The organism is Mesorhizobium sp. M0166 (assembly GCF_040322255.1).
Lineage (GTDB): Bacteria > Pseudomonadota > Alphaproteobacteria > Rhizobiales > Rhizobiaceae > Mesorhizobium.
On record NZ_JAMYTD010000015.1, the window covers coordinates 1 to 109,990 of the forward strand.

Here is a 109,990-nt window from a genome sequence, read left to right on the forward strand (position 1 = left end):
ATGCAGAACCTGGCCCATAGTGCATCCTTTGATTCGGACGACAATGATGAACCATCAAAGCCTGGGATCAAACATCTAGCCGCTCATCCAAGGCATCTCGATCGCGCCGAACGATACAGCGATCCCGAGGGCCATCAGCGCAATGCCCAAAGCAACTTCGAAGCGGCGGCCGCGCTGCAGCAGCTTCTCGACGAAGACGACCAGCGTCAACAGCAGCATCCAGGCGACGCTCATGATGCCCACCGCGACCAGCAAGGCAAACAGAGCCCAGCAGCAACCAAAGCAATAGAGTCCGTGCCGCAGCCCCATCTCGAGTGCGCCAACCCGGCCGTCGCGCCAATGCTGCGCAACGAAAGCGAGCGGCGAACGGCAATGGCTGAGGCAAATGTGCTTGAGGGTCGTGAATTGGTAGAGTCCGGCGACGCCAAGCGTCATACCGAGCGCGAGCGGCGCCCATTTCGAACGCTGAGGCGGATCGAGGCTCGTCGCAAACGCGCTTCCGAGCTGGACCAGGACATACACAAGAAGGCCCGCCGCCGCCCAGACGAGCATGTAGCCCGCGACGAATATCCACGCCGGGATAGCGACGTGCTGTTCGCGCCTGGCCTGCGCCGCTGCGAACATAAAGATCATGGGCGCGGCCGCCGGCAGCATCATAGCAGCCATCATCACCGTCCATACAGCAAGAAAGGCGGCGGCGCCGGCAAGCGACCAGCCGTCGGCGGCAATTCCGGCCGTCGCCATGCCGGCCATGCCTTCCATGCCCTCCATCCCGCCGCGCACCGCAATGCCCATAGGCATATCCATGCTGAGGGTCAGCGCCCACGCCGCCGCTGTTAGCACGACAAGCGATGCGAGAAGGCCGAGCGGCATGCCACGCAAATTCCGGAGCCGCCACGATTTCCCGGGGAACGCGTCAGGCATCGGCACGTCCCTAGTTCGGGCCGGTCCAGTCGAACGGAATGTGTTTGCTCGAGCGCGCCGTGCCCGTCCAGTCGAGCCCGAAGCCTTTGGTGCTCACCTCGACCGAACGCCCCCAGGTGGCAACCTGGCCCGGGCCGACCTCCGAGCCCGGCGGGTTGATCGTCTGCACCCGCTTGCCGGGTGGTGTCGTGGGACCTGAAAGCGCTTCCGCATGCCCGACGACGAGGCCAGGAATCTCGACCCGCCAGTTGGCAAGATCCCCCGCCACCTCGAAAGTGATCGGCACGAACTCCATGCCACGCATCTCGCCGATGTTGGCGGCAAAACCCGCCGGCCAGCCGCCAGCCTGCCCGCCGAAGATCGCCTGCAGGGCTTCACGTTGCCGTTCGTTCGCCTTCTCGTCGAGGTACATGCCCATCACGGCCTTTGCCTCGCCGGCCCATAGATTGCCTTCAAACTCTCCGAGCGCCACCAGCGACAGGCCGTCGAGCTTCACGTCGCCATACTGACCCTCGCGCACATGCCAGGCGAGCACACCCTGGCAATGATTGCCGGTCGGCCGCTGGGCGAACTCGCAAGGGCAAGGGATATCGCAGCTGCAGATGTCGAACCAGTCGCCTGCGAGCCGCCATTGAGGCACTGCATTCATGGCTCTTCCTCCCGGAATATAGAGCCATTTATACCTCGAAGGCGGTGCGCACTCCAGCAGTTAGTGCATCGCTCGCCGATTTTGGCGGCCTTGCCGCCGCAGACACAAGTCATAGCCGTCTTGATCCGCAACTGCGCGCAACAGAACCCAGCCGCCATCCAGTGCGACCACGGAAGTGGTTTTCTTGCTCCGTTCCATGTGATCGATGAGGTCGTGGGTAGGTTCGCGACGGGTCACCAAATACACAATCCGGCTGATGCTCGCTTGACCACGCTGCGGACTGACAACCTTCCGCAACACCGCTCGGTTGCCTGGTCACAACGACGTAGCGGGCTAATGCTAACGCCGGCTGCGATTGAGCTCCGCGACTTCACAAGCATTTATGGCTGCGTTCGGCAGGCAGTATCAAGAAATTAGGATCACTGGCGGAGAGGGAGGGATTCGAACCCCCGATGGGCTTGCACCCATGCCGCATTTCGAGTGCGGTGCATTCGACCACTCTGCCACCTCTCCGCGGTCATGGTCCGCCGTTGCCGGCGCGGCGCACTAGATAACGGCTGGACAGGCAGGTTACAAGGGCCAATCTGCCCCGGCGCCGCAGGTTCCCGTTCGTGCTTTCTTCAAGGCTCCGGTAGCCGCTGTTCGATATTTGGCGGACTGGGCTCAACTCATCCGCCTCTTGCCCGCGGCGCTTGCCTTGACTCAAGCCGAACCTTCGGTTAGGGACAGCGCGCAATCGGCGTGGAGGAATCTTCCGCGCCGCTTGTTTTTTGAACCCGCAGACTGACAAAAAGACGGCCGAACCGCCTGAAGCGGTTCATCAAGGCCGACCGAACAGCGAAAGGCAAAAAATGTTCGCAGTCATCAAAACGGGCGGCAAGCAGTATCGCGTTGCCGCCAACGATCTCCTGAAGATCGAAAAACTCGAAGCCAATGTCGGCGATATCGTCGAAATCGGCAATGTGCTCGCGCATGGCGAGGGCGAGAACGTCACGTTCGGCGCGCCGTTCGTCGATGGTGCGATGGTCACCGCCGAAGTCGTCGAGCAGGGCAAGAACCGCACCGTCGTCGCCTTCAAGAAGCGCCGTCGGCAGAATTCGCGCCGCAAGATCGGCCATCGCCAGCTTTTGACCACCGTCAGGATCGCCGAGATCCTGCTGGGCGGCGCCAAGCCAGCGAAGAAGGCCGCCGCCAAGACCGAAGCGAAGGCCGAGGTTGCAGCCAAGACCGAGGCGAAGGCTGAAGCCGCGCCGAAGGCCGAAGCGAAGGCAGAGGCTGCGCCGAAGAAAGAAGCCAAGGCCGAGGCAAGTGAAGCCGCCGCGCCGTTGTTTAAGGCGCCGAAGGGCGAGCCGGATGACCTGACGGTGATCAAGGGCATCGGCCCGGTTGCCGCCGGCCAGCTCAACGAACAGGGCATCACCACCTTCGCCCAGATCGCCAAGCTGTCCGACAAGGATGTCGCCAAGATCGACGAGCACATGCCGTTCAGCGCCGACCAGATCAAGGACTGGCGCGAGCAGGCCAAGGAATTGGCGAAGAAGTAAAACGAACGGCGCAATCGTCGCCGGATCGGACTTGAAACGGAACGCGAACGCGTTCATAAGATCGTTTAGGCGCCTCGCGGCGCATCGGAGTAGTTAGATGGCACACAAGAAAGCTGGCGGATCGTCGCGCAATGGTCGCGACTCCCATTCCAAGCGGCTCGGCGTGAAGAAGTTCGGCGGCGAAGCCGTGATTCCGGGCAACATCATCATTCGTCAGCGTGGCACGACGTGGCATCCCGGCACCAATGTCGGCATTGGCACGGACCACACGCTGTTTGCGCTGGAAGCTGGCGCAGTCACCTTCAACAAAAAAGCCAATGGCCGAACCTACGTATCGGTGAACCCGATGACGAAGGCAGCGGAGTAGCCGGTTCCGCACGAGAACACCGGCACCCATCTCGGGACCGGTGTCTGGCCAAGCCAGGAAAAGGATCAGGGGAGATGGGTTTCCATCTCCCTTTTTCTTGCCTGGAGGACTTTGACATGGTTGCCGAAGCGGAAGACTCAGACGACGAAAGTTACACGATAGATTGCCCGGTGCTCGCGACCGAGCGGCTGGTCATGCGTGCCCCGCGTGAAGGCGACATCGAGCAATTGGTGGCGCTCGCCGACAACCGCCATGTCGCGGAAATGCTGGCTCGCATGCCGCATCCCTATGGCGAGGCGGAGGCACGCGCTTTCCTGGCCATGACGGCGTCGCGCCGGGCCGGAATCGCCTATGCGTTGACGCTGGCCGGCACCGAGACCTTCGTCGGCTGTGCCGGGCTCAACACTACGGATCGTGGGCTGGAGCTCGGCTACTGGATTGGCGAGCCGTACTGGAAACGCGGCTACGCGACGGAAGCGGCGCACGCACTGGTCGACCTTGCCTTCCAGAGAACCACGATCCAGGTGCTGCACGCCTCGACGCGGGTTATCAATCCGGCCTCGCGCCGGGTCATCCACAAATGCGGCTTCCAGTATGCCGGCCAGGGCATGCTGAATTCGATCGTTGCCGGCCAGGTGCCGGTCGAGCGCTACCGCCTCGACCGCAAGACCTGGACCAGCCTGCGGAACTGGGTGCATTTTTGATGGATGCGGCTCAGGCCATCTCGAGCCAGACCGGCAAGTGATCCGAACCGGCCACTTGCCGGTCGACCTACAGGCGCCTCAGCGATTTGGCAAGCGAAGCGCTGGTGAAGATGTAGTCGATGCGCTTGTAGCGGCTGGTATCGCCCGGCCGCTTGGGGTCGACCCAGGTGACGAGATCGGCGCAGGCAGCGCCGAGGCGTGTGGCGGCATCGATGGCGAGGTCGGCGGTCACCGGCATGCCAAATTCATGGTCAGGCTGGCCGGCGAGTTCGACGTGTTCCGGCGATCCGGCCAGCATGTTGAAGTCGCCCATAACGACGAAGGCTTCGGGACAAGGCAGATCCGGCAAGCCGATCTCGGCGACGCCGGAGAGCCCACCGCCATCGAGCGGGTAGTTCAACAGGCGCTGGCGCAGAAAGCGGATCTGGCTCAGGCGTTCAACCGGGCTGCGGTGGTCGAGATGGGTGGAATAGAAGCGGATCGAACCAAGCGGCGTTTCGATCAGCGCCTCCAGCGCGCCGCGCTGGAAGTTCATCGCCTCAAAACTGCGGCTGCGCGGCAAAAGGAGATTGCGCGACAGATGGATCGGCGTCCTCGACAGCACCATGTTGCCGAGCTGGAAGGTGGTCGTGATGGCGCGGCCGTTCTCCAGTCGCGAGCCGGCGTCGGCCTCGAAATTGCTGCCGTAGACGGCAAAATAGTCGGGCAGCGCCTCGCCGAGCTCGGCCACCATGTCGCGGCCGCCATTCTTCGGGTTGGCGCGGGTGACCTCCTGCAGCGCGATCAGTCGGCGCCGCGCACGGCATCGGCGATACGGCCGACATCATAGCGGCCATCGAGGCCGACGCCGTAGTGGATATTGTAAGTTACCAGCTTCATTCCGACATCTCGCGCTTAGAAAGCCGAGGATCGATTTTCGGCAAGGGTCAACCAAATGGCACGCGTCCAGAGCTACGCGCGACGCTACAGTAGCAAAAACGGCCCTCGCCCTTCGACCCGCCTTGGTTTAGAGCAATCCCGCAAAGCCAATAGCAGAAACCATACAATCCGATGAAATTTCTCGATCAAGCCAAGGTCTACATCCGCTCCGGCGACGGCGGCGCCGGTTCGGTGTCGTTTCGGCGCGAAAAGTTCATCGAGTTCGGCGGCCCGGACGGCGGCGATGGCGGCCGCGGCGGCGATGTCTGGGTCGAGGCGGTCGATGGGCTGAACACGCTGATCGACTATCGCTACCAGCAGCATTTCAAGGCCAAGACCGGGACGCACGGCATGGGCCGCAACATGACCGGCGCCAAGGGTGCCGACGTGACGCTGAAAGTGCCAGCCGGAACACAGGTCTTTGCCGAGGACAATGAGACACTGATCTGCGATCTGACGGTCGTCGGCCAGCGCTTTCTTTTGGCCAAGGGCGGCAATGGCGGCTTCGGCAACCAGCATTTCAAGACCTCGACCAACCAGGCGCCGCGCCGCGCCAACCCTGGACTGCCTGGCGAAGAGCTTAATATCTGGCTCAGGCTGAAGCTGATCGCCGATGCCGGCCTTGTCGGGCTGCCCAACGCCGGCAAGTCGACCTTCCTGGCGGCGGTCACCGCGGCCAAGCCGAAGATCGCCGACTATCCCTTCACCACGCTGCATCCGGGCCTTGGCGTGGCCCGCATCGACGGGCGTGAATTCGTCATCGCCGACATTCCCGGCCTGATCGAAGGCGCGCATGAAGGTGTCGGCATCGGCGACCGCTTCCTCGGCCATGTCGAACGCACGCGTGTCCTTCTGCATCTTGTCTCGGCGCAGGAAGAAAATCCCGCCAAGGCCTACAAGACCGTGCGCGCCGAACTCGACGCCTACGGCAACGGACTGACCGACAAAGTCGAGATCGTCGCGCTTTCCCAAGTCGACATACTCGACGCCGCCGCGCGCAAGACGAAAGCCGCCTCGCTGAAACGCGCCGCCGGCCGCGCGCCGATGCTGCTTTCGGCGGTCACCGGCGAAGGCGTCGAGGCGGTGTTGCGCGCGCTGATGGCTGTGGTGGCCGATGCGCGCGAGGCTGTCGCTGCGCCGGTCGAGACGCGCTGGAACACATAGCCATGGCCGCGCAATCGCTGAAAAATTATCGGCGCATTGCCGTCAAGATCGGCTCGGCGCTGCTTGTCGACCGCACGGCGGGCCTGAAGCGCGACTGGCTGGCCTCGCTTGCCAACGACATCGCCGTGCTGGCCAATGGCGGCGCCGAAATTCTCGTCGTGTCTTCCGGGGCGATTGCACTTGGCCGCACCATCCTCGACCTCGGCAAGCGAGCGCTGAAGCTCGAGGAGAGCCAGGCCGCTGCTGCCGTCGGGCAGATCGCTTTGGCCGGCGCCTGGTCGGATGCGCTCGGCAAGAATGGCTTGAAATCGGGCCAGATCCTGTTGACGCTCGGCGACACCGAAGAGCGCCGCCGTTATCTCAACGCGCGGGCGACGATCTCGACGCTGCTCAAGATGAAGGCGGTGCCGGTCATCAACGAGAACGACACGGTGGCCACCTCCGAAATCCGTTATGGCGATAACGACCGGCTGGCGGCGCGCGTCGCCACCATGATGGGCGCCGATCTACTGGTGCTGCTTTCCGACATTGACGGGCTCTACACGGCACCGCCGGGGCGCGATCTGCAAGCCCGGTTCATTCCGATCGTCGACCGCATCACCCCCGACATCGAGGCGATGGCGGGCGCCGCCGCTTCGGAATTGTCGCGCGGTGGCATGCGCACCAAGCTCGACGCCGGCAAGATCGCCACCGCAGCCGGTACCGCCATGATCATCACATCGGGCACGCGGCTGTCGCCGCTGCTGGCAATCGAGCGCGGCGAGCGCGCCACGTTCTTCCGGCCGAGCGCCAATCCGGTCAAAGGCTACAAGACCTGGATCGCCGGGCAGCTCGAACCGGCAGGACGGCTGACCGTCGATGCCGGCGCCATCGGCGCGCTGCTCTCCGGCAAGTCGCTGCTGCCGGCCGGTGTCAAACTTGTCAGCGGCAATTTTGCGCGTGGCGACACGGTGGCGATCCTGTCGCCCGAGGGCCGCGAGATAGCGCGCGGGCTGGTTGCCTATGATGCCGCCGATGCCGTAAGGATCGCGGGCCTGAAGACGACCGAGATCGAGACCGTGCTCGGCTACGAGGCGCGTTCGGCGATGATCCACCGCGACGACCTCGTGGTGAGCGGCGCGGCCGACGGAGATGCAGCCCGCCTTTGACGGCGCGCTACTGGTCAGGCTCATGCGGCCATTTGGGTGGGTTGCGATATCGATCCTGAAAGTCCTGGTATATCTTCAGAAGTTCGCTGCAACCTCCCAACTCCGCTTCGATGCCGGCCTTGGCACGTCGATCCACTTCGGCTTGGGGAACATCCTTGTCGTCTTCGACGACGAGATCGCGGATGAGCGCGTCAGTCGTCATTGCTTCTGCCCCTTTTTCCTCTTCCATCCTTTTTTTGAATTCCGCCTCAAGCCGAGCGCGCGGCCCACATCCATGCAACTCTTCAACAACGACGTCGATCTGGGAAAGCGGTGTCGGTGGCGCGCCGCAATAGCGCTCAGCGAGTGCGAGGGACATCATCGAGCTTACCATAAGCATGGCCTTGCCGTCGGGGCTCTCTCCGGGTTCAAACTTGTCGTCGCAGTAGTCGGCGGCACGGAGGCCTGTCGGTACGAGGATCGCGCCGAGAGCAACGAGGATTATAACTCTCTTCATTCTGCTTCCTCAAATTTGCGGCCATTGCCGGGAAGGCTGGCCGCGTGTAAATCCACCAGCGTCACTGGATCGGTCAAATGCTGAACAAACACCAAGGCGATGATGTAGCCAGTTTGATGGCACGGATAGGCCGCAAGGCGCGCGCTGCCGCCCGACCGCTGGCCATTGCGAACACTGCCGCCAAGAATGCCGCGCTCCTCGCCATGGCCGACGCCATCATCGCCCGTGAGCAGGACATTCTCGATGCTAACGCCATCGATGTTTCGAATGGTCACGAATCCGGGCTTTCCGCCTCCTTCATGGACCGGCTGAAGCTCGATCCGGCCCGCATCCGCGCCATGGCAGACGGTATCCATGAAATCGCCGAGTTGCGCGATCCAGTCGGCGACGTCATTGCGGCATGGGACCGGCCGAACGGGTTGCATATCGAACGGGTGCGCACGCCGCTCGGCGTCGTCGGCGTCATCTATGAGAGCCGGCCTAACGTGACCGCCGATGCCGGCGCGCTCTGCCTCAAGGCGGGCAATCCGGTGATCCTGCGCGGCGGTTCGGATTCGGCGAATTCTTCCGCCGCGATCCATGCCTGCCTGGTCGAGGGGCTGAAGGCAGCCGGGCTGCCGGAGGATGCCATACAATTGGTGCCGACCACCGATCGCGCCGCCGTCGGCGAAATGCTGAAAGGGCTTTCCGGCAATCTCGAAGTCATCATTCCGCGCGGCGGCCGCAGCCTGGTCGAGCGTGTGCAGAACGAGGCGCGGGTGCCGGTGTTCGCCCATCTCGAGGGCATCTGCCATCTCTATATCGACCGATCGGCCGATCTCGACATGGCGGTCAAGATCGCGGTCAATGCCAAGATGCGGCGCACCGGGGTGTGTGGTGCTGCCGAGACGCTGCTGGTCGACCGTGCCGTCGCCGCCACGCACCTGGTGCCGATCCTCGAGGCCCTACAGGCGGCAGGCTGCGAGATCCATGCCGATACCGAGGTGCTGAAGCTTTATGCCGATGCCCAGCCGGCGAGCGATGCAGACTGGGTGACCGAATACCTCGACGCCATCATTGCTGTGAAGCTGGTCGACGGCATTGGCGGCGCCATCGAGCATATCGAGAATTTTTCCTCGCATCACACCGAGGCGATCATCGCCGAGGATGCAAACGCCGTCGAACGGTTCCTCAACGAGATCGATTCGGCGATCCTTCTGCACAACGCCTCGACGCAGTTTGCCGATGGCGGCGAGTTCGGCATGGGCGCCGAGATCGGCATCGCCACCGGCAAGATGCATGCACGCGGGCCGGTCGGCGTCGAGCAACTGACCTCGTTCAAATACCGCGTACGCGGGTCGGGACAGGTGAGGCCTTGAGTCCGTTCGCAGTCAGAGCCTGAGAGGCGTGCGCCCAGCCACCCCCCTCTGTCCTGCCGGACATCTCCCCCGCAAGGGGGGAGATCGGATGTCGCATATACTTTCGCCAATTTTCGATGTCGAACTAAGGGCGCCGGGGATGAAGCTGACAATCTCCCCCCTTGCGGGCGAGATGCCCGGCAGGGCAGAGGGGGGTGCCTGACGCATGCTTGCCTTGTCCGAACATGCCATATCCTCCCGCTACCTCAAGATGCCGCATGCCGGGAAAGGCGTGGCGGTCGGGCTTTTCGGCGGCTCGTTCAACCCGCCGCACGCTGGCCATGCGCTGGTCGCCGAGATCGCACTCAGACGCCTTGCGCTCGATCAGCTGTGGTGGATGGTGACACCCGGCAATCCGCTCAAGAATGCCGGAGACCTGGCGCCGCTGGCCGAGCGGCTGCAGCTATCCGAAAAGATCGCGAAGAACCCAAAGATCAAGGTCACCGCATTCGAGGCGGCCCACCGCGTCCGCTTCACAGCGGACACGCTGGCGCTGGTCAAGGCGCGAAATCCGGGCGTCGATTTCGTCTGGATCATGGGCGCCGACTCGCTTCGCGACTTCCATCGCTGGCAGCGCTGGCGCCGCATCGTCATGACGTTCCCGATAGCGGTGGTTGACCGGCCAGGCGCGACGCTGTCGTTCCTGTCGTCGGTGGTCGCCAAGACGTTCGACTATGCCCGCGTCGACGAGGGCGACGCACCACTGCTCGCCCGCATGGACGCGCCGGCCTGGACCTTCATCCACGGGCCGCGTTCGTCGCTGTCGTCCAGCGCGATCCGCAAGGTGGCAAAGGGCTGAGCCAACACGGAGGGCAAGACCGCTGATGTCGCTTTTGCCGCTGCCTCGACCAGCTTGATGGGCGATCCTCGGTCATGACGATTCTCGAGCGCGACCAGGACAAGAACGGTCTAGGGCAGCCGGCGCCGGCGATCGCCATTGCCAGCATCCTCTTGTCGATGGCGCTGATCGCCGTCGGCAACGGGCTGATGTTCGCTTATATCCCGGTCCGGCTCGGCGCCGAGGGCTTCGATCCGACATGGGCGGGACTGATCGTCACCGGCCTTTCGGCTGGCGGCCTCGCCGGCTGTATCCTGACCGGGCCGCTGGTGCGGCGTGTCGGCCATGCTCGCGTGTTCATGGTGCTGTCGGCACTGATAGTGCTGTCCAATGCCGCGGTGGGCGCCGGGCCCCACCCATTGCCATGGATCGCGGCACGGGCGCTCTACGGCTTTGCCATATGCGGCCTGTTCATCGTCGCGCAAAGCTGGCTGAACGATGTCGTCGCCAACGCCATCCGCGGCCGGGTCATGGCTATCTTCTACGTTGCCTATGTCGCCGGGCTCGGCGTCGGCTATTCGACACTGGCGTTGATCGATATCCGCGCGGCCGACGCGCCGCTGATCGGCATTGCCTTCACCGCGCTGTCGATCCTTCCCGTCGGGCTGACGCGGCTCGCGCAGCCGCCGGCGCCGCAAGCGGCCTCCGTGGCGCTCGGCAGGGCCTGGCGGATCTCACCGGTCGGCGTTGCCGGCATGCTTGCCGTCGGCGGCCTGTCGATGACCATTTCGGGTTTTGCGCCAATCCATGCCACCGCCAAGGGCTACAGCCAGGCCGACGTCGCCTTGCTGCTTTCGGCAATGCCGGTCGGCACGCTGATCCTGCAGATTCCGCTCGGCTGGATTTCCGACCGCACCGACCGGCGCTTTGTGCTGATCGCGGCGTCGGCGCTTGCCGCCGCGGCGGGCCTGTTTGCCCTCGGTTTCGACGGTGGCGCGCTGGCGGCGCTGCTCGTCATCTACGTCGTCTGGGACGGCGCCTCGGAATCGATCTACTCTCTGGCCAGCGCCCATGCCGGCGACCGCGCCGGCAAGGACGATATGGTGGCGCTGTCGAGCTCGCTCTTGTTTGCCTGGTCGCTGTCCGGCTTCGTCGTGCCCGGCATTGTGACCGGGCTTTCCGCCATCTACGGCACGCAGGCCTTCATCTATGTGGCAATCATCATTGCCGCCGCCTATTGCCTGTTCGTTCTTTGGCGGGTCGTCATGGTGCGGCCGGTGCCCGCCACCGAGACCGGCAGTTTCGCGCCGATGACGGCGCAGGCGCCGTTGCCCGTCGATCTCGCCTTCGCGCCCGAAGGTCAGCGCGGGCGCGGAGAGCTTTGAACGCCCTCCAGCTGGTTTCAAATGCTTTATTGCCGTGTGGCTGAGGCATCGGGCTGCGGCGCTTTCGGCGCCGGCGCCGGGACCGAAAGGCCCTCGGCATCGAACGCCTGCTTGACATTCTTGGTGAGGTCGATCTGGGCGGCGAAGAAGTCGGCGGCTGCCGTCCAGTAGCGCAAGGTGATGGTGACGGTGCTATCGCCGACGGTTGCGACAAAGGCGATCGGCGCCGGCTGCCGCCTGACACGCCGGTCGGCGGCGGCAACGCCAAGCATGGTCTTTTGCGCGAAATCGATGTCGTTCCACGAGCCGATGCTGAGCGTGATGTCGCCGCGGCGCACGCCGTTGCGGGTGAAATTGCGGACCGGCTGGTTCCACAGGGTCGAGTTGGGTGCAAGCACGTAGACGCCCTCGACCGTTCTCAGCGTAGTGGCAAACAGCCCGATCTCCTCGACAGTACCGGATATGGCGCCGACTTCGACATATTCCCCGATGCGGAACGGCCGCAGCGCCAGGAGCATGATACCGGCGGCAATGTTCTGCAGCGTGCCTTGCAGCGCCAGGCCGATGGCCAGGCCGGCAGCACCGATAGCGGCAATGATCGAAGCCGTCTGCACGCCGAACTGGCCGAGAACCATGATCACGACCAGTCCCAGGATGGCGTAGCGGACGACCTGCGAGAAGAAATGGCGGAGCGTTTCGTCGAAACCGTGAACGTGGCCGAGGCCGGCGTAGATCGAACGCTCGGCGAGGCCGGCGACGATGTAGCCGATGACCAGCAGGATGACGGCGCCGACCGCCGAAAGCGAGTAGGAGACGATCAGCGTACTGAGTTGCGCAAGGCCGGATTGAACAGTGAGGAGAGCGTTCTGGGGATCGATCGGCATGTCGGGATTCCGGTTCGTGGATGAGCCGATAACCGCTGCGGGGCGAGGCGGTTCCGAATTTCTCGCCCGGAAAGCCCGATATTCGGCCGCTGCCGGGCGCCTGCTTGCGAGCGGTGTCTTGAAACTGCAACCTAACTCTGCCTATCTAAGCAGTGTCACCTGATTTCATAGGTGATTTGGTTGTTCTTGCTGCGAAAGGAAATACACTGAGAACAGCACTTCGGAAGAAGGCCGACATCGTGCCTTCGCCGGCCGGGATCAGCGTAAACGACGCCGTGTCCCGCGCCATCAAGACAGTCCTTGCCAGTCTGGAAGACTCCAAGGCCGAAAACATCGTCTCAATCGACATTCAGGGGAAATCGAGCCTCGGCGACTACATGGTCGTCGCATCGGGTCGATCGCACCGTCATGTCTCGGCTGTTGCCGATCATCTCCTCAAGGCGCTCAAGGATGCCGGGCTCGGCACGGCGCGCGTCGAGGGGCTGGCTGGCGCCGACTGGGTCCTGATCGATTCGGGCGACATCATCGTCCATGTCTTCCGTCCCGAGGTCCGCGACTTCTACAATCTCGAAAAGATGTGGCAGGCGCCTGATCTCGAGGAGGAGACCCTCCACTGAGCCGTATTCGTCTTGATGCATGTCGTTGTCCGACATGCATCAGCGGCTCTTCGAGGCAAGGATGAAGATTACCGTTCATGCCGTGGGCCGAATGAAAGCCGGCCCCGAGAAGCAGTTGGCCGATCGCTATTTCGAGCGTTTTGCCAAGAGCGGTCCTGCCGTAGGCCTCGAATTCGCCGGGATCGTCGAGATTGCCGAAGGCCGCGCGCAGACGGCCAATGAGCGCCGGCGCGAGGAAGGCCTGAAGCTGCAGACGCACTTGCAGCCGGGCACGGCGCTGATGCTGCTGGATGAGCGCGGCAAGAACCTTTCCTCCGAGGATTTCGCCGGCCGCATAGGTTCGCTGCGCGATGGCGGGCGCAAGGCGCTGGTGATTGCCATTGGCGGCGCCGACGGCCATGACCAGTCGCTGCGCGACCTGGCTGATCTGACGGTGTCGCTCGGCGCGCTGACCTGGCCGCATCAGCTGGTCCGCGTGATGCTGGGCGAGCAGCTTTACAGGGCGGCCACGATCCTTTCCGGCCACCCCTACCATCGTTCATGAAGTCGGCTTGGTCGGCGAATTGATGCCAGCCGCCCGGATTTTTGCCCCAATGCTCATCGACAGTTTGGGCGCATGGGGTTTGCGGATGGCGGCCGGGGCTCGAACATGGTTGATGGTTCGTTAACGAAGCCGCGCATAGAGTTAGGCTTCAATGTCTGAAGACTGGAAATCACGAACGGGCTCCTGGCGCGTACGCTACGGCATCGCCGTGGCGACGATCGCGCTTTCGCTCGGCGTCGCGCGGGCCGAGAACACGCTCGACCTGGCGCCCGACCCGGACCAGAGCCGCGCCGAATACGAAAAAGTATCGAAAGAGATCACGCTGTCGTCCGAGCGGCTGGCCAAGCTCGCCGCCGACATAGCAGCGGTCAAGAAGGACCACGCCTCGATCACCGCGGCGCTGATCCAGTCGGCGATGACCGAGCAGAAGCTCGGCCAGGACATCGAGGACATTGGCGGCAAGCTGGAAGGGCTGAAGGCGCAGGAGCAGAAGATCCGCGCCTCACTGGCCGCCAGACGCGACGTTCTGGCCGAAGTGCTCGGCGCGCTGCAGCGCATGGGGCTCAATCCGCCGCCGGCGATCCTGGTCAAGCCGGAGGACGCATTGTCGTCGGTGCGCAGCGCCATCCTGCTCGGTGCCGTGGTGCCGGAACTGCGCCAGCAGACCGACATGTTGCTGGCCGATCTCAAGGAGCAGTCGCGGGTGACGGCCTCGATCGAGGCCGAGCGGGCGCGGCTGACGGCAGCGGTCGGCGAGCAGGCGGCGGAAAAAAAGCGGCTCGGCATGCTGCTCGAAGCCAAGCAGAAGCTCGCCGCCGATACGCAAACCGCGCTGGCCGCCGAAAAGCAGCGATCCGCGACGCTGGCGGCCAAGGCCGGCAGCCTGAAAGAACTGATCGCATCGCTCGAGGCCGACAGGGCCCGCAAGGCGGCGGATGCGGCCAAGGCAGCCGAGCAAAAGACCGCGGACGCCGACAAGGGCCCGGCATCGGCTGCGGCGCCGACGGAATTGGCCTCGCTGCCGGTGCCGGAGAGCAACAGGCTCACCGCTGCCGCGCCGTTTTCCGCGCTTCAAGGGCAGATCGCGCTGCCGGTCACCGGCAGGATCAAGCGGCGCTTCGGGGCCAACGACGGTAACGGCGCGGTGATGCTCGGTGACATGGTTGCGACACAATCGGGAGCCATCGTCACAGCGCCGGCGGATGGAAATGTGCTTTATGCGGGGCCTTTCCGCTCTTACGGTCAACTCTTGATCCTGAATGCGGGTGACGGCTATCATGTCGTCCTGGCGGGGATGAGCAGAATCAGCGTCGCGTCTGGCCAGTCGGTGCTCGCAGGTGAGCCGGTCGGCGCGATGGGAGAGGCCCGGGTGGCGAGCACCTCGGCATCGAAGAATGGAAATGCCACGCCGGAGCTCTATGTCGAGTTCCGCAAGGATGGAAAACCCGTCGATCCGGCCCCATGGTGGGCGGACCGTTTTTCTGGAAGGACGTGAATGATGCGGAAACTGTCGCTTCTGTTTGCCGGTGCGCTAATGGGTGCATCGGCGATGAGCCTGGTCTATGGCGCGCCCGGCTCGACGGCGAAGGCTGCGGGCTCCGAGACCTATAAGCAACTGGCGATCTTCGGCGACATCTTCGAACGGGTGCGGGCGAATTATGTGACACCGCCCGACGACAAGTCGCTGGTTGAAAATGCCATCAACGGCATGCTGTCCTCGCTCGACCCGCACTCCTCCTACATGAACGCCGAAGAAGCGCAGGACATGCGCGTGCAGACCAAGGGCGAGTTCGGCGGCCTCGGCATCGAGGTCACCATGGAGAACGATCTGGTCAAGGTAATCACGCCGATCGACGATACGCCGGCCGCCAAGGCAGGCGTGCTCGCCGGCGACTATATCGCCAAGATCGACGGCGAGGAGGTTCGCGGCCTGACCCTCAACGACGCCGTCGAGAAGATGCGCGGGCTGGTCAATACGCCGATCAAGCTCACCATCCTGCGCCAGGGCGCCGACAAGCCGATCGAACTGACCGTCGTGCGCGATATCATCAAGGTCAAGGCGGTCAAGTTCCGGGTCGAAAACGACATCGGTTACATGAAGATCACCTCCTTTACCGAAAAAACCTATGACGACCTCGAGAATGCCATCGACACCATCAAGAAGCAGGTGCCGAATGACAAGCTCAAGGGCTACGTGCTCGACCTGCGCCTCAATCCGGGCGGTTTGCTCGACCAGGCGGTGAGCGTGTCGGATGCCTTCCTCGACCGTGGCGAGATCGTCTCGACGCGCGGCCGCGATCCGAAGGACGTCACCCGCTTCGACGCGCGGGCCGGCGACGACATCGGCGGCAAGCCGCTGATCGTGCTCGTCAACGGCGGCTCGGCCAGTGCCTCGGAAATCGTCGCCGGCGCGCTGCAGGATCTGCGCCGCGCCACAGTGGTCGGCACGCAGTCCTTCGGCAAGGGTTCGGTGCAGACCATCATCCCGCTTGGCGAGAACGGGGCGCTGCGGCTGACGACGGCGCTCTATTACACGCCGTCCGGCAAGTCGATCCAGGGCAAGGGTATCACGCCCGACATCAAGGTCGACCAGCCGCTGCCGGCGGAACTGCAGGGCAGGGACCTAACGCGCGGCGAATCCGACCTCAAGGGCCACATCAAGGGCGCCGACGAAGGCACGACCGGTTCGGGTTCGGCAGCCTATGTGCCGCCGGAACCGAAGGACGATTTGCAGCTCATCTTTGCCGAGCAGCTGCTGCGCGGCCAGAAGACCGATCCGGCGTTCCCGCCGAATCCGCAAAAGGCCGTGTTGAACCAGTAAGGACGGGCAAGCCGGGCCAAACAGGTCTGGCTGCCTGAGCGAAGCGATGCGATGCTGCCGGGGCCGCGAGGCTCCGGCAGTTTGATTCGGGGCTGCGGCCGGCATGTTGCGCGTCCAGTGAAGCAAGGGGACGCGCCGACATTTTGGATTTTGCGCCTCCGGAGAAGGTTTTACTTCGGGGATGCACGCCGGGGGTGCGGGCTTGGCTGATATCGGCAAGGACATAGAACGACCGCTCGGACAGGCGATCCGGCCGTCGCGCTCAGGCAGCGGGATCAGCGCCGGTGCGGTCGCGGCCGCACTTGTCGTGCTGTCCGTGGTCGGCGTTTCCAGCGCGATCGCCTTGCGCGACAAGCCGTTCCGGAGGCTGCAAGAAGTAGCCGTTTCGGCGCCAAAGACGCCGGCGGCGGCGGATACCGCCGTGGCGCCGGCCAAGGCGACGCCCGACGTGGCAGCGCCAAGCAACGCAAGTGGGGCCAATATAAGCGAGCCGAAGACGGGCGGTCCGCAGATCATCCATGTCCAGACCAAAGAGGGCGACGGTCCACCCGAGGCGGCCATCGTCATTCGCGACCCTTCGACGATCGGCCAGAACCTCAGGATCGCGCACATTCCCGACAAGGCCCTGATCGAGGCCAGCGAGACCGGTCCGCTGCCGATCCGCGCCGCCGACGGCCGGCGCCCATTCGATGTCTATGCGCGGCCGTGGTCCGGGGCTCGCGGCGCACGCGTGGCGCTCGTCATCGGCGGTCTTGCCGTGTCGCAGACCGGCACGCAGGCAGCCATCGCCAAGCTGCCGGCGGAAGTGACGCTGGCCTTCGCGCCGCAAGGCAACAGCATCAGCCGCTGGATGCAGGTGGCGCGGCAGAGCGGCCATGAGGTCATCATGCAGGTGCCGCTCGAGCCGTTCGACTATCCGAACGTCGACCCCGGCCGCAACACGCTGACCGTGGCTGCGACGCCGGACGAGAATTTGAAGAATTTACGCTGGGCGCTGTCGCGAACGACCAACTACACCGGCGTCATGAACTATATGGGCGCCCGCTTTTCGGCCGACGCGACGGCGATGGGGCCGCTGATGGCCGAGCTTGGCAAGCGTGGCCTGGCCTATGTCGACGACGGTTCGTCGGCGCGCAGCCTGGCACCCGAACTGGCGCTGAAGGACGGCGTACCGTTCGTCGGCGGCGATACGGCGATCGACGCGGTGCAGGACCGTGGCGCCATATTGAAGAAACTGGATGGGCTGGAAGCGACAGCGCGTGCGAAAGGGTTTGCCGTAGGCATCGGCTCGGCCTTCGACCTGACGGTGGATACCGTGTCTTCCTGGGTGACCGAGGCCAAGAAGCGCGGCATCGAGATCGTGCCGGTTTCGGCGGTGGCGATAGATCCGGAAAAAGGCTGAGATGGCAAAGAACAAGCTCGTTGACCCCGAGACGCTACCCTACCGGCCCTGCGTAGGGGTGATGGTCCTCAATGGCGACGGCCTGGTCTGGGTCGGCCGTCGCATTGCCGAGCCGGACAGCGAATTCGCTGGAACGACGCAGCTCTGGCAGATGCCGCAGGGCGGCATCGACAATGGCGAGGAGCCGCTGCCCGCGGCGGAGCGCGAGCTCTACGAAGAGACCGGCATGCGCTCGGTGTCGCTGCTGGCCGAGGCGCCGCACTGGATCAACTACGATCTGCCGGCGCATCTGGTCGGCGTCGCCTTCAAGGGACGATATCGCGGCCAGACGCAGAAATGGTTTGCCTTCCGTTTCCACGGCGACGAAAGCGAGATCGAGATCAATCCGCCGCCGGGTGGCCACAATGCGGAGTTCGACCGGTGGGCGTGGCGGCCGATGCTGGAATTGCCGGGTCTGATCGTGCCGTTCAAGCGCAAGGTCTACGAGGACGTGGTGGCAGCGTTCCGGCACCTGGTGGCGTAGCCGCCGGCCTTCCGCTAAAACAGGTCGGCATGAACGATATCTCCAGCAAATCTCTTCCGCTGACCGTCACCCTGGGCGAACCGATCAGCGAAGCCGCGGCGGGGGCGATCCTGACCATCGATCTCGGCGCCGTCCGTGAGAACTACCGGCGGCTGAAGGCGCGGCTGGACGGCGTCGGCTGTGCTGGAGTGGTCAAGGCCGACGGTTACGGGATTGGCGCGGCGCCGGTAGCCGCCGCACTGATGGCTGAGGGCTGTAATACTTTCTTTGTTGCGCATTTGGCCGGCGGCATCTTGCTGCGCAAGGCGCTCGGCTCAGACCCGGCCATTTATGTGCTGAACGGCATTCCGCCGGGTGCGGAAACGGAAGCGGTTGCGGCAGGGCTTTGCACCGTCGTCAACAGCGCCAGCCAACTCGCGGCATGGCGCGAGATGGCCGGGCGGGTGGGCCGTAAGTTGCCGGCCGCCGTCCAGGTCGACAGCGGCATGTCGCGGCTCGGCATGACGCCGTCCGAGGTGAAAGCCGTGGCGCACGATCCGCAGGCCTTCGACGGTGTCGAACTGACATTCATGATGAGCCATCTCGCCTGCGCCGACGAACCCGAGCAACCGGCCAACGAGCGGCAGCGGCTGGAATTCGAACGGCTGCGCCGGATGCTGCCGGAGGCGCCGGCTTCGCTTGCCAATTCATCGGGCATTTTTCTCGGGCAGCGCTATCACTACGACCTCGTCCGTCCGGGTGCCGCTCTCTATGGCATCAATCCGACGCCGGCGAAGGACAATCCGATGCTGCCGGTGGTGCGATTGCAAGCCAAGGTCATCCAGACGCGGATATTGGAGGCCGGCGCCGGTGTCGGCTACGGCCACACTTTCCATGCTAAGACCCCGCTTGCCGCGGCGACCATTTCGCTCGGCTATGGCGATGGCTGGCATCGACGCGCCGCTTCTGTCGCCTGGTTCGAAAATGTGCGGCTGCCCTTCGTCGGCCGGATTTCGATGGATACGATCATCCTCGACATTTCCGCACTGCCGCCCGGCAGGCTGCAGGCCGGCGACCTCGTCGAACTCATCGGGCCGTCGTCGCAGACGGTGGACCAAGTAGCCGGCCAGGCCGGCACCATCGGCTATGAGGTCTTGACCAGCCTCGGCCACCGTTTCCACCGGCGCTATGTGAATGGCTAGGACGCAAGCTTGTTGTCCTCACGCATGTCTTTTCCCTAAGCATCGGCACTTGGCTGACGCCACAGAATCCGGCAGACAGAAGGCGGCGATGATCCCGCTCTCGAATCCCGACGAGGTGCCGCCGCGGAGAACCAAACGATGAAGATCTTCGTGCTGGGCGGCGGCGTGGTCGGGGTCACCACCGCCTATTTTCTTGCCGAGGCCGGCCATCAGGTGACGGTGATCGATCGCCAGAAAGGCCCGGCGCTGGAAACCAGCTTTGCCAATGCCGGCGAGATCTCGCCCGGCTATGCCTCGCCCTGGGCCGGGCCCGGCGTTCCGCTGAAGGCCATCAAATGGCTTTTGATGAAGCACGGTCCACTGGTGGTGCGACCGGCCCTCGATCCGCATATGTGGATATGGCTGGTCAAGATGCTGCGCAATTGCACGGCTGAACGCTACGCGCTGAACAAGGCGCGCATGGTGCCGCTGGCCGAGTACAGTCGCGACACGCTGAAGGCGCTGCGCGAGGCGACCGGCATCGCCTACGACGAGCGCGCCAAGGGCACGCTGCAGCTCTTCCGAACGCAAAAGCAGCTCGACGGCGTCGGCGGCGATGTCGAGGTGCTGAAGACCTATGGCGTCCCCTACGAGGTCCTCGACCCCGACGGCTGCATTGCGGCCGAGCCTGGGCTGGCCGGCGTGCGCGAAAAATTCGTCGGTGGCCTGCGGTTGCCGGGCGACGAAACCGGCGACTGCAAGATGTTCACCGACAGGCTTGCCGAGCTTTGCGCGGCACGCGGCGTCACCTTCGAATACGACACGGAGATACGGCGCGTCGTCAAGAAGCGCGATCGCATCACCAATATCAGCACCAGCAAGGGCTGGATGGTCGCTGATGCCTATGTGATGGCGATGGGCAGCTATTCGGCGTGGTTCATGCGCATGCTGAAGCGGCCCATCCCGGTCTATCCGGTCAAGGGCTATTCGATCACCCTGCCGATCAAGGACGCCGCCGCCGCACCCGTCTCGACCGTGATGGACGAGAGCTACAAGGTAGCGATCACCCGGCTCGGCGACCGTATCCGGGTCGGCGGCACAGCGGAGATTTCCGGCTTCGACCTGCGGCTGCACGAATCGCGGCGGCGCACGCTCGAACATTCGGTCGGCGACCTGTTTCCGGGCAGCGGCGACATGCGGTCGGCGACCTTCTGGTGCGGGCTGCGGCCGATGACACCGGACGGGCCGCCGCTGATCGGCCGCACAGATTTCTCCAATCTCTATCTCAATACCGGCCATGGCACACTCGGCTGGACCATGGCCTGCGGCTCGGCCAAGGTTCTGGCCGACATCATCTCCAGCCGGGTGCCAGACATCGACGTCGGCGATCTCGGGCCGGGACGATACGCCAAGTAAGACCCCAGCAGCCTAAGACAGCCAGCGGCCGATAGGCTTCACGCGAACAAACCCCTGTCCCGTTCGACGGCCTTGGTGATGAAGCTCGAGACGATCTGGACGCGGCGCAGCGGCCTGACCGATTCATGATAGACCAGCCAGTAGGCGCGGCGGATGGGTGCGACGATATCGAGGGGCACCAGCTCCGGCATCGAGCGGGCAACGAAGGTGTGCAGTATGCCGATGCCGGCACCGGAACGCACCGCTTCGGCCTGGCCGAGCGCTGAGGAAATGGCGAAGCTGGTGCGCCAGTCGGCGCTGAATTCGGCCGCGTAGTCGAGCGAGGGACTGACGATCAGGTCCGGCACGTAGCCGATCAGCGTATGCTGGCCTAGCTCGGCGGCGGTTCCGGGCAGGCCATGCGTGTCGGCATAGGCCCGCGACGCGAACAGGCCGAGCGTGTAGTCGACCAGCTTTCCCGCCACCAGGCGGCCTTCCGTCGGCCGTTCGACGGTGATGGCAATGTCGGCCTCGCGCCGGGACAAAGAGAAGGAGCGTGGCACCGGCACGAGCTGGATGGTGAGCTCACGGTGTAGAGCGGTCAGCGCGCCGAGGCGCCTGGCCAAGAAGGCGACGCCAAAACCGTCCGGCGCGCCGATGCGCACGGTGCCCGAGACGTCGTCGCCTTCGCCTGAAACAGTCGAGCGCGCGGCGATCATGTCGCCCTCCATGCGTTCGGCGATCTCGAGGAAACGCTCGCCCGCCGGCGTCAGCTCGCTGCCGGTGGTAAGCCGGCGAAACAGTTTTGTCCTGAGCGCATCCTCGAGGGCGGCAATGCGGCGCGAGACGGTCGCGTGATTAAGCTCCAGCCGCCTGGCAGCGCCCAGGATCTGGCCGGCCCGCGCCACGGCAAGGAAGATGCGGGCATCATCCCAGTTCATCGGGATGGTCCGGATGATAACGATTACAGCAGCGCTCTACGGCGCCCCCCTCTGTCCTGCCGGGCATCTCCCCCACTTGGGGGGAGATCGGCCGGCCGCTCCGGCGGCGACTTTCTTGCAACGTTGCTGGTTGGCGAAAGCGGATATGACAGCCGATCTCCCCCCAAGTGGGGGAGATGTCCGGCAGGACAGAGGGGGGCGCGAAGAAACTCAATTTCTCAATCCCATGGCGTACACCGCACATCTCTACCATTTGCGCGATTTAATGCACAGGCACCGCTCGCACTCTATTTTCTGCACAACGGTTGCGTTTTCGCTCGCGTTGCCATCGCTCCCGCAAAGGCGGACAATGCCTCATCACGAACCAGGGAGAGAGATCATGATCGAATACGGTCATTTCATCGGCGGCAAGCGCGTCGCCGGAACCAGCGGCCGCAAGCAGGACGTCATGCAGCCGATGGATGGCACAGTGCGCGGCACGGTGGCGTTGGCGTCGCAGGCGGAATTGCGCGCGGCGGTCGAAAACGCCAAGGCGGCACAGCCTGGCTGGACGGCGACCAATCCGCAGCGGCGCGTACGCGTCCTGATGCGGTTTCTCGAGCTGGTCGCCAAGGAGTATGACGCGCTAGCCGAGATATTGGCGCGCGAACACGGCAAGACCATCGCCGACGCCAAGGGCGACATCCAGCGCGGCCTCGAAGTGGTCGAGGTCTGCATCGGTGCGCCGCATATGATGAAGGGCGAGTTCACCGATGGCGCCGGCCCCGGCATCGACGTCTATTCGATGCGCCAGCCGCTCGGCGTCGTCGCCGGCATCACGCCGTTCAATTTTCCGGCGATGATCCCGCTGTGGAAGATCGCGCCGGCCATCGCCTGCGGCAATGCCTTCATTCTCAAGCCGTCCGAGCGCGATCCGGGCGTGCCGATGCGGATTGCCGAACTGTTCATCGAGGCCGGCCTGCCTGCCGGCATCCTTAACGTCGTCAACGGCGACAAGGAAGTGGTCGACGCCATCCTCGACGATCCCGACATCAAGGCTATCGGATTCGTCGGCTCGACACCGATCGCCCAGTACATCTATTCGCGCGGCTGCGCGGCCGGCAAGCGCGTGCAGTGCTTCGGCGGCGCCAAGAATCACATGATCATCATGCCGGATGCCGACATGGACCAGACCGTCGACGCGCTGATCGGCGCCGGCTACGGCTCGGCCGGCGAGCGCTGCATGGCGATCTCGGTGGCCGTCCCGGTCGGCAACGACACCGCCAACCGGCTGATGGAAAGACTGGTGCCGCGCGTCGAGAGCCTGAAGGTCGGTCCGTCGACGGATTCTTCCGCCGATTTCGGCCCGCTGGTCACGGCGCAGGCGCTGGAGCGGGTCAAGGGTTATGTCGATATCGGAGTCAAGGAAGGTGCCAAGCTGGTCGTCGACGGCCGCGGCTTTTCCATGCAGGGCTACGAGAACGGCTACTACATGGGCGGCTGCCTGTTCGACAACGTGACCGCCGACATGCGCATCTACAAGGAAGAGATCTTCGGGCCGGTGCTGTCGGTGGTGCGCGCGCCAACCTACGAGAACGCCATCAAGCTCGCCAACGAGCACGAAATGGGCAATGGCGTCGCCATCTTCACCCGCGACGGCGATGCGGCGCGCGACTTCGCCTCACGGGTCCAGGTCGGCATGGTCGGCATCAATGTGCCGATCCCGGTGCCGATCGCCTACTACACCTTTGGCGGCTGGAAGGCGTCCTCCTTCGGTGACCTCAACCAGCACGGGCCGGACGCGTTCCGCTTCTACACCAAGACAAAGACGGTAACGTCGCGCTGGCCGTCCGGCGTGAAGGATGGCGCCGAGTTCGTCATCCCGACGATGAATTAGCCGGACGGTTCTCTGTCTGTGCGTCCTCGCCTTCGGCTTCGGGCGCGCGGGCGGCGTGAAGGATGGTGCCGAGTTCGTCATCCCGACGATGAATTAGCCGGACGGTTCTCTGTCTGTGCGTCCTTGCCTTCGGCTTCGGGCGCGCGGGCGGCGTGAAGGATGGTGCCGAGTTCGTCATCCCGACGATGAACTGATCCAAATCGCGGAAAGCAGACAAGGCCCGGGCACCAAGCTCGGGCCTTTTTGTCGCGGTCTTCATCGGCATGAACACTAATGTGATGGAACCAAGAAGGCAGCAATCTTCTTAGGTTGCAGTCCTGCCGCGAAGGACACGCTGGCAGATCAACCAACGGCGCTGGTGACGGCTCCGGGGGATATCGTCCGGCGCAAAGGAGGTGTCAGATGACACGTCTCATGGCGACTATAGCTTGCGCTGCGATGGCGCTTTCCGCCGTCCCGGCAATGGCTGCCGAGCAATGTGCGGCACGCGCCGATATGGTCAAGGCGCTCGGCGAGAAGTTTCATGAAAACCCTAGCGCGGTCGGCGTCGTCAATCCGAATGTGGTGCTTGAAGTCTTCGTTTCCGACAAAGGCACATGGACCATCCTCGCCAGCGACACAAAAGGTCAAAGCTGCGTGATTTCAGTCGGCGAAGGCTGGGAGAGCGCGATGACGATAGCGGCGCTGCCAGGCACCTGAAGTAGGCCTTTCCTATTCACCTGGCCGCAGCCTCGGCACGGTAGCCGGGCAGCGGCCTTATTCTCGGCGACCTTGAAACGGATCTCCCCGCGCCCGCTTAAGGCGCGCATCGCTTGCTATTTTTCGTGAGCGATACCATATATCGAACATAGCGAGAACATCCAGAATCGTTCCCGCTGACGGCAGACCGGAACACGGAAAGGAGCGACGCGATGATGACGTCGGAACCGGCCTGGATCGCTCCGGCAAAATGAGGCCGTCAATCACCTCCCTTTGCCGGATCGTGATGGCAAAGGAGGTGCCCTATGGCACGCAAATCGCTGTTAGGATGGGTGAAGACCGTAGCTTTTGCTGGCTTATTCGCGGTGGGTACGAATGCCGCAAGCGCCCAATATCAATACTGCGTTGAACATGGCGCCCTCGTCGCCCACCTGACTGAGAATTTCCAGGAAAAACAGTTTGCTCTCGGACTGATCGGTCAGGAGGCGGTCATGGAAGTTTTTGTCGCCGATAGCGGAAGCTGGACGGTCATCGTGACCGACGTCGCCGGCAGAAGCTGCATTGTCGCAGCCGGCGAAAATTGGGAAAGCGTAGAGGCCCTGCCCGGCCAAAACTCATGAGGGAGCGGGCGGCGTCAGCGCGTAGCCGCTGCCTCAGCGTGGCCGCGCAGCAGCGCCATCAGCCGCTTGGCGTCCTTGGCCGCGGCCTCTTCGTCGCCGGCGAGGATCGAGCGGATCAGCGCGACGTGGTGCTCGGCGGATTCGGCCAAGCCGGTGTCGGCCTTGTAGCGAAACCAGAAGCGGCGGCTGTGGGTTTGCAAGGGCGCCGCCAGGCGCGCGGCGAACGGGTTGTCGGCAGCCAGCGCCAGCGCTTCGTCGAGCGCCTTGTCGGCCTGGATGAAGTAAAACACATTTTCCGAAATCACCGCCTTTTGCATGGCAAGGGCAGCGTCATGAAACAGGTCGGCGGCCTCGCGGGTGACGAAGCGGGCGGCCGAGCGGGCAAGCACCACCTCGACGCCACGGCGGGCGTCGAGGACACGCAGCCAGTCGCCGGGGTGAAGCGGCGCGATGGCGATGCCGGCGCGCGGCCGGACCTCAAGCAGCCCCTCCCAGGCCAGCCGCTGGATCGCTTCGCGAACCGGGGTGCGGCCGAGGCCGAGCCTGTCGATCAGCGCCCCCTCGGTGATGAAGCTCGCCGGCGCCAGTTCGAGCGTTACGATCATGTGCTCGAGCCTGCGGTAGGCCTTCGCAGTTGCCGGCTCGGAGCCCGGGCTGTCATATACCAATGCGGCATCTCCTGATATATTGTTGATATATCATAGCGGATTCAATGTTGACAGCCGGCTTCTTAAGAAATATACGACTGATATATCAGATGGAGCGATCGACATGTGGGCCGGAGTCTTCCCCGCCGTTACGACCAAATTCACCGAGGACGACAGCCTCGACCACGCCGAGATGGAGCGCTGCTTTGCGCTGCAGATGGAGGCCGGCTGTGACGGCATCATCGTCTGCGGCTCGCTTGGCGAAGGCCCGATGCTGTCGCATGACGAGAAGATCGCGGTGCTGAAGACCGCGCAGAAGGTCGCCGGCAAGAAGCCGGTGCTGTTGACGGTCAACGAGGCCGGTACACGCGAGGCGGCGGCGATCGCGCGCCGCGCCGCCAAGGAAGGCGCCAATGGTTTGATGGTGGTGCCGAGCCCGATCTACCATACCAATGCCGAGGAGACGGTCGCGGCACTCAGCGCCGTCGCCGCGGCCGGTGATCTGCCGGTGATGATCTACTCCAACCGGCTTGCTTATCGCGTCGACGTCACTGTCGACCAGATGGAGGAGTTGGCGAAAGACCAGCGCTTCGTTGCCATCAAGGAGTCCTCCGACGACATCCGCCGCTCGACCGAGATCATCAACCGTCTCGGCGATCGCTACGACCTGTTCACCGGCGTCGATAATCTTGCCTTCGAGGCGCTGTCGGTCGGCGCCATCGGCTGGGTGGCGGGCCTGGTCACCGCGTTCCCGCGCGAGACCGTCGCGATCTACCAGCTGATGAGGCAGGGCCGCCGCGAGGAGGCATTGAAGATCTACCGCTGGTTCCGGCCGCTGCTCGACCTCGACGTCTCGACCTATCTGGTGCAGAACATCAAGCTCGCCGAAGTCTTGGCGATCAACACCAACGACCGCGTGCGCATGCCGCGCCAGCCATTGTCGGGCGAGCGGCGCAAGACAGTCGAAAAGATCGTCAGGGATGCGCTGGCGGTGCGGCCAGAGCTGCCGGCATTCTGATCCAGTCGCTTTGATGGCATTTGCAGATGTGCAGCGCGGCGCATGGCAATGAATGACAATGCTACGCTCGATGTCGCCATCATTGGTGGCGGCATTATCGGCATCTGTGCCGCCGCCTTTCTGGCCGAGGCGGGCCGAAACGTCACGATCTTCGATCGGACAGGGATATGCGAGGAGACCAGTTCCGGCAATGCCGCCGCCTTTGCCTTCTCCGACGTGCTGCCGCTGGCCCACAAGGGCATGATCAGGCAGTTGCCGAAATGGCTCGCCGACCCGCTCGGCCCGCTCAGCATTCCGCCCGCCTATCTGCCGAAGCTGCTGCCCTGGCTGGTCCGCTTCTGGCGTGCCGGCCGAAGCGACCGCTATGAAGCCGGCCTTGCCGCGCAGGCCGGGATGATGAAGCTCGCCGAGGCGGAATGGATGGGCTTGCTCGACCGTTCCGGCACACGGCCGATGCTGCACGAGGACGGCTCGCTCGAACTCTACGAAAGCGAGGCCGAGTTCAAGGCTTCGCTGCCCGGCTGGGCGGCACGGCAGCGCTTCGGCATCGGCTTCAGCCATGTCGAGGGTAGGGCTCTCACAGCCCTGCAGCCCGGCCTGTCGCCGCGCTTCGTCAAGGGAACGTTCGTGCCGGGGTGGAAAACCGTCGCCGATCCCAAGCTGCTTGGAAAGGCCTTGTGGGCCTATGCCGAGGGGTTGGGCGCCGGGTTCGAAAAGGCCCGGATCGAGCGTGTCGAGGCGGGACAGGACGGCGCGATCCTGACCGCGGCCGACGGCACGAGGCGACGGGCGAAGCACGTCGTCATTGCTGCCGGGGCCTGGTCGCATCTGCTGGCGAGACATCTCGGCGACGGCATCCCGCTGGAGACCGAGCGTGGCTACAACACGACGTTGCCGAAGACTGCCTTCGACGTAAGGCGGCAATTGATCTTTTCCGGGCATGGCTTCGTCATCACGCCGCTCGAGACGGGCTTGCGCGTTGGCGGCGCTGTCGAGCTCGGCGGCCTAGAGAGGCCGCCCAATTATGCGCGCTCGAAAGCGCTGCTCGAAAAGGCGCAGAAATTCCTGCCGGGGCTGGATCCGGCCAATGGCCGCGAATGGATGGGCTTCCGACCGTCGCTGCCGGATTCGCTGCCGGTGATCGGGCGGTCGCAACAAACGCCGTCGGTTGTGTATGGTTTCGGCCATGGTCACCTCGGCCTGACCCAGGCCGCGGCGACCGGGCGCTTGATCCGCGAACTTGTTCTCGGGCAGAGTCCATCGCTCGATCTCGGCCCGTTCAGCCCGCAACGGTTTTGAGTTCGAAGACATTCAGTTGGGAGCCGGCATGGCCAAGAATTCCTTCTTCTGCATAGACGGCCACACCTGCGGCAATCCGGTGCGGCTGGTCGCCGGCGGTGGGCCTTTGCTCAAGGGCTCGACGATGATGGAGCGGCGAGCGCATTTCCTGGCCGAATATGACTGGATTCGCACCGGCCTGATGTTCGAGCCGCGCGGCCATGACGTGATGTCCGGCTCGATCCTCTATCCACCGACGCGCGAGGATTGCGACATCGCCATCCTGTTCATCGAAACCTCGGGCTGCCTGCCGATGTGCGGCCATGGCACCATCGGCACGGTAACTTTTGCGGTCGAGCATGGGCTGATCAAGCCGAAGACACCGGGCGTGCTCAGGCTGGATACGCCGGCGGGCGTGGTCGTAGCCGAGTACAGCCAAGTCGGCGACTATGTCGAGGAGGTTCGCATTACCAATGTGCCGTCCTTCCTCTACGCCGAGGGACTGACGGTCGAGTGCCCCGGGCTCGGCGAAATCAGCGTCGATGTCGCCTATGGCGGCAATTTCTACGCCATCGTCGAACCGCAAAAGAACTATCGCGACATGGCCGAGCATTCGGCCGGCGACCTGATCGCCTGGAGCCCGGTGGTGCGGCAACGGCTCAACGAAAAATATACCTTCGTGCATCCGGAGAATCCCGGCATCAACAAGCTGTCGCACATATTGTGGACCGGCGCGCCGACCAACCCGCAAGCCGATGCCCGGAACGCCGTCTTCTATGGCGACAAGGCAATCGACCGGTCGCCCTGCGGCACCGGCACCTCGGCGCGCATGGCGCAGCTTCACGCCAAGGGCAAGCTTGGGGTTGGCGAGGACTTCGTCCATGAATCGATCATCGGGTCGCTGTTCAAGGGCAGGGTGGAGAAAGAGGTCACCGTCGCCGGCAACCCGGCAATCATTCCGTCGATCGGCGGCTGGGCGCGGATGACCGGATTGAACACGATCTTCATCGACGACCGCGACCCGTTCGCGCACGGCTTCGTCGTCAAATAGGGAAATTACTGACGCAAGGGAAAGAAAGAGAGCGCAAACGAATTGCGATCGATCACGCAACGATCCCGCTCATCAACTTATTTTGACGCCGATTTCTTCGAAATAGAGCGCATGCTGCGATTGAATCGTCAAAGACATTGCGTTAGGCCAATGGTAGGGTTCGCGATGGTCCAGGGGTCGGACGGGAACAAAACGGGCAATCGGACGGCGTGCGGCGAAAACACGCATAATGATCGAAAAATCACGTTGCAATCCGGGCTCGAAACTTTACGACTAGGGGAAATACGAAAAGGAATGCGTCTGCATGGGCGACATTCCAGGGGAGCCACGACAGCATGCAGTACTTTGTCCAGCAGCTTATCAATGGGCTGACGCTGGGATCGATCTATGGGCTGATAGCGATCGGCTATACGATGGTCTACGGCATCATCGGCATGATCAATTTCGCCCATGGCGACATTTTTATGATCGGCGCTTTCACCGCGCTCATCGTTTTCCTTATCCTCGGTGCATTGTTCTATTCGCTGCCGATCGTCATTGCGCTGCTGATCATGATGATCGTCGCGATGCTGCTGACCAGCCTGTATAACTGGACGATCGAGAAGGTGGCCTACCGGCCTTTGCGCGGTTCATTCCGGCTGGCGCCGCTGATCACCGCGATCGGCATGTCGATTGCGCTGTCCAATTTCGTCCAGGTGACGCAAGGGCCGCGCAACAAGCCGGTCCCGCCAATGGTGTCCAAGGTCTACAACATCGAAGGCATCAGCGTCTCGCTGAAGCAGATCATCATCGTCCTGGTCACCATAGTCCTGCTGGCGTTGTTCTGGTACCTGGTCAACAAGACTTCGCTCGGCCGGGCGCAGCGCGCCTGCGAGCAGGACCGCAAGATGGCCGCACTGCTTGGCATCGACGTCGACCGCACCATCTCGATCACCTTCATCATGGGCGCCGCCCTTGCCGCCGTCGCCGGCACTTTGTTCCTGATGTACTACGGTGTGGTGGTGTTTTCCGACGGCTTTACGCCCGGTGTGAAGGCATTTACTGCCGCGGTGCTCGGCGGCATCGGCTCACTGCCCGGCGCCGTGCTCGGCGGGCTGATGATTGGCTTCATCGAAAGCATGTGGTCGGCTTATTTCTCGATCGATTACAAGGACGTCGCCGCCTTCTCCATCCTGGCGATCGTACTGATCTTCCTGCCTTCCGGCATTCTCGGCCGGCCAGAAGTCGAAAAGGTCTGAGATCATGGCGGTTACCGTATCTCCGGAAAGCACCGTCGTCGCCACCCCGGTCCAGCGCGCTTTTCGCGAAGCGCTCTATGCCGGCGCCATCGCGCTCGGCCTGTTCGTCCTGTTCATCGGCCTGAAGACCGACCAGAACATTTCCAACGAACTGATCCTCGTGCAGCGCTGGGGCTTGCTCGCCGGCGTCGTGATCGCCACCATGGCCGGACGCTTCCTTTACGTCGCCTATGGCCAACCCTTCCTGGCGAACCAGAAGATCGTCGACGTCGCCACCGGCCTGCTGCCGGTCAGCCTGGCTTCGCGATTCTTCCGCCTTCCCGCGTTCATCGTGGCGCTCGCCGTCGCCGTCATTCTGCTCGCGCTCAGTGGCTTCCTGACCGAGGCCTTAGGGCCGGAAATTTCCGATTTTGTGCGGTTCCTGCGGGCGCTCGCAATCATCTATGCGCTGGCGTGGCTGATTTATCGTTTCCGGGCCTTCATTCATGCTCATTTCTCGGCATTGGGCATAACCGCACTGGCGCTCTACCCGATCGTCGTGGTGTTGGTGCTGGCGCTATATGCCGGGTCCATGGCGGTCGGTTTCCAGGGTTCGCTGAAGTATGTCGACAATTTCGGCATCCAGATCCTGATCTACGTGATGCTGGCCTGGGGGTTGAATATCGTTATTGGTTTGGCCGGCCTGCTCGACCTCGGCTATGTCGCCTTCTACGCCGTCGGTGCCTATGCTTATGCGCTGCTCGGCACGCATTTCGGCCTTTCCTTCTGGATCCTGCTGCCCGCCGCCGGCCTGATGGCCGCATTCTGGGGCGTGATGCTGGGCTTCCCTGTGCTGCGCCTGCGCGGTGACTATCTGGCGATCGTGACGCTCGCTTTCGGCGAGATCATAAGGCTGGTGATCATCAACTGGCGCGAAGTGACCAACGGCTCGGCCGGGATTTCCGGCATCCCGAAGGTCTCTTTCTTCGGCCTGATGTCGTTCAACGTCTCCGACCCGAACTACATCGCCAAGGTGCTCGGCATCGCGCAGTCCGGCGCCTACTACAAGATCTTCCTCTACTACCTGATCCTTGGACTCTGCCTGCTGACCGCCTTCGTCACGGTGAGGCTCAGGCGCCTGCCGGTCGGCCGCGCCTGGGAAGCGCTGCGCGAGGACGAGATCGCCTGCCGCTCGCTCGGCATCAACACCACCACCACCAAGCTCACGGCCTTTGCCACGGGCGCGATGTTCGGCGGCTTCGCCGGCTCGTTCTTCGCCGCGCGGCAAGGCTTCGTCAGCCCGGAATCCTTCGTCTTCCTGGAATCGGCGATCATCCTTGCCATCGTCGTGCTTGGCGGCATGGGCTCGCTGGTCGGCATTGCCGTCGCCGCCATGGTGATGATCGGCGGCACCGAAATCCTGCGCGAACTGGATTTCCTCAAGACCGGCCTGAGTTGGGGCAACATCAAGGTCATACCCGGGTTCGGCCCCGACTTTACGCCGGAGCTTTATCGCATGCTGTTGTTCGGCATGGCCATGGTCATCGTCATGCTGTGGAAGCCGCGTGGCTTCGTCGGCAGCCGCGAGCCGACAGCCTTCCTCAAGGTGCGCAGGGCGGTGTCCGGGTCCTTCACCAAGGAGGGACACGGCTGATGAATGCGAGCCCCTCCGTGAACGATGCCATCCTGCAGGTCGAGCATCTGTCGATGAAGTTCGGCGGTCTCATCGCCATCGGCGATTTGTCGTTCCAGGCCAAACGTGGCGAGATCACCGCGCTGATCGGTCCCAACGGCGCCGGCAAGACCACTGTGTTCAATTGCATCACCGGTTTCTACAAGCCGTCGGAAGGCATGATCACGCTCAACCGGCGCGACGGCTCGACCTTCCTGCTCGAACGCTTGCCGAACCATGAGATCCCGGCGCGTGCCAAGGTGGCGCGCACCTTCCAGAACATCCGCCTGTTCTCGGGCATGACGCTGCTGGAGAACCTTCTGGTCGCCCAGCACAACAAGCTGATGAAGGCGTCCGGCTATACTATTCTCGGCCTGTTCGGCTATAGCGGATACAGACAGGCTTCGGCGGAATCGGTTGAACTGGCCGAGCACTGGCTGGAGAAGGCCGATCTCGTCGACCGCGCCGACGATCCTGCCGGCGATCTGCCATATGGCGCGCAGCGACGGCTCGAAATTGCTCGCGCCATGTGCACCGGCCCTGAGCTTCTGTGCCTCGACGAGCCGGCTGCCGGCCTTAATCCGAAGGAATCGGCGGCACTCAATGCGCTGCTGATGGACATCAAGGACAACACCGGCACGTCGATCCTTTTGATCGAGCACGACATGGCGGTGGTCATGCAGATTTCAGACCATGTCGTCGTGCTCGAATACGGGCGCAAGATCTCCGACGGCAACCCGCAATCGGTACGCACCGACCCGCGCGTCATCGCCGCCTATCTCGGTGTCGAAGACGAGGAAGTCGAGACGGTGCTGACCGAGGTCGGTGACGAAGACGTCATCGAGCAACTGGATACCGGTCCGGATTATGCACACGGCCCGGGCACATCGTCTTCCTATCTCGCCGGACCGGTGGCCGATACGGTCGGCCATAGCGAGGGCGAACGCGTCACCGTGTCAAAGGGCGCTTCGAAAGCCGGGCAGATCGATGCAAGGTCGAGCGCTGCTGCAAAGTCCGGATCGGCCAAAGCCAAATCGGCCACGAAATCTTCCACGGCAAAGCCGGGCAAGGCTCCGGCGAAGCCGAAAACTCCCGGCACCTCTAATCGGCGCGGAGGGCGGAAATAATGGCCGGCACAACGCTGCTCGATATCAAGGGCGTCCAGACCTACTACGGCAACATCAGGGCGCTGAACGGCGTCGACGTCACCGTCAAACAGGGCGAGATCGTGGCGCTGATCGGCGCCAACGGCGCCGGCAAGTCGACACTGATGATGACCATCTTCGGTGCTCCGCGCGCTCGTGCCGGCACCATCACTTTCGCCGGCACCGATATCACCCAGATGCCGACCCACGAGATCGCGCGCATGCGTATCGCGCAGTCGCCGGAGGGCCGGCGCATCTTTCCGCGCATGACGGTGATGGAAAACCTGCAGATGGGCGCCAGCCTCGACGGTCTCAAGCATTACGACGAGGACGTCGAAAGGGTCTTCACGCTGTTCCCGCGGCTCAAGGAACGCGTCGGCCAACGAGGCGGCACACTTTCGGGCGGCGAGCAGCAGATGCTGTCGATCGGCCGCGCGCTGATGGCAAGGCCGAAGCTGCTCTTGCTGGATGAGCCGTCGCTAGGCCTGGCGCCGCTGATCGTCAAGCAGATCTTCGACGCCATTCGCGAGCTAAACCGCACGCAGGGACTGACCGTGTTCCTGGTCGAGCAGAACGCCTTCGGCGCACTGAAGCTCGCCACGCGCGGCTATGTCATGGTCAACGGCAATGTGACGATGAGCGGCACCGGCAAGGAACTGCTCGCCAATCCGGAAGTGCGCGCCGCCTATCTCGAGGGCGGCCATCACTGAGTTTCAGGAGTCTTCATCATGCAGGGCATTATGCAGGGCATTCTCTATGAGGAACCCTCGATCTGGCAGTTCTTTTTCGTCACCTGCCTGCTCGGTGGCTGGGCGGCCTGGATGACGGGCAAGGCGTGTGCCCAAACATGGCGCAGCTTCGCCCAGCTATTCGCCTATATGCTGGGGCTCGGCATCGGCGTAAGATTCATCCATCATGCGCTGTTCGGCGGAACGATGTTTTCGCTGCATTACTACGTGGTCGATACCATCGTGCTGATGATATTGGGCTTCATTGGCTACCAATACACGCGCACCAACCAGATGGTAACGCAGTATAATTGGCTTTACGAAAGAGCCTCTCTTTTGAGCTGGAAACCAAAAGGTTGACATTTATCATTAACGGCGTTTCAGGGATGAATCGGCGTGACAAGTGCCTGAAAATCGGCAAAGTACTCTTTCTGCGAGCAAGAGTGGGCATCGCATGAAAGCAACATCCACGCCCACTCGGTAAATGGGAGCGTTTCAATGAAAAAGTCACTTTTGTCCGCCGTCGCCCTGACCGCGCTTGTCGCGTTCAGCGGCAACGCGTGGGCTGACATCCTGATCGGCGTTGCCGGTCCGATCACCGGTCCGAACGCGGCGTTCGGTGCCCAACTTCAGAAGGGTGCCGAACAGGCAGTCGCCGATATCAATGCGGCGGGCGGCGTTCTTGGCCAGCAGCTCAAGCTTGAAGTCGGCGACGACGTCTCCGATCCCAAGCAAGGCATCTCGGTCGCCAACAAGTTCGTCGCCGACGGCGTCAAGTACGTCGATGGCCACTTCAACTCCGGCGTCTCGATCCCGGCCTCGGAAGTCTACGCCGAGAACGGCATCCTTGAGATCACCCCGGCCGCGACCAATCCGAAGTTGACCGAACGTGGCATGTGGAACACCTTCCGCACCTGCGGACGTGACGATCAGCAGGGCAAGGTCGCCGGCGACTATCTCGCCGCGAACTTCAAGGATGCCAAGATCGCTGTCATCCATGACAAGACGCCTTATGGCCAGGGCCTCGCCGACGAAACCAAGAAGGCGCTCGCAGCCAACGGCGTGACTGAGGCCATGTATGAAGGCATCAATGTCGGCGACAAGGATTTCTCGGCCCTCATCGCCAAGATGAAGGACGCGGGCGTCACGGTCGTCTACTATGGCGGCCTGCACACCGAAGCCGGCCTGATCATACGCCAGCTCGCCGACCAGGGCCTCAAGGCAACCTTCATGTCCGGCGACGGCATCGTGTCGAACGAATTGGCCTCCATCGCGGGCGACGCCGTCGAGGGCACGCTGATGACGTTCGCTCCGGATCCGCGCAAGAATCCGAACGCCAAGGAACTCGTCGAGAAGTTCCGTGCGGCCGGCTTCGAGCCCGAGGCCTACACCCTCTACTCCTACGCAGCGATGGAAATCATCGCGGCCGCCATTACCAAGACCGGTTCAGCCGATGACGCTCAGAAGGTAGCCGAGACCATCAAGTCGGCCGGCCCCTGGAAGACCGCGATCGGCGAGATCGGCTACGACGCGAAGGGCGATATCACCCGTCCGGACTACGTCATGTACACCTGGAAGAAGGGTGACGACGGCAAATACACCTATGTCGAGAACGCACCCGGCAAATAACCGGACGTTGCTACATGAAAATGCCCGGCGCCTCGCGCCGGGCATTTTTTATAGGAGTTTCCCGAAAGCCTGGATCGGAACTGCCCAGGCGTTCTCCGGACCGACACGCAATGTGTCAGCGTGACCGATCGAACTAAATCGGTTTAATCCCTCTTTTCGATTTTGTTTGCACTGCAGCATTTTCGCGCTAATCATGTCCGGCAGTTCCCTTCCCCGTCCGGAGCCCTGTCCTTGGCAATCTCGAAGATCCTTGTCGCCAACCGCTCCGAAATAGCCATCCGCGTCTTCCGCGCGGCCAATGAACTCGGCCTCAAAACCGTGGCGATCTGGGCAGAGGAGGACAAATACTCCCTGCATCGCTTCAAGGCCGACGAAAGCTACCAGGTCGGGCGCGGGCCGCATTTGACCAGGGATATGGGGCCGATCGAAAGCTATCTGTCGATCGAGGAGGTTATCCGCGTCGCCAGGCTTTCGGGCGCCGATGCCATCCATCCGGGTTACGGGCTGCTGTCGGAGAGCCCGGAATTCGCCGAGGCCTGTGCCAAGGCCGGCATCATCTTCATCGGACCAAAGCCCGATACGATGCGCCGGCTGGGCAACAAGGTCGCCGCCCGCAATCTCGCGATCGAAGTCGGCGTGCCGGTAATTCCCGCGACCGATCCCTTGCCGGACGACATGGCGGCGGTAAAGGAACTTGCCAAGACGATCGGCTACCCGGTGATGCTCAAGGCATCCTGGGGCGGCGGCGGCCGCGGCATGCGCGCCGTCCGCTCCGAGGCCGATCTCCCCCGCGAGGTGATGGAAGGCAAGCGTGAGGCAAAGGCGGCTTTCGGCAAGGACGAGGTCTATCTCGAAAAGCTGATCGAGCGCGCCCGCCATGTCGAGGTGCAGGTACTGGGCGACACGCATGGCAACGCCGTGCACCTGTTCGAGCGCGATTGTTCGATCCAGCGCCGCAACCAGAAAGTGGTCGAGCGGGCGCCGGCGCCGTATCTTGAAATGCCGCAGCGCGAGGAGCTTTGCGGCTATGCGCTGAGGATCGCGCGCGAAACCAGCTATATCGGCGCCGGCACGGTCGAGTTCCTCCAGGATGCCGACACCGGAAAATTCTACTTCATCGAGGTCAATCCGCGTATCCAGGTCGAGCACACCGTCACCGAACAGGTGACCGGCATCGACATCGTCAAGGCGCAGATCCATATCCTCGACGGCTTTGCCATCGGCACGGCGGAATCGGGCGTTCCGGCGCAGAAGGACATCAGGCTCAACGGTCACGCCCTGCAGTGCCGCATCACCACGGAAGATCCCGAGCATAATTTCATCCCCGACTACGGCCGCATCACCGCCTATCGCGGCGCCACCGGCTTCGGTATCCGCCTTGATGGCGGCACCGCCTATTCGGGGGCGGTCATCACCCGCTTCTACGATCCGCTGCTGGAAAAGGTAACGGCTTGGGCGCCGACGCCGGCCGAAACCATCGCCCGCATGAACCGGGCGCTGCGCGAATTCCGCATCCGCGGCGTGGCGACCAACCTCACCTTTCTCGAGGCGATCATCAATCACCCGAGCTTCGCCGACAATTCCTACACCACCAAGTTCATCGACACGACGCCGGAACTGTTCGCCAGCGTGAAACGGCAGGACCGCGCGACCAAGCTGCTCAACTATCTTGCCGACGTTTCGGTCAATGGTCATCCCGAGACGCGCGGCCGGCCGCAGCCAAAGGCCGATGCGGCGCCGCCGGTGGTGCCATATCTCAACGGCAATGTGCCGCACGGCAGCAAGCAGAAGCTCGACGTGCTCGGGCCGGAGAAATTCGCCGCGTGGATGCGCGAACAAAAAGAGGTGCTGGTCACCGACACGACAATGCGCGACGGGCATCAATCCTTGCTCGCGACGCGTGTGCGCACCTATGACATCGCCGGAATTGCCGGCACCTATGCGCGTGCTCTGCCGCAGCTTTTGTCCCTCGAATGCTGGGGCGGCGCCACATTCGACGTCGCCATGCGCTTTCTCACCGAAGACCCGTGGGAGCGGCTGTCGCTGGTGCGCGAGGCAGCACCCAACCTTCTGCTGCAGATGCTCCTGCGCGGCGCCAACGGCGTTGGCTATACCAACTATCCCGACAATGTCGTCCAGCATTTCGTCCGCCAGGCCGCTGCCGGCGGCATCGACCTGTTCCGGGTCTTCGATTGCCTGAATTGGGTCGACAACATGCGCGTCGCCATGGATGCGGTCGGCGCCGAGGGCAGACTGATCGAAGCGGCTATCTGTTATACCGGCGACATACTCGATCCGGCGCGGGCCAAATACGATCTGAAATACTATGTCGGCCTGGCCAGGGAATTGCAGGCGGCAGGCGCCCATATCATCGCCGTCAAGGATATGGCCGGGCTTTTGAAACCGGCGGCGGCCCGCGTGCTGTTCAAGGCACTGCGCGAGGCGACGGACCTGCCGATCCACTTCCACACCCACGACACATCCGGCCTGTCGGCGGCAACCGTGCTGGCGGCGGTGGAGAGCGGCGTCGACGCCATCGACGCGGCGATGGATTCGCTATCGGGCAACACCTCGCAGCCGTGCCTGGGTTCGATCGTCGAGGCGCTGAAAGGCACCGAGCGCGATCCGGGCCTCGACCCGCAATGGATCAGGAACATCTCGTTCTATTGGGAGGCGGTGCGCAATCAATACGCCGCCTTTGAAAGCGACCTGAAGGGGCCGGCATCGGAGGTCTATCTGCACGAAATGCCGGGCGGGCAGTTCACCAACCTCAAGGAACAGGCGCGCTCGCTCGGGTTGGAGACACGCTGGCACGAAGTGGCGCAGACGTATCACGACGTCAATCTGATGTTCGGCGATATCGTCAAGGTGACGCCGTCGTCCAAGGTCGTCGGCGACATGGCGCTGATGATGGTGAGCCAGGACCTGACCGTCGCCGATGTCGAGAATCCGGCGAGGGACATCGCCTTCCCGGATTCGGTGGTGTCGATGTTGCGCGGCGATCTCGGCCAGTCGCCGGGCGGCTGGCCAAAGCCATTGCAGAAGAAGGTGCTGAAGGGCGAAAAGCCGATCACGGTGCGGCCGGGCTCGCTGCTCAAACCGGCGGACCTCAAGGCCAGTCGCACGGAGGTCGAGGAAAAGCTCGAGCGCAAGCTCAGCGAGTTCGAGTTCGCGTCGTGGCTGATGTATCCGAAGGTGTTTTCGGATTTTGCCGCCGCGCAGGAGACCTACGGGCCGGTCAGCGTGCTGCCGACGCCGACCTATTTCTACGGCATGAAGCCGGAAGACGAGATTTTCGTCGATATCGAAAAAGGCAAGACGCTGGTGGTGCGCTGCCTTGCCCTGGGCGATGTCGACGAAAAGGGCATGGTCACCGTGTTCTTCGAGCTCAACGGCCAGCCGCGCCGCGTGAAGGTGCCGGACCGGGCGCATGGCGCGTCCGCTGCCAAGGCGCGGCGCAAGGCGGAGCCGGGCAACGAGGCGCATGTCGGCGCGCCGATGCCTGGCGTCGTCTCGGCGCTTGCGGTCGCTGCCGGTCAGGCGGTGAAGGCCGGCGACGTGCTGCTGTCGATCGAAGCGATGAAGATGGAAACGGCGTTGCATGCCGAACGCGACGGCACCATAGCCGAAGTGCTGGTCAAGGCCGGCGACCAGATCGATGCCAAGGATCTGCTGATCGCATTCGGGTAAGGTGTGCTGATATTCAGGTGATGCCGGCCTGCAAACGCCGGCTTCCTGCGCTTCCGGTGCTCACGTACTCAGGTACGCTCCGCTCCGGTTCTCGGCAGCCATCGTTTTCGGCTCGGCCTGACCTGAATCTCTACACACCTTAAGGCGTGCCCAACCCCTTCATGCCGCATCGATAGCACCTTGACCCGCCGCGCCCGGTCGGGCATCGAACCGCTGCAATTCGCCGCTCGGGTCCCCCCCGAGTCGCGGCGAGAAAACGACGCGGAGAGAAGAATATGGCCGACGACATCACCGAGACCAGCCAGACTGTTGCCGCCGGCCAGCTGCGCGCCTTCATCGAACGCATCGAGCGGCTCGAGGAAGAGAAGAAGACGATTGCCGACGACATCAAGGAAGTGTTCGCAGAGGCCAAGGGCACCGGCTTCGACACCAAGGCGATGCGGTCGATTATCCGGCTGCGCAAGAAGGACCAGGCCGAGCGGCAGGAAGAGGAATCCATTCTCGATCTGTACAAGGCCGCGCTTGGAATGGTGTAAGCCGGTAACAGCCTTGGGCGCCGGTTGCGGCGCCCCTCGACGGTTGGAACCATGAGCGAATTCGATTTTGGCGCCCGCCGCGCCTCTGAATTCCGCCAACGCAGCTTCTGGACGCTGTTCGCGGAACGGCATCCGGATGAAAGGGCTCTGCTGGCGAGGCGCGGACCGTGGTTCTGGCAGCGTGGGCTGCCCGATTTCGCATTGGTCATTTCAATGTATGTCGCGCCTGCGCACAATCATGTCGGCGTCTTCTTCGGCCGCAACGAGAAATTCGGTGCCACGCAAGCCTGGTCGCGGCTGAAGCCGTTCCAGCCGGCCATCGAAGACCGGCTGAAGCTCAGGCCAGAACAAAGTTGCGACGGCCTCGGCATCAATTCGATGTGGCGGGTGAATTGTTTTGCCGAGGACAATTGGCCGGCGATGACCGATTGGCTGGTGACGGAAGCCTCGCGTTTCGAGCGCGCGATTGCCGAAGTTCTGGGTCAGGAATAAAGCAGGGTTCCAGACGCAATCCTTGTGGAAGGGTTGCTCTGGTGAGCAGGGCGAGGGAGCCGGTGGATCGATGACGATCATGTCGCGCGTTGCCGCTTTCTTCCGCTCACGCTGGCTGGGCGGCGTGCCGCTCGATCGGCTGTTCTGGCGCGACCTGGTCATTGTCGGCACAGCGATCAACGTTGCGTCGTCGGTGGCGGCACTCATTCTGCTCGGGCTGAAGCTGCCGCTTGCGCTGGTCCTGGCGGTGCATTTCGCGCCGGTACCCTACAATATCTTCCTGACCTTTGCCGTTTGGCGAACTGCCGGAACATCGAGTGGCGTCAAGGCCTCGCTGATGACGCTTGGCGCCACATTGTGGCTGATCCTGGTGGTCGTGGCCTGACGATCAGGCGGCCGGCTCGAATTTGAGCGCCACGCCGTTGATGCAATAGCGCAGACCGGTCGGCGGCGGGCCGTCCTCGAAGACATGGCCGAGATGGCTGCCGCAGCGGGCACAATGGCACTCGGTGCGGACCATGCCGTAGCTGCGGTCGACGGTGGTCTCGACCGAGCCCGGCACGGGATCGTTGAAGCTCGGCCAACCGGTGCCGCTCTCGAATTTCAGCTTGGATTCAAACAAGGGCTGGTCGCAGCCGACGCAGGAGAAGGTGCCGGCGCGCTTCTCGTACAGCAGCGCGCAGCTTCCCGGCCGCTCGGTGCCGTGGTTGCGCATCACCGCATATTGCTCGGGCGTCAGCCGGGCGCGCCATTCGGCGTCGGTGCGGGTAACGGGGTAGGTGTGGCTGTCCATTTTTTCCTCTTAGCTTATGTCGCTATTTGGGTTGCCTTCCCAACTTCGCCTGAAATAGGCATTTGTTACGGCGTTTGCCCGTATTTCCAAGTCCTGCTGCGAAAAATTCCTCAGGCGATGGCCGCGAGATAGCGCGCAACCGATGATGAAAATGCCGCCTTTGCACCTCCGATGACGTTCTGGTTCCACCATGCGCCGTAGATATGGTCGAATGCGAAAGGCTCCAGCGCAGCCTTGATGCCGAGCACTTTCGTCGCGTTGAGCGGGATATAGTTCGGATAGCTGTACATGAAGCTGACATGACGGCGCGTCGGCGTCACCTGCAGTATGTCGCCGGCCAGGATGGCATTGCCGGTATCGCGCTTCCAGTGCAGCACCTGGCCACCGGCAAAGTGGCCGCCGCAGCGGATGAGCGTCAGCGACGGGTTTATGGCGCGCGTCTCGCCTTCCCAGCTGATGATCGCCGGATGCGGCCGCATGATCCATTGACGATCATCGGCGTGCAGATAAATCGGCACGCCGCCAAACGCCTCGCTCCATTCGACCATTGCCGAATAATAGTGGCAATGCGAAATGGCGATGGCGGCCAGGCCGCCCCGGCGGTTGATCTCCGCCACCGCCTCGTCGCTGACCATCGAGATGCAGTCCCACAGCACATTGCCGTGCGGCGTTTGCGCCAGCAACGCCCGCTGGCCGATGGCGAAGCGCGGCTCGATGCCGAAAGCGAGCGCGCCGGCATCATCCTTGATCACGACCCGATACCCGGCGGCGAGCTCTTCCGGCGTGGTCCAGGCCTGGCCCTCCCAGCGCACATATTGCCGCTCGTCCTCGCAGATCGGGCAATGTCGCGGCGACGTCGCTGTCGCCGCGAACTGGACACCGCATTGCAGGCAAAGGAAACAGGTCGACCGTCCTGTTTTGCGTGGATCCATTCAGTGCTTCCTTGAAAGTTGCTTCGTCGCGGCTTCGAGGCCGGCGAGCGTCAGCGGAAACATGCGGCCGCCAAAGATATCGCGGATCATGGCAATCGAATGGGTATAGCCCCAGTTCTTCTCGGCTTCGGGGTTGAGCCAAATGGCGTTCGGCCATTGCTGCAGCAGCCGGCCGAGCCAGACGGCGCCGGCCTCCTTGTTCCAGTGCTCGACCGAGCCGCCGGGTTGGGCAATCTCATAGGGGCTCATCGAGGCGTCGCCGACGACGATCACCTTGTAGTCGGGGCCATATTTATGGAGGAGATCGAAGGTCGGAATCACCTCGGCATGGCGGCGGCGATTGTCCTTCCACACCCCTTCGTAGAGGCAGTTGTGGAAGTAGAAATATTCGAGCTGGCGGAACTCGGCGCGGGCGGCCGAGAACAGCTCTTCGACACTCCTGATATGGTCGTCCATCGAGCCGCCGACATCGAAGAAAATCAGCAGCTTGACGGCATTGCGACGTTCGGGTTGTGTCTTAACGTCAAGATAACCGTGCTCGGCGGTGGCGTGGATGGTGCCGGGCAGGTCGAATTCCTCTTCGGCGCCTTCGCGCACCCAGCGGCGCAGGCGCTTCAGCGCGACCTTGATGTTGCGGGTGCCGAGTTCGACGGCGTCATCGAAATTCCTGAACTCGCGCCTGTCCCAGACTTTTACCGCGCGGCGGTTGCGGCTTTCGTGCTGGCCGATGCGCACGCCTTCGGGATTGTAGCCATAGGCGCCGAAGGGCGAGGTGCCGCCGGTGCCGATCCATTTCGAACCGCCCTGATGCCGGCCCTTTTGCTCCTCCAACCGCTTCTTCAGCGTCTCCATCAGCTTTTCGAAGCCGCCCAGCGCCTCGACCAGTTTCTTCTCCTCGTCGGTCAGGTGCTTTTCGGCGAGCCTCCGCAGCCATTCCTCCGGGATGTTTGCGACATCGACCGGGTCTTCGCCGGCCAGCGCCTCGACACCTTTAAAGATGTGCGAAAAGACCTGGTCGAAGCGGTCGATGTGGCGCTCGTCCTTCACCAGAGCGGCGCGGGCGAGATAGTAAAAGCCCTCGACATCATAGTCGACCAGCCCGGCTTCCAGCCCCTCCAGCAGCGACAGATATTCGCGGAGCGAGACTGGAACCCGCGCTGCCTTCAATTCGAGGAAGAAGGGGATGAACATCGTAGGACTTTATCTGTGACCTTCGATCTTCTCCCGTGCGGCGCTGGCGATGAAGGCGGAACGCGTCAGCCCACGCCGGCTAGCCTCCTCGTCGATCGCCGCTAGAAGGCCTGCGTCGAGCGACAGATTGGCCCGGACTGGTCGTCCGGAATCGATCAACACAGGGATCATCACCGCGGATTCACCAGCGGCACTGTCGAGTTCGCCCTGTTGGAGCAACTCCGCCACCGTATGGGGGACCGGCAAGGGCAAGCGTTTCGCCGTGCGTGCTTCGACCCATTCGCGCACGGCGGACGTGGCGTCAGCGATCGCCTCCTCGGGACTTGCGCCGCCACCGTGACATCCGGGAAGATCGGGCACCCGCACTCCCCAGACGTCATTTGCGCCGTCGAGAATTCCGACATAGTGCGTCATGATCGTCCTTAAATCCATCCAGCAAGCCGGGCGATCGACCGCGCGACACCCAGAGATTGTTCGCGATGCCGCGGCACGATGATCATGGTCTCCGGCCTCTCCGGATGCTCATACTTCTCATGCTTGCCGCCGCCTACGTTCACCCAGCCGTCACGTAAAAGCCTCGTGACGATCTTGCGCGTGTTGGTCTCGATCAGCGGCACGGGCAGTCCTGATCATGCGCAATATATTGCGCAACAGTAGCTATTTCAATCGTCGGCAGCCATCACATCAAATCATATTCGATGAAGCCCGTGCGCCGCGCCACGTGGTCGTAGAGCTTGCGCGCGGTGGTGTTGGTCTCGTGCGTCATCCAGTAGACGTTCTTGACGCCGATCTTGCCGGCTTCCTGCTTGACCGCTTCGATCAGGGCGGCGCCGACGCCCTTGCCGCGCACATCGGGATCGGCGAACAGGTCCTGCAGGTAGCAGTTGTTTATCTCCGACCAGCAGGAGCGATGGTAGAGATAGTGCGTCAGGCCGACGGCCTTGCCGTCGAGGGTGGCGATGAAACCTTTTGGCTCGAACTCGCCCGCCGTGAACAGCCGCTTCCAGGTGACGGCGTAAACCGTTTCCGGCAGCTTGGTTTCGTAGAAGGTGAGATAGGCGGTCCACAGACGCCGCCAGTCGGCATGGTCGGATTGCGCAAGCGGGCGGACGGTGATCTCGGTCATTTCGTTTCCCTCTGAACTCGGCCACCCGAAGCTGCCTCCTTGCCTGGCCAAGGGCAACGGTCCAGCACGGGGAAAGCGCTGTCCGGTAGCTTTGGTCGGCTTCCGGCCGACCCGCCCCTCACCCCTGCCGTCTCGCCATGAAGGCCAGGCGCTCGAACAGATGCACGTCCTGTTCGTTCTTCAGCAACGCGCCATGCAATTTCGGCAGCGCATTCTTCGGGTCGGCGCGCAGGTCTTCCGGCGCGATGTCGTCGGCGACGAGCAGGCGGATCCAGTCGAGTGCCTCGGAGGTCGACGGCTTCTTCTTGAGGCCCGGCACGTCACGGATCTCGTAGAACTGGGTCAGTGCTGCTCGCACGAGATTCTGCTTAATGCCGGGATAGTGCACGTCGACGATTTTGTGCAGCGTCTTGACGTCGGGAAAGCGGATGTAGTGGAAGAAGCAGCGGCGCAGGAAGGCGTCCGGCAATTCCTTCTCGTTGTTGGAGGTGATGATGACGATCGGCCTGACGATGGCGCGGATGGTCTCGCCGGTCTCGTAGACGAAGAACTCCATCCGATCCAGTTCCTGCAACAGATCGTTGGGGAATTCGATGTCGGCCTTGTCGATCTCGTCGATCAGAAGCACGACTTTCTTGCCGGCGGCAAAGGCATCCCATAATTTGCCGCGCTTGATGTAATTGCGGATGTCGTTGAAGCGCTCATCGCCGAGCTGGCTGTCGCGCAGCCGCGAGACGGCGTCATATTCATAGAGACCCTGCTGCGCCCGTGTCGTCGATTTGACGTGCCATTCGATCAGATCCAGGCCGAGAGCTGCCGCCACCTGGCGGGCAAGTTCGGTCTTGCCGGTGCCGGGCTCGCCCTTGACCAGCAACGGCCGCTCCAGCGCGATCGCCGCGTTGACTGCCACCATCAGATCCTTGTCGGCAACATAGGCTGCCGTGCCTTCGAAACGCATTTTTGCTCCCGGGTTCATCGCGCGACCCTAAGGACGCGGCCTTCGCTGTGCAAGGCGCCGCTGGCGAAGCGGGGATCTTGCGGGCGCTGACCTCGTCGAGGGGTTCTGCGTCGAATTAAGCGCCGAAACATGTCGTCTCTCTGGCGCTTGGTCTGCCGTCTGCCTATATTGGCGGGGACGGTCTGCGCTTCCCGGCAGGAGAACATTTTCCCCGGGGCCTTAATGATCCCTAGGGAGCTGTCCCTGGGAAGACCCGTGGGTTTTCTCATACGGCGCCCACCTACTTTGTAGGTTCCCGGGATCGCTCTCTCCACCGGTTGTGTGGATCGTCACCTATCGAAAAGGCCATATCTGAAGGCCATGTCTGGCGGATCTTGTCGTCGCGCCGCTTTGTGCGGTTCGCGCCGCTCCTCCAAAACGTCGCTCGTAAAACTCCATCCAAATCTGACCTTTTCTATCGTCGGCGCATGACATCCCCAAAAGACCGGAAAAAAAATCTCCGCAACCAAGCCCTCGGGCGCCGCGACGCGCTCGATCCGTTCTGGCGGGTGGAGGCAGCACTCGAAATGGCTGAGACGGCGCGCGACCGGATCACGGTCGAGCCGGGCCAGATCGTCTCAGGCTTCTGGCCGATGCGCTCGGAAGTCGACGTCCGGCCGCTGATGTTTGCCTTGCGCGAAAAGGGGGCAAGGCTCTGCCTGCCGGCCATCCTGGACAAGACCACCATCGTTTTTCGCGAGCTGGTACGCGGCGCGCCGATGATCGACATGGGCTTCGGCACCGTCGGGCCGCATGAGGAAGCCGAGGTGCTCGATCCCCAAACGATGCTGGTGCCGCTTGCCGCCTTCGATTCGCGCGGCCACCGCATCGGGTACGGCGCCGGCTATTACGACCGGGCGATCGCGCGGCTGGCCGACAAGGGGCAACAGCCGCGGCTGATCGGCATTGCCTTCGACTGCCAGGAGGTGGCCCTGGTGCCGGACGAGCCGCATGACATGATCATTCCGGAAATACTCACCGAGAGCGGGTTGCGCCGGTTCGCGCCGAAATTGTAGATAAGTTCCTGGACGCATGATCTTTTCCGAAAGTCATGCAGCTTTTTGCTTCGCTGACCTTCGGTTCGGGATCACGCTTATATGAGACTTCTCTTCCTCGGCGACATGGTCGGCAAGACAGGACGTACGGCGGTGTGGGAACAACTGCCCGGCCTGATCTCGGATTTCAAACTCGACTTCGTCATCGTCAATGGCGAGAACGCCGCCGGCGGCTTCGGCATCACCGAGGAGATTTTTCGCGAGACGATCTCGGCCGGCGCCGATGTCGTCACCACCGGCAACCATGTCTGGGACCAGCGCGATGCGCTGATTTTCGCACCGCGCGAAGAGCGCTTCCTGCGTCCGTCCAATTTCCCCAAGGGTACGCCGGGGCGCGGCTCAGGCGTTTACATCGCCAGGAACGGCGCGCGCGTGCTGGTCGCCAACATCATGGGCCGGGTGTTCATGCATCCCGAACTCGACGATCCGTTCCAGGCCGGCGAGCGCGAACTTGCCGCTTGTCCGCTTGGCGAGCAGGCCGATGCGATCGTCATCGATTTCCATGCCGAGGCGACCTCGGAAAAAATGTGCTTCGCCCATTTCGTCGATGGCCGTGCCAGCCTTGTTGTCGGTACCCATACGCATCAACCGACCGGCGATCACCAGATCCTCAATGGCGGCACCGGTTATATTTCCGATGCCGGCATGTGCGGCGATTACGATTCCTCGCTCGGCATGGACAAGGAGGAGCCGCTCAACCGGTTCTTGTCCAAGGTGCCGAAAGGCCGCTTCGAGGCGTCGACCGGACCGGCGACATTGTGCGGCGTTGGCGTCGACATTTCCGACCGTAGCGGCCTGACCGAACGGATCGCGCCGTTTCGCCGCGGCCCGCGGCTGGAGGAAACGGCCCCATCCTTCTGGTCGTGACATTGATATGGACGCTTGCAATACCCAATTGCCGGCGAAACTGCTCTAGATCGTAGAGGGGACGACCTCCATGCAGCTAGTCGAATTCCTGGCGCCGCATTTCGCCTTTGTCTCCGACCCGACGGCATGGGTCGCGCTGCTGACGCTGATCGTGCTGGAGGTCGTGCTCGGCATCGACAATCTGATCTTCATCTCGATCCTGACCAACAAATTGCCGGTAGCGCAGCGAGCCCGCGCCCGGCGGCTCGGCATCTCCGCCGCGCTGGTGATGCGGCTGATCCTGCTGGCCACCATCTCGATCATCGTCCAGCTGACGACGCCGATATTCACCGCCTTCGGCCATGGCTTTTCATGGCGCGACCTGATCCTGATCGCCGGCGGCCTGTTCCTCGTCTGGAAGGCGACCAAGGAGATCCACCACACGGTCGATCTCGATGATCACCAGGACACTATGATGGGCGAGACATTGCAGCTGTCGCTGGCCGGCGCCATTTTTCAGATATTGCTGCTCGACCTCGTCTTCTCGATCGACTCGATCATCACCGCGGTCGGCATGACCGACGAAATCGCGATCATGTACATCGCGGTGATCGTGGCGGTGAGCGTGATGATGCTGGCGGCCGGGCCGCTGGCTGATTTCATCGCCAGGAATCCCAGCATCGTCATGCTGGCCCTCGGCTTCCTGCTGATGATCGGCATGACGCTGATCGCCGACGGCATGGGTTACCATGTGCCGAAAGGCTACATCTACGCCGCCATGGGCTTTTCGGCACTGGTCGAAGGGCTCAACATGCTGGCGCGGCGGCGGAAGAAGGCAAAGGGCGGCGGGCACTGAGTAGGGTATGTGAATGGTTCACATTGATGATAGAATGACTCGATGAGCAGGAACGATCTCAGCCAGGATCAGCGCGACCAGCTCGCCAAGCTGGCTGAATTGCCCGACAGCGAAATCGATACTTTCGACATTCCGGAAGCTCCGCTCTCTGGCGATCCTTCGCGCCCCCCTCTGTCCTGCCGGACATCTCCCCCACAAGGGGGGAGATCGGCAGCTTCGAAGGCAGAGGTGACGGCCAATCTCCCTCCTTGTGGGGGAGATGCCCGGTAGGGCAGAGGGGGCGCTGTCCCGCCGACATTTCACAACTTCGGCACCGCGCAGCGCTTGGAAGGCTCGCCAAAGGAGTCAAATTCCCCGTGTAGAAGAGCTAATTTGCCGGCACGCCCTTCGGATGGCGGTCGCCGATCAGGCCAAGCGTCAGGCCTTGCTCCAGCCACGCCTTGGCGCCGGCGAGCACCAGCGCAAAACCGCCGGTCGAATCGATCGCCTGCTTGACCTGCTCGTCGGGGCTGCCGGCAAAGCCGAAATTGCGGACCTCGACAAAGGTCATGCCGCCGGGCATTTCGGCGAAAGTCCACACTACCGTGGTCGGCGGATCGCTCCATTGCATGACGATCTTCTTGTTTTCGACGATCTCACTGACATTGACCGTCGTCGAGACGCCGTACATGCGCCATTCCCAACGGATTTCGTTGCCGCTGTCCAACCTGTCGCTGCCATGGGTGAACCAGAACTTCGTCGTGATCGCCGGATCGACGAAGGCTTCGAATACGTCGGCGACCGGCCGCCTTATCAGCATGCCGGCTTCGGCGGTCGGTGTTTCACGGATTTCCATATCGTCCTCCTTTCCACGGCGCCGCCCTGTTCACCAGGCATCGGGCTCGCGCACCAGGTGAATGATGTTGGCCGGGTTGGTGATCCAGCCGCCGCGGAAGCCTTCACCCAGTGCCTCGATGGCGTCGCAACGCACGACGCCGGCCTGGGCGAGATGCTCCGCAGCGGCCGGAAAATCATCGGTGAACAGCTCGAGCCAGATCTCGGCCTGGCTCAGCATCGGTGCTTCGTCGATCCACAGCCGATTGGGACCGAGTTCGAAGCCGACGGCCGGCGCCTTGGCCGTGAATGGCTTCAGGCCGACGACGTCGCGATAGAAGGCGATCGTCGCCTGGTATTGATGCGGCGGGACTTTCATGGCGATGTTAATGCCGCCGGTGATCTTCGGGGTCATTTGCTGGCTCCATTGCCGTGTTCAGGTTCGATTGGCTGGTTCGGTCCAGAACCTGCTATGCCAAATTGATCTGCCAGGAGACTCCGAACCTGTCGTTGAGCCACGCAAACCGGCGGCTGAAACCATAATTGTCCAGCGGCATCAGAAATTTGCCGTCCTTGGCCAGCGCCTCGACAATGCCGTTCAGCTCTGCCTCCGTGGAGCAATCCACATACAGCGAGACCAACGGCGTGAACGTGAAGGCATGGTGCACGGGGCTGTTGTAGACCATCACTTCCAGACCGCTTATGGACACGCGCGCCAGCTTGACCGTTCCTTCCGGGCCGTCTTCGCCGGAGCCGTAACGTGTGACGTCAAGAACGCTGCTGTCGGGGATTGTCTCGCAATAGAAGGTCATTGCCTCTTCGGCCTTGCCCTCGAACATCAGAAATGGCGTCACTTGCTTCATCGCAGGCCTCCGTCATCTTGGTGGCTTTTCAGATGTTGTTCTCGTTGGCCGGCTCGCCCTTCATCTCGCTGCGGTAATAGCCGTCGCGCAAATTGATGCCGTATTCGACATAGGCCTTCATGCAGGCCAGCATCTGCGACCAGCCCTCGCAATTGAGGTAGGACTTCTTCAGGCCGACCGCGTCCTCGTGCCAGCCGGTTTCGGCGATGGTGACGAAGGTGCCGCCATCGTCGAGCGGCTCGAAATTCATCTCGATGCGGGTCTTGTAGGCTGGCTTGCCGTCGGCGCCGGTGGCATCCCAGCGCAGCACGATGCGGCTGTCTTTCTTCACCACGTCGACCTCGACCGGGACCTTGCCCCACCAGACGACGCCGGCGCCCGCCACTAGAGGGGCGCTGGCGCCGCCGATCGTGGTGAAGTAGCCGCTGAGCTTCTTCGGATTGACGACCGCATCGAAGACTTCGGCGACCGGTTTGCCGATGCGGCCAGAAACCCTGAATCCGAGAGACATATCCACAGCTCCTTTCTTGAACGGGTCAACGATATGTTATAGAAATATAACATGTCAAGCCAATCGCGGGACGATAATGTTTTCAAGGCGCTGGCGCATCCGCGCCGGCGTGCGTTGCTGGACCAGCTGAAGGATGCGCCGCAGACCACCGGCATGTTGTGCGATGCCTTCCCAGACATGGACCGCTGCACGGTCATGCTGCATCTGAAGGTGCTGGAGGAGGCCGACCTGGTGGTGGCGCGGCGCGAGGGCCGCGAACGCTGGAACCATCTCAACGCGCTGCCGATCAAGCACATCCACGACCGCTGGATCAGCCAATATGCCACGCACGCGATCAGCATCCTCGACCGGCTGAAATCCGATCTTGAGGGGTGAAAGGTTGCCGAAGCCTGCCGATTTTCGGGTCTTGAAACCCTTGCGTGCCGGCAGCAATGGCGCGGCTGGACGAAGTGAGCCGATTTATCTATAAGCCGGCCATTCCGACAGAGAGCGCCGTCCGTCCGTCAGGACGCAGCAGGACGTTCTGAAATTTTGAATTCGAGCATTTTGCAAGATGCCGGGTGGTTCACCAGGCGGCAGATGCTCTAGCCGAGAAGACGACAGGGGTGCCATGGCTGGCCATTCACAGTTCAAGAACATCATGCACCGCAAGGGCCGCCAGGATGCGGTGCGGTCGAAAATGTTTTCCAAGCTGGCGCGCGAAATCACCGTCGCCGCCAAGAGCGGCACGCCCGATCCATCGATGAACCCGCGCCTGCGCCTTGCGGTGCAGAATGCCAAGGCGGTGTCGATGCCGAAGGACAATATCCAACGCGCCATCAACAAGGCGTCGATGGGCGATGCCGAGACCTACGAAGCCGTGCGCTACGAGGGTTACGGGCCAGGCGGTGTCGCGCTGATCGTCGAGGCGCTGACCGACAACCGCAACCGCTCGGCGTCGAATGTGCGTGCCGCCTTCACCAAGGCCGGCGGGGCGATGGGCGAGACCGGCTCGGTTTCGTTCATGTGGGACCGCGTCGGCGAGATCTACTATCCGGCATCGGCCGGCAGCGCCGAGAAGGTGATGGACGCAGCGATCGAGGCCGGCGCCGACGATGTCCAGTCGGACGAGGAAGGCCACACGATCTATTGCGCCTTCGAGAATCTCGGCGAAGTGTCGAAGGCGCTGGAAGGCGCACTCGGCGAGGCTGAATCGGTGAAACCGATCTGGAAGCCGCAGACCAATATCGCGGTCGACGAGGAGCGGGCACAATCGCTGATGAAGCTGGTCGCGACGCTCGAAGACGACGACGACGTGCAGAGCGTCTACGCCAATTTCGAGGTCGACGAGGAGACCTTGGCGAAGCTCAGCGCGGCATGAACGAACAGGCGCCCACCGTCCGCATCACCTATTGCACCCAGTGCCAATGGCTGCTCAGGGCCGGCTGGATGGCGCAGGAGCTGTTGTCCACCTTCGGCACCGATCTCGGCGAAGTGACGCTGGTGCCCGGCACCGGCGGCATCTTCACCATTTCCTGCAATGACACGCTGGTCTGGGACCGCAAGCGTGACGGCGGTTTTCCCGACGCCGCAAAACTCAAGCAACTGGTTCGCGATGTCATCGATCCGGATCGCGATCTCGGCCATGCCGACCGCAAGGGCCATAAGTCGAAGGACCCTGCCTGACGGCCTTTTACACTTCCGTCCTGCATTCACCGCCATGCGAAGATGAAGCAGCCCAGCGCCACGATAGCGGTGACGGTGCGGACATGGTTCCACATCACCCAGTCCCTGAGATAAGTGGCCCATACCGCGGCGCCGTTGGCGCTTGCCGGATCGACTGCGGCCAGGGCGTTGTTGAGCGGTACGTTGAACATCATCGTCACGATCGGGTTGCCGACGAGGTAGATCAGGGCGCCGGCGAGGAGCCAGAATGCACCCGGTTGGCTCCAGCCGATAAGAGCGCCGGCTGCAAGGACAAGACAGACCAGCCCGGTGCCGAAAAGCGCGGTCATGAATGTCGGCGTAATCACGGTGATGTTGATCGAATTCATGGCGGCGATGCCGCCTCCGGCAGGCAAGCGGGCGAGCGCCGGCATGATAAAGTTGGAGAAGGCGAAGAAAACGCCGCCGACAACGCCTGAGCCAATGGCAGCGACGAAGGTGAGGGTGGGAAGCAGTTTCATGATCATGTCAGTTCCTCCAGATGCCCGTGGCGGCAGTTTCGGTTGCGTAGGCGGAAAAGTCTTTTGGGGCGCGGCCGAGCACGCGCTGGACGCCGTCGGTCAGCGACTCGTTCCGGCCGTCGAGCACTTCGGTGAACAGCTCGTTAAGCAGCCAGGCGAACTCGGCCGGCAATCCGTGCTCGGCGATGGCGACGGTGAACTCGGCATGTGAAATCTGCTTGAAGGGAATGTCGCGGCCGGCGGCCCTGCCGATCTCGGCGACCGCGTCGGCGAAGCTCAGCAGCCGCGGCCCGGTCAGCTCGTAGAGCTCTCCGACATGGCCTGGCTCGGTCAGCGCGACGAAGGCGGCATCGGCGATGTCGTCGGCATCGACGAATGGCTCGCCGACATTGCTGACCGGCAAGGCCACTTCGCCTTCCAGCAAGGACTCGACGAGAAAACCTTCGCTGAAATTCTGCGAGAACCAGGCGCAGCGCAGGATCGTCCAGTCAGCGCCCGAGGCTTTCAGCGTCTCTTCGGCGCGCTGGGCTTCGGTCTCGCCGCGGCCTGACAGCAGCACCAGCCGGGTGACACCGTTGGCCAAGGCGAGCCGGGCGAAGGCGTCGACGACTTCGGCGGCGCCCGGCACGGCAATGTCGGGGTAGTAGCTGATGTAGACGGCACTCACTCCTTGCAAGGCCGGGCCCCAGGTCGCCGGAATTTCCCAGTCGAAGCTTGGGCTGCCGGAGCGCGAACCGATCCGCACCGGCGTGCCATGCGCGGTCAGCCGCTCGGCAAGGCGGCGGCCGGTTTTTCCGGTGCCGCCGAGTATCAGAATTGGTTTCGATGTCGTGTCAGTCATTTCGGTTTCCTCCGTTTTCCAAATGTGAGTAATCCTCACATTTGCAAAACGTGATAAACCCTCGTATTTTGCGAGTCAAGCCAATTTGTTGATTGTTCGTCTGGAGACAGTGATGGAAGGCTCTGCCGTATCGGATTCACAGGACGGCCAGATCCCATCGCCGCGTCGGGCGCCGAGCCAGCAGCGCAGCCGCGAGCGGGTCGAGCGCATGTTGGCCGCCGCCTCGGCGCTGATCGCCGAGCAAGGTAGCGATGCCATGCGCATGGGCGAGGTTGCAGAGAGGGCCTGCGTGTCGATCGGCTCGCTCTACCAGTTCTTCCCGGACAAGCGGGCGATCATCTGGGCGCTAGCCGAACGCTACACCGCCGAAAGCCAGGCCTGCATTGCGGCAGCACTGGCCGAGGTCAATGACGCCGAAGGCCTGCGCCGGGCATTTTCGGAACTGGTAGATATCTACTACGGAATGTTCCTGGCGGAGCCGGTGATGCGCGACATCTGGTCGGGCACGCAGGCCGACAAGGCGTTGCGCGAACTTGAGCTTGCCGACAGCCGGGCCAACGCCGAATTCCTTACTGCGGTGCTGAAGCGGTTGCGGCCGTCGGCCGATCCGGAAGCACTGGAAACGACGTCATTTCTCATCTGGCAGATGGGCGAGGCCGCAATGCGGCTGGCGATCTCGGTCGGGCGGCAGGAAGGCGACCGGCTGGTTGCGGCCTACAAGCGGATGGCGCTGAGGGAGTTGCTGGCCGAGTAAAGCTGTACGCTAGCGGCCGAAGTAATCCCGCAGCATTTCCGCACGTTCATCCTCCGTGCACATCGCCATTCGGCCGAGGTCGAGCAGGCCTCGATAAAGGGCGACAACAGCCAATGCGCAGTTAATGGTCTCGTCATCCGCCGAAAGTGCCAGATCCCGCAAAGCCAACTGGAAAAGAGTCTGCCAGGCAATTTTGTAGTGCGGTTCGATCCAATCCGGAATTGACGGGTTTCGACCGTCGACCAGGCGAGCCTCTTCGATGGTGGCAGCCAGACCGTAGGCTCCCCAATAGGCGGGAGCGTGGCCTTCGGAGATGTGAGCGATTTCAACAACCGCTGCGTAAGATGCGTCTCCGACATCTCCCTGGTGATGCAACTCATTCCAGAGTTCATCCCAGATAGACTTGTTACCGTACTGAAGGGCGAGCGCTCGCAAGGCCGGTCGCGGATCATAAATGGTCTTGTACCCGCCCATGAGGTTGGAACATCGCTTATCTTCGAGAATAGACATGTCGCCCTCCCTGGCGGATGCGTTCCGCCGCGCATTTAAGGTCAAGAAAAAACCCGCCTCAAGGGCGGGTTTTTTCTGATGCGAAAGGCCTGCGGCTTAGAGGCCGAAACCTTCGAAGCGCTTCTTGAACTTCGACAGGCGGCCACCGCGGTCGAGCAGGGTCTGCTGGCCGCCGGTCCAGGCCGGGTGGGTGGTCGGGTCGATATCGAGGTTCATCGTATCGCCTTCCTTGCCCCAGGTCGAACGGGTCATGTATTCGGTGCCGTCGGTCATGACGACCTTGATGGTGTGATAGTCGGGATGGATGTCGGTCTTCATGGGTCTGTTCCTGGCTTGCCGGGCGCTGCCGACGGGCTGAAGCCTGCGTCGATGCGCCCCTTTTTAAAACTCGAAGCCGCAGCTATTGAGGAGCCACGGCTTCTAAAACGGTCGGCGAGCCTATACATCAGCCGGAATTGAATCACAAGGCCGTGGCAAGCGCATATTGATGGCGCAAACCTCAAAGGGCCAAAGGAAACGGTCATGGCGAACATCAGCGGCGATGCAGACGAGCGCAGGCGCTCGCTGAGGCCGCTGCAGCGCCTGTTTCCCTACATCACCCATTACCGCAAGATGGTCATCGGCGCGGTCGTCTCGCTGGCCATCGCGGCGGCGACGACGCTGGCGCTGCCGCTGGCCGTGCGGCGGATGATCGACCACGGCTTTTCCGCTTCCGATTCCAGCTTCATTGCCGAATATTTCGCCATGCTGGTGGTGATGGCGGCCGTTCTGGCGGCGGCGTCGGCCAGCCGCTACTATTTCGTCATCACGCTCGGCGAGCGCGTCGTTGCCGATATCCGCCGCGATGTCTTTGCCCACGTCACCACGCTGTCGCCCTCCTTCTTCGACACGGCCCAGTCGGGCGAGATCGTCTCGCGGCTCGCTGCCGACACGACACAGGTCAAATCCGCCGTCGGTGCCACCGCCTCGGTGGCGCTGCGCAACGTCATCCTCGGCCTCGGCGCTGTGGCGATGATGGTCTTCACCAGCCCAAAACTGTCCGGCCTGGTCATCGCGGCCATTCCGCTAATCGTGCTGCCGCTGGTCGCCTTCGGCCGCTCGGTGCGGCGCAAGTCACGGCTGGCGCAGGATACACTGGCCAATGCCACCGCCTATGCCAGCGAGCAGATCGGCGCGGTGCGCACGCTGCAGGCCTTCACCAACGAGAAGCTTGTAACCAGGTATTTTTCATCCGCCGTGGAAGCAGCCTTCGAAGCGGCGCGGGCCTCGATCTTTGCCCGCTCCTTTCTCACCTTCTTCGCCATCTTCATGATCTTTTCGTCGGTCGTGGCGGTGCTGTGGTTCGGTTCGCGCGACGTGCTCGACGGCACCCTGTCGCCGGGCACGCTTGGCCAATTCCTGCTCTATTCGGTGTTCGCCGCAGGCGCGCTCGGCGCCTTGTCGGAGGTCTGGGGCGAACTGTCCCAGGCAGCGGGCGCTGCCGAACGGCTGACCGAGATCCTGGCCGAGAAACCCGCGATCCAGGCGCCCGCCGATCCGAAGCCGCTGCCGGCAAAGGCGAGAGGCGCGATCAGCTTCGACGATGTTTCCTTCTCCTATCCGGCCCGGCCCGACCGCGCCGCCGTCCATGGCCTGAGCTTTCAGGTCAAACCCGGTGAGACGCTGGCGATCGTCGGGCCATCCGGCGCCGGCAAGAGTACCGTGTTTTCGCTGCTTCTACGCTTCTACGATCCTGAAGCCGGCAGGATCGTCATCGACGGGATCGATCTGCGCGAGGCCGATCCGGCCGCGATCCGCGCGCGCATCGCCATCGTGCCGCAGGACGTCACCATCTTTGCCGCAAGCGCGCGCGACAATATCGGCTTTGGCCGGCCTGGCGCCAGCCAGGCCGAGATCGAGGCGGCGGCGAAGGACGCGCTTGCCGACGAGTTCATCCTAAAACTCGAAAAGGGCTATGATAGCCAGGTCGGTGAGCGCGGGGTGACGCTGTCGGGCGGCCAGCGCCAGCGCGTCGCGATCGCCCGCGCCATTTTGCGCGATGCGCCCATCCTGCTGCTCGATGAGGCGACCTCGGCGCTAGATGCCGAAAGCGAGACGCTGGTGCAGACGGCGCTGGACCGGCTGATGAAGGGCCGCACCACGATCGTCATCGCGCATCGGCTGGCAACCGTGCTGAAGGCCGATCGCATCCTGGTCATGGATGGCGGCCGCATCGTCGAGGAAGGCACGCATCAGAGCCTGGTCGCCAAGGGCGGTATCTATGCGCGGCTGGCCAAGCTGCAATTTGAGACCGGGGCGAATGCTTTCAGGGGCGCGGCGGAGTAGCATCGCTACGGAGTCGAAGCCTGTTCCATCCCGATCTCATCGGGGGTTGGGCTTCATCTTCTTGTTTGACGGTGATCTTTTCCGAAGACCGGCATGATCTGCCCGCGGCCGCCGAGATTCTTCAGCTACCGAAAGCTCGGCGTTTGCCGCGTCGATAGGCGATGAACAGGGGAACGCCGACAAGCAACGACAACAAAAGCATGCTGGCGACGGTCTGTCGCTGCTCCCTTGCCGGATCGCTGAGCTGCACATCGGCAGGCGGCTCTTCATAGGTAAAATCGTACTGCCAGCGAATTTGGTCTGCGACCTCATCGACGGTTTTCAGATAATCGGCAATCGCCTTCGCCGGCACTTCAGTTGCCAGCGTCTGAAAGTTCCATTCAACTTGAAATTCGGTGGGCGTGTTGGACCAGGACGCCTTGAGAGACAGATAGGGCGTCACGACGTTTTTCATCGACTCGCCGGAAAATCTCGCCTTGAGGTTGCGCACGGTCACCTTGTGGCGGCGGTAGAGCTGGGGGCCGAGGGAGACGGGCCCGGTTCGGTCGACGATTGTCGGGGTTGGAAAAGAGTTGTTGCCGAGATCGGCCGCGCGGATCGGGAAATTCTTTGCCAGATCGTTGGCCGCCAGCGCCTCCGCCGGCAAGCGATAACTTTCCTTCACGCTCACTATGTTGCCGTCGCGGCGATCCACGATTTCCGGCTTGGCGATGGTTTGGATGCCCGGATATTGCTTGTTGTAATATTTCAGGTAAGCGTCCGACACCTCGCTCAGCGACCGGCTGGCGAAATTGCCGCGCATCCAATCGGCATCGGCATCCTCATATGTCGAGAAGACGGTCAGCACGAGGGGATCGCCCGGTTTCGGCGGAAAGTCGAATTCCTCGGCGATCTGGATCGATGGGCTGGTGAGTACAGGGCTCGGCATCTTCTCCAACCCGCCGGTGCTGGAAAGCGGCAGCGCGAAGCCGTAGTCCGGCTGTGCGAGATTGTGCGCCCTGCCACCCTGAAGATAGTTCGTGGCGTCCAGCCAATATGTCTTTGCTCCGATCCTTGCCTTGACGATGGCATGGTCGAAATCGCGAAGCGCCGGCAGATGCTGGTCCAGGGCCCGTCCCTCGTCGAGATCGGCCAAGGCGACCTCGGCAGCAATGCCAAGCCGCACAAGCGACGAAACCAGCAGCAGGGCCTTGTCCTTGCAGTCACCGAACCCGCTCAGGATGACCGTCGCGGGATCACGCGGAACGTAGGAACCGGCACCCATCGACAGGCTTACATAGCGGATCTGGTCCTGCACCAACCGCATTGCCTCGACCATCCGGTCTTCGGGCACCGGATGCCGCAGAGCGATGTCGTCGAGCTTTGCGGCAAAAGCCGAGGGAAAAACGGTCGCTGGCTTGTAATAGGGCGCAACAGCATCGACCACACTTTGCCAATTCGCGGTAGACGCGACATCGATGGAGCCCCAGCCCGGATAGGTCACGGGCAGGTTATCCTCGACATTGACCGGTTTCGGGTTTGAGATTTCCCACAGATAGGTGGTGTCTGGCCCAGTCGAGGAGATTGAGGGCTTGAGTCGGGTCCCCCTGGTCTTGATCTCGAGCGGCTGGCCCGAAGGCCAAATGATGCTTGTACGGATAAGCGCTACCGGTTCTTCCCATTCGGTGGAGAAATTCTTGAAGAAAAGATCCTTGCCGACCAGCGGTGTTACTTCGTAGGTCGACCCGTAATCGACGATGTCGCCGGCGCGCACGTCATCGATGTTGACATGTGCTGTCAGCCAGCCGTCGAAGACGCCTTTCTCGGCGTCTCTTTCCCTGCGGAAGATGTCGAATTCGACGCCTTCCAGCCGGTCCAGAACGGCACCATCGCGGATGATGTGAAGATGGTTGAGCGTGACCTTGTGCCGGGACGGATCGAACTGCAGATCGATGCTCGCGCCACGATCCAGGCCGGGACGGTCGACGATCTTATAGACGGTGCGCGAGTACTCGATGTAGCCGCCGGCACGATGCTTGATCTGGTCGTCCGAGAGCAGCCATGAAACGCCATTCTTGATTTGATCCGATCGGGCGGGATCGGCAGCCGGAATATCAAGCTGCTCTACCCAGCTTTCTGCCGGACCCTTGAGAACCATGTCGTCGGACATGGCCGGAGAACTCAGGCCGATCAATAAGATGAAAAATACCAAGCGGGGCCAGAAAGACTTCATCCTATGAAAACTGTAACAGATAGACATCTACGCTCGCCCAACTTGGAAGAACTCCTTTTTCAGAGGCTTTCTCACCAAAGTAAAGGCCAGTTTCGCGGATTTCTGCGGTCACGCGGCAAGAACCGGGAATAGATGAAGCGCCTCAGTTCCCGTACCGCTTCTTCAGATGGTCGGTGAAATGCACGGCATTGAGCTTTTCGCCGGTGGCGCGTTCGAGCAGTTCCGGTGTCGACCAGCGCGAGCCTTGCGACCAGATCCTTTTGCGGCGCCAGTCGTTGATCGCGGCGAAATCTCCCTTGGCGAGGTCTTCGTCGGCTGAAGGATGATCTCTGGTCAGCGCCGCCCATTGCTGCGCCGCCATCATGGCGCCGAGCGTGTAGGAGGGGAAATAGCCGAAGGCGGCACCCGGCCAGTGGACGTCCTGCATCGGACCATCAGCCGGATTGTCTGATGTCGACAGGCCTAGATAATCGCGCATCTTGGCATCCCAGGCCTCGGGCAGGTCGGCTGCCTCCAGCCGACCCGAGACAAGCTCCTGCTCCAGCTCGTAGCGCAGGATGACATGCAGCGGACAGGTGACCTCGTCGGCATCGACGCGGATCAGGCCGCGCTCGACCCGGTGCACATGCGGCAGGATGTCGTCGATTGTCCAGCTCTCGCCGAGGTGCCTTTCGACCACCGGCAGCGCCCAGCGCCAGAATTCTGGATTGCGGCCGATCTGCTTTTCGACGAACAGGCTCTGGCTTTCATGCACCGCCATGCCGCGCGCTTTGCCGAGCGGCCAGTGCGCCCACGCCTTCGGCAGGTTCTGCTCGTACAGCGCATGGCCGGTCTCGTGCAGCACGCCCATCAGCGCCGACAGGAAATCCGAAGTCTTGTAGCGCGTGGTGATGCGCACGTCGCTCGGCACCCCGCCGCAGAACGGATGGTGCGAAACCGACAGCGAGCCGTGGGTGAGGTCGAACCCGACTGCCGCCATCATGGCGAGGCCAAGCTCGCGCTGCTTGTCCAGGGGGTAGCTGCCGGAAAGCGGCTTCAGCGGATGTTTCGCCAGCCGCTCTTCCTGCACGGCCAGTGCCTCCGGTACGAAGCCTTTCAGGAAGGTCTTCAACTCGGCAAACACAGGCGTGATGTCGGCGGTGCGATTGCCCGGGTCATATTGCTCCATCAGCGCGTCGTAAGGCTCGAGCCCGAGCACCTCGGCGCGAAGGGCTGCCTCCTCGCGGACCAGTGCCACGACGCCTTCCAGCGCCGGCAGGAAGCCGGCCCAGTCGTTCTTGGCTCGCAGGTCGCGCCAGAGCTGCTCGGAGCGCATGCGCGCGGTCGTCTGGCGCTCGACGAACTCGACCGGCAGGCAGGTCAGGTTGGTGTATTGCCGGCGGAATTCCCTGACCGCGGCCTGCTGCTCTTCGTTCAGCGCCTCCTGCTCGGCCGCCGCGATCCAGTCGGCAATCTCCGGCGCCGTTGCCCGGGCATGGTGCATGCCGGCAAGCGCCGACATTGCCTCCGCGCGCTTCTCGCCGCCGCCGACCGCCATATGGGTCGCCTCGTCGGCGCCGAGGATGGCGAGGGCGTGTTCCAGCGCTTCGAGCTTGTGGCCGAGGTCGTCGAGTTTTTGAAAGGACATTGTGGATTCCGCTGATTTGACGGCGGGAAAAGATACCAATGCAAAACTGTTGGCAACCCCGAAAGCCGTCCGCGAACGATGCATTGCCGCCAGCGCTGGCGCTGATTGCGCTGGCGTTGGGCTAGCGCATGATCCCTGAACCGAGCTGGAAAGGATCATGCGCAAAATCAATAGCCACAGCGCCGGGCACGGCGGCCGATTTCAGCCGCCTGGATAGTTTGGGCCATAGCCGTTCGGATAGTATCCGCCGTCGGCGCCGTTGCCGATGAGGAAGGCACTGCCGGTAGCAGCGCGCAGCTTTTGGCTGACATCGTCGAGCTGCGCCAGCAACTGCTGATATTGCGTGCTCGGCATCGTTCCATCGCGCGCGGCCCTCTGGGCGGCCCGATCGAGTTGAGCGACCTGCGTGCGCAGGTCACGTGCCTCACCCGGCTCGAGCTTGTTCGCCCGGATGGCGCCCAGGATACCCGTCTCCACGCTCTGGATCTGATTGATCAAGGCCGTCGCACGCGGGCCGGCGTAAGCGCCAGCAAACGGAACGGCGAGGAGAAGTGTGGCGAGCGTAGCAGTCCTGAGATTCATGGGAGCGAAGAAGCGCATGATTGCGTCTCCTTTACTGGGGAAGGCGGTGGTTGGGAGGGTCCTGCCTTCCGGCCGCGGGCCGTCAGGTTCCGTCGCGTCGCGATGTGGGAGGCATCGCCGGCGGTTCCCGGCCCCTTGCCAAAAGCTAGTGACGCGTCGCGGCGAATTGTAATCAAAAAAAGGTAATTTCTTCGGGGCTTGCCGGCGCCGCGCCGGTGCCCTAGATGGCCCCGCCGCTCCGGCCGGCCCCGATCCGGAGCATGGCGCAAGCCAAAGGCTTGCAGATCACCGCTCGGTCAGCTTCAACTCGATGCGGCGGTTCTTGTTGCGCGCCTCTTCGGTATCGGCGGGGTCGAGCGGCTGGAATTCGCCGAAGCCGGCCGCGACCAGCCGGTTGGCCGGCACGCCGTTCTCGATCAGGAACTTGACCACCGATGTCGAGCGCGCCGTCGACAATTCCCAATTGTCGCGATAGCGGCCGGTGCCGGAGAGCGGCTTGTTGTCGGTGTGGCCGTCGACGCGCAGCACCCAGTTGATCTCCGGCGGGATCTCCTTTTGCAATTCGATGATGGCATCGGCGAGCTTCTTCATCTCGACCTTGCCGGCATCGTTGATCACCTCGGAGCCGGTCGGGAAAAGCACTTCCGACTGGAAGACGAAGCGGTCGCCGACGATGCGGATGTTCTCGCGGTCGGCGAGAATTTCACGCAAGCGGCCGAAGAAATCGGAGCGGTAACGGTTCAGCTCCTGCACGCGTTGCGCCAGTGCGACGTTGAGGCGGCGGCCGAGATCGGCGATCTTGGTGTTGGATTCGCGGTCGCGCGTTTCGGACACGTCGAGCGCTTGTTCGAGCGCTGCGATCTGCTTGCGCAGCGCCGAAATCTGCTGGTTGAGGATCTCGACCTGGCTCAGCGCCTGCTGGCTGATCTGGCGCTGGCTGTCGAGTTCGCCGGAAAGGGCGGTGGCACGCTGGTTGGCGGCATCGCCGGCACCGGCGCCTTGCGCCAGCAATTGCTCGAGCCGGCTCTTTTCCGCCTCCGATGCGGACAGCGATGCCTGCAAATTGGCAAGGGTGTCTTCCTTGTCCTGCGTCGTCGAGCGCTCCAGCGCCAGAAGCTGGGTCAACTCGTTGATCTGCGAGTTGAGGCGGTTGAGCACCGTGTCCTTGCCGGAGATCTCGCGGCCGAGCAGGAACTGCGCCAGCACGAAAACCGTGAGCAGGAACATGATCGCCAACAGCAGCGTCGACAGCGCATCGACGAAGCCCGGCCAGTAATCGATGCGGCGGTCGGAGCGCCGGCCTCGTGCCAACGCCACGTCAATGCACTCCAGGCTTCTTCAAGGCGTCGGCGATCTTCTCCAGCGTATTGCGCATCGCCTTCTGCTCGTCCGACTGGGCCTCGACCCAGTCGCGCATGATCTGCTGTTCCGAGCGCATGTTCTTGACCAGGCCGGAAATGCCGTCGGCGAGATTGGCCATGGCGGTGGCGACGCGCGGATTGGAGCTGCCGCCATTCTCCTGCAGCGTGCGCAGCTTTTCCGACAACAGCCGGATTTCCTCGGAGGGTTCGGTCTTGACTGCGTCGGCAACGACGATGTCGGAGGAGAGGTCGGTGACCGAGGACAGCCAGTTCTCGAGTTCGGTATAGAAGCGCGTCTGGGCGCGGCCGGCCTGCAGGTCGAGGAAGCCGAGCACCAGCGAGCCGGAGAGGCCGAACAGCGAGGACGAGAAGGCGGTGCCCATGCCGGCCAACGGAGCGGAAAGCCCCTGCTTCAGGGATTCGAGCACGGCGGCGGCATCGCCGGTGCCGGGATCGAGCGACTCGATGGTTTCGCGGATCGAGCCGATCGTGTTGAGCAGGCCCCAGAAGGTGCCGAGCAGGCCGAGGAACACCAGCAGTCCGACAAGGTAGCGCGACGTGTCGCGGCTTTCGTCGAGGCGGGTGGCGATCGAATCCAGCATGGTGCGCATCGAACTGGTCGAGAAGGCAATCGTCGACGAGCGGCCGATCATCGCCTTCATCGGCGCCAGCAGCACCGGTTCGGTGGTTTCGGAACCGGCGCGGAACGAGTTGACCCAGCGCACCTCGCGGAACAGCCGGCCGACCTGGACGAAGGCCAGCAGGATGCCGACCGCCAGCACGCCGATGATCAGGCCGTTAAGGCCGGGATTGGTGACGAAGGCGGTCGAGATCTGGCGGGTCAGGATGGCGGCGATGAAGGCCACGATGAACAGAAAGATCACCATGGTCAGCAGAAACACCTGCGGGCTCGACAATTTGTGCGGATCGTAGATCAGAACGTCGGAGCGCCTGCCCATGCCGAAGGATCTGAGAAGAGTCATCCGTGCCCCGTTTCCGATGCCGTCGCCGCCGATCAATTTGTGTTTGCGACTCTAAACGGAATTGTGACGAAATTGAATGGCGCTTGGCAATATTGCCACTGTCCGCAACCAGAGGTCAAAGCCGGTTGATGACCAGGCAGTCGACCATGGCGGCCAGATGCAGGCCGGCGCCGGTGACGACAAAGCCATGCCACAGCGCATTGTGGAAGCGCAGGCCCTTCCAGGCGAAGAAGATCACGCCGCAGGAGTAGACGATGCCGCCGGCAACGATGAGCGCGATCGATGTCGCCGGCAGCGTCCGCACGAGCGGCTCCACCAGAACGATGCCGCTCCAGCCGATAGCCAGATAGAAGACGATCGCCAGTCGGTCGAAACGGCCGGGAAGAAAGACCTTGATGGCGATGCCGATCGCCGCGGCGGTCCAGACCAGGACGATCATCGAAACGGCCAGCGGCGAGCCGCCGAGCTGGGCCAGGAACGGCGTGTAGGTCGCAGCGATCAGCAGGTAGATCGCCGCATGGTCGAAGCGCCGCAATATCCATTTTGCCGGCGACGACACCGGCCAGACATTATAGGCCAGCGAAACCGACAGCACGGTGAGCAGCGAGACTACATAGAAGGCGGCGGCGACATATTCGCCGGGGCCGGTTCGATAGGCGGCCAGTGCCAGCAGCATCGAGCCGGCAGCGATCGCCAGCACGATGCCGACGGCGTGGACGATGCCGTCGGCGATGATCTCGGCGCGCGAGTAATGCCAGCGCCCCATGAAGGGAATGTCGAGCTGGGAGAGTTCGCTCTGGGATTGGGGTCGGCTGTTCGTCATCGATGATCCTGCGCCGCCTTATCTGGGCGGCCGCGGGACAGTATTTCAAGCTTTGGTTGCGGTTTTGCGACTGCGGCGCTTCAGCGCGGCGTGCCTCTATCAGCTGGCTGAGAGTGGCCTTTTTATAGTTTTCAACAGCGCGCGCTGGATGAGTTCGTTGCCGGCAACCAGTGAACCGGCGTTCAGCACATCCTGTCCCCCGGCGAAATCGGAGACGAAGCCGCCCGCCTCGCGGATCAGCAAAATGCCGGCGGCGACATCCCAGGCCGACAGGCCGGTTTCCCAGAACCCGTCCATGCGGCCGGCGGCGACGTAGGCGAGATCGAGCGAGGCGGAGCCGAGACGGCGGACGCCGGACACCTCGGCCATGACATTGCGCAATTCGATGAGGAAATTGCCGTGCTGGCCACGCCCGAGATGCGGCATGCCGCAGCCGATCACCGCATCGACCAGCTTGGTGCGGCCGGCGACGCGCAGCCGGCGGTCGTTCATGAAAGCGCCGCCGCCGCGCTCGGCGGTATAGAGCTCATCCATCGCCGGATTGTAGACGACGCCGGCGACGATCTGGCCCTGGCGCTCCAGCGCGATCGAAACGGCAAAGAGCGGAATTCCGTGCAGGAAATTGGTGGTGCCGTCGAGCGGGTCGACAATCCAGCGGTGCTGGCCGTCGTCGCCCTCGATCACGCCGCGTTCCTCCATCAGGAAGGCGTAGCCGGGCCGCGCCTTGGACAGTTCGGCAAAGACGATGTCTTCGGCCTTGCGGTCGGCCTGGCTGACATAGTCGCCCGGCCCCTTCATCGAGACCTGCAGGTTCTGCACTTCGCCGAAGTCACGCGACAGCGAGCGGCCGGCCTTCATTGCGGCCTGGACCATGACATTGAGGATCGCGGAACGCGCCATTGCTGTTCTTCCTGTCGCTGCGCCTATTTGCCTTGACGCATGATCTTATCCAAAAAGTCTGCAACTCTTTGGGATAACGCCCTAGTCGGCGCGGCGTACGTAAGTGATTTCGTTGGTATCGACGATGATGCGCTCGCCCGAGCCGATGAACGGCGGCACCAGCACGCGAATGCCGTTTTCGAGTATCGCCGGCTTGTAGGACGAGGCTGCCGTCTGGCCCTTCACAACCGGGTCGGCCTCGGTGATGGTCAGCGTCACCTGGTCGGGCAGCGAAATGCCGATCGGCCTTTCGTCATAGAGCTGGACCGTCACCATCATGCCGTCCTGCAGGAAGGCCGCGCGATCGCCGACGAACTCCTTTTGCAATTCGAGCTGCTCGTAGCTTTCGGTGTCCATGAATACCAGCGCGTCGCCCTGCTCGTAGAGGAAGGAAAAATCCTTCAGATCGAGCCGGATCTGCTCGACCGTCTCGGCCGAACGGAAGCGCTCGTTGAGCTTGGTGCCGTTGATCAGGTTCTTGAGCTCGACCTGGTTGTAGGCGCCGCCCTTGCCGGGCTTCACGGTATTGGTCCTGACCGCCACCCAAAGGCCGCCATCATGCTCGATGACATTGCCGGGACGGATTTCGTTGCCATTGATCTTGGCCATGGTGAGATGATCCGGAAATGAGATGATCGCCGCAAAGGGCGATTTGGCGCCTCCAAGACCACAAATCGCCAGCAGAGGCAAGGAGCGCCTTCCGATGAAGCGGGAGCGAGGCTGGCCCGGCAACGCGGCGTGGCGGCCTCAGTCTGTCCTGACAGTCGCGGTGACAGCCTCGGTCACCGCGTCGGCGACCTCTCTCAAAAGATGCAGGTGCGGCGAACGCAGCACGACAATTCGCAGCGACAGCTCGAGGCCGGGAGCGTCGACCAGGGCAATGCCCTGCGGCGGCTTTTCCCGCAGCAGCCGCCTGGGCAGCAGGCCAAGGCCTTGGCCTCGACGAACCCAGTCGATCTGCAGCGCGCTGTCCTGAATCTCGGCGCCGACTATCAACTTGTGGCCGCCCTCGGCAAGGGCAGCCGCCAGCCGCCGGCGCGCGTCGCAAGGTTCAGGGCTGAGGACCCAGGGCATGGTCTTAACGTCGGCCAGCCGGCCGGTGTTTTCCGCAGCGATGATGCCAAGGGGCTCGGTTCCGACAACGCCGTCGCCAGTGTTGGAATTGCCGCCATCCAGGATGAAGGCGAGGTCGAGCTGTCCGCGCTTGTGCTGGTCGGCCAGCTCAAGGCTCCAGCCGCTCTTCAGACGCAGCGAGACCTTCGGAAACCGCGCCACGGCATCAGCAATAGCGGCGGCCACGGCTTTGTCGCAAAGTCCATGCGCGAGGCCGAGCCGCAGCAGGCCCTCCGGCTCGTCGCCCTTGGCAAATGATCTCAGCGCGTCGACCGCGGCGAGAATGTCCTTGCCGCGTGCCAGCACCTCTAAGCCGGCCGGGGTCAGTCGCGACGGCTTTAGCCGGCGGTCGAGCAATTCCGTGCCGAGCATCTCCTCCAGCCGCTGGATCTGGCGGGTGACGGCCGGCTGCGTCAACGGCAGGCGTTGCGCCACCTTCTGAATCGAACCCTCCTCGGCAAAGAGGGCCAGTGTTTTCAGTTCTTCAAGCATGACGCACCCGAACATGTCATAGAAGCATAATTATCCTGAACATTATGAATTTGAAATCCGATGGATGGCAAGCGATTTTCCTCCGGCAGGACCCAGCCGGAAAGGAACGACGATGAAAGCGATCGAATTGCAGAGCCCGGGCGGCCTCGAGAACCTCAGAATGGTCGAGCGGCCGATGCCCGAGCCAGGGCGCCAGGAGATGATTGTGAAGGTGAAGGCGACGGCGCTGAACTACCGCGATGCCGAGATCGTCCGCGGCAGCTATCACACGAAGTTTGCATTGCCGCTGGTGCCGCTGTCGGACGGCGTCGGCGAAGTCGTTGCCATCGGCGCCGAGGTCAGCCGGTTCAAGATCGGCGACCGGGTCTGCGGCACGTTCTGGCAACGCTGGGTGGGCGGCAGTTTCGCCATGGCCGAGCCCTCCTATCAACGCGGCGGCCCAATCGACGGGCTGCTCAGCGAATTTGCCCGGCTTGACGAACAGGCGGCGGTGCTGGCGCCAGCCAATCTGAGCGACCTCGAGGCGGCGACGCTGCCATGCGCCGGCGTGACGGCATGGCACGCGCTGTTTACGGAGGGCGGCGTCAAACCCGGCGACACCGTGCTTTGCCTCGGCACCGGCGGCGTTTCACTGTTTGCGGTGCAGTTCGCCGCCGCTGCCGGGACCCGCGTCATCGTGACGTCGAGCAGCGACGAGAAGCTTGCGCGGGCAAAGCAACTTGGCGCGCAGGATGGCGTGAACTATCGCAGCGTCCCCGACTGGGCATCGGCCGTGCTCGGATTGACGGATGGCCGCGGCGCCGACCATATCATCGAGGTTGGCGGACCGCAGAGTTTTGCACAATCGCTGAGGGCAGCGGCGCGCGGCGCCCAGATCAACGTCATCGGCTATCTCGGCGGCAGTGACGGCGCCATCAACCCGCTCGACATCTTCCGCCGGCAGGTCAGGGCCCGAGGCATCCCGGTGGGCTCACGCGAATCCTTCGAGGCGATGAACCGCGCCATTGTCGTCAACCGGTTGAGACCGGTGATCGACCGGGTCGTGCCGTGGAGCCAGGCCGCTGAAGCCTTTCGGTACCTTGAACACGGCTCGCCCTTCGGCAAGGTCGTCCTCGATCATACGCGATAAGCCCGCCTGACGAGCCCGGGTGCGATGGGCCGCGAGATCGCGGTCAGGGCAGGCGGTTGGCCCGTTGCAGCGCCTGCTGCGTCTGCTCGTCGGTCAGGCCCTGCAGGAAATCGTCCATCTCCTGGTCTATGAGCCCGGCGCGGCGGGCGACAACATACCAGGCGCCGGCGAGGATCAGATCCGGATCGGTGCCAATGCCGTTCATATAGAGCTTGGCGAGACGGTTCTGGGCGGCGACATTGCCGCCTTCTGCGGCCTGTTTCATCCAGTTGAAGCCGGATTTCAGGTCGCGGACGCCGCCGCGCCCCTCGATCATCCAGGTGGCGAGATCGATCTGTGCGGTGTCGTAGTTCTGCCGCGCGGCCTGTGCCAGCAGGCCGCGGGCGCGGACATCGTCGCGCGGCTTGCCGCCGGCGCCATTGGCGTAGACCTGTGCCATCGCATATTGTGCGTCGGCAAGCCCGGTCGCGGCAGCGCGCTCGTAATAGGATACGGCTTTGGCAATACCGGCATCGCCGGGCTCCTGTTCGACCATCAACTGTGCAAAATTGAACTGCGCCAGGCGGTTGCCGGCCTCGGCGGCGGCCTGCATCAGCGCATAGGCCTCCTTCTCGTCCTTTTTGACGTAGCGGCCGTCGAGCAGCATCAGCGCATACTGGAATTGCGATTCCGGGACGCCCTGCTCGGCGGCAAGCGCATACCACTTCGCCGCCCCTGCCGCGTCGACCGGCACGCCGAGGCCGCGCGACAGTATCTCTGCCACCAGCGTCTGTGCCGCCGGATCGCCGTTTTGAGCACGGGAAAGCGCAAGGTTGTAGGCCGTCTTGTAAAGTCCGCGCTGAAAGGCGCCATAGGCAGCATCGGACGGCTTTGCACCGAAGCGGTCGGGATTGATTGTATCGGCCGACGGCAGCGGGGCGGTGGTGGCGGGCTGCGGCAATTGTGCGGCGATCGGCCTGTCGGCAGGTTCGCTGGAATCCGGCCTGGGCTGGGGCAGCGGAACGGGCTCCGCCGCTATCGCCTGCGTCACGGCCGTTGCAAGAAAGGCGCTGAAAAGGATTTTCCGCGAGCGCACGTCAGTCCTCGAAGCGCGGCGCGGTTTCGTCGAGCAGCGCGTTGGCGGCGGCGACCGCCACCTTCGGATCGACGCCGTCGGCGAAGACGGCGCTGGACAGCGCCACGAATTCGGCGCCGGTGGCGGCGACCGCTTCCACCGAGGCAAGATCGGATCCTGCCATGACGATGCAAGGGATCTGGATCACGTCCGCCCACCACTGCCCGAGCGACAGGTTGCGCGGGTGCGGTTCAGGCTTGTTGTCGTAGCCGAAGCGGCCGAAGAAAATGTAGTCAGGCCTGACCTCGCCGAGTTCCAGCGCATCGTCGCGGGTCTTGGCGCCGCCGGTGCCGACCATCATCCTGGCCTGGAAATGGTCGATCGTTTCGGCGAGCTCGTCCTTGCCGACCTCGACATGAATGCCGTCGGCCTGGACGCGGCCGGCGATGCGGGTGTCGCCGGCAATGATGACGGCAATGCCGGCCGCTTGCGCCACCGGCACGATCTGTTCGGCAAAGGCCTGGAAGGCGGCCTCGTCCATGCCGTTTTCCGGCAGGATAAGCGAGGCGACGTCACCGCCGTCGAAGGCCGCGGCGATGCGCTCGGCCGGCACGTTCGGCGGCGCGATCAGCACGATACGGCAGCGGTTGGGCGGCGTTGCGTTATTCATTGGTGTTCGATCCCGGGTTATCGCCTATGCCGGGCGAAGATGGTTGCATTGCGGCATAGAGCAAAGTGCGGGGATTGAACAGGCGGCAGGGGGATCACGATTGCCGTCAACGATTCCATGGGGCTCGGAGCATGGCTGCCGTTGGCCGAAATTCTCCTCGCCTGGCCGCTTGCGGGCTCTACGCAGGCACTTTCGATTTCCAAAGCGACCAGCCGAGGTTCATGCCGGCAGCGGCGACCAGGATGGCGGCGGCGCCGACGATCTGCGCCGGCTGCAGACGATGGCCGAAAGCGACGACGTCAACGAGGATGGCGACGACGGGGTAGATGAAAGACAGCGATCCCTGCAGATGCGTAGGCAGTTTCTGGATGGCGCCGTACATGAGGATGTACATCAGGCCGGTATGGACGATGCCGAGTGTCGCCAGCATGACCCAGCTCCGCGCATCGGCGGGAAGGTGGGTGAGATTGGCGAAGGGTGCCAGCATGAGAACGCCGACGCAGACCTGGATCAGGGCGATAAGGTGCGGCGGCGTGCCTTTGAGCTTCTTGGTGACGATAGCCGCAACGGCCCAGAAGAAAGCCGCGGCCAGCGCCATCGCAATTCCCGTAAAGTAGTCCGTACCATGGTTGCCTGCATCGGGCGCGGCCTGCACGATCAGCAGCATGCCGGCAAAGGCAATGCCGAGCCAGGTCAGCTTGGTCATCGTCAGCCGTTCGGAGAAGAAGAGCGCGCCAAAACCCACCAGCATGAAAGGCTGCGTGTTGTAGACAGCCGTGGCGATCGAGATCGATGCGCGAGAAAACGCGCTGAACAGCAGCAGCCAGTTGATGACGATGGCAGCCCCGCCGAGAGCCGCGATCGCGACGATGCGAAGCGACAGCCTGCCGCGCAATAGCCCAAGGGCCGCGCAGATGATCAGCAGCGTTACCGCCCCGAAAGCGCAGCGCCAGAACACCACGTCCATGATGGGTTGGCCGGAAAGGACGACGAACCAGCCGATCGTGCCGAGGATCGCCATCGCCGCCGTCATTTCGATCGTGCCGCGTACCGTGTTGTCCATGGATGCTCCTGAAACCCGTTGAGATTTTATAATCCCACGGCGGATCGGGCCTTTCCATGACTTGTAGCTGGTGATATGCAGAATGAACCTAATTTAATTAGGTAAACATCGGCTTTTTCTTGGAATTGTAAAATGCTGGACGAGCTCGACAGAAAGCTTCTCGATATCCTGGTCAAGGATTCACGGACTTCGCTAAAGGAACTGGCGCTGCAGGTCGGGTTGTCGTCGCCAAGCGTTTCAGAGCGGCTTCGGCGGCTTGAGGATCGCGGCGTTATTCGTGCGTTCACCATCGACATCGATCCGCAGGCGCTCGGCTACGCCTTGCAGGCGATCGTTCGCATCCGGCCATTGCCGGGCAAACTGCACATCGTCCAGAAGCTGATCGAGGAAATCCCCGAATTCGGCGAATGCGACAAGGTGACGGGCGATGACTGCTTCGTTGCGCGGCTGTTCGTCCGCTCGATCGGCGAGCTCGACGGGATTCTCGACCGCATCGCCGACAAGGCCGAAACCAGCACCGCCATCATCAAGGCGCAGCCGATCCGGAGACGCCCGCCGCCGCTCGATATGCCAAACATGTGACGGGGTTCGGTGGCGTGGCCCACATATTTGCGGTCGCGGTCCGGTCATTTCTGGTCTATTCCAGAGGTCAACTTTTTCTCCAGCTTCCCTTCCCCCATGTCAGGCCTGCTCGTCGATCCCTGGTTCTATGCCGCGGCCATTCCGGCCGTCATCCTCGTCGGCCTGTCGAAAGGCGGCTTCGGCGGCGCCGTCGGCTTTGTCGGCGTGCCGTTGATGGCGCTGACCATGCCGCCGGTTCAGGCTGCCGCAATCCTTCTGCCAATTCTGTGCCTGATGGACATTGTCTCGGTGTGGACATGGTGGGGCATCTTCGACCGCAAGATGCTGGCCGACATGATGCCCGGCGCCGTGATCGGCATCGCCCTTGGTTGGCTGACGGCGGCACTGGTAACCGAAGAGATGGTGCGGCTGATCGTCGGCGCGGTTGCCCTGATCTTCGTGCTGCGCTGGCTCTATCTGCAACTCCGCCACGGTGCCGGCCACGCGGCGGAGCCCAACCGCGTCGCCGCCGGCTTCTGGGGTACCGTTGCCGGGTTCACCAGCTTCGTCGCCCATGTCGGCGGCCCGCCTTTTCAGGTCTACGCCTTGCCGATCAGGCTTGATCCGAAGGTGCTGTCGGGCACCGCGGCGATTTTTTTCGCGGTCACCAATGCGCTGAAGCTCATCCCTTATTTCGCGCTCGGCCAGTTCGATACCACCAATTTGACCGCGTCTGCGGTGCTGATGCCGCTGGCGCCGCTGTCGACAATCGCCGGCGCCTGGCTGGTGCGGCGGATGCGGCCGGAGCTGTTCTACCCCTTCACCTATGCGACCGTAGCGGTCGTCGCGGTCAAGCTTCTGTGGGACGGCATCGCCGGCCTCCTGTAAGACGGCGGCCCCTGTCGGCCGCCGCCGGATTCCTTAAACCTCAGGCGGCACTCGGCAGCAGCGGCCGCGTCCTGCCAAGCGCCAGGGCAGCGCCGGTTGCCAGCACGAACGCCATGCAGCCCAGAATGGTGATGTCGTGCAGCGTCGGCTTCAGCACCATGTCCGCGATGATCACCAGCATCACCGAATAGTCGAAGCGCGCAGCATTGAGGACGCGCTGGCCCTGGGCAAGCACTGCCGGCGTCACGCCATCCTTGGCGATCATACCTGCCATACGGTCGGCAGTAGGCTTGAAGATGAACATGCCGATACAGAAGGTCGTCGCATAACCGGCAAGGCCGATCAGCACCCACAGATCGGAAAAGCCGACCCAGAAGCCGCACATAATGAGGCCGAAGAGCAATGTCAGCATCGACATCGGCGCGAAGAACCGGTTGCCGAGCTCGCCGGTGGCGCGCATCGCCTGCAGCATGCCTTCGACGTTTCCAGCGCGGTCGGCGCGTACCGCGAGCAGCATCAGCGTGAAGCCGCCGCCGACCCAGAGGATCGCCGAGACGATGTGCAGAAATTTAACGGCCGAGTACCAGTCCATTGTTCGCTCCTTGAGAGATTTTGATGATTGCCGGAGCGCAAGGTTTGCTCCGCCTCGTTGCGAGGAACGGGCGTTTAGCGCGGCGCCTGTTTCGGAACGATGTCGCGCGGCGAGCGGATCTGTTTCGGTATGTCGGTCACGATCTGGAGGAATCCGGGCGCAAGGGCGTCGCCCCACTGTCCAGCCGGTGGTGTGAACGGCGCCGTGGCCAGTCAGCTGTGCTGTTACGGCACAGATGCTGGGCGCTTGATCGAAAAATATGCCCCGCGTTAAGGCTTCGTTAAGCTTTACAGGCGTTTACTATGTCCATCCAGTGATCTGGATTCTTACCGAGTGGTTGGAGCCACTTTGTTTGACGCCTCCCTGTTAAACTCCTGAGAGCCGCCTTATCCGCGGCTCTTTTTTTGTGCGCCGGCATGGGCGTCCTTCCGGCTAAATGCGGCCGTTAACCGTTTGTTAAACATGTGCTTGCCTTCGCTGGCAGCGAAGCGCATTTTCAAGCTTCAGTCGTTTAGGCTGCCGGATATGGCGGCCAAGAGCCGAATCGGCCGGCTGTCAGGCAAGTGCAGGGGCGTAGCGATGAACGAGCCTTCGAAGGCGAGCGCGAAAACCATCAAGCTGGCGGAGCGCCGGGTTTTCTCCCAATCCTTCAAGCCGCTCTATCAGGAAGGCATGGGCCTGGTCGAGCAGGCGGCCGAATATCTCGACGGCAAGGGCCGCGCCGAGGCCAAGAAGCTGTCGAGGCTGACAGCGACGCTTTATGCGGCCGAATCGATGCGGCTGACTACCAGACTGATGCAGGTCGCCTCGTGGCTGCTTTTGCAGCGGGCGGCGAATTCCGGCGAGATGACCCGCGATCAGGTGGCTTCCGAAAAATCCAAGGTGCGTCTCGACACCGCCTCCGCGCACGAGGAGGCGCCCGGCTGGGCCGAGCTGCCGACGGATTTCGTCGACCTCGTCAACCGCTCGCTGCGCCTTCAGGCGCTGGTGCGCCGCATGGACGAGGAGATCTATGGCGGCCTCGCCGAGGTGCCGCTGTCGAGCCGTCGCGTCAATCCGGTCTCAGACCAGATCACGCTGCTGAACACGGCTTTCGCCCGCGGCTGACAGGTTGCTCGGGGCACTGCCAGAGCCTGTTTCTGGTTTGTTCACATTTCGCTGGCATCGCTGTCCGTCGGAGGTAAACTTGGCGGATGGGGGAAGCGATTCGCATCATCGGCATCGATCCGGGGCTGAGGCGCACCGGTTGGGGCATCGTCGAAAGCCTCGGCAATTCGCTGCGCTTCGTTGCTTCCGGCACGGTGCGGTCCGACGACAAGGCGGCGCTGGCGGTGCGTCTTTGCCAATTGCATGACGGGCTCGCCGAGATCCTGCATGCCGCGATGCCGCACGAGGCGGCGGTCGAGCAGACTTTCGTCAACAAGGACGCCGCTGCGACGCTGAAACTCGGCCAGGCACGCGGCATCGCCATGCTGGTGCCGGCGCGTGCCGGGCTTGTCGTTGCCGAATATGCGCCAAACGCCGTTAAAAAGGCGGTGATCGGCGTCGGCCATGGCGACAAGAAGCAGATCCACATGATGGTCAAGGTGCTGATGCCGAAGGCGACTTTCGACACAGACGATGCCGCCGATGCGCTGGCCATCGCCATCTGTCACGCGCATCACCGGCAGAGCATCGCCTACAGGCTGGCGGCGCTGGCCGGATAAGTTGTTCTTGACTTGTTCTCCGGATGGCAATAAGTAATACCGGCGAGGTATTACCATGCGCGTTACGACTAAGGGCCAGGTGACCATCCCGAAGGAGATACGGGATCACCTGGGCATCGGCCCAGGCTCGGAGGTGGAATTCGTTCCCACCGAGGACGGCGCTCTTGTCATTGCGGTCGACGAAAACATGTCGGAGGAGGAAGCCTCGCGCAGATTCAGCCAGACGCTCGATCGTATGGCCGGTACGCTGGATTTGGGGGGCATGACGACGGACGAATATATGGAATGGCTGAGGGGGCCGCGTGAAGATCTCGACATTGATTGACACAAATGTCCTGATCGACGTGTGGGGCCCTGCCGGACGGGAGAGGAAGTGGTCAGCGTCGGCGATCACCGCATGCGGGCGCGACGGTGCACTTGTCATCAACACAATCGTCTGGTCCGAACTCGCGCCGCTGATTGCGACGGAGCAGGCCCTTCGCCAAGCAGCCGACATGCTCAAGATTGAGCGTGAATTCCTGCCCTGGGAAGCGGCCTTCCTCGCCGGTGTCACGCATTCCCGCTATCGCCGCGCCGGCGGCATTCGCGAACGAACCTTACCGGATTTCTTCATCGGCGCCCACGCCGTCATTGCGGGACATCGGCTACTGACGCGCGATGCCGCGCGCTATCGTAGCTATTTCCCGGACCTCAATATCATCTCGCCGGAAACCCATGAAGGGCCAGGCTTGACAGGAAAGTTCAAATGATCGGCAAGCCCAAATGATCGGCAAGCTAAAAGGCACGCTGGACGAGATCGACGAGGATTTCTGCATCGTCGACGTGCATGGCGTCGGCTATGTCGCCTATTGCTCGGCGCGCACGCTTGCCGCATTGCCGCCGCCCGGCGAGGCGGTGGTGCTGTTCATCGAGACCTATGTGCGCGAGGACATGCTGCGGCTCTATGGGTTCCAGTCGGTGCTGGAACGCGAGTGGTTCCGGCTGTTGATGAACAATGTGCAGGGCGTCGGCGCCAAGGTGGCGCTGGCCATCCTGTCGACGCTGGCGCCGGCCGACCTCGCCAATGCGATTGCGTTGCGCGACATCGCCATGGTCAGCCGCGCGCCCGGCGTCGGAAAGAAAGTCGCCGAGCGCATCGTCACCGAATTGAAGAACAAGGCGCCGGCCTATGCGGGCACTGCCTCCGGCACCATCGGCCTGAAGCAGGAGCTCGGCGAAGGCGTTGCCCCGGCGCCGATCACCGACGCCGTCTCGGCGCTGGTCAATCTCGGCTATTCGCGCGACACCGCCGCCAATGCGGTGGCGGCAGCGCTGAAGACGGCAGGCGAGGAGGCGGACGCCTCTAAGCTGATCCGCTTCGGGCTGAAGGAGCTGGCACGGTGAGACGTTGCCCGACAAATAAATTCCGACTAGGAACAAGAGCATGGTCGGATATGCGGGCTTGACCTCCAGGGGGCAGCTTACGATTCCAAAGAAAGTCCGGAACGAGTTGTCGCTCAAGTCAGGCGATACTGTTGCCTGGACGGTCGTGGATGGTCTCCTGATAGGAACGCCGCGCAATCTCAAATTTGCCGACCTCGCTGGATTTCTAGGTGATCCACCTGACGGGCCTGTTACGCTGGAACAGATCGACGCGGTGGTAAGAGATGCAGTAGGCCGCCATGTTGTTGGCGAGCAGCAAGACGCCGAACGAGAGGGTGCCGGGTGACCTTGATCCGTGTCGATACGAACTTTTTCCTTCGAGCGGTATGCGAATGAGCCTTTCGCCACGCCTCATTGCTCCCGATAAACGCGGCGAGGACGCCGAGCAGACCTTGCGGCCGCAGACGCTTGGCGACTTCGTCGGACAGGCGGCGGTGCGGGCCAATCTCAAAGTGTTCATCGAAGCCGCCAAGGGGCGCAGCGAAGCACTCGACCATGTGCTGTTCGTCGGCCCGCCCGGCCTCGGCAAGACGACGCTGGCGCAGATCATGGCGCGCGAGCTCGGCGTCAATTTCCGCTCGACCTCGGGTCCGGTCATCGCCAAGGCCGGCGATCTGGCGGCGCTGCTCACCAACCTCGAAGACCGCGACGTGCTGTTCATCGACGAGATCCATCGGCTCAACCCGGCGGTCGAGGAAATCCTCTATCCGGCGATGGAGGATTTCCAGCTCGACCTGATCATCGGCGAGGGGCCGGCGGCGCGCTCGGTCAAGATCGACCTGGCCCGCTTCACGCTTGTCGCCGCCACCACCCGGCTCGGCCTGTTGACCAACCCGCTGCGCGACCGCTTCGGCATTCCGGTGCGGCTCAATTTCTATTCCGTCGAGGAACTCGAGCAGATCGTGCGGCGCGGCGCCCGCATCCTTGCCATGCCGCTCGGCGACGACGGTGCTTTGGAGATCGCCCGGAGGGCGCGGGGCACGCCGCGCATCGCCGGCCGGCTGTTGCGCCGGGTGCGCGACTTCGCCAGCGTTGCCGGCGACGGCCATGTCGACCGCCAGATCGCCGATGAGGCGCTGACGCGGCTGGAGGTCGACGGGCTCGGCCTCGACGCGCTCGACCGCCGTTATCTCCAGATGATCGCCCGGAATTTCGGCGGCGGGCCGGTCGGCATCGAAACCATCGCGGCCGGGCTTTCGGAGCCACGCGATGCCATTGAGGACATCATCGAGCCCTTTCTGATCCAGCAAGGCTTCATCATGCGCACCCCGCGCGGCCGCGTGCTGGCGGCCAATGCCTGGCGGCATCTCGGCCTCGACGCGCCGAAGGACCTGGCGCAGCAGCAGATCAGCCTGTTCCAGGAAGAGCCATAAGTTCCGCTGCTTACGGCTTCGGTGCTGGCAGTTGCCGGCCCCGCCCTCCAGGTCTTGATCATCGCCGGTCTATGCGCAAAACAGGTGTTGCTTGAAACAGGGCCCGTCGGGCCAAAAGGACAGCGCAATGGACGATCACGGTGAATCGGCATTGTCCGCCGGACTTTCCGGCGCGCTGACGGAATTCGGCCATCGATTGATGGCGCGGGTCTATTATGCCGACACCGATTTTTCCGGCGTCGTCTACCACGCACGCTATCTCGAATTCTTCGAGCGCGGCCGTTCCGACTATCTGCGGCTGGCCGGCGTCCACCACACCGAGCTTGCCGACGGCAAGCATGGCGAGAAAATAGTCTGGGTGGTGCGGCGCATGGAGATCGACTTCCGCGGTTCGGCCCGCATGGACGACATCCTGACCATCGATACGCGCACCGATGAGATTTCCGGCGCCCGCATCGTCATGGCGCAACAGTTGAAGCGCGGTAGCGAAGTGCTGGTCGAGGCGCGGGTCGAAGCGGCGATCATCGGCGAGAACGGCCGGCCGCGGCGCTTTCCCAAGGACTGGGTGGCAGCCTTCATGCCCAGAACGCGCAAATAAAGGGTTCAGAGGTGACGATCCCGCAGCCCCGTCCGGGCCAGGATCGCCGGGGCGACCCACATAGGCGCGGCAATGCGCCGCGCTGTACGTCCTAACCCATCCTTAACCATAACGGTCCATGAAGGGATTGGTTAAGATTGGAAGAATCCAAGCGCCTTCCTTTCACCAATATTTGCCCTGAAAAGGCCGCCAACGGTGCATTTGGGGTTATTCCGCAAGCTTAACGCGAACGGACCACAAGGGATGCCCATGGGCCAGCCGCCAGCCACGCCCGGAAAATCTTTAAGGACGTAACATGGAAAACATCGCTCTCGCCGACCCGGGCGCGCATTTATCGATTTGGGCCTTGTTCATGCAGGCCGGTTGGGTGGTCAAGCTGGTCATGATCGGCTTGCTCTGCGCCTCGATCTGGACCTGGGCGATCATCGTCGACAAGCTCGTCGCCTATGCCCGCATGCGGCTGGCGCTCAACCGCTTCGAACAGGTGTTCTGGTCGGGACAGTCGCTGGAAGAACTTTACCGCACGCTCGCCGACCGCAAGACGACCGGCATGAGCGCGATCTTCGTCGCCGCCATGCGCGAATGGAAGAAGAGCTTCGAGAAGGGCGCGAAATCGCCGCTCGGCCTGCAGACCCGCATCGACAAGGCGATGGATCTGGCGTTGACCCGCGAGATGGAAAAGCTGGAAGGGCGGCTCGGCTTTCTCGCCACCACCGGCTCGGCGGCGCCCTTCATCGGCCTGTTCGGCACGGTTATCGGCATCATGACCTCGTTCCAGGCGATCGCCGCCTCGAAGAACACCAGCCTGTCGGTGGTCGCGCCCGGCATCGCCGAGGCGCTGCTGGCGACGGCCATCGGCCTGCTCGCCGCCATCCCCGCGGTTATCGCCTACAACAAGCTGTCGTCGGACGCGAGCAAGATCGCGGTGCGCATGGAAGGCTTCGCGGATGAGTTCTCCGCCATACTCTCGCGCCAAATCGATGAAAAAGTCGCGCAGAAGGCCTGAGGAACGATCATGGGAATGTCCGTAAGCGCAGGTGGCGGAGGACGCGGCGGGCGCGGCCACAGGCGGCGCGGCCGCCATCACGCCTTGATATCGGAGATCAACGTCACGCCGATGGTCGACGTGATGCTGGTGCTTTTGATCATCTTCATGGTCGCGGCGCCGTTGCTGACGGTCGGCGTGCCGATCGACCTGCCCGATACGCAAGCCAAAGCGATGAACGCCGATACGCAGCCTATAACCGTGTCCATCAACCCGGCCGGTCAGATCTACCTCCAGGAAACCGAGATCCCGATCGAGGAGCTGGTGGCAAAGCTGCAGGCGATCTCGAAGACCGGCTATGACGAGCGCATTTTCATCAGGGGTGACAAGGCGACGGATTACGGCACGGCCATGAAGGTGATGGCCCGCATCTCGGCTGCCGGCTACAAGAACATCGGCCTGGTTTCACTGCAGGAACAGGATCAATAGACGCAAGATGAGGACCGGCCTCACCACATCGGTGATCTTGCATACGGTGGCGATCGCCTTCGGGCTGTTCACGTTGTCCTCGCCGCCCGCGATGCCTGCGTCCGATGCGGAATCAGTGTCGGTCGAGATCGTGCCGATGGAAGCGACGGCGCAGGTCCTGCAAGGCGACAAGAAATCTGTGATGCATGACAAGCCGGCGCCGCTGCCGACGCAGCGTCCCGACATCGTTCCAGACGCCCAGAAAATCGGCGATAACAGCGTCGACACCGACAAGCCGCCGACACCGGAGCCCAAGCCCCAGCCAGTCGATATGACGGCGGCTCCGCCGCCCGCGCCGACGCCGGTCGAGAAGCCCAAGCCCGAGGACGTGCCGAAGCCGAAGGAAGAGCCGAAGCCTATTCCCGCTACGGAGGTAGCGCCGGTGCCGCAGCCGAAGGAAGAGGTCAAGCCCGAGCCTGTCAAGCAGACCGAACCCAAGCCGACGCCGGCCAAGGAGCCGACGCCCACGCCGCCGCAGGACAAGACCGCCGCGATCGACCCGCAGCCCGAGGTCAAGCCGGATGCCGTCGCCGAAGCGATTGCCAAGCAACCGCCAACCGAGGAGGCGCAGCTTCCCGACTCGGCCCCGGCGCCCGAGGCTCGGCCGAAGCCGCAGCCGGCCCAGGCCGAAAGCGCCAAGGCGCCGGAGCGCAAGGACGCCGACAAGCCGGTCAAGGAGGCCTCATCCAAGCCGAAATCGGACGACAAGCAATTCAACGCCGACGAGATTTCGGCTTTGCTCGACAAGCGCAAGCCATCCGGCGGCGGCGCCAAGCGCTCGACCCAGCAGGCATCGCTCGGCGGCGACAAGGATCAGGGCCAGAAGCTTTCGAAATCGGAGCAGGGGGCATTGGAGGCCCAGCTTGGCGGTTGTTGGACGCTTCCGGCAGGGCTCGAGGGTTCGGAGAATTTCGTCGTCGTGGTCCGGTTTAATCTGGACGCCTCCGGCAAGCTGGATGGCCGGCCGAGCGTTGAAAAGTCGAGCGGAAACCGCCCGTTTGACGAAAGTGCAGTGCGCGCGGTTCAGAAATGCGATGTGGCCGGCCTGCAGGTTCCGGCGGGCAAGCAAGACATCTGGTCCGACGTTCGGGTCACTTTCGACCCCAGGGAGATGCTCGGCCTTTAGGACCGGCGCCCACAGAATCAGCGAAGAGAAGCGAGAAGACATGAAATCCATCCTCAAGCCGCTCCTGATGATCGTAGCGATGGCGCTGGGCATGACTGCCGCCGCCACCTTGCCGGCGCGGGCGCTCGTTGAGCTCAACGTCAACAAGGGCAATGTCGAGCCATTGCCGATCGCTATCACGGATTTCCAGGGTGGCGATGCACTCGGTGCCGAGATTTCCGGCATCGTCAGTGCCGACCTGAAACGCTCCGGCCTGTTCGCGCCGATCGACAAAAGCGCTTTCATTGAAAAGATTTCGAACCCGGATGCCACACCGCGCTTCGAAGACTGGAAGGTGATCAATGCGCAGGCGCTGGTCACCGGCAGTGTCGGCAAGGAGGCTGACGGCCGTGTCCGCGCCCAGTACCGGCTGTGGGACACCTTTGCCGGCCAGCAGATGTCGGGCGAACAGTTCTTCGCCAACGACGCCAATACCAGGCGCGTCGCCCATATCATCGCCGACGCTATCTATGAGCGGCTGACCGGCGAGAAGGGCTATTTCGACACGCGCGTCGTCTTCATCGACGAGTCCGGCGCCAAGAATGCGCGCAAGAAACGGCTTGCCATCATGGACCAGGACGGCGCCAACGTCCGCTATCTCTCGAACGGCAAATCGATCGTGCTGACGCCGCGCTTCTCGCCGAACCGGCAGGAAATCACCTACATGTCCTATGAGAGCGGTCAGCCGCGGGTGTACCTTTTGCAGATCGAGACGGGGCAGCGCGAGCTGGTCGGCAATTTCCCCGGCATGACGTTTGCGCCGCGCTTTTCGCCGGACGGCCAGAAGGTGATCATGAGCCTGCTGCGCGACGACGGCAATTCCAACATCTTCGCCATGGATCTGAGAAGCCGCTCGACAACCAGGCTTACCAATTCGACCGCCATCGACACCTCACCGTCCTACTCGCCTGACGGCAGCAAGGTGGTGTTCACCTCGGACCGCGGCGGCCGCGCGCAGATCTATGTGATGGGCGCCGACGGCTCGGGCCAGACCCGAATCTCGTTCGGCGACGGCGTCTATTCGACGCCGGTGTGGTCGCCGCGCGGCGATCTCATCGCCTTCACCAAGCAGACCGGCGGCGAATTCCAGATCGGCGTCATGCGCACCGACGGTTCGGGTGAGCGCATCCTGTCCACCGGCTTTCAGCAGGAAGGGCCGACCTGGGCGCCCAACGGCCGGGTACTGATGTTCTTCCGCGATTCCAATGGTGGACCAAAACTTGTTTCGGTCGATCTCACCGGCCGCAACGAACAGTCGATCCCGACGGCGAACTTCGCCTCGGATCCGGCCTGGTCGCCGTTGCTCGAATAGGCTGGAAGAGGATGTTCAACTCGAGCATCCTTTGCTCCCAGTTGCATGCCGGCAACGGTGGCCGAAAAGCGCCGTTTCCGGCCTTGTTTTCACCCGATGGTCGCGTTTTGGCCGCATTTCCGCCTACGGTCCGCGCTCATTGTCGCCTTTGAGTAGCCCTCGGCAGAACGGTTGCGGACGGCAGCCGAAACCAAATTTTAACCGTGTTTCTTGAGCGTCGGTTAACCCAAACGTGGTTACTGGACGATCAATGAAATCACTCGAATTGCGAAGGAGAGGCGGCATGGGCCGTATCGCAGCACTTACCACAAACCCGGTCATGATCGCGCTGGTCGCGATGCTCGCGATTACCGGTTGCGCCTCGAAGAAGACGCCGAACAGCGCCGCCGATCTCGGCCTCAACGGCGCCGGCGCGGCAACGCCCGGGTCGGCCCAGGACTTCACCGTCAACATCGGCGACCGCATCTTCTTCGACACCGATTCATCCTCGATCCGCGCCGATGCGCAGACGACGCTGTCGCGCCAGGCGCAGTGGCTGAACCAGTACAAGCAGTATGCCATCGTCATTGAAGGCCATGCCGACGAGCGCGGCACGCGCGAATACAATCTGGCGCTCGGCGCCCGCCGTGCTGCCGCCACCCGCGACTTCCTGGTCGCCAAGGGCGTTTCGGCGCAGCGCCTGAAGACCATTTCCTACGGCAAGGAGCGTCCGGTCGCGGTTTGCGATGACATCTCCTGCTGGTCGCAGAACCGCCGCGCCGTCACCACGCTGGGCGGCGCCGGCTCCTGATCGGCATAAATGCAACACTTGGTGCGAAAGGCGGCCAAAGGGCCGCCTTTTTCATATCTGCTCGCTCCAAACAAAATTTGGCCGAAGTCTCACGTCCTGTTAAGAGCCGAGAGCGTCTGGCTGGTCCCAGTTGGCTGGTCTACTTCGATTGAGAGGCGCGCAACAACGGTTTTCACGGCGAGAGGCACATGCATTTCAGATCGGTCTTGAGCGGCACGCTTGCGCTGCTGCTCGTATCAAGTATCGCGGCACTTGCTGACGGGGCAAATGGCACCGGGCAGTCATCGGAAAGCGGTTTTTCCTTCCACCTGCCGACGATCAAGCTGCCCGGCATTTTCGGCGAAAAGAAAAAGCCGGATCAGGTTCAATTTGCGCAACAGGATGGCACCGGCACTCCGGCGCTGGAGGAACAGCTCCGGCAGATGAACGGCAAGATCGAGGAACTCAATTTCCAGGTCCTGCAGATGCAGGAGCAGATCCGCAAGCAGCAGGAAGACAACGAATTCCGCTTCCAGCAATTGGAAGGCGGTCAAGGCGCGCAGCAGCCAACCGAGCAGAAGAAGTCCGAGGCCGCCCCCAACAACGACACCCCCAACGGTGACAATAACGTGGCGGAGGCGCCGGGGACGCCGGCTCCGGCTGATGCGGGCAAGGCAGCAGACGGCCGCAAAAGCGTCGAGGACGTCATCATCGAATCGCCCAACGGCGATCCCGGCAAGCTGATCCCCGGCGCACCGCCCAAGACGTTCGGCACCATCACCGTCGACAAAAACGGCAATGTCGTCGAAGCCGATGGCAATGCGCAGGCGAATGCGCCTGAGCAGAATACGGCCCCAGCCAACGGCGCCGGCGCAGCCGGCAACAAGGCCGGTAAGTCCGACGATACGGTGGTCGCGGCACTCCCCTCGACCAACGACCCGGAGGAACTTTACCGCAACTCCTACCAGTTCATCCTGTCGGGCGACTACAGCACCGCCGAACAGGGTTTCCGCGACCACATCGCCCGTTTTCCCCGGGACGCCAAGGCGGCGGACGCGCATTACTGGCTTGGTGAATCGCTGCTCGGCCAGCAGAAATACCGCGATGCGGCCGAGATTTTCCTCGCTGCCAGCAAGGACTATCCCAAGGCCAAGAAGGCGCCCGACATGTTGCTGAAGCTCGGCGTTTCACTGGTCGGGCTGAAGCAGCGCGACGTGGCCTGTGCCACTTTCAGCGAGATCGGCAAGCGCTACCCCGATATTTCCGGCGCGCTCAAGGAGCGGGTCAAGCAGGAAAGGGCACTCGCGGCGTGCTAGTTTTTCCGCTGCATGTCGTTGCCGCAAAACCGGGCCCACTTTTGGGCGACATGCATGACGCTCGACACCGAACCTGACCTTTCGGATTTTTCGCGGATCGACTTTTCCAACGGCGCTGTAGCGGCCGTGTCCGGCGGCAGCGACTCGACCGCCCTTCTCCTCCTCCTCAAAGCTCATCTCGACCGCAACGCCCCGGCAACCAAATTGCTGGCGGTGACGATCGATCATCGATTGCGGCCGCAAGGGGCAGCGGAAGCGCAAGCCGTGGCCAGGCTGTGCGCGGCGCGCGGCATTGCCCATCGCATCCTCGCCTGGTCGGGGCACAAACCATCGACCGGCCTGCCCGCCGCCGCGCGCGAAGCGCGATACCGGCTGCTCGCCGAGGCCGCCGAAGCGGCAGGCATCGGCCTGATCCTGACCGGCCACACCGCCGACGACCAGGCCGAGACCGTGCTGATGCGGCAAGCGCGTGACGAGTGGCCAAGTGATCGGGCGCCAAGTGACGCAGGACAGAGCGACGACGGGCCGCGCGACGAAGGGCGGGGCCTTGCCGGCATGGCGCCGGCAACGCTCTACGACTGGCGGCACTGGATCGTACGGCCGCTGCTCGGCGTAAGGCGTGCTGAGCTGCGCGAATTCCTGCGGCGTGAACAGGTTGCCTGGATCGAAGATCCGACCAATGCCGACACCGCTTTCGAGCGGCCGCGCGTCCGCGCAGCACTTGCCGAAGGCGATGGTGCGCCTCGCGTGGCTGAAGCGATGGCGCTGGCCACAAAGGCGGCGGTCGAGCGTGAGCAGCTGGGACATCGCGCGGCCATGCTGATCCGCAGCTTGGCCTCCAGGCCGGCCGCCGGCCTCATCCGCCTCGATCGGGATTTTGCGACGGCCGCCGACAGCCGGGCGGCCATCTATGCGCTGCGTATCCTGCTGGCGGCGACCGGCGGCACCGCCTTCCTTCCCGACCAGGCCCGCAGCCAAGCCGTTTTCGGCCGGCTCCGCACCGGGCCGCTTTGTGCCACATTGTCGCGGACCGTGGTCGATGCCCGGCGTACCGGTATCTTTCTGCATCGCGAATTGCGCGATCTGCCGCCCGCTATCGAGGTTTCCGACAACGCCCTTTGGGACGGCCGCAGACGGATCACATTGGGCGACAGTTCAGGTGCATTGTTGATCGCGCCGCTGTTGGTAGCACCGCTCGGGACGGCTCTTGCCGCAAAGCGGGCAATTGAAGGGCGTGGCACGCCGGCAAGCCTTGTACGTGCCGCCTTGGCCGCCGAGCCGGCGCTATGGCGGGATGGCGAATGCCTTGGTCTGCCTGGGGAAGGCGCGGGTTTGCCCGGGGAAGGCCCGATGCCGGCGGCTGTCGCCGCATATCCGGCAGTCGCGCCCTTCGCCCGTTTCCTGCCGTCCTTCGATCTGGCGCCGGCCGATGCCGTCGCCGCCTTGCTTGGCGCGGCGCCGGTTCCAGCCTCGCCATTCGGTGGCCACAGTGCCGACCTACCACGGCCGAAAGCTTAACCGAGACCTGCTGTTATGCTTGGCAAGGGGAGACGCTCTCCCTATGTTAGGGCCAAGTTTCCTCTCACGACGCGTGTCCGCCCAGCGGCGCCAACGGGACAATTGATGAATCCGAATTATCGCAACCTCGCGCTCTGGGCGATCATAGCGGTCCTGCTCATCGCTCTCTTCAACCTTTTCCAGACGCCGCAGACGCGTGGAGCCTCGAGCGATGTCCCCTATTCGCAGTTCCTGCAGGAAGTCGCGGCGGGACGGATCAAGTCGGTGACCATCGCCGGCGCCCGTATCTCCGGCAATTACACGGACAGTTCCAACGGCTTCCAGACCTATTCGCCTGGGGACCCGTCGCTGGTTTCGCGGCTGCAGGACAAGAACGTCACCATCAATGCGCGTCCTGAATCCGACGGCTCCAATTCGCTGTTCGGTACCCTGATCTCCTGGCTGCCGATGATCCTCATCCTCGGCGTCTGGATATTCTTCATGCGCCAGATGCAGTCCGGTTCCGGCCGCGCCATGGGCTTCGGCAAGTCGAAGGCCAAGCTTTTGACCGAAGCGCACGGCCGCGTCACCTTCCAGGACGTCGCCGGTGTCGACGAAGCCAAGGAAGATCTGGAAGAAATCGTCGAGTTCCTGCGCGACCCGCAGAAATTCCAGCGGCTCGGCGGCAAGATCCCGCGCGGCGTGCTGCTCGTCGGTCCTCCCGGAACCGGCAAGACGCTGCTCGCCCGCTCGGTCGCCGGTGAAGCCAACGTGCCGTTCTTCACCATTTCGGGCTCGGACTTCGTCGAGATGTTCGTCGGCGTCGGCGCAAGCCGCGTCCGCGACATGTTCGACCAGGCCAAGAAGAACGCGCCTTGCATCATCTTCATTGACGAAATCGACGCGGTCGGCCGCCATCGCGGCGCCGGCCTCGGCGGCGGCAATGACGAGCGCGAGCAGACGCTGAACCAGCTGCTGGTCGAGATGGATGGCTTCGAATCCAACGAAAGCATCATCCTGATCGCCGCTACTAACCGGCCCGACGTGCTCGATCCGGCGCTGCTGAGGCCGGGCCGCTTCGATCGCCAGGTGGTGGTGCCGAACCCCGACATCGTCGGCCGCGAGAAGATCCTGAAAGTGCATGTGCGCAACGTGCCGTTGGCGCCCAATGTCGACCTCAAGGTGATCGCGCGCGGCACGCCGGGCTTTTCCGGCGCCGACCTGATGAACCTGGTCAACGAATCCGCACTGATGGCGGCGCGGCGCAACAAGCGCCTCGTCACCATGGCCGAATTCGAGGACGCCAAGGACAAGATCATGATGGGTGCCGAGCGCCGCTCGTCGGCGATGACGCAGGCCGAGAAGGAGCTGACCGCCTATCACGAGGCCGGCCACGCCATCCTGGCGCTCAACGTGCCGTCGGCCGATCCGCTGCACAAGGCGACCATCATCCCGCGCGGCCGGGCACTCGGCATGGTCATGCAGCTGCCGGAAGGCGACCGCTATTCGATGAGCTACAAATACATGATCTCGCGTCTCGCCATCATGATGGGCGGCCGTGTCGCCGAGGAGTTCAAGTTCGGCAAGGAGAACATCACCTCCGGGGCCTCCTCCGATATCGAGCAGGCGACCAAACTGGCGCGCGCCATGGTGACGCGCTGGGGCTTCTCCGACAAGCTCGGCCATGTCGCCTATGGCGACAACCAGGAGGAGGTGTTCCTCGGCCATTCGGTGGCGCGCACCCAGAACATCTCGGAAGAGACGGCGCAGATCATCGACGCCGAAGTGCGCCGGCTGATCGACGAGGCCTATTCGACGGCAAGGTCCATCCTGACCAAGAAAAAGAAGGAATGGATCGCGCTGGCGCAGGGCCTGCTCGAATACGAGACGCTGTCCGGCGAGGAGATCAAGCAGCTGATCGCCGGCAACAAGCCCGCACGCGACCTCGGCGACGACACACCGCCGAGCCGCGGCTCGGCCGTGCCGAAGTCCGGCCGCCGCAAGAAAGGCCCCGAGCCCGAAGGCGGCATGGAACCCCAGCCGTCAAGCTAGGCTCCGGCCCAGGACAGGTCGACTTCGAAACGCCGCGGCTCTAACCGCGGCGTTTTCTTTTGGGGGAATGCGACCCTTCGCTTGAATTGGCGAAAGTGACGATGACGGCCAATCTCCCCTCCTGGGGGAGATGCCAAGTGGTCGCAAAGAGGGCAGGACAGAGAGGGGCGCGAAGGAACGCGGCCTTCTATCGTTGACGACTTCGGGACGATCGACGAGGCGTGGCGGTCAAGGAAATTCGCAGTTTCTACCGGCGGCGCCACATTTTGTTCTTGCTTTGTGCCGGCAGCTATGCTACTAATTTGGATATGGTGCCAATTGGCTCCAACGATCCGCCCGCCGAGGCGGGTTTTTTGTTTCAGGCACCTTTCGATTAGGTCCGCAACCTTGCGCCAACGTTGGCGATTGGCGAAAGCCGACATGATGGCTAATCTCCCTCCTTGTGGGGGAGATGTCCGGCAGGACAGAGGGGGGCGCTGTCCCGCCGACCTGCCAACGTATCGCAGCCACGCCACAACTGATCTGATCTCCATCAGAGAAAACAAATTAAAGGTTTCCTTCGCGCCCCCCTCTGCCCTGCCGGGCATCTCCCCCACGAGGGGGAGATTGGCAGCGTCATCGACGATGCCACTTTGCAACGCAGGGCCTCTCCTTGGAGTCGGCAGCAACAAAAAAGCCCGCGAACCTTGCGGCTCGCGGGCTCATGTCGTCGGATGGTGGCGCCGGTCAGCTCTTCAGCTTGGCGTTGCAGAGGCTATAGAAGCCGCCGCCTTTCTGGATCCACCTGAGGCCGCCCAGCGTGTTGGCGTCCTTGTTGGCGTAATAGAGGTCGAGGCAGGTGTGCATGCGGCCCTTGGCCGGGGTCTCGGTTGCATACTTCTTGGAGATCGCCGTCGGGAATTTCACGCCCTGGGGGGCGGTGATGGTCGGCGGTTGCGGATCGCCGGTGTACTTGGCATCGGGAGCCGGCAGGGTGTCGTCGTCGGCTGCGCCGGCGCCGCATTGGCTCTTGCGGAAGTCGTTCCACTTCATGCCGTTCAGCGTGTTGCCGGCCTTGGCAGCCTGATATTTGGCGCTGCAATCCGCCATGCTGAGGCCTTTGCCGGTATCGGTCGCGGCGGCTGTCGTCGCCTTGGCAGGTGCCGCGGCAGGCTGTGCGGCTGCAGTTGCGCCGGCGGCGCATTCACTCTTGCGGAAGTCGTTCCATTTCATGCCGTTGAGCGTGCCGGCAGCCTTGGCGGCCTGGTACTTGGTGCTGCATTCCTTGGCCGTCAGCCCAGGCGCCGCGTCATCGCTGCTGGCCGCCGCTGCTTTGGTCGTGGCGGCGGGTTGTGCGGCTGCCGTCGCGCCGGCGGCGCACTGGGTCTTGCGGAAATCGTTCCACTTCATGCCGTTGAGCGTGCCGGCAGCCTTGGCCGCCTGGTACTTGGTGCTGCACTCCTTCGCCGTCAGGCCCGGCGCCGCATCGTCGCCGGCGGCTGCCTTGGTCGTGTCAGTGGCCTTGGCTGCGGCTTTGGCTGGCGCGGTGTCGGTCGTAGCGGCGGTGGCATCGGTGCCGCATTGGGCCTTGCGGAACTGGTTCCAGTTCTGCCCGCCAAGCGTTCCCGCATCCTTGGCCGCGTTATACTTGGTGCTGCACTCGGCCATGGTCAGCGCATTGGCAGGCGCCGCCAGGAATAAGGTCGCGACGGCAAGACCCGTCAAAGTGGCAAGTCGATGGATGAGCATGCTTGTTCTCCCTACGGCGGTTCATGATATGTCCCAGTGCAGCAATAGCGCTCAACGGCTGGTTGCGCCAGATGCTAAGTAGCGTAGAGACAAATTTAGAAGTGCATTCTTTTCTTTAAGGTGATGAATTCGTTGCCGGGACTGCCTCCCAGCCAAGTTCGTCCGGGTGCATTGCAAGGAAAGCGCGCCTATGGCTGGTTCCCAGCGAGGGCACTGCGTCGCATGACAGCCAGTCAAATCGGCGGGTGCGGCGAACCTGAGCCTACCGCTTTCTGGAGCAGCACGATGCGGATTCGGGTTCAAGGCCACACACTGCCACAGACCAAAGGATCCAGATGAGGTTTGAGTTGACGTTTCTGATGCTGCTGCCGCAACAAGGGCTCGGAACTTGAAAATCAACACACTAGCGTGACGCAAAACACACAAAACAACAATTTTCTAAGGATTGGTCGTCCATAATCATACAATGTGATGACGGGGCTTGGGCCATTTTATGGCATGAGATGCTCGGAAAGAACCATCGGGAAGCTGGCGAACATGGCAGGACATTATTTCGGCACGGACGGCATTCGTGGGCGAGCCAACAAGTTTCCAATGACGGCGGAGGTCGCCATGCGGGTCGGCATGGCCGCCGGCCTCTCGTTCCAGCGCGGCAGCCACCGCCACCGCGTCGTGCTCGGCAAGGATACCAGGCTTTCCGGCTACATGATCGAGAACGCGATGGTATCCGGCCTGTGCGCCGCCGGCATGGATGTCTTCCTGCTCGGCCCGATCCCGACGCCGGCTGTTGCCATGCTGGTGCGCTCTCTGCGCGCCGATATCGGCGTGATGATCTCTGCCTCGCACAACCCCTATTACGACAACGGCATCAAGCTGTTCGGCCCCGATGGCTACAAGCTGTCCGATGAGATCGAGGAGCGTATCGAGGGGATGCTCGACAAGGATATCGAATTGGCGCTCGCCGATTCCGATGGGCTCGGCCGTGCCAAACGCGTCGACGGCGTGCATGACCGCTATATCGAATTCGCCAAGCGCACGCTGCCGCGCTCGATGTCGCTGTCGGGCCTGCGCATCGTCGTCGATTGCGCCAATGGCGCCGCCTACAAGGTGGCGCCCGACGCGCTGTGGGAACTCGGCGCCGAGGTCGTTGCCATCAATGTCGAGCCCAACGGCTTCAACATCAACAAGGAATGCGGCTCGACTCATCCGGCCGGCCTGCAAAAGAAGGTGCACGAGGTGCGCGCCGATATCGGCATTGCGCTCGACGGCGATGCCGACCGTGTCGTCATCGTCGACGAGAACGGCGCGATCGTCGATGGCGACCAGATCATGGCGCTGATCGCCGAGTCCTGGCAGCAGAGCGGACGGCTGGCCGGCGGCGGCGTCGTCTCGACGGTGATGTCCAATCTCGGCCTCGAACGCTTCCTCGGCGACATGAACCTGCAGTTGCATCGCACCAAGGTCGGCGACCGCTATGTCGTCGAGCACATGCGCGCCCATGGGCTCAATGTCGGCGGCGAACAGTCGGGCCACATCGTGCTGTCCGATTTCTCGACCACTGGCGACGGCCTCGTCTCGGCGCTCCAGGTACTCGCCTGCATCAAGCGGCATAACCGGCCGGTCAGCGAACTGTCGAAGAAGTTCGAGCCGGTGCCGCAGCTGTTGAAGAATGTGCATATTTCCGGCGGCAAGCCGCTGGAGGAGGCGCCGGTCAAGGCGGCGATCGAAGATGCGCGCAATCGCCTCGGCAAGGCCGGACGCCTGGTCATCCGGCCTTCCGGCACGGAGCCGCTCATCCGCGTCATGGCGGAGGGCGACGACCCGCAGCTTGTCGAGTCCGTGGTCAACGACATCGTCGAGGTCATTTCGGAAACGCGCAGCGCCGCCTGATCTCCCTCCAACATCGGTTCAAAAGCCCGCCTTGCCGGCGGGCTTTTGATTGGGTCGCGGCCAGCACCGCCTGCAGCAACGGCCGCCAGATGCTCGAATTTTAGAGATTCGTGGTTAATCAATACGGTTAAACGCCTTTTAACCTTTCCGATTCATTATCCACAACTGAGGTCAATCACATTTCGGGCGCGTTCGCCGTTCGAGGGTTCTCAGGGGTGATAAGCATGTTCAACACAGCAAGAATGGCTCTCCTGGCCGCGCTGTTTGCCGGCGCCGGGCCGGCATTCGCCGCCGATTTCGTCGAGCCGCCCGTCGTCGAGGAGGCGCCGCCACCGGTTGCCTACGAGCAGCCGGCCGACTTTGGCGGCTGGTATATCCGTGGCGACATCGACTATCACTGGTCGAAGTTTCGTGGTGGCGACTACATCACCTACGGTGTAGCGCCCCAGAATCCCGGCAAGTTCGATACAGGCAAGCTGGATGGCGCTTTTTCGGCCGGCGGCGGTGTTGGTTACCAGATCGACGAGCATTTCCGCACCGATCTTACCTTGGACTGGATGAGCAAATCCAAATTCCGCGGCTCGACCAACGGCTTCTGCGGCGTATTACAAACCCCTTGCACATCCGTCGACACCTCGTCCTATTCAGCGCTGCTGCTCTTGGCCAACGCCTATGTCGACATCGGCACCTGGCATGGCGTCACGCCTTATGTCGGTGCCGGCATCGGCGGCGCCTGGGTTAAGTGGGATACACTCCACAACGTCGACGATGACGGCGAGTTCGAGCATCATGGCGGCAAAGGCTGGCGTTTTGCCTATGCTGCCATGGCGGGCGCCTCCTACTGCCTGACCGACCGCGTCAAACTCGACGTCGGCTACCGCTTCAGCCACATCAATGGCGGCAAGATGTTCGACTACGCTTCGGATAGCAATGTTGGCCCGGGCTACGACCGCGGCATCAATGTGCACGAAGTGCGCGGCGGCCTGCGCTACCAGTTCGGCAGGTCGGACTGCGCGCCGCCGGAGCCTTACGTGCCGGAACCCGAGCCCGTCTACACGAAGTAGTTGTTTCTGAAATCGAGGAATTTATCGACCGCCCGGCTGATGCCGGGCGGTTTCGTTTGGCTGCCTAAGATGCTGCGTTGTTCTGTAACACCGTCCAGCTCGAGGGGCGAAAGCGGATCAAATCAATTGCTAACGCCTTGTTATCCTTAACCCGCACTTAACCACTATGGTTAACAATGCTCCTTGAAACGGCGCGCGATCGCGAATGCGCCAAGTTCGGGAGCCGAGGACCATGACATTCAAATCGCCTGTAGCTCTGGCGCTTGCAGCAGTCGTCCTGATGCCGCTGACGCCGGCGCTTGGCGCCGATTACGAACCGCCGGTCTATGTCGACCAGGCGCCCGACTATGTACCGGTCGAGGTTGGCTCGGGATGGTATCTGCGCGGCGATGTCTCCTATCTGGTGCAGAAGAGCTTCAAGGATGAGCATTTCGCCTTCACGCCCGCGAGCTTCGACGAAAAGGAAGATCCCATCTTCGCCAGCATTGGCTTCGGCTATCATTTCAATGACTATCTGCGCGCCGATCTCAATGTCGGCTATCTTCCCGGCAACAAGATCGACGTCGGCTATAACGACGGAACGACCGTGGCATCGGCGACCCTGAAGAACTATGCCTTCTCAGGCATACTCAATGGCTATGTCGACCTTGGCACCTATGTCGGAATCACACCTTATCTCGGCGCTGGTGTCGGTGTCGTCCAGAGCAAGCGTCGCCTCTCGGCGAGCTACTTCACCGACAACGCCAACCCCGCCGACGATTTCGTCCTGCGTGACAACAAGACCCAATATTCCTTCGCCTACACGCTGAATGCCGGCCTTGCCTACCAGCTGTCCAAGAACGTCTCAGTCGATCTGGGCTATCAGTATTTTTCCGCGCCAGACGCCGAATATGTGACTGCCGAGAGCCTGACTTCTTTTCCGATCCGCAAAGGAATCAACAATCATCAAGTCAAAGTCGGACTACGCTACGACCTCTGGTAGGCTCGATCGAAGCCGAGGCGTTGACAATGGCGGGTCGTAGGCCCGCCGTTTGCATTTTCGCCCCGGGCGCTGGCAATATCCCGACAGCGACAAAAACTTTCCCCTTGACGCCGAAAGCCTGAACGCATATCGCCGTCCGTGGGCCACCCCTCCCCAACGAGGGGCCACTATCTGGAAGGATAGACCACGATGACGACGCATACGAAGCCTGGATTCCGTCCTGCAAATCCCAATTTTTCCTCAGGTCCCTGTGCAAAACGCCCCGGCTGGTCGGTCGAGGCGCTCAAAAATGCCGCGCTCGGGCGCTCGCACCGCGCCAAGATCGGCAAGACCAAGCTCGAACAAGCGATCGAGCTGACGCGGGAAATACTCCAGGTTCCGGCGGATTACCGCATCGGCATCGTGCCGGCCTCGGATACCGGCGCGGTCGAAATGGCGCTGTGGTCGCTGCTCGGCGAACGCGGCGTCGACATGGTCGCCTGGGAGAGCTTCGGCTCCGGCTGGGTCACCGATGTGGTCAAGCAGCTGAGGCTCGCCGATGTGCGCAGGTTAGAGGCCGATTACGGCGCACTGCCCGACCTGACCAAAATCGACTTTGATCGCGACGTGGTCTTCACCTGGAACGGCACGACGTCGGGCGTGCGCGTGCCGAACGGCGATTTCATCCCGGCCGCCCGCAAGGGCCTGACCATCTGCGACGCCACTTCGGCGGCCTTTGCGCAAAAGCTCGATTTTCAGAAACTCGACGTCGTCACCTTCTCCTGGCAGAAGGTGCTGGGCGGTGAGGGCGCGCACGGCATGCTGATCCTCAGCCCGCGCGCCGTCGAGCGTCTGGAAAGCTACAAGCCGGCCTGGCCACTGCCGAAGATCTTCCGCCTCACCTCGGGCGGCAAGCTGATCGAAGGCATCTTCAAGGGCGAGACCATCAACACGCCGTCGATGCTGTGCGTCGAAGACTATCTCGACGCACTGCGTTGGGCGAAGTCGATCGGCGGCCTCGACGCGCTGGTCACCAGAGCGGATGCCAATGCCGCTGTTCTCGATCGCTTTGTCGGGAAATCTTCCTGGCTCGGCCATCTTGCCGTCGATCCGGCGACGCGTTCGAACACATCGGTCTGCCTTTCCTTTACCGACCGGCAAGTCGCTGCACTCGACGCCGACGGACAGGTTGCGTTCGCCAAGGCAATTGTCTCGGCGCTCGACAAGGAAGGCGTCGCCTATGACATCGGCGCCTACCGCGATGCACCGCCCGGGCTGCGCATCTGGTGCGGCGCGACAGTCGAGACCTCCGATCTCGAAGCGCTGCTGCCCTGGCTCGACTGGGCCTTTGCCGCGCAAAAGGCGTCGCTGAAGGCAGCCGCCTGAGTTTTCCTGTGGCGGCTCTCGGGCCGCCCACCCCCAAACGGATCAAATCCTAATTGAAGGAGGCCGCCATGGCGCCCCGCGTTCTCGTCTCAGACAAACTTTCCACCACCGCCGTGCAGATCTTCAGGGATCGCGGCATCGAGGTCGACTATTTGCCGGATATCGGCAAGGACAAGGAAAAACTGCTCGAAGTGATCGGCCAGTACGATGGGCTGGCCATCCGCTCGGCGACCAAGGTCACGGAGAAGCTGATCAATGCCGCGACCAGGCTGAAGGTCGTGGGCCGCGCCGGCATCGGCGTCGACAATATCGACATCCCGGCGGCGAGCCGCAAGGGCATCATCGTGATGAACACGCCCTTCGGCAATTCGATCACCACCGCCGAGCATGCGATCGCCATGATCTTCGCGCTGGCCCGCCAGATACCGGAGGCCAACGCCTCGACCCATGCCGGCAAATGGGAAAAGAACCGCTTCATGGGTGTCGAAATCACCGGCAAGACGCTCGGCATCATCGGCTGCGGCAATATCGGCTCGATCGTCGCTACGCGCGGCGTCGGCCTGAAGATGCATGTCATCGCCTTCGATCCATTCCTGTCGGACAGCCGCGCCGAGGAGCTTGGTGTCGAAAAGGTCGAGCTCGACGAGCTGTTCGCCCGCGCCGACTTCATCACGCTGCACACACCGCTGACCGACAAGACGCGCAACATCATCGACGCCGCGGCGATCGCCAAAATGAAGACCGGTGTGCGCATCATCAATTGCGCGCGTGGCGGGCTGGTCGTCGAGGCCGACCTGATCGCGGCACTGAAAAGCGGCAAGGTGGCAGGCGCCGGCATCGACGTGTTCGAGGTCGAACCGGCGGAGTATAATGAACTGTTCGGCATGGAAAATGTCGTGGCGACGCCGCATCTCGGCGCGTCGACCACCGAAGCGCAGGAGAATGTCGCCCTGCACGTCGCCGAGCAGATGTCCGACTATCTGATCAAGGGCGCCGTTTCCAACGCCATCAACATGCCGTCGATCACCGCCGAAGAGGCGCCGCGGCTGAAACCTTTCGTCAAGCTTGCCGAAGTGCTCGGCGCCTTTGTCGGACAGGTCACCGAGGATCCGATCAAGGAGGTCGAGATACTGTTCGACGGCTCGACCGCGACGATGAACACGCGCGCGCTGATCAGCGCCACCCTTGCCGGGCTGATCCGGCCGCAGGTCTCCGACGTCAACATGGTGTCGGCGCCGATCATGGTGAAGGAGCGCGGCATCATCGTCGCCGAGGTCAAGCGCGACAAGTCGGGCGTGTTCGACGGCTATATCAAGCTGACGGTCAAGACCGAGCACAGGACGCGCTCGATCGCCGGCACCTGCTTCTCGGATGGCAAGCCGCGCTTCATCCAGATCAAGGGCATTAATCTCGACGCCGAGGTTGGCCAGCACATGCTCTACACGACCAATGCCGACGCGCCCGGCATCATCGGTCTGCTCGGCACGGTCTGCGGCGAGAACGGCGTCAACATCGCCAACTTCCAGCTCGGCCGCAACCGGCCGGGCGGCGATGCCATTGCATTGCTCTATCTCGATGCGCCGTTCCCGGAAAACGTGTTGGCGCAGGTGCGCTCGCACAAGTCGATCGACTCCGCCAAGCGGCTGCATTTCGATGTCGGCGTAGCCTGAAACTCGGTCGCCCCGTGTGCAGCAGCACGCGGGGCGCTTCCACGGTCGTTGATGGATCCGCAGTGGAACGTCGCGGCGAGCGACTTCATTCAGCAGCGGATGTCGCCATCTTCCGCCCGCTGTATTCGGCGAGGCTGATGCCACCGAGCACCAGCGCGAGAGCCAGCGCCTGATAGAGCTGGAATGTCTCACCGACAATCAGCACCGACAGCAGCGTACCGAAGATCGGCACCAGATTGATGAACAGGCCGGCTCGGTTGGCGCCGATCAGCTCGTTGCCTCTGATATAGAAGATCTGCGAGATGACCGAAGCACCGATGGCGGTATAGAACGCGACCGCCCAGCCGCCGGCATCGGGGACGATGACCTTGCCGGCGGCAATCTCCCACAGGAAGAAAGGCAGCGATGTGATGAGTGCGGCAACCGACAGCGCCAGCATCAGGCTCTGCCAGCGGATGACCGGCTTCAGCCGCAACCCCACCGAATAGAAGGAGTAGCAAAGCACGGCGACCAGCATGATCGCGTCGCCGAAATTGAGATCCAGCCTGAGAAGCTGGCGTGGATCGCCATGGCTCGCCGTCACCGCGACACCGGCGATGGTCAGCACGACGCCAATGACCTGCACGCCATTGACGCGCAGGCGAAAGAACACAAAATTGGCGATGATGATGACGATCGGGATCGCCGCCTGCTCGATCGAGACGTTGATCGCCGTGGTGTAGTTGAGCGCCGTGTAGAAGATCGTGTTGAAGAAGGCGAAGCCGCAAGCGCCGAGCCCGCCAAGCAGCAACCAGTGCCTGCGCACCACCGGCCAGTCTTGGCGTAGCGTTCCCCAGCCGATCGGTAGCAGGATCAGAACCGCCAGCAGCCAACGCAGGAAGACGAGCGTCATCGGCGAGATATGACCGACCGCCAGCTTTCCGGCCACGGAGTTGCCGCCCCACAGCAAGGTGGTGAACAGCAGGAATAGGTAGGCGGCTCGATGCATCGTGACATTCCGGCCAGGCAGAGAGAAATGCGCGGTCGTTGCGGGCCTATTGCGGCAGCTCGCGCAAGTAAATGATGTCAAAGGCGAAAATTGTTGTGCCTCGGAGCGTTTTCGGCGGCAAAGAATGGTCGCGCTCGCCGGGTCTTGACGCTATAGAGCGACGTGCGTGCAATTGGACGCTACGCGTCGGAAGGCTCTAATCCTCGCGTCGTGCTTTTCCGAAAATCGATTCCGATTTTGGGGGCCGATGCGATAGAGGCCTATCGTTTCGAACTGTTTCAAGCTGCTCGTGCGGCGTCTCAAGGGAAAAGAAATATGGCCAATGTGGTGGTCGTCGGCTCGCAATGGGGCGATGAAGGCAAAGGCAAGATCGTAGACTGGCTGTCGGAGCGCGCCGATGTTGTCGTGCGCTTCCAGGGCGGCCACAATGCCGGCCACACGCTGGTCGTCGACGGCAAGGTCTACAAGCTGTCGCTGCTGCCGTCCGGCGTGGTGCGGCAAGGCAAGCTGTCCATCATCGGCAATGGCGTTGTCTTCGATCCGCACGCTTTCGTCGCGGAGGTTGCGAAATTGAAAGCGCAGGGCGTCGAGGTGACGCCGGACCGCCTGAAAATAGCCGAAAACACCGCGCTTATCCTGTCCTTGCACCGGGAGCTGGACGGATTCCGCGAGGACGCCGCTTCCAATTCTGGAACGAAGATCGGCACGACCCGTCGCGGCATCGGTCCCGCCTATGAAGACAAGGTGGGCCGGCGCGCGGTCAGGGTGATGGATTTGGCGGATTTGGAAACACTGCCCTTGAAAGTCGACAGGCTGCTGACGCACCACAATGCGCTGCGGCGCGGGCTCGGCCATGCCGAGGTCACGCATGAGGCGATCATGAGCGAGCTGATCTCGGTCGCCGACGAGATCCTGCCCTATATGGACCGCGTCTGGAAAATCCTCGACGACAAGCGCCGCGCCGGCGAGCGAATCCTGTTCGAGGGCGCGCAAGGCACGCTGCTCGATATCGACCATGGCACCTACCCGTTCGTCACCTCCTCCAACACCGTTGCCGGCCAGGCCGCTGCCGGGTCCGGTGTCGGCCCGGGCGCCATCGGCTATGTGCTCGGCATCACCAAGGCCTATACGACGCGTGTTGGCGAAGGCCCGTTTCCGACCGAGCAGAAGAACGAGATCGGCGAGTTCCTGGGCACGCGCGGCCATGAATTCGGCGTCGTCACCGGCCGTAAGCGCCGCTGCGGCTGGTTCGATGCCGTGCTGGTCCGCCAGGCTGTCGCCGTCAACGGCATCAAGGGCATTGCGCTGACCAAGCTCGATGTGCTCGATGGGCTGGACGAGATCAAGGTCTGTACCGGCTACCGCCTCGACGGCGAGGCGATCGATTACCTGCCGGCCAGCCAAGGCGCGCAGGCGCGCGTCGAACCGGTTTACGAGACGCTGGAAGGGTGGAAAGGCACCACCGCCGGCGCGCGCAGCTGGAACGACCTGCCGGCCCAGGCGGTGAAATACGTCCGCTACATCGAAGAGCTGATCGGCGCGCCGGTCGCACTCCTTTCCACCAGCCCTGAACGGGACGACACGATACTTGTGACCGATCCGTTTCAAGACTAGTTTCTCAGCCTTTCCGGGCATTGCGGCTGATTTGCGGGGGCCGGCCCAGAAACAAATGCAGGTCGACTGACGTATGGTAGATTTTGTTCCTATTCTGAAAAAGGCACTCGATAAACTCGGTGAGCCGTCGGCGGAAGTGCGCGCCAGGGTCTATGACAAGGCCCGTTCGTCAATCGCGAAACAACTCGCAGAGAAGGCCACGATGACGCCTTCCGATGTCGACCGGCAGATGCGTGTGCTGGAAGACGCCATCGCCAAAGTCGAGCGGGACTTCGCCAAGCCTGCGCCGCCACCCGACCCGCTGGCGGAACTGGAGGACATCTTCTCCTCCATCGACCGCAACAAGAACCAGTCCAGCCATGTCCGGCAGCCGGCAAAGACCGAGCCGCCATGGCAGCCGGCAAGGACTGAGCCGGCAAAGACGGAGCCAGCAAAGGCTGGGCCAGCATGGCAGCCTACGCCCGCCAAGGCGGCACCGAACTGGCAAAAGCCGCAGCCCGTCGCTCTTTCTCAGGAGCGCGCTGGTCCGCCGCCGCCCAATATGGATATTCCGACGGCCGATGACCAAGACGGCGTTTTTCGGGGCGACGACTTTTCCAACGACGGCGGCCCCGCGGAGGACAGGTTCCAGCGGCTCCATCCCGCCGAGCGCAGGCGCAGCTATGGCGGCGTGATCGTCGCCGCCATTGCCTTGCTGGTCATTGCCGGTGGCGGCTATGGCATCTGGCTGAACAAGGATGCGTTCGGCAGCATGCTCGGCCTCGACGAGACCAAAGCCGTCGCCACCGAACCGCTGGTAAAACCAGCCCCGGCCAAGCCGGTGGCCGATGCGGCCGTACCGGCCGCCGCGCCGCCGACGGAAGCCGGCGAAGGCGCGAAGTTCACGCAGCGCCTCACGCCCGAGGGCCACGAAGTCGATCCTGGCCCCGCGGCCGGGCAGGCGGGCATCGGCGAAGGCGAATCCGTCGCCGCACTGACCACGCCGCCGTCGGCCGCCCAAGCGCCGACCACCCCGGCACCCGCCGCGCCGACACCGGCCGCACCTGCCGATACGCAAGCCACGGCCAATGCTCCAGCGGTCGATGGCTCCGCTGCACCAACTCCCGCAACGCCGCCCGCCAATGGGGCAGCAGCGCCGGCCGATGCTGCGGCGCCCCCGACAGCGGCTGCCCCGCCGCCCGCGCCGGCAGCGGCACCAACGGCAGTTCCGCCGCAAGCCGTGTTGGCCGTCGGCCAGAAGGCGATCTTCTACGAGGAGCGCACCAGCACCGCTCAAGGCTCGGCCGAGCCCGGCAACATCGTCTGGTCACTGGTGCAGGAATCGCCCGGCGGCGACTTGCCACCCGAGCCGGCGATCAGGGCCGAAGCGACCATTCCGGGCAAGGATATCCAGTTGCGCATGACGATCCGTCGCAACACCGACCAGACGCTGCCGGCCAGCCATATTATCGAGATGATCTTCCTGACGCCTGAAGGCTTCGAGGGCGGCGGCGTCGACAACATCCTGCGTGTCGCCATGAAGGGGTCCGAGCAGGATGCCGGCAGTCCGCTGATCGGCATCCCGGCCAAGATCGCCGACGGGTTCTTCCTGGTTGCGCTCAACGATACCAAGGCGGATGAAGACGCCAATCTGACCTTGCTCAGGGGCCAGGACTGGATCGACGTGCCGGTCGTCTACAAGACCGGGCGGCGGGCGCTGCTCACCATGGAAAAGGGCATTCCCGGCGAGAAGGTGTTCGATGAGGCGCTGAAGGCCTGGCAGACAAAGACGGCGGGGTGAGGCCGGCTCGCCAGCCCAACGCCTCTTTGGCTCAGAAGCCTTGGAACAGCATGTCGAGCGCGCTCACGATCTCGTCGTGATGGCGAGAAAGATTTCCTTCGGCAACGGGCAATTCGGCGCTCATCAAGGCTGACATGAATTGAGTGACCATGACATGGTCCTTACCGTTGATTGTGAAGATAGGGTTTAAGCGGCGGCCCGGCACTGGCGCCTTGTTGGCGGGCATCAGCGGGACGACGACCTTGGTGTCGAGCCGTCCCAGAAGGTCGGATTGGACATCGAGAAGGTAACCGTCGTCTTCGGCACTCTGATAGAAATCATAACGCGCCATCAAAACAGCCGGTGCTTGGCCAAAGGCAAGCCGTTGCGCCTGACATAGTCATTGGAACTGTCGATCGCTCCCTTGTTTTCCTCCTGCCACCGGCGGCCTTTTTCGGCCGAAATCGCCTTGGCGATGCCCTCTTCAGCAGCGCGGGATATATTGATGCCCAACGCCTTGGCATCCTCGATCAATCGGGAGTCGATCGATGTATTAACCGACTTTCTCTGGGTTTTTGGATTCGATTGAAGCATGGAGCCGCTCCCATTTATGCGCATAATGTAGGCGCATATCAGCGTGCATGCAACCTGTCATCCCTCCATCTCTTCCCTTAGCATCTCGAGTTCCAGCCATTCCTCCTCGAGCGCTGCCAGTGTGACGCGCTCCTTGTCGAGCGCGGCAATCGTCTTCTGGAACGAGGCCGGGTCGCGCTCGTAATAGGCCGGATCGGCGATGTTGTTCTCCAGCCGCGAGATCGAGGCCGACACCGCTTCGATCTTTTTGGGTAAGGTTTCCAGCGCGAATTTCTGCTTGAACGACAGTTTCTTGGCCGGGCCCTTGGGAGCGGCCGCGTTGGTCCTGCTTGCAGCCATCGCCTCGCTGGTCTCTACCTTCGGCCGCGCCTTGCGGTCATCCAGCCTGGTGCCGCCGCGCTGCGCCAGCATGTCGGAATAGCCGCCGGCATATTCGATCCAGCGGCCGTCGCCATCCGGCGCGATGATGCTGGTCACGGTGCGGTCGAGGAAATCGCGATCGTGGCTGACCAGGATCACCGTGCCGGCAAAGCCGGCGACCAATTCCTGCAGCAGTTCCAGCGTCTCCATGTCGAGGTCGTTGGTCGGCTCGTCGAGCACAAGCAGGTTTGCCGGCCGCGCCAAGACGCGGGCGAGGATCAGCCGTGCCCGCTCGCCGCCCGAAAGCTCGCGCACCGGCGTGCGCGCCTGTTCCGGCTTGAACAGGAAGTCCTTCATGTAAGAGACGACGTGGCGCTGCTCGCCATTGATGACGAGGTTCTCGCCGCGACCGTCGGTGAGATACTGCGCCAGTGTCTCCTGCGGATCGACGGCCTCGCGCTTCTGGTCGAGCGTGGCGATCTCCAGATTGGTTCCGAGCCGCACCGTGCCTGCGTCCGGCTTCAATTCGCCGGTCAGCATCTTCAACAGCGTCGTCTTGCCGGCGCCGTTCGGCCCGACCAGGCCGACGCGATCGCCGCGCTGGATGCGGGTCGAGAATCCCTTGACCACAGTCAGATCGCCAAAGCTCTTCTCGATGTTCTTGGCTTCGATCACCAGCTTGCCGGATTCGGCGGCGTCGCTGGCTGTCATCGTCGCCGCACCCTCGGCGCCGCGATGACCACGAAAGCGCTGGCGCATGGTCTGCAACTCACCGAGCCGGCGCATGTTGCGCTTGCGCCGTGCTGTCACGCCATAGCGCAGCCAGTGCTCCTCGCGCACGATCTGGCGACCGAGCTTGTGCTGCTCGCGCTCTTCCTCCTCCAGCACCGTGTCGCGCCATTCCTCGAAAAAGGCAAAGCCCTTGTCGAGACGGCGGGTCTGGCCGCGGTCGAGCCAGATTGTGGCGCGCGACACGCGCTCGAGAAAACGACGGTCATGCGAGATGACGACCAGTGCCGAGGAGGTGCGGGCAAGCTCCTCCTCCAGCCATTCGATAACCGAAAGGTCAAGATGATTGGTCGGCTCATCGAGGAGGAGAATGTCGGGCTCCGGCGCCATGACGCGGGCGAGGGCGGCGCGCCGCGCCTCGCCGCCGGAGAGGTCGTTCGGCCGCTCCTCGCCGGTCAGGCCGAGATGCTCCATCAGATAGGTGGCGCGGTAGGGATCGTCGGCGGGTCCGAGCCCTGCCGAGACATAGGCGCGGACGGTCGCAAAACCTTCCATGTCGGGAATTTGCGGCAAGTAGCGGACGGTCGCCGAAGGCTGGCGGAAGACTTCGCCGTCCTGCGGCTCGATCAGCCCGGCGGCGATCTTGAGGAGCGTCGACTTGCCCGAGCCGTTGCGGCCGACCAGGGCGATCTTGTCGCCAGCAGAGGCCGTCAGGGCGGCACCGTCGAGCAGCGGCGTGCCGCCGAAGGTCAGCTTTATCCCGTCGAGATTGAGAAGCGGCGGCGCCATGTCAGCTTTCAGGTAGGGGAAAAGGATGCGCGAGCAGCAGCGCGCGGCCGCTGGCCAGCGCGATTTCCAGCCGGCCCCTGACCTCGTTGGAAATGGTCAGCGACGAGCCGAACGCGACCTCGACATGGTCGAGCGGCCATTTGGCACCGGTGACGCTCAGGCCGGCGAGATCGGAGAAGCCGAGCACCGAAAACAGTGTGCCGTCGGCATAGTCGAAGCGAGCCTTTCCCGGCAGCAACGGAATGCCTTCCTGTGCGCCGCTGGTCAAAAGCACTTCCGTCCCGCCTTCCGCCAGCCGGATGCTCAGCGCCAGATGCAGGAAGATGTGATCGGTGCGTTTGCCGCCGAAGGCGCCTGCGAGCACAAGGCTGGTCGCACCGCGTTCGAGTGCGGCGGCGATAGCGAGTTCACCGTCGGTCTTGTCCTTTTCGGCGGGAAACACCTGCCGTGGCACGGCCGCCAGATCCTCCGGCAAATCGGCAGGCACCGAATCGAAATCGCCGACCCAGAGTTCCGGCCTCAGGCCCAGCATGCGGGCATGGCCGATGCCGGCATCCGCAGCGATGACGCGCGAGCCTTCGACCTGGCGGTCGAGCAGCGGCGTGCGGATGAGATCGCCGCCAAGCAGGATGGTGAATGTGCTCATATCTCGTGGCCCTTACCAGCCCTGCCCCGGAAACGGAAGATGAAACGGCAGACGAAACGGAAGGCTGGGCTTTGGATGCCCGGCAAACTTCCGCTTGCGCAGCACTTCGGCCGGGCCTATGTGTCGCAACGCTCTAACGGGGTGCCGGACGCGATTTTCGCGGACCGGCTGAGAGGCAAGACTGCCAACCCGCTGAACCTGATCCGGTTTGTACCGGCGGAGGGATTAGACGTTTCGGACAGCCCGACGCCTCAATTCCTTTCAACGCGAACGAAGGAGGCGCCGATGCGCAGTTTTTTCCACTCTCTTGTCTCAATTGTCCTGTTTGCGGCATCCGCGCTCGCCCTGCCGGGGCAGGCATCGGCACAGGATAAGCTGACGGTCTATACCTATGAAAGCTTCACCGCCGATTGGGGTCCGGGACCGGCTGTGAAGAAGGCCTTCGAGGCCGAATGCAGCTGCGTCGTTGAATTCGTCTCGGTCGCCGACGGCGTCGCGCTGCTCAACCGTGTGAAGCTGGAAGGCGCCGCGACCAAGGCCGATATCGTGCTTGGCCTCGACACGAATTTGACGGCGGACGCCAAGGCAACCGGCCTGTTTTCGCCGCACGGCGCCGTGTCGGGCGTCAGCGTCCCGGGAGCCTGGAGCGACGATATTTTCGTGCCGTTCGACTATGGCTATTTCGCCGTCATCTACGATACCGAAAAACTGAAGAGCCCGCCGAAAAGCCTCAGGGAATTGGTCGAGGGCGATGCCGGCGACAAGATCGTCATCCAGGATCCGCGCACCTCGACGCCGGGCCTTGGCCTGCTGTTGTGGGTCAAGTCGGTCTATGGCGACAAGGCGCCCGAAGCCTGGGCCAAGCTCAAGGCGAAGGTGCTGACGGTGACGCCAGGCTGGAGCGAGGCCTACGGCCTGTTCACCAAGGGTGAGGCGCCGATGGTGCTGTCCTACACCACCTCGCCGGCCTACCACATGGTCGCCGAAAACACCGAGCGCTACCAGGCGGCGTCCTTCGAGGAGGGCGAATATCTGCAGATCGAGGTTGCGGGGATCACCACCAAGGGCGCGAAGAACCCGCTGGCGGAAAAGTTCATTGCCTTCATGACCGGACCGAAATTCCAGGATGTCATTCCCGAAACCAACTGGATGTTCCCGGCCGGCAAGACCGACAAGCCGCTCAACCCGGCGTTCGACAAGCTTGTCAAACCGACCAAGACCTTGCTGTTCAGCCCGGAGGAAGTCGCGGCCAACCGCAAGGCCTGGGTCGATGAGTGGCTTGCGGCGATGAGCAAGTAGGATTCCATATGGTGTTCGTTCCCGACCTCAACCGCACCCATCGTCAAGCTGGGTAGCGCGAAATGCAGGCTCGCCGTCCTGACTCCCGCGTCACTGCCGGCGTCGTCGCGCTCGCCGCCATCGCGCTGCTGATCGGCGGGGCATTCGCCGGGCTGGTCGTCGAAGCCACACGCGACCCGTCCGGCGCCGCCTCCGCTTTCGATTCCTATCTCTTGCGCGTCGCCCGTTTCACGCTCTGGCAGGCAGTCCTTTCGACCCTGCTCTCCGTTGCACCGGCGCTGTTCGTCGCGCGCGCCCTGTCGCGGCATCCACAGTTTCTCGGGCGAGGCTTTATCCTGCAGCTTTTCGCTCTGCCGCTGGCGCTGCCGGCCATTGTTGCCGCACTCGGTGTCCTGGCGCTCTACGGCCGTGCCGGGTATTTTGCCGGCACGCTGGGCGCGCTAGGCGGCCAGAGCTGGCCCGGCATCTACGGCCTGTCGGGCATCCTCGTTGCCCATGTCTTCTTCAACCTGCCGCTGGCAACGCGGCTGTTCCTGGAAGCATTGCAGACCGTGCCGGCCAACCAATGGCGGCTGGCGAGCCAGCTTGGCATGGGCGCTGCGCCGGCCTTTCGGCTGATCGAATGGCCGCCGCTGCGTGCGGCCCTGCCGGGCATCGCCGGGCTCGTTTTCATGCTGTGCATCACCTCCTTCACCATCGTGCTTACGCTCGGCGGCGGACCCAGCGCGACGACGCTGGAGGTTGCCATCTACCAGGCGCTGCGTTTCGACTTCGACCCGGCGCGGGCGGTGACGCTGACCTTGTTGCAAATTGCGCTGACCTTCGTGGTCGTGCTGGCACTGACGCGGCTCGGCGCCAATGTGACCGGCGACGCCAATCTGCCGGTGGCGCCGCGCCGGCATTTTTCAGCCGGTGCGGCCGAGACCGTGCTGAACGCGCTGGTGATCGGGCTGGCATTGCTGTTTGTCGCCGGGCCGATGGCGGCGACGCTGGCAGCCGGGCTTGGCGCCGATCTCGGCCGCCTGGCCGGCGAGAGCGCGGTGCGGCAAGCGACGGCGACCAGTGGCGTGCTCTCCCTCCTGTCGGCGATGCTCTCTGTGGCGTTGTCGCTGTCGCTGGTCATGGCGCGCCGGGCGCTGGCGCTCACCCGGCGGACAGGCCGGCGGACACTGCTCGAACATCTGGCCGACACCGGTGCGGGGTTCGTCCTGGTGGTGCCGCCCATTGTCATCGGCGCCGGCTGGTTCCTGCTCTTGCGCACCGTCAGCGATGTCTTTGCGATCGCCCCCGTCATGGTCGTTGCGGTCAATGCGGTGATGGCGATGCCGTTCGCCATCCGCGCCATCCGCCCTGCCTATGACGCGGCAAGCGAACGCCACGAACGGCTCTGTGCACAGTTTGGTATCTCGGGCTGGAACCGGTTGCGGCTGGTCGACTGGCCGTCGCTGCGGCGGCCGCTAGCCACCGGCTTTGCTTTCGCCATGGCGCTGTCGCTCGGCGATCTCGGCGTCATTGCGCTGTTCGGCAGCGATTCCGTGCAGACCTTGCCCTATCTGCTGCTGGCGCGCATGGGCAGTTACCGCACCGAGGATGCGGCCGGGCTGGCGCTGCTGCTCGGCCTTGTCTGCCTGGCGCTGGTGCTGGCCGCGGACTGGCTGGGAAGGAGGGAGAAATCATGATGCCGATCAGCCCGGAACGGTCCATTTCGGTGGAAAAAGGCGCAGCCGTGCGGCTCGACAAGGTCTCGTTCAGCTATGGTGAAACGCCGCTTACATTCGATGTCGATTTCCCGCCGTCGGAAATCACCGCCATCATGGGGCCGAGCGGGTCGGGAAAGTCGACGCTACTCAATCTGGTGGCCGGTTTCGAGGCGCCGCGGTCGGGCCGCGTGCTGATCGGCGGCGCCGACGTCAGCACTGCGCCGCCTTCAGCGCGGCCGGTATCGATGGTGTTCCAGGAAAACAACCTGTTTGCCCATCTATCCGTCGAGCAGAATGTCGGGCTCGGCCGTTCGCCTTCGCTCAGGCTGAGCGAGGCTGACCGCGCCGCAATCTCCGCAGCGCTGAAGCGCGTCGGCCTTTCCGGCAAGGAAAGCCGGCTGCCGCGCGAACTCTCCGGCGGCGAGCGGCAGCGGGTCGCACTCGCCCGGGTCCTGGTGCGCGACCGGCCGGTGCTGTTGCTCGATGAGCCGTTCGCTTCGCTGGGACCGGCACTGCGCGACGACATGCTCGACCTGGTGGCCGACGTCCATTCGGAGCAGCGCATGACGGTGCTGTTCGTCACGCACCAGCCGGACGATGCGCGCCGTATCGGCCAAAACATGGTTTTCCTGGATGGTGGCACGGTTGCCGCGACGGGCGCCGCCGCCGATTTTTTCGTCGAGGCTGGACCGGAGGCATTCCGACGCTATATCGGCTCGGGTCCGTTTGCGGCTGGATCACGAGATGTTGCCCGGAAGCGGACATAATTTATGGTCAAACCGGCGCAAGGCGAAGCGGCGCTTGCTTGCCATGGTCGAGGTAGTGTGGCTAGGTCCGCCAGGAGTTGGTCCGGCTTAGACCGTGATTTGCCCTTGCTGCCTCGTATCTGTCGGACGCACGAAGGACGCCGTAGCACTTGATTTTGCGCGTGATGCTTTCCGGAAATCGCGCCCGATTTTCGCGGTCACGTCCCAGGACTTGAAAGGAAGCCGATCTGCCGACCGGCATCGACAATCGGAGGGTGAAACCGCTGGCTCGCTTTCTGGCGCTGGCCGGTCTTGCCTTGGCGCTGGCAAGCTGCCAGATGTTCACGCCTCCCGACGTGCAGGAATCGGGCTTCCAGCCCTCCGACAAGCCGATCACGGTCGACAATGTCGCCGCCAACAGCAAGCTCGCCCAACTGGCGAAGGCGCAGCACCCGCGCATCCTTGCCACCTATGGCGGTGAGTATTCTGACCCCAAGCTCGAGCGCATGGTGGCCAAGATCGTGGGCAGACTGACCGTGGTGTCGGCCAACCCGACCCAGACCTACCGCATCACCATCCTCAACTCGCCCAACGTCAATGCCTTCGCGCTGCCGGGCGGCTATCTCTACATCACCCGCGGCCTGCTGGCGTTGGCCAACGATTCGGCCGAGCTTGCCGCCGTCATTGCGCATGAGATGGGCCACGTTACGGCTAACCACGGCCTGCAGCGCCAGCAGCTGGAAGCGGAAGAGGGGTTGGCGACCAAGGTCGTTTCGGACGTGCTCGGCGACAACCCGACGGCCAAGGCGGCGCTGATCCGCGGCAAGCTGAGGCTGGCCCAGTTCTCGCGTAATCAGGAGCTGGAGGCCGACGCCATCGGCATCAAGTCGATCGGCGAAGCCGGTTTCGACCCCTACGCCGCCGGCCGCTTCCTGCAGTCGATGTCGGCCTATACCGATTTCCGCTCGATCAGCGGCGCCACCGACGCCAGCCTCGACTTCCTGGCGACGCACCCCAACACGCCGCAGCGTATCGATCTCGCGCAGCGCCACGCCCGCCAGTTCGGCGCGCCCGGTGTCGGGTCGCGCGACCGCGATTCATTCCTTGCCGGCGTAGACGGGCTGCTTTACGGCGACACGCCGGAGGAAGGCTATGTGCGCGGTGAAACCTTCCTGCATCCTGGCCTCGGCGTGTCGTTCTCGGTGCCTAACGGCTTTATCATCGACAATTCGGCGGCGGCGGTGACGGCGACAGGCCCGGGCGACATGGCAATCCGCTTTGACGGTGTTTCGATCGACAAGGACCGCTCGCTGACCGACTACATCCGCAGCGGCTGGGTCGCTGGCCTCGACGAGAGCAGCGTTCGCCAGGAGACGATCAACGGCAACGAAGCCGCAACCGCGCATGCCGGCGCCGATGGCTGGCAATTCGACATTGCGGTGATCCGCGCCGGCGGCCAGGTCTACCGCTTGCTGACCGCTGCACCGTCGGCCAGCACCTCGCTGAGCACGGTGGCGCGCTCGGTCAGCGGCTCGTTCCGCATCCTGAGTGCTGCCGAGAAGGCAGCGCTGAAGCCGCTGCGTATCCGCATCGTCACGGTGCAGCCCGGCCAGACGATGGGCTCGCTGGCCGCACAGATGGTCGGCGTCGACCGCAAGCTGGATCTGTTCAGGGTGCTCAACGCGCTGTCGCCGGGTGCCGCCGTTTCGGCCGGCGACAAGGTCAAGATCGTCACCGACAAATAGCAGCCGACGCGGTTCAGGCTGCGAGAAATTCCGGATTCTGCTTTACCAGCGCCGCCTTGAGTTTTTCCATGGCGCGCGCCTCGATCTGGCGGACGCGTTCCTTGGAGATGCCGAGTGTTTCGCCGAGTGCTTCGAGCGTCGCGCCTTCGTCGCTCAGCCGGCGCTCCTCGATAATCCTGAGCTCGCGCGCATTGAGCGCGCCGAGTGCCGTCCTCAGCCACACCGAGCGGCGTTCGACATCGATCGTGTCGCCGACGACCTCATCGGGCAGCGGGTCATCCGAAACCAGGAACTCCATCCGCTCGGTTGCGCCCGCGTCGTCGGCAAGCGGCGTATTGAGCGAACTGTCGGGTGCCGAAAGGCGGGAATCCATCATCGCCACATCGGCCTCCGATACCCCGAGAGCCGCCGACACTTCGCGGTAGAGCGTGGCATTCGACGTCTGCTCGGCGCCGTTTGCCAGGCGGGCGCGCAGGCGCCGCAGGTTGAAGAACAGCGCCTTTTGCGCCGAGCTGGTGCCGCCGCGCACGATCGACCAGTTGCGCAGGATATAGTCCTGCATCGAGGCCCGGATCCACCAGGTCGCATAGGTCGAGAACCGCACCTCGCGCTCGGGCTCGAAACGGGCCGCTGCCTCCAGCAGTCCGACATGGCCTTCCTGGATCAGGTCGCCCAGCGGAAGGCCGTAGTGGCGAAACCGCGACGCCATGGAAATGACCAGCCGCATATGCGCGACGGTGATGCGGTGCAGCGCCTGCTGGTCATTATTTTCCTTCCAGCGCAGCGCCAGGAGATGCTCTTCGTCACGTTCCAGATAAGGGGCTTTCATCGCCGCGCGAACCATGGTCCGTCCTGCACTGTCTTCCATCATGC

110 protein-coding genes, 1 tRNA gene, 1 other RNA gene, 2 pseudogenes and 1 riboswitch are annotated in these 109,990 nt (G+C 63.1%); of the genes and pseudogenes, 71 read left to right on the forward strand and 43 right to left on the reverse strand.

Annotated features, from left to right (window positions below; translation table 11 throughout):
* Window positions 1-75 precede the first annotated feature (75 nt).
* From NKJ46_RS17440 to NKJ46_RS17450, 3 genes are all read right to left on the reverse strand, one after another.
* On the reverse strand, window positions 76-873 hold the full coding sequence (locus NKJ46_RS17440) for a DUF2182 domain-containing protein (RefSeq protein ID WP_352666087.1): 798 nt from the start codon (window positions 871-873) through the stop codon (window positions 76-78).
* A 61-nt stretch (window positions 874-934) separates the two neighbouring features.
* Entirely contained in the window at window positions 935-1,573 is a 639-nt protein-coding gene (locus NKJ46_RS17445) for a DUF1326 domain-containing protein (protein ID WP_352666088.1), read from the reverse strand.
* Window positions 1,574-1,996: 423 nt separating this feature from the next.
* A tRNA-Ser gene (locus NKJ46_RS17450) sits at window positions 1,997-2,086 on the reverse strand.
* A gap of 338 nt (window positions 2,087-2,424) precedes the next feature.
* Between NKJ46_RS17450 and NKJ46_RS17455 the strand changes: the two genes are divergently transcribed.
* From NKJ46_RS17455 to NKJ46_RS17465, 3 genes are all read left to right on the forward strand, one after another.
* A complete protein-coding gene (locus tag NKJ46_RS17455; RefSeq protein ID WP_352666089.1) occupies window positions 2,425-3,117 on the forward strand; it encodes a 50S ribosomal protein L21 in 693 nt (230 codons plus the stop codon).
* A gap of 97 nt (window positions 3,118-3,214) precedes the next feature.
* Window positions 3,215-3,484, forward strand: a complete 270-nt coding sequence (rpmA, locus tag NKJ46_RS17460; RefSeq protein ID WP_023678077.1) for a 50S ribosomal protein L27 — start codon at window positions 3,215-3,217, stop codon at window positions 3,482-3,484.
* A gap of 116 nt (window positions 3,485-3,600) precedes the next feature.
* Complete coding sequence (locus NKJ46_RS17465) at window positions 3,601-4,188, forward strand: GNAT family N-acetyltransferase (RefSeq protein WP_352666090.1); 588 nt, start codon at window positions 3,601-3,603, stop codon at window positions 4,186-4,188.
* A gap of 67 nt (window positions 4,189-4,255) precedes the next feature.
* On the opposite strand, the pseudogene NKJ46_RS17470 reads toward NKJ46_RS17465, so the two are convergent.
* Window positions 4,256-5,067: pseudogene (locus NKJ46_RS17470) on the reverse strand (endonuclease/exonuclease/phosphatase family protein).
* Between the two features lie 171 nt (window positions 5,068-5,238).
* Between NKJ46_RS17470 and obgE the strand changes: the two are divergent.
* Both obgE and proB read left to right on the forward strand, forming a co-directional pair.
* Window positions 5,239-6,270, forward strand: a complete 1,032-nt coding sequence (gene obgE / locus NKJ46_RS17475; protein ID WP_352465645.1) for a GTPase ObgE — start codon at window positions 5,239-5,241, stop codon at window positions 6,268-6,270.
* 2 nt (window positions 6,271-6,272) lie between these two features.
* Window positions 6,273-7,418, forward strand: coding sequence for a glutamate 5-kinase (gene proB / locus NKJ46_RS17480; protein ID WP_352666091.1), 1,146 nt, complete (start codon window positions 6,273-6,275; stop codon window positions 7,416-7,418).
* A 7-nt stretch (window positions 7,419-7,425) separates the two neighbouring features.
* Here the strand turns inward: proB and NKJ46_RS17485 are convergent, their stop codons facing one another.
* Window positions 7,426-7,797 carry a hypothetical protein gene (locus NKJ46_RS17485; protein ID WP_352666092.1) on the reverse strand — a complete coding sequence of 124 codons (372 nt, stop codon included), beginning with the start codon at window positions 7,795-7,797 and terminating at the stop codon, window positions 7,426-7,428.
* Window positions 7,798-7,991: 194 nt separating this feature from the next.
* Here NKJ46_RS17485 and NKJ46_RS17490 point away from each other — a divergent pair, with 194 nt between their 5' ends.
* From NKJ46_RS17490 to NKJ46_RS17500, 3 genes are all read left to right on the forward strand, one after another.
* Window positions 7,992-9,272 (forward strand): glutamate-5-semialdehyde dehydrogenase, encoded by a 1,281-nt coding sequence (locus NKJ46_RS17490; RefSeq protein ID WP_352666093.1) that lies wholly within the window; start codon window positions 7,992-7,994, stop codon window positions 9,270-9,272.
* Window positions 9,273-9,522: 250 nt separating this feature from the next.
* Window positions 9,523-10,110, forward strand: coding sequence for a nicotinate-nucleotide adenylyltransferase (locus tag NKJ46_RS17495; RefSeq protein WP_352666237.1), 588 nt, complete (start codon window positions 9,523-9,525; stop codon window positions 10,108-10,110).
* A gap of 74 nt (window positions 10,111-10,184) precedes the next feature.
* Window positions 10,185-11,474, forward strand: a complete 1,290-nt coding sequence (locus tag NKJ46_RS17500) for an MFS transporter (protein ID WP_352666094.1) — start codon at window positions 10,185-10,187, stop codon at window positions 11,472-11,474.
* A 26-nt stretch (window positions 11,475-11,500) separates the two neighbouring features.
* Here the strand turns inward: NKJ46_RS17500 and NKJ46_RS17505 are convergent, their stop codons facing one another.
* On the reverse strand, window positions 11,501-12,358 hold the full coding sequence (locus NKJ46_RS17505; RefSeq protein WP_352666095.1) for a mechanosensitive ion channel family protein: 858 nt from the start codon (window positions 12,356-12,358) through the stop codon (window positions 11,501-11,503).
* A 239-nt stretch (window positions 12,359-12,597) separates the two neighbouring features.
* Here NKJ46_RS17505 and rsfS point away from each other — a divergent pair, with 239 nt between their 5' ends.
* From rsfS to NKJ46_RS17545, 8 genes are all read left to right on the forward strand, one after another.
* On the forward strand, window positions 12,598-12,975 hold the full coding sequence (gene rsfS / locus NKJ46_RS17510) for a ribosome silencing factor (RefSeq protein ID WP_023678068.1): 378 nt from the start codon (window positions 12,598-12,600) through the stop codon (window positions 12,973-12,975).
* 61 nt (window positions 12,976-13,036) lie between these two features.
* A complete protein-coding gene (rlmH, locus tag NKJ46_RS17515) occupies window positions 13,037-13,519 on the forward strand; it encodes a 23S rRNA (pseudouridine(1915)-N(3))-methyltransferase RlmH (RefSeq protein ID WP_352666096.1) in 483 nt (160 codons plus the stop codon).
* Between the two features lie 151 nt (window positions 13,520-13,670).
* Window positions 13,671-15,014, forward strand: coding sequence for a murein hydrolase activator EnvC family protein (locus NKJ46_RS17520; protein ID WP_352450875.1), 1,344 nt, complete (start codon window positions 13,671-13,673; stop codon window positions 15,012-15,014).
* Window positions 15,015-16,340: a S41 family peptidase gene (locus NKJ46_RS17525; protein ID WP_352489210.1), complete on the forward strand. Its 1,326-nt coding sequence runs from the start codon at window positions 15,015-15,017 to the stop codon at window positions 16,338-16,340.
* A 202-nt stretch (window positions 16,341-16,542) separates the two neighbouring features.
* Window positions 16,543-17,742 carry a divergent polysaccharide deacetylase family protein gene (locus tag NKJ46_RS17530; RefSeq protein WP_352666097.1) on the forward strand — a complete coding sequence of 400 codons (1,200 nt, stop codon included), beginning with the start codon at window positions 16,543-16,545 and terminating at the stop codon, window positions 17,740-17,742.
* 1 nt (window position 17,743) lies between these two features.
* Window positions 17,744-18,265 carry an RNA pyrophosphohydrolase gene (locus NKJ46_RS17535; RefSeq protein WP_352666098.1) on the forward strand — a complete coding sequence of 174 codons (522 nt, stop codon included), beginning with the start codon at window positions 17,744-17,746 and terminating at the stop codon, window positions 18,263-18,265.
* A gap of 29 nt (window positions 18,266-18,294) precedes the next feature.
* Window positions 18,295-19,446 carry an alanine racemase gene (gene alr, locus NKJ46_RS17540; RefSeq protein WP_352666099.1) on the forward strand — a complete coding sequence of 384 codons (1,152 nt, stop codon included), beginning with the start codon at window positions 18,295-18,297 and terminating at the stop codon, window positions 19,444-19,446.
* Window positions 19,447-19,512: 66 nt separating this feature from the next.
* Window positions 19,513-20,841 carry a D-amino acid dehydrogenase gene (locus NKJ46_RS17545; RefSeq protein ID WP_352666238.1) on the forward strand — a complete coding sequence of 443 codons (1,329 nt, stop codon included), beginning with the start codon at window positions 19,513-19,515 and terminating at the stop codon, window positions 20,839-20,841.
* Window positions 20,842-20,879: 38 nt separating this feature from the next.
* Here the strand turns inward: NKJ46_RS17545 and NKJ46_RS17550 are convergent, their stop codons facing one another.
* Window positions 20,880-21,761, reverse strand: coding sequence for a LysR family transcriptional regulator (locus NKJ46_RS17550; RefSeq protein ID WP_352666100.1), 882 nt, complete (start codon window positions 21,759-21,761; stop codon window positions 20,880-20,882).
* Window positions 21,762-22,140: 379 nt separating this feature from the next.
* Here NKJ46_RS17550 and NKJ46_RS17555 point away from each other — a divergent pair, with 379 nt between their 5' ends.
* From NKJ46_RS17555 to NKJ46_RS17565, 3 genes are all read left to right on the forward strand, one after another.
* Window positions 22,141-23,637 (forward strand): CoA-acylating methylmalonate-semialdehyde dehydrogenase, encoded by a 1,497-nt coding sequence (locus tag NKJ46_RS17555; RefSeq protein WP_352666101.1) that lies wholly within the window; start codon window positions 22,141-22,143, stop codon window positions 23,635-23,637.
* A gap of 402 nt (window positions 23,638-24,039) precedes the next feature.
* Entirely contained in the window at window positions 24,040-24,336 is a 297-nt protein-coding gene (locus NKJ46_RS17560) for a hypothetical protein (protein WP_352450871.1), read from the forward strand.
* A 305-nt stretch (window positions 24,337-24,641) separates the two neighbouring features.
* The gene (locus tag NKJ46_RS17565) at window positions 24,642-24,956 is read left to right on the forward strand and encodes a hypothetical protein (protein ID WP_352465658.1); all 315 of its coding nucleotides are present in this window, start codon (window positions 24,642-24,644) and stop codon (window positions 24,954-24,956) included.
* A gap of 14 nt (window positions 24,957-24,970) precedes the next feature.
* Here NKJ46_RS17565 and NKJ46_RS17570 read toward each other — a convergent pair whose 3' ends face one another.
* Window positions 24,971-25,561 carry a GntR family transcriptional regulator gene (locus NKJ46_RS17570; protein WP_502895519.1) on the reverse strand — a complete coding sequence of 197 codons (591 nt, stop codon included), beginning with the start codon at window positions 25,559-25,561 and terminating at the stop codon, window positions 24,971-24,973.
* A 166-nt stretch (window positions 25,562-25,727) separates the two neighbouring features.
* Here NKJ46_RS17570 and NKJ46_RS17575 point away from each other — a divergent pair, with 166 nt between their 5' ends.
* The 13 genes and pseudogenes from NKJ46_RS17575 (at window position 25,728) to NKJ46_RS17635 (ending at window position 40,444) form a co-directional block, all read left to right on the forward strand.
* Window positions 25,728-26,621 carry a dihydrodipicolinate synthase family protein gene (locus NKJ46_RS17575; protein WP_352666102.1) on the forward strand — a complete coding sequence of 298 codons (894 nt, stop codon included), beginning with the start codon at window positions 25,728-25,730 and terminating at the stop codon, window positions 26,619-26,621.
* A gap of 48 nt (window positions 26,622-26,669) precedes the next feature.
* Window positions 26,670-27,920, forward strand: a complete 1,251-nt coding sequence (locus tag NKJ46_RS17580) for an NAD(P)/FAD-dependent oxidoreductase (protein WP_352666103.1) — start codon at window positions 26,670-26,672, stop codon at window positions 27,918-27,920.
* Window positions 27,921-27,948: 28 nt separating this feature from the next.
* Window positions 27,949-28,950 (forward strand): 4-hydroxyproline epimerase, encoded by a 1,002-nt coding sequence (locus NKJ46_RS17585; protein WP_352666104.1) that lies wholly within the window; start codon window positions 27,949-27,951, stop codon window positions 28,948-28,950.
* Between the two features lie 335 nt (window positions 28,951-29,285).
* Window positions 29,286-30,188, forward strand: a complete 903-nt coding sequence (locus NKJ46_RS17590) for a branched-chain amino acid ABC transporter permease (protein WP_352666105.1) — start codon at window positions 29,286-29,288, stop codon at window positions 30,186-30,188.
* A 4-nt stretch (window positions 30,189-30,192) separates the two neighbouring features.
* Window positions 30,193-31,821 (forward strand): high-affinity branched-chain amino acid ABC transporter permease LivM, encoded by a 1,629-nt coding sequence (livM, locus tag NKJ46_RS17595; RefSeq protein WP_352666106.1) that lies wholly within the window; start codon window positions 30,193-30,195, stop codon window positions 31,819-31,821.
* A pseudogene (locus tag NKJ46_RS17600) lies at window positions 31,821-32,957 on the forward strand (ABC transporter ATP-binding protein); the annotation flags it as partial. The gene livM and the pseudogene NKJ46_RS17600, both read left to right, overlap by 1 nt.
* 8 nt (window positions 32,958-32,965) lie before the next feature.
* Complete coding sequence (locus tag NKJ46_RS17605; protein WP_254816420.1) at window positions 32,966-33,694, forward strand: ABC transporter ATP-binding protein; 729 nt, start codon at window positions 32,966-32,968, stop codon at window positions 33,692-33,694.
* A 30-nt stretch (window positions 33,695-33,724) separates the two neighbouring features.
* Complete coding sequence (locus NKJ46_RS17610; protein ID WP_254816421.1) at window positions 33,725-34,072, forward strand: DUF6867 family protein; 348 nt, start codon at window positions 33,725-33,727, stop codon at window positions 34,070-34,072.
* Window positions 34,073-34,210: 138 nt separating this feature from the next.
* Window positions 34,211-35,341, forward strand: coding sequence for a branched-chain amino acid ABC transporter substrate-binding protein (locus NKJ46_RS17615; RefSeq protein ID WP_352666107.1), 1,131 nt, complete (start codon window positions 34,211-34,213; stop codon window positions 35,339-35,341).
* Window positions 35,342-35,572: 231 nt separating this feature from the next.
* The gene (pyc, locus tag NKJ46_RS17620; RefSeq protein WP_352666108.1) at window positions 35,573-39,031 is read left to right on the forward strand and encodes a pyruvate carboxylase; all 3,459 of its coding nucleotides are present in this window, start codon (window positions 35,573-35,575) and stop codon (window positions 39,029-39,031) included.
* Window positions 39,032-39,306: 275 nt separating this feature from the next.
* The gene (locus NKJ46_RS17625; RefSeq protein WP_023719653.1) at window positions 39,307-39,567 is read left to right on the forward strand and encodes a DUF2312 domain-containing protein; all 261 of its coding nucleotides are present in this window, start codon (window positions 39,307-39,309) and stop codon (window positions 39,565-39,567) included.
* Window positions 39,568-39,618: 51 nt separating this feature from the next.
* Entirely contained in the window at window positions 39,619-40,059 is a 441-nt protein-coding gene (locus NKJ46_RS17630; protein ID WP_352666109.1) for a hypothetical protein, read from the forward strand.
* A gap of 70 nt (window positions 40,060-40,129) precedes the next feature.
* The gene (locus NKJ46_RS17635; protein WP_352666110.1) at window positions 40,130-40,444 is read left to right on the forward strand and encodes a hypothetical protein; all 315 of its coding nucleotides are present in this window, start codon (window positions 40,130-40,132) and stop codon (window positions 40,442-40,444) included.
* A 3-nt stretch (window positions 40,445-40,447) separates the two neighbouring features.
* On the opposite strand, the gene msrB is transcribed toward NKJ46_RS17635, so the two are convergent.
* From msrB to NKJ46_RS17670, 7 genes are all read right to left on the reverse strand, one after another.
* Window positions 40,448-40,852: a peptide-methionine (R)-S-oxide reductase MsrB gene (msrB, locus tag NKJ46_RS17640; protein WP_287151808.1), complete on the reverse strand. Its 405-nt coding sequence runs from the start codon at window positions 40,850-40,852 to the stop codon at window positions 40,448-40,450.
* Window positions 40,853-40,962: 110 nt separating this feature from the next.
* Window positions 40,963-41,784, reverse strand: coding sequence for an MBL fold metallo-hydrolase (locus tag NKJ46_RS17645; protein WP_352666112.1), 822 nt, complete (start codon window positions 41,782-41,784; stop codon window positions 40,963-40,965).
* Window positions 41,785-42,975: a vWA domain-containing protein gene (locus tag NKJ46_RS17650; RefSeq protein ID WP_352666114.1), complete on the reverse strand. Its 1,191-nt coding sequence runs from the start codon at window positions 42,973-42,975 to the stop codon at window positions 41,785-41,787.
* A gap of 9 nt (window positions 42,976-42,984) precedes the next feature.
* A complete protein-coding gene (locus NKJ46_RS17655) occupies window positions 42,985-43,389 on the reverse strand; it encodes a type II toxin-antitoxin system HicB family antitoxin (protein WP_352666116.1) in 405 nt (134 codons plus the stop codon).
* Window positions 43,390-43,397: 8 nt separating this feature from the next.
* Window positions 43,398-43,592, reverse strand: coding sequence for a type II toxin-antitoxin system HicA family toxin (locus NKJ46_RS17660; protein ID WP_352666118.1), 195 nt, complete (start codon window positions 43,590-43,592; stop codon window positions 43,398-43,400).
* 62 nt (window positions 43,593-43,654) lie between these two features.
* Window positions 43,655-44,101: a GNAT family N-acetyltransferase gene (locus tag NKJ46_RS17665; protein ID WP_352666120.1), complete on the reverse strand. Its 447-nt coding sequence runs from the start codon at window positions 44,099-44,101 to the stop codon at window positions 43,655-43,657.
* Window positions 44,102-44,219: 118 nt separating this feature from the next.
* Window positions 44,220-45,059: an AAA family ATPase gene (locus tag NKJ46_RS17670; protein WP_352666121.1), complete on the reverse strand. Its 840-nt coding sequence runs from the start codon at window positions 45,057-45,059 to the stop codon at window positions 44,220-44,222.
* Window positions 45,060-45,235: 176 nt separating this feature from the next.
* On the opposite strand from NKJ46_RS17670, the gene ssrS reads away from it, so the two are divergent.
* The 4 genes from ssrS to NKJ46_RS17690 all read left to right on the forward strand — a co-directional run bounded on the left by ssrS (window position 45,236) and on the right by NKJ46_RS17690 (window position 47,855).
* Window positions 45,236-45,391: non-coding RNA, 6S RNA (ssrS, locus tag NKJ46_RS17675), on the forward strand.
* A 135-nt stretch (window positions 45,392-45,526) separates the two neighbouring features.
* A complete protein-coding gene (locus NKJ46_RS17680) occupies window positions 45,527-46,114 on the forward strand; it encodes a 5-formyltetrahydrofolate cyclo-ligase (RefSeq protein WP_352666122.1) in 588 nt (195 codons plus the stop codon).
* Between the two features lie 81 nt (window positions 46,115-46,195).
* Window positions 46,196-47,020 carry a TIGR00282 family metallophosphoesterase gene (locus tag NKJ46_RS17685; RefSeq protein WP_023678036.1) on the forward strand — a complete coding sequence of 275 codons (825 nt, stop codon included), beginning with the start codon at window positions 46,196-46,198 and terminating at the stop codon, window positions 47,018-47,020.
* 70 nt (window positions 47,021-47,090) lie between these two features.
* Window positions 47,091-47,855, forward strand: coding sequence for a TerC family protein (locus NKJ46_RS17690; protein WP_023678035.1), 765 nt, complete (start codon window positions 47,091-47,093; stop codon window positions 47,853-47,855).
* Between the two features lie 367 nt (window positions 47,856-48,222).
* Here NKJ46_RS17690 and NKJ46_RS17695 read toward each other — a convergent pair whose 3' ends face one another.
* Genes NKJ46_RS17695 through NKJ46_RS17710 form a run of 4 tightly spaced genes read right to left on the reverse strand, consistent with a single transcriptional unit; the run spans window position 48,223 to window position 50,042 of the window.
* Complete coding sequence (locus NKJ46_RS17695; protein WP_352666123.1) at window positions 48,223-48,690, reverse strand: SRPBCC family protein; 468 nt, start codon at window positions 48,688-48,690, stop codon at window positions 48,223-48,225.
* 30 nt (window positions 48,691-48,720) lie between these two features.
* The gene (locus NKJ46_RS17700; RefSeq protein WP_352666125.1) at window positions 48,721-49,083 is read right to left on the reverse strand and encodes a VOC family protein; all 363 of its coding nucleotides are present in this window, start codon (window positions 49,081-49,083) and stop codon (window positions 48,721-48,723) included.
* 55 nt (window positions 49,084-49,138) lie between these two features.
* A complete protein-coding gene (locus tag NKJ46_RS17705; RefSeq protein WP_352666126.1) occupies window positions 49,139-49,531 on the reverse strand; it encodes a VOC family protein in 393 nt (130 codons plus the stop codon).
* A 28-nt stretch (window positions 49,532-49,559) separates the two neighbouring features.
* On the reverse strand, window positions 49,560-50,042 hold the full coding sequence (locus tag NKJ46_RS17710) for an SRPBCC domain-containing protein (RefSeq protein WP_352666127.1): 483 nt from the start codon (window positions 50,040-50,042) through the stop codon (window positions 49,560-49,562).
* Between the two features lie 51 nt (window positions 50,043-50,093).
* Between NKJ46_RS17710 and NKJ46_RS17715 the strand changes: the two genes are divergently transcribed.
* The 3 genes from NKJ46_RS17715 to NKJ46_RS17725 all read left to right on the forward strand — a co-directional run bounded on the left by NKJ46_RS17715 (window position 50,094) and on the right by NKJ46_RS17725 (window position 51,707).
* Window positions 50,094-50,417 carry an ArsR/SmtB family transcription factor gene (locus NKJ46_RS17715; protein ID WP_352666129.1) on the forward strand — a complete coding sequence of 108 codons (324 nt, stop codon included), beginning with the start codon at window positions 50,094-50,096 and terminating at the stop codon, window positions 50,415-50,417.
* 235 nt (window positions 50,418-50,652) lie between these two features.
* Window positions 50,653-51,402, forward strand: a complete 750-nt coding sequence (locus tag NKJ46_RS17720) for a YebC/PmpR family DNA-binding transcriptional regulator (protein ID WP_023678028.1) — start codon at window positions 50,653-50,655, stop codon at window positions 51,400-51,402.
* Entirely contained in the window at window positions 51,399-51,707 is a 309-nt protein-coding gene (locus NKJ46_RS17725; protein WP_352666131.1) for an Rdx family protein, read from the forward strand. The genes NKJ46_RS17720 and NKJ46_RS17725 overlap by 4 nt, the downstream gene beginning before the upstream one ends.
* A 26-nt stretch (window positions 51,708-51,733) precedes the next feature.
* Here the strand turns inward: NKJ46_RS17725 and NKJ46_RS17730 are convergent, their stop codons facing one another.
* Together NKJ46_RS17730 and NKJ46_RS17735 are read right to left on the reverse strand one after the other, a co-directional pair.
* On the reverse strand, window positions 51,734-52,213 hold the full coding sequence (locus NKJ46_RS17730; protein WP_352666133.1) for an anthrone oxygenase family protein: 480 nt from the start codon (window positions 52,211-52,213) through the stop codon (window positions 51,734-51,736).
* Window position 52,214: 1 nt separating this feature from the next.
* The gene (locus NKJ46_RS17735; RefSeq protein ID WP_352666134.1) at window positions 52,215-53,048 is read right to left on the reverse strand and encodes an NAD(P)H-binding protein; all 834 of its coding nucleotides are present in this window, start codon (window positions 53,046-53,048) and stop codon (window positions 52,215-52,217) included.
* A gap of 112 nt (window positions 53,049-53,160) precedes the next feature.
* On the opposite strand from NKJ46_RS17735, the gene NKJ46_RS17740 reads away from it, so the two are divergent.
* Window positions 53,161-53,802, forward strand: coding sequence for a TetR/AcrR family transcriptional regulator (locus NKJ46_RS17740; RefSeq protein ID WP_352666135.1), 642 nt, complete (start codon window positions 53,161-53,163; stop codon window positions 53,800-53,802).
* Window positions 53,803-53,811: 9 nt separating this feature from the next.
* Here the strand turns inward: NKJ46_RS17740 and NKJ46_RS17745 are convergent, their stop codons facing one another.
* Together NKJ46_RS17745 and rpmE are read right to left on the reverse strand one after the other, a co-directional pair.
* Entirely contained in the window at window positions 53,812-54,312 is a 501-nt protein-coding gene (locus tag NKJ46_RS17745; RefSeq protein ID WP_352666137.1) for a hypothetical protein, read from the reverse strand.
* A 96-nt stretch (window positions 54,313-54,408) separates the two neighbouring features.
* Window positions 54,409-54,630, reverse strand: a complete 222-nt coding sequence (gene rpmE, locus NKJ46_RS17750; protein ID WP_006327661.1) for a 50S ribosomal protein L31 — start codon at window positions 54,628-54,630, stop codon at window positions 54,409-54,411.
* Between the two features lie 204 nt (window positions 54,631-54,834).
* Here rpmE and NKJ46_RS17755 point away from each other — a divergent pair, with 204 nt between their 5' ends.
* Window positions 54,835-56,637: an ABC transporter transmembrane domain-containing protein gene (locus NKJ46_RS17755; RefSeq protein ID WP_352666139.1), complete on the forward strand. Its 1,803-nt coding sequence runs from the start codon at window positions 54,835-54,837 to the stop codon at window positions 56,635-56,637.
* A gap of 121 nt (window positions 56,638-56,758) precedes the next feature.
* On the opposite strand, the gene NKJ46_RS17760 is transcribed toward NKJ46_RS17755, so the two are convergent.
* The 9 genes from NKJ46_RS17760 to NKJ46_RS17800 all read right to left on the reverse strand — a co-directional run bounded on the left by NKJ46_RS17760 (window position 56,759) and on the right by NKJ46_RS17800 (window position 66,769).
* The gene (locus tag NKJ46_RS17760; protein WP_352666141.1) at window positions 56,759-58,786 is read right to left on the reverse strand and encodes a DUF3857 domain-containing protein; all 2,028 of its coding nucleotides are present in this window, start codon (window positions 58,784-58,786) and stop codon (window positions 56,759-56,761) included.
* A gap of 205 nt (window positions 58,787-58,991) precedes the next feature.
* A complete protein-coding gene (locus tag NKJ46_RS17765) occupies window positions 58,992-60,476 on the reverse strand; it encodes a carboxypeptidase M32 (protein ID WP_352666142.1) in 1,485 nt (494 codons plus the stop codon).
* A 201-nt stretch (window positions 60,477-60,677) separates the two neighbouring features.
* Window positions 60,678-61,076 carry a hypothetical protein gene (locus NKJ46_RS17770; RefSeq protein ID WP_352666143.1) on the reverse strand — a complete coding sequence of 133 codons (399 nt, stop codon included), beginning with the start codon at window positions 61,074-61,076 and terminating at the stop codon, window positions 60,678-60,680.
* A gap of 267 nt (window positions 61,077-61,343) precedes the next feature.
* Entirely contained in the window at window positions 61,344-62,375 is a 1,032-nt protein-coding gene (locus NKJ46_RS17775) for a peptidoglycan -binding protein (protein WP_352465687.1), read from the reverse strand.
* Window position 62,376: 1 nt separating this feature from the next.
* Window positions 62,377-63,402 carry a MotA/TolQ/ExbB proton channel family protein gene (locus NKJ46_RS17780; protein WP_352489246.1) on the reverse strand — a complete coding sequence of 342 codons (1,026 nt, stop codon included), beginning with the start codon at window positions 63,400-63,402 and terminating at the stop codon, window positions 62,377-62,379.
* 115 nt (window positions 63,403-63,517) lie between these two features.
* Window positions 63,518-64,225 carry a PAQR family membrane homeostasis protein TrhA gene (gene trhA, locus NKJ46_RS17785; protein ID WP_352666145.1) on the reverse strand — a complete coding sequence of 236 codons (708 nt, stop codon included), beginning with the start codon at window positions 64,223-64,225 and terminating at the stop codon, window positions 63,518-63,520.
* Between the two features lie 99 nt (window positions 64,226-64,324).
* Entirely contained in the window at window positions 64,325-65,125 is an 801-nt protein-coding gene (locus NKJ46_RS17790) for an inositol monophosphatase family protein (RefSeq protein ID WP_352504937.1), read from the reverse strand.
* A gap of 81 nt (window positions 65,126-65,206) precedes the next feature.
* A complete protein-coding gene (gene efp / locus NKJ46_RS17795; protein WP_292664037.1) occupies window positions 65,207-65,773 on the reverse strand; it encodes an elongation factor P in 567 nt (188 codons plus the stop codon).
* Between the two features lie 138 nt (window positions 65,774-65,911).
* Window positions 65,912-66,769 carry a LysR family transcriptional regulator gene (locus NKJ46_RS17800; RefSeq protein ID WP_352666147.1) on the reverse strand — a complete coding sequence of 286 codons (858 nt, stop codon included), beginning with the start codon at window positions 66,767-66,769 and terminating at the stop codon, window positions 65,912-65,914.
* 112 nt (window positions 66,770-66,881) lie between these two features.
* Here NKJ46_RS17800 and NKJ46_RS17805 point away from each other — a divergent pair, with 112 nt between their 5' ends.
* The gene (locus NKJ46_RS17805; protein ID WP_352666148.1) at window positions 66,882-67,898 is read left to right on the forward strand and encodes a zinc-dependent alcohol dehydrogenase family protein; all 1,017 of its coding nucleotides are present in this window, start codon (window positions 66,882-66,884) and stop codon (window positions 67,896-67,898) included.
* 43 nt (window positions 67,899-67,941) lie between these two features.
* Here the strand turns inward: NKJ46_RS17805 and NKJ46_RS17810 are convergent, their stop codons facing one another.
* From NKJ46_RS17810 to NKJ46_RS17820, 3 genes are all read right to left on the reverse strand, one after another.
* On the reverse strand, window positions 67,942-68,973 hold the full coding sequence (locus NKJ46_RS17810) for a tetratricopeptide repeat protein (protein WP_352666150.1): 1,032 nt from the start codon (window positions 68,971-68,973) through the stop codon (window positions 67,942-67,944).
* A 1-nt stretch (window position 68,974) separates the two neighbouring features.
* Window positions 68,975-69,622: a thiamine phosphate synthase gene (locus NKJ46_RS17815; RefSeq protein ID WP_352666152.1), complete on the reverse strand. Its 648-nt coding sequence runs from the start codon at window positions 69,620-69,622 to the stop codon at window positions 68,975-68,977.
* Window positions 69,623-69,800: 178 nt separating this feature from the next.
* Complete coding sequence (locus NKJ46_RS17820) at window positions 69,801-70,685, reverse strand: DMT family transporter (protein ID WP_352666153.1); 885 nt, start codon at window positions 70,683-70,685, stop codon at window positions 69,801-69,803.
* Window positions 70,686-70,817: 132 nt separating this feature from the next.
* Here NKJ46_RS17820 and NKJ46_RS17825 point away from each other — a divergent pair, with 132 nt between their 5' ends.
* Together NKJ46_RS17825 and NKJ46_RS17830 are read left to right on the forward strand one after the other, a co-directional pair.
* Window positions 70,818-71,267, forward strand: a complete 450-nt coding sequence (locus NKJ46_RS17825; RefSeq protein WP_023678010.1) for an Lrp/AsnC family transcriptional regulator — start codon at window positions 70,818-70,820, stop codon at window positions 71,265-71,267.
* 96 nt (window positions 71,268-71,363) lie between these two features.
* The gene (locus NKJ46_RS17830) at window positions 71,364-72,134 is read left to right on the forward strand and encodes a sulfite exporter TauE/SafE family protein (protein ID WP_352450835.1); all 771 of its coding nucleotides are present in this window, start codon (window positions 71,364-71,366) and stop codon (window positions 72,132-72,134) included.
* A 40-nt stretch (window positions 72,135-72,174) separates the two neighbouring features.
* On the opposite strand, the gene NKJ46_RS17835 is transcribed toward NKJ46_RS17830, so the two are convergent.
* Window positions 72,175-72,726, reverse strand: a complete 552-nt coding sequence (locus tag NKJ46_RS17835) for a DUF2269 family protein (RefSeq protein ID WP_352666154.1) — start codon at window positions 72,724-72,726, stop codon at window positions 72,175-72,177.
* A gap of 579 nt (window positions 72,727-73,305) precedes the next feature.
* Between NKJ46_RS17835 and rcdA the strand changes: the two genes are divergently transcribed.
* From rcdA to ftsH, 16 genes are all read left to right on the forward strand, one after another.
* A complete protein-coding gene (gene rcdA, locus NKJ46_RS17840; RefSeq protein WP_352465697.1) occupies window positions 73,306-73,833 on the forward strand; it encodes a protease adaptor protein RcdA in 528 nt (175 codons plus the stop codon).
* Window positions 73,834-73,919: 86 nt separating this feature from the next.
* Complete coding sequence (gene ruvC / locus NKJ46_RS17845; RefSeq protein ID WP_352666156.1) at window positions 73,920-74,432, forward strand: crossover junction endodeoxyribonuclease RuvC; 513 nt, start codon at window positions 73,920-73,922, stop codon at window positions 74,430-74,432.
* Window positions 74,433-74,487: 55 nt separating this feature from the next.
* Window positions 74,488-74,757, forward strand: a complete 270-nt coding sequence (locus NKJ46_RS17850) for an AbrB/MazE/SpoVT family DNA-binding domain-containing protein (RefSeq protein ID WP_292664915.1) — start codon at window positions 74,488-74,490, stop codon at window positions 74,755-74,757.
* On the forward strand, window positions 74,735-75,181 hold the full coding sequence (locus NKJ46_RS17855) for a type II toxin-antitoxin system VapC family toxin (protein ID WP_352666158.1): 447 nt from the start codon (window positions 74,735-74,737) through the stop codon (window positions 75,179-75,181). The genes NKJ46_RS17850 and NKJ46_RS17855 overlap by 23 nt, the downstream gene beginning before the upstream one ends.
* 13 nt (window positions 75,182-75,194) lie before the next feature.
* Entirely contained in the window at window positions 75,195-75,815 is a 621-nt protein-coding gene (ruvA, locus tag NKJ46_RS17860; protein WP_352666160.1) for a Holliday junction branch migration protein RuvA, read from the forward strand.
* 40 nt (window positions 75,816-75,855) lie between these two features.
* Window positions 75,856-76,140 (forward strand): AbrB/MazE/SpoVT family DNA-binding domain-containing protein, encoded by a 285-nt coding sequence (locus tag NKJ46_RS17865; protein WP_352666162.1) that lies wholly within the window; start codon window positions 75,856-75,858, stop codon window positions 76,138-76,140.
* 46 nt (window positions 76,141-76,186) lie between these two features.
* Entirely contained in the window at window positions 76,187-77,227 is a 1,041-nt protein-coding gene (gene ruvB / locus NKJ46_RS17870; RefSeq protein ID WP_352666163.1) for a Holliday junction branch migration DNA helicase RuvB, read from the forward strand.
* A gap of 127 nt (window positions 77,228-77,354) precedes the next feature.
* Window positions 77,355-77,825 carry a tol-pal system-associated acyl-CoA thioesterase gene (gene ybgC, locus NKJ46_RS17875; RefSeq protein ID WP_352666164.1) on the forward strand — a complete coding sequence of 157 codons (471 nt, stop codon included), beginning with the start codon at window positions 77,355-77,357 and terminating at the stop codon, window positions 77,823-77,825.
* 295 nt (window positions 77,826-78,120) lie between these two features.
* Window positions 78,121-78,831 carry a protein TolQ gene (gene tolQ / locus NKJ46_RS17880; RefSeq protein WP_352489260.1) on the forward strand — a complete coding sequence of 237 codons (711 nt, stop codon included), beginning with the start codon at window positions 78,121-78,123 and terminating at the stop codon, window positions 78,829-78,831.
* Between the two features lie 9 nt (window positions 78,832-78,840).
* Window positions 78,841-79,299, forward strand: a complete 459-nt coding sequence (gene tolR / locus NKJ46_RS17885) for a protein TolR (protein ID WP_254816466.1) — start codon at window positions 78,841-78,843, stop codon at window positions 79,297-79,299.
* 7 nt (window positions 79,300-79,306) lie between these two features.
* A complete protein-coding gene (gene tolA / locus NKJ46_RS17890; RefSeq protein ID WP_352666165.1) occupies window positions 79,307-80,464 on the forward strand; it encodes a cell envelope integrity protein TolA in 1,158 nt (385 codons plus the stop codon).
* 67 nt (window positions 80,465-80,531) lie between these two features.
* Complete coding sequence (tolB, locus tag NKJ46_RS17895) at window positions 80,532-81,815, forward strand: Tol-Pal system beta propeller repeat protein TolB (RefSeq protein ID WP_502895839.1); 1,284 nt, start codon at window positions 80,532-80,534, stop codon at window positions 81,813-81,815.
* 283 nt (window positions 81,816-82,098) lie between these two features.
* On the forward strand, window positions 82,099-82,605 hold the full coding sequence (gene pal / locus NKJ46_RS17900; protein ID WP_023677992.1) for a peptidoglycan-associated lipoprotein Pal: 507 nt from the start codon (window positions 82,099-82,101) through the stop codon (window positions 82,603-82,605).
* Window positions 82,606-82,793: 188 nt separating this feature from the next.
* Window positions 82,794-83,900, forward strand: a complete 1,107-nt coding sequence (gene ybgF / locus NKJ46_RS17905) for a tol-pal system protein YbgF (RefSeq protein WP_352666167.1) — start codon at window positions 82,794-82,796, stop codon at window positions 83,898-83,900.
* Between the two features lie 54 nt (window positions 83,901-83,954).
* A complete protein-coding gene (tilS, locus tag NKJ46_RS17910; protein ID WP_352666169.1) occupies window positions 83,955-85,418 on the forward strand; it encodes a tRNA lysidine(34) synthetase TilS in 1,464 nt (487 codons plus the stop codon).
* Window positions 85,419-85,523: 105 nt separating this feature from the next.
* On the forward strand, window positions 85,524-87,449 hold the full coding sequence (gene ftsH / locus NKJ46_RS17915; protein ID WP_023677989.1) for an ATP-dependent zinc metalloprotease FtsH: 1,926 nt from the start codon (window positions 85,524-85,526) through the stop codon (window positions 87,447-87,449).
* Between the two features lie 726 nt (window positions 87,450-88,175).
* Here the strand turns inward: ftsH and NKJ46_RS17920 are convergent.
* Entirely contained in the window at window positions 88,176-88,838 is a 663-nt protein-coding gene (locus NKJ46_RS17920) for a hypothetical protein (protein ID WP_352621115.1), read from the reverse strand.
* 876 nt (window positions 88,839-89,714) lie between these two features.
* Between NKJ46_RS17920 and glmM the strand changes: the two genes are divergently transcribed.
* From glmM to serA, 5 genes are all read left to right on the forward strand, one after another.
* Complete coding sequence (gene glmM, locus NKJ46_RS17925) at window positions 89,715-91,067, forward strand: phosphoglucosamine mutase (protein ID WP_352471193.1); 1,353 nt, start codon at window positions 89,715-89,717, stop codon at window positions 91,065-91,067.
* A gap of 224 nt (window positions 91,068-91,291) precedes the next feature.
* Window positions 91,292-92,131 (forward strand): outer membrane protein, encoded by an 840-nt coding sequence (locus NKJ46_RS17930; RefSeq protein ID WP_352666173.1) that lies wholly within the window; start codon window positions 91,292-91,294, stop codon window positions 92,129-92,131.
* A gap of 232 nt (window positions 92,132-92,363) precedes the next feature.
* The gene (locus NKJ46_RS17935; RefSeq protein ID WP_352666175.1) at window positions 92,364-93,113 is read left to right on the forward strand and encodes an outer membrane protein; all 750 of its coding nucleotides are present in this window, start codon (window positions 92,364-92,366) and stop codon (window positions 93,111-93,113) included.
* Window positions 93,114-93,302: 189 nt separating this feature from the next.
* Window positions 93,303-94,478, forward strand: coding sequence for a phosphoserine transaminase (locus tag NKJ46_RS17940; protein ID WP_352666177.1), 1,176 nt, complete (start codon window positions 93,303-93,305; stop codon window positions 94,476-94,478).
* A gap of 68 nt (window positions 94,479-94,546) precedes the next feature.
* Window positions 94,547-96,148 carry a phosphoglycerate dehydrogenase gene (gene serA / locus NKJ46_RS17945; protein WP_352666179.1) on the forward strand — a complete coding sequence of 534 codons (1,602 nt, stop codon included), beginning with the start codon at window positions 94,547-94,549 and terminating at the stop codon, window positions 96,146-96,148.
* 85 nt (window positions 96,149-96,233) lie between these two features.
* On the opposite strand, the gene NKJ46_RS17950 is transcribed toward serA, so the two are convergent.
* Entirely contained in the window at window positions 96,234-97,136 is a 903-nt protein-coding gene (locus tag NKJ46_RS17950) for a DMT family transporter (protein WP_352666181.1), read from the reverse strand.
* Between the two features lie 315 nt (window positions 97,137-97,451).
* On the opposite strand from NKJ46_RS17950, the gene NKJ46_RS17955 reads away from it, so the two are divergent.
* Both NKJ46_RS17955 and NKJ46_RS17960 read left to right on the forward strand, forming a co-directional pair.
* The gene (locus NKJ46_RS17955) at window positions 97,452-98,750 is read left to right on the forward strand and encodes an adenylosuccinate synthase (RefSeq protein ID WP_023680654.1); all 1,299 of its coding nucleotides are present in this window, start codon (window positions 97,452-97,454) and stop codon (window positions 98,748-98,750) included.
* Between the two features lie 73 nt (window positions 98,751-98,823).
* Window positions 98,824-100,530, forward strand: a complete 1,707-nt coding sequence (locus NKJ46_RS17960; RefSeq protein WP_352666182.1) for a hypothetical protein — start codon at window positions 98,824-98,826, stop codon at window positions 100,528-100,530.
* 31 nt (window positions 100,531-100,561) lie between these two features.
* Here NKJ46_RS17960 and NKJ46_RS17965 read toward each other — a convergent pair whose 3' ends face one another.
* Genes NKJ46_RS17965 through NKJ46_RS17980 form a run of 4 tightly spaced genes read right to left on the reverse strand, consistent with a single transcriptional unit; the run spans window position 100,562 to window position 103,627 of the window.
* Window positions 100,562-100,861 carry a CcdB family protein gene (locus tag NKJ46_RS17965; protein ID WP_352666184.1) on the reverse strand — a complete coding sequence of 100 codons (300 nt, stop codon included), beginning with the start codon at window positions 100,859-100,861 and terminating at the stop codon, window positions 100,562-100,564.
* Window positions 100,861-101,103 carry a type II toxin-antitoxin system CcdA family antitoxin gene (locus NKJ46_RS17970; RefSeq protein ID WP_352666186.1) on the reverse strand — a complete coding sequence of 81 codons (243 nt, stop codon included), beginning with the start codon at window positions 101,101-101,103 and terminating at the stop codon, window positions 100,861-100,863. Before NKJ46_RS17970 ends, NKJ46_RS17965 begins: the two co-directional genes overlap by 1 nt.
* A gap of 57 nt (window positions 101,104-101,160) precedes the next feature.
* On the reverse strand, window positions 101,161-102,981 hold the full coding sequence (locus NKJ46_RS17975; protein WP_352666188.1) for an ABC-F family ATP-binding cassette domain-containing protein: 1,821 nt from the start codon (window positions 102,979-102,981) through the stop codon (window positions 101,161-101,163).
* 1 nt (window position 102,982) lies between these two features.
* On the reverse strand, window positions 102,983-103,627 hold the full coding sequence (locus NKJ46_RS17980; protein WP_352666190.1) for a thiamine diphosphokinase: 645 nt from the start codon (window positions 103,625-103,627) through the stop codon (window positions 102,983-102,985).
* A 127-nt stretch (window positions 103,628-103,754) separates the two neighbouring features.
* A riboswitch (TPP riboswitch) is annotated at window positions 103,755-103,869 on the forward strand.
* 43 nt (window positions 103,870-103,912) lie between these two features.
* Between NKJ46_RS17980 and thiB the strand changes: the two genes are divergently transcribed.
* The 4 genes from thiB (at window position 103,913) to NKJ46_RS18000 (ending at window position 109,117) form a co-directional block, all read left to right on the forward strand.
* Complete coding sequence (thiB, locus tag NKJ46_RS17985) at window positions 103,913-104,926, forward strand: thiamine ABC transporter substrate binding subunit (RefSeq protein WP_352666192.1); 1,014 nt, start codon at window positions 103,913-103,915, stop codon at window positions 104,924-104,926.
* 62 nt (window positions 104,927-104,988) lie between these two features.
* Window positions 104,989-106,605: a thiamine/thiamine pyrophosphate ABC transporter permease gene (gene thiP / locus NKJ46_RS17990; protein ID WP_352666194.1), complete on the forward strand. Its 1,617-nt coding sequence runs from the start codon at window positions 104,989-104,991 to the stop codon at window positions 106,603-106,605.
* Entirely contained in the window at window positions 106,602-107,393 is a 792-nt protein-coding gene (gene thiQ, locus NKJ46_RS17995; protein WP_352666196.1) for a thiamine ABC transporter ATP-binding protein, read from the forward strand. The genes thiP and thiQ overlap by 4 nt, the downstream gene beginning before the upstream one ends.
* 254 nt (window positions 107,394-107,647) lie before the next feature.
* A complete protein-coding gene (locus tag NKJ46_RS18000) occupies window positions 107,648-109,117 on the forward strand; it encodes a M48 family metalloprotease (RefSeq protein ID WP_352666198.1) in 1,470 nt (489 codons plus the stop codon).
* 13 nt (window positions 109,118-109,130) lie between these two features.
* Here NKJ46_RS18000 and NKJ46_RS18005 read toward each other — a convergent pair whose 3' ends face one another.
* A complete protein-coding gene (locus NKJ46_RS18005; RefSeq protein ID WP_352666200.1) occupies window positions 109,131-109,988 on the reverse strand; it encodes an RNA polymerase factor sigma-32 in 858 nt (285 codons plus the stop codon).
* Window positions 109,989-109,990 lie beyond the last annotated feature (2 nt).

What these genes read in the sequence shown, in the direction of transcription:
- NKJ46_RS17440 (WP_352666087.1), bottom strand. Translation starts at nt 873, where the DNA reads ATGCCGCTCGGCCTTCTCGCATCGCTTGTCGTGCTAACAGCGGCGGCG.
- NKJ46_RS17445 (WP_352666088.1), bottom strand. Translation starts at nt 1,573, where the DNA reads ATGAATGCAGTGCCTCAATGGCGGCTCGCAGGCGACTGGTTCGACATC.
- NKJ46_RS17455 (WP_352666089.1), top strand. Translation starts at nt 2,425, where the DNA reads ATGTTCGCAGTCATCAAAACGGGCGGCAAGCAGTATCGCGTTGCCGCC.
- rpmA (WP_023678077.1), top strand. Translation starts at nt 3,215, where the DNA reads ATGGCACACAAGAAAGCTGGCGGATCGTCGCGCAATGGTCGCGACTCC.
- NKJ46_RS17465 (WP_352666090.1), top strand. Translation starts at nt 3,601, where the DNA reads ATGGTTGCCGAAGCGGAAGACTCAGACGACGAAAGTTACACGATAGAT.
- obgE (WP_352465645.1), top strand. Translation starts at nt 5,239, where the DNA reads ATGAAATTTCTCGATCAAGCCAAGGTCTACATCCGCTCCGGCGACGGC.
- proB (WP_352666091.1), top strand. Translation starts at nt 6,273, where the DNA reads ATGGCCGCGCAATCGCTGAAAAATTATCGGCGCATTGCCGTCAAGATC.
- NKJ46_RS17485 (WP_352666092.1), bottom strand. Translation starts at nt 7,797, where the DNA reads ATGCTTATGGTAAGCTCGATGATGTCCCTCGCACTCGCTGAGCGCTAT.
- NKJ46_RS17490 (WP_352666093.1), top strand. Translation starts at nt 7,992, where the DNA reads ATGCTGAACAAACACCAAGGCGATGATGTAGCCAGTTTGATGGCACGG.
- NKJ46_RS17495 (WP_352666237.1), top strand. Translation starts at nt 9,523, where the DNA reads ATGCCGCATGCCGGGAAAGGCGTGGCGGTCGGGCTTTTCGGCGGCTCG.
- NKJ46_RS17500 (WP_352666094.1), top strand. Translation starts at nt 10,185, where the DNA reads ATGACGATTCTCGAGCGCGACCAGGACAAGAACGGTCTAGGGCAGCCG.
- NKJ46_RS17505 (WP_352666095.1), bottom strand. Translation starts at nt 12,358, where the DNA reads ATGCCGATCGATCCCCAGAACGCTCTCCTCACTGTTCAATCCGGCCTT.
- rlmH (WP_352666096.1), top strand. Translation starts at nt 13,037, where the DNA reads ATGAAGATTACCGTTCATGCCGTGGGCCGAATGAAAGCCGGCCCCGAG.
- NKJ46_RS17520 (WP_352450875.1), top strand. Translation starts at nt 13,671, where the DNA reads ATGTCTGAAGACTGGAAATCACGAACGGGCTCCTGGCGCGTACGCTAC.
- NKJ46_RS17525 (WP_352489210.1), top strand. Translation starts at nt 15,015, where the DNA reads ATGATGCGGAAACTGTCGCTTCTGTTTGCCGGTGCGCTAATGGGTGCA.
- NKJ46_RS17535 (WP_352666098.1), top strand. Translation starts at nt 17,744, where the DNA reads ATGGCAAAGAACAAGCTCGTTGACCCCGAGACGCTACCCTACCGGCCC.
- alr (WP_352666099.1), top strand. Translation starts at nt 18,295, where the DNA reads ATGAACGATATCTCCAGCAAATCTCTTCCGCTGACCGTCACCCTGGGC.
- NKJ46_RS17550 (WP_352666100.1), bottom strand. Translation starts at nt 21,761, where the DNA reads ATGAACTGGGATGATGCCCGCATCTTCCTTGCCGTGGCGCGGGCCGGC.
- NKJ46_RS17555 (WP_352666101.1), top strand. Translation starts at nt 22,141, where the DNA reads ATGATCGAATACGGTCATTTCATCGGCGGCAAGCGCGTCGCCGGAACC.
- NKJ46_RS17560 (WP_352450871.1), top strand. Translation starts at nt 24,040, where the DNA reads ATGACACGTCTCATGGCGACTATAGCTTGCGCTGCGATGGCGCTTTCC.
- NKJ46_RS17565 (WP_352465658.1), top strand. Translation starts at nt 24,642, where the DNA reads ATGGCACGCAAATCGCTGTTAGGATGGGTGAAGACCGTAGCTTTTGCT.
- NKJ46_RS17570 (WP_502895519.1), bottom strand. Translation starts at nt 25,561, where the DNA reads ATGATCGTAACGCTCGAACTGGCGCCGGCGAGCTTCATCACCGAGGGG.
- NKJ46_RS17575 (WP_352666102.1), top strand. Translation starts at nt 25,728, where the DNA reads ATGTGGGCCGGAGTCTTCCCCGCCGTTACGACCAAATTCACCGAGGAC.
- NKJ46_RS17580 (WP_352666103.1), top strand. Translation starts at nt 26,670, where the DNA reads ATGAATGACAATGCTACGCTCGATGTCGCCATCATTGGTGGCGGCATT.
- NKJ46_RS17585 (WP_352666104.1), top strand. Translation starts at nt 27,949, where the DNA reads ATGGCCAAGAATTCCTTCTTCTGCATAGACGGCCACACCTGCGGCAAT.
- NKJ46_RS17590 (WP_352666105.1), top strand. Translation starts at nt 29,286, where the DNA reads ATGCAGTACTTTGTCCAGCAGCTTATCAATGGGCTGACGCTGGGATCG.
- livM (WP_352666106.1), top strand. Translation starts at nt 30,193, where the DNA reads ATGGCGGTTACCGTATCTCCGGAAAGCACCGTCGTCGCCACCCCGGTC.
- NKJ46_RS17605 (WP_254816420.1), top strand. Translation starts at nt 32,966, where the DNA reads ATGGCCGGCACAACGCTGCTCGATATCAAGGGCGTCCAGACCTACTAC.
- NKJ46_RS17610 (WP_254816421.1), top strand. Translation starts at nt 33,725, where the DNA reads ATGCAGGGCATTCTCTATGAGGAACCCTCGATCTGGCAGTTCTTTTTC.
- NKJ46_RS17615 (WP_352666107.1), top strand. Translation starts at nt 34,211, where the DNA reads ATGAAAAAGTCACTTTTGTCCGCCGTCGCCCTGACCGCGCTTGTCGCG.
- NKJ46_RS17625 (WP_023719653.1), top strand. Translation starts at nt 39,307, where the DNA reads ATGGCCGACGACATCACCGAGACCAGCCAGACTGTTGCCGCCGGCCAG.
- NKJ46_RS17630 (WP_352666109.1), top strand. Translation starts at nt 39,619, where the DNA reads ATGAGCGAATTCGATTTTGGCGCCCGCCGCGCCTCTGAATTCCGCCAA.
- NKJ46_RS17635 (WP_352666110.1), top strand. Translation starts at nt 40,130, where the DNA reads ATGACGATCATGTCGCGCGTTGCCGCTTTCTTCCGCTCACGCTGGCTG.
- msrB (WP_287151808.1), bottom strand. Translation starts at nt 40,852, where the DNA reads ATGGACAGCCACACCTACCCCGTTACCCGCACCGACGCCGAATGGCGC.
- NKJ46_RS17645 (WP_352666112.1), bottom strand. Translation starts at nt 41,784, where the DNA reads ATGGATCCACGCAAAACAGGACGGTCGACCTGTTTCCTTTGCCTGCAA.
- NKJ46_RS17650 (WP_352666114.1), bottom strand. Translation starts at nt 42,975, where the DNA reads ATGTTCATCCCCTTCTTCCTCGAATTGAAGGCAGCGCGGGTTCCAGTC.
- NKJ46_RS17655 (WP_352666116.1), bottom strand. Translation starts at nt 43,389, where the DNA reads ATGACGCACTATGTCGGAATTCTCGACGGCGCAAATGACGTCTGGGGA.
- NKJ46_RS17665 (WP_352666120.1), bottom strand. Translation starts at nt 44,101, where the DNA reads ATGACCGAGATCACCGTCCGCCCGCTTGCGCAATCCGACCATGCCGAC.
- NKJ46_RS17670 (WP_352666121.1), bottom strand. Translation starts at nt 45,059, where the DNA reads ATGCGTTTCGAAGGCACGGCAGCCTATGTTGCCGACAAGGATCTGATG.
- NKJ46_RS17680 (WP_352666122.1), top strand. Translation starts at nt 45,527, where the DNA reads ATGACATCCCCAAAAGACCGGAAAAAAAATCTCCGCAACCAAGCCCTC.
- NKJ46_RS17685 (WP_023678036.1), top strand. Translation starts at nt 46,196, where the DNA reads ATGAGACTTCTCTTCCTCGGCGACATGGTCGGCAAGACAGGACGTACG.
- NKJ46_RS17690 (WP_023678035.1), top strand. Translation starts at nt 47,091, where the DNA reads ATGCAGCTAGTCGAATTCCTGGCGCCGCATTTCGCCTTTGTCTCCGAC.
- NKJ46_RS17695 (WP_352666123.1), bottom strand. Translation starts at nt 48,690, where the DNA reads ATGGAAATCCGTGAAACACCGACCGCCGAAGCCGGCATGCTGATAAGG.
- NKJ46_RS17700 (WP_352666125.1), bottom strand. Translation starts at nt 49,083, where the DNA reads ATGACCCCGAAGATCACCGGCGGCATTAACATCGCCATGAAAGTCCCG.
- NKJ46_RS17705 (WP_352666126.1), bottom strand. Translation starts at nt 49,531, where the DNA reads ATGAAGCAAGTGACGCCATTTCTGATGTTCGAGGGCAAGGCCGAAGAG.
- NKJ46_RS17710 (WP_352666127.1), bottom strand. Translation starts at nt 50,042, where the DNA reads ATGTCTCTCGGATTCAGGGTTTCTGGCCGCATCGGCAAACCGGTCGCC.
- NKJ46_RS17715 (WP_352666129.1), top strand. Translation starts at nt 50,094, where the DNA reads ATGTCAAGCCAATCGCGGGACGATAATGTTTTCAAGGCGCTGGCGCAT.
- NKJ46_RS17720 (WP_023678028.1), top strand. Translation starts at nt 50,653, where the DNA reads ATGGCTGGCCATTCACAGTTCAAGAACATCATGCACCGCAAGGGCCGC.
- NKJ46_RS17725 (WP_352666131.1), top strand. Translation starts at nt 51,399, where the DNA reads ATGAACGAACAGGCGCCCACCGTCCGCATCACCTATTGCACCCAGTGC.
- NKJ46_RS17730 (WP_352666133.1), bottom strand. Translation starts at nt 52,213, where the DNA reads ATGATCATGAAACTGCTTCCCACCCTCACCTTCGTCGCTGCCATTGGC.
- NKJ46_RS17735 (WP_352666134.1), bottom strand. Translation starts at nt 53,048, where the DNA reads ATGACTGACACGACATCGAAACCAATTCTGATACTCGGCGGCACCGGA.
- NKJ46_RS17740 (WP_352666135.1), top strand. Translation starts at nt 53,161, where the DNA reads ATGGAAGGCTCTGCCGTATCGGATTCACAGGACGGCCAGATCCCATCG.
- NKJ46_RS17745 (WP_352666137.1), bottom strand. Translation starts at nt 54,312, where the DNA reads ATGTCTATTCTCGAAGATAAGCGATGTTCCAACCTCATGGGCGGGTAC.
- rpmE (WP_006327661.1), bottom strand. Translation starts at nt 54,630, where the DNA reads ATGAAGACCGACATCCATCCCGACTATCACACCATCAAGGTCGTCATG.
- NKJ46_RS17755 (WP_352666139.1), top strand. Translation starts at nt 54,835, where the DNA reads ATGGCGAACATCAGCGGCGATGCAGACGAGCGCAGGCGCTCGCTGAGG.
- NKJ46_RS17760 (WP_352666141.1), bottom strand. Translation starts at nt 58,786, where the DNA reads ATGTCCGACGACATGGTTCTCAAGGGTCCGGCAGAAAGCTGGGTAGAG.
- NKJ46_RS17765 (WP_352666142.1), bottom strand. Translation starts at nt 60,476, where the DNA reads ATGTCCTTTCAAAAACTCGACGACCTCGGCCACAAGCTCGAAGCGCTG.
- NKJ46_RS17770 (WP_352666143.1), bottom strand. Translation starts at nt 61,076, where the DNA reads ATGCGCTTCTTCGCTCCCATGAATCTCAGGACTGCTACGCTCGCCACA.
- NKJ46_RS17780 (WP_352489246.1), bottom strand. Translation starts at nt 63,402, where the DNA reads ATGACTCTTCTCAGATCCTTCGGCATGGGCAGGCGCTCCGACGTTCTG.
- trhA (WP_352666145.1), bottom strand. Translation starts at nt 64,225, where the DNA reads ATGACGAACAGCCGACCCCAATCCCAGAGCGAACTCTCCCAGCTCGAC.
- NKJ46_RS17790 (WP_352504937.1), bottom strand. Translation starts at nt 65,125, where the DNA reads ATGGCGCGTTCCGCGATCCTCAATGTCATGGTCCAGGCCGCAATGAAG.
- efp (WP_292664037.1), bottom strand. Translation starts at nt 65,773, where the DNA reads ATGGCCAAGATCAATGGCAACGAAATCCGTCCCGGCAATGTCATCGAG.
- NKJ46_RS17800 (WP_352666147.1), bottom strand. Translation starts at nt 66,769, where the DNA reads ATGCTTGAAGAACTGAAAACACTGGCCCTCTTTGCCGAGGAGGGTTCG.
- NKJ46_RS17805 (WP_352666148.1), top strand. Translation starts at nt 66,882, where the DNA reads ATGAAAGCGATCGAATTGCAGAGCCCGGGCGGCCTCGAGAACCTCAGA.
- NKJ46_RS17815 (WP_352666152.1), bottom strand. Translation starts at nt 69,622, where the DNA reads ATGAATAACGCAACGCCGCCCAACCGCTGCCGTATCGTGCTGATCGCG.
- NKJ46_RS17820 (WP_352666153.1), bottom strand. Translation starts at nt 70,685, where the DNA reads ATGGACAACACGGTACGCGGCACGATCGAAATGACGGCGGCGATGGCG.
- NKJ46_RS17825 (WP_023678010.1), top strand. Translation starts at nt 70,818, where the DNA reads ATGCTGGACGAGCTCGACAGAAAGCTTCTCGATATCCTGGTCAAGGAT.
- NKJ46_RS17830 (WP_352450835.1), top strand. Translation starts at nt 71,364, where the DNA reads ATGTCAGGCCTGCTCGTCGATCCCTGGTTCTATGCCGCGGCCATTCCG.
- NKJ46_RS17835 (WP_352666154.1), bottom strand. Translation starts at nt 72,726, where the DNA reads ATGGACTGGTACTCGGCCGTTAAATTTCTGCACATCGTCTCGGCGATC.
- rcdA (WP_352465697.1), top strand. Translation starts at nt 73,306, where the DNA reads ATGAACGAGCCTTCGAAGGCGAGCGCGAAAACCATCAAGCTGGCGGAG.
- ruvC (WP_352666156.1), top strand. Translation starts at nt 73,920, where the DNA reads ATGGGGGAAGCGATTCGCATCATCGGCATCGATCCGGGGCTGAGGCGC.
- NKJ46_RS17850 (WP_292664915.1), top strand. Translation starts at nt 74,488, where the DNA reads ATGCGCGTTACGACTAAGGGCCAGGTGACCATCCCGAAGGAGATACGG.
- ruvA (WP_352666160.1), top strand. Translation starts at nt 75,195, where the DNA reads ATGATCGGCAAGCTAAAAGGCACGCTGGACGAGATCGACGAGGATTTC.
- NKJ46_RS17865 (WP_352666162.1), top strand. Translation starts at nt 75,856, where the DNA reads ATGGTCGGATATGCGGGCTTGACCTCCAGGGGGCAGCTTACGATTCCA.
- ruvB (WP_352666163.1), top strand. Translation starts at nt 76,187, where the DNA reads ATGAGCCTTTCGCCACGCCTCATTGCTCCCGATAAACGCGGCGAGGAC.
- ybgC (WP_352666164.1), top strand. Translation starts at nt 77,355, where the DNA reads ATGGACGATCACGGTGAATCGGCATTGTCCGCCGGACTTTCCGGCGCG.
- tolQ (WP_352489260.1), top strand. Translation starts at nt 78,121, where the DNA reads ATGGAAAACATCGCTCTCGCCGACCCGGGCGCGCATTTATCGATTTGG.
- tolR (WP_254816466.1), top strand. Translation starts at nt 78,841, where the DNA reads ATGGGAATGTCCGTAAGCGCAGGTGGCGGAGGACGCGGCGGGCGCGGC.
- tolA (WP_352666165.1), top strand. Translation starts at nt 79,307, where the DNA reads ATGAGGACCGGCCTCACCACATCGGTGATCTTGCATACGGTGGCGATC.
- tolB (WP_502895839.1), top strand. Translation starts at nt 80,532, where the DNA reads ATGATCGTAGCGATGGCGCTGGGCATGACTGCCGCCGCCACCTTGCCG.
- pal (WP_023677992.1), top strand. Translation starts at nt 82,099, where the DNA reads ATGGGCCGTATCGCAGCACTTACCACAAACCCGGTCATGATCGCGCTG.
- ybgF (WP_352666167.1), top strand. Translation starts at nt 82,794, where the DNA reads ATGCATTTCAGATCGGTCTTGAGCGGCACGCTTGCGCTGCTGCTCGTA.
- tilS (WP_352666169.1), top strand. Translation starts at nt 83,955, where the DNA reads ATGACGCTCGACACCGAACCTGACCTTTCGGATTTTTCGCGGATCGAC.
- ftsH (WP_023677989.1), top strand. Translation starts at nt 85,524, where the DNA reads ATGAATCCGAATTATCGCAACCTCGCGCTCTGGGCGATCATAGCGGTC.
- NKJ46_RS17920 (WP_352621115.1), bottom strand. Translation starts at nt 88,838, where the DNA reads ATGAAGTGGAACGATTTCCGCAAGACCCAGTGCGCCGCCGGCGCGACG.
- glmM (WP_352471193.1), top strand. Translation starts at nt 89,715, where the DNA reads ATGGCAGGACATTATTTCGGCACGGACGGCATTCGTGGGCGAGCCAAC.
- NKJ46_RS17930 (WP_352666173.1), top strand. Translation starts at nt 91,292, where the DNA reads ATGTTCAACACAGCAAGAATGGCTCTCCTGGCCGCGCTGTTTGCCGGC.
- NKJ46_RS17935 (WP_352666175.1), top strand. Translation starts at nt 92,364, where the DNA reads ATGACATTCAAATCGCCTGTAGCTCTGGCGCTTGCAGCAGTCGTCCTG.
- NKJ46_RS17940 (WP_352666177.1), top strand. Translation starts at nt 93,303, where the DNA reads ATGACGACGCATACGAAGCCTGGATTCCGTCCTGCAAATCCCAATTTT.
- serA (WP_352666179.1), top strand. Translation starts at nt 94,547, where the DNA reads ATGGCGCCCCGCGTTCTCGTCTCAGACAAACTTTCCACCACCGCCGTG.
- NKJ46_RS17950 (WP_352666181.1), bottom strand. Translation starts at nt 97,136, where the DNA reads ATGCATCGAGCCGCCTACCTATTCCTGCTGTTCACCACCTTGCTGTGG.
- NKJ46_RS17955 (WP_023680654.1), top strand. Translation starts at nt 97,452, where the DNA reads ATGGCCAATGTGGTGGTCGTCGGCTCGCAATGGGGCGATGAAGGCAAA.
- NKJ46_RS17960 (WP_352666182.1), top strand. Translation starts at nt 98,824, where the DNA reads ATGGTAGATTTTGTTCCTATTCTGAAAAAGGCACTCGATAAACTCGGT.
- NKJ46_RS17965 (WP_352666184.1), bottom strand. Translation starts at nt 100,861, where the DNA reads ATGGCGCGTTATGATTTCTATCAGAGTGCCGAAGACGACGGTTACCTT.
- NKJ46_RS17970 (WP_352666186.1), bottom strand. Translation starts at nt 101,103, where the DNA reads ATGCTTCAATCGAATCCAAAAACCCAGAGAAAGTCGGTTAATACATCG.
- NKJ46_RS17975 (WP_352666188.1), bottom strand. Translation starts at nt 102,981, where the DNA reads ATGGCGCCGCCGCTTCTCAATCTCGACGGGATAAAGCTGACCTTCGGC.
- NKJ46_RS17980 (WP_352666190.1), bottom strand. Translation starts at nt 103,627, where the DNA reads ATGAGCACATTCACCATCCTGCTTGGCGGCGATCTCATCCGCACGCCG.
- thiB (WP_352666192.1), top strand. Translation starts at nt 103,913, where the DNA reads ATGCGCAGTTTTTTCCACTCTCTTGTCTCAATTGTCCTGTTTGCGGCA.
- thiP (WP_352666194.1), top strand. Translation starts at nt 104,989, where the DNA reads ATGCAGGCTCGCCGTCCTGACTCCCGCGTCACTGCCGGCGTCGTCGCG.
- thiQ (WP_352666196.1), top strand. Translation starts at nt 106,602, where the DNA reads ATGATGCCGATCAGCCCGGAACGGTCCATTTCGGTGGAAAAAGGCGCA.
- NKJ46_RS18005 (WP_352666200.1), bottom strand. Translation starts at nt 109,988, where the DNA reads ATGATGGAAGACAGTGCAGGACGGACCATGGTTCGCGCGGCGATGAAA.